The following is a 115,343-nucleotide window of genomic DNA, read 5'->3' on the forward strand; positions in this document are numbered from 1 at the left end:
CGTTTCGCCCGTCCCCCTGCACCCCCGGCATTGCGCTGAAAACCTGCCGCTGCGCGGTCCGCTCCACTCCGGCTTCATCTGGCGGACCGGGCGGGACTCGACGCTACTCGTCCCATCCCTGGGACTCGCCCTTCCAGGGCCAGCGCAAGCGCTGTTCAAAATTGCTCCCGGCAATTTTGTCCCTGTCTCGACCCGCCCTCTGGCCGCCGTCCTGGCGGCCAGTCCTGGATGCGCGCCTGCGTTCTCGCCAGGTTTCCTTGATGCGCCCAACCCCCATGCGGTGAGTCCGTTATTCGTCAGGGGCTTTTCAGAGGCTGAAAATCATAAAAAAAGTTATATCCTTTATATTTCAGCCCGTAGTATCAGATCAGTAAGTGAATCAACCGAATCAGATTTTCGTTTAAACCACCGATAATGCGATTGCCACAGGCAAATAAAAAAAGACAACACCGATGATTTGCTTAAGTGAACGGCATTACTGTCTGCGTCCTGGTTGTACGCGCCGGATATGTGTATCGTTCCGGTATGACGCATCCTGGCGAGGCGAGGCCGTTCAAACGGATAGCCGTTTTGTAAGGTAACTTGAATTATTTTGCGTATTAGCCATCATGATCAAAAAATTGCTCGGTTTGCAGCAACAGGCGAGATTATTGCGTAAACTTTAGCAACTCGCTGTTTCTTTAAGGTCATTTGTACGCTGTACTCACCGATCGCAGCGGCGCGGAAGAGTGTGGCGGCATATTTTTGTTTGGAATGGATACTTGGGTGGCTCTTATGAAGCATGATGCATTTTCCCTTCGCGGCATGGTGACAGGCTGCGCGCTTTTATTTTTCGCTGCGCCTGCGCTACAGGCTGCTGAACAACTCCCTGATGCCCCATCAATTGATGCCCGCGCCTGGATCCTGATGGACTATGACAGCGGAAAAGTGCTCAGCGAAGGCAATGCCGATGAAAAACTGGACCCGGCAAGTCTGACTAAAATCATGACCAGCTACGTTGTCGGCCAGGCGTTAAAGGCGGGTAAGATTAAGTCTACCGATATGGTGACGATTGGACGCGATGCGTGGGCAACAGGAAATCCGGCGCTGCGCGGTTCTTCGGTGATGTTCCTCAAACCGGGCATGCAGGTGTCGGTGGACGATCTTAATAAGGGCGTGATCGTTCAGTCCGGTAATGACGCCTGTATCGCGATTGCTGATTATGTCGCAGGCAGCCAGGATGCGTTTATCAGCCTGATGAACGGCTATGCGAAGAAGCTGGGCCTGACTAACACCACGTTTATGACCGTACACGGCCTTGATGCGCCGGGGCAGTTCAGTACCGCCCGCGATATGGCGTTACTCACCAAAGCGATGATTCATGATGTTCCGGAAGAGTATGCTATTAACAAAGTGAAAGAGTTTACCTTCAATAAAATCCGTCAGCCGAACCGCAATCGTCTGCTGTGGAGTACTAACCTCAATGTCGATGGCGTGAAAACCGGGACAACGGCTGGCGCAGGTTATAACCTGGTCTCTTCGGCGACGCAAAACGGCATGCGCCTGATTGCCGTGGTACTGGGAACCAAAACTGACCGCATCCGTTTTAATGAATCGGAAAAGCTGTTGACCTGGGGCTTCCGGTTTTATGAGACCGTGACGCCGATTAAACCTGATGCGACCTTTATTACCCAGCGCGTCTGGTTCGGCGACAGCAATGAAGCGAAACTGGGGGCGGGCGACGCCGGTTCTATTACGTTGCCGAAAGGCCAGTTGAAAAACCTCAAGGCCAGCTACACGCTGAATGACGCGCAGCTGACAGCGCCGCTGGCTAAAGGGCAGGTTGTTGGCACGATTGACTTCAAACTTAATGATAAGACCATTGAGCAGCGGCCGCTGATTGTGATGGAAGCGGTAAAAGAAGGCGGTTTTTTCAGCCGGATGCTTGATTTCGTGCTGATGAAACTGCACGGCTGGTTTGGTGGCTGGTTCTCGTAACAGGCAGGCCGCGCCCTGCGGGGCGCGGTTAGCGATTAGTAAAGCAGGGAAATCTGTTTTTCTTTCGCCAGCGCGAGCAAATCGTCATTCGGGCAAACATCGCTGGCAATCACGTCAAACTGTGATAAATCCCCCATCCGCGCGGGCCGGACTTTAGCGAATTTACTGTGATCGACGACCAGCACGTGATAGCGGGCGTTTTTCATCGCCCAGTGTTTCACCGGCAGCTCTTCGAGGTTAAAGCAGGTTGCTCCCTGCTCGCAGTCGATACCGGCGGCGGAATAGAACGCGATATCCGGGCAAAGATGGCTTAGCGTATCCTGCAGGCTCAGTGGTTTAAAAATTGCGTTGCTGGCGTGAAATTCGCCGCCGCATAAAATTGCCCGACACTGGGGTTTTTCCTGCAAGGAAAGAAAGGTGTTGAGCGAATAGCATACCCCGGTAAAGGGCAGGGCGTTGTCAATGGCGTCAATTATCCACGGTGTGGTTGTCCCACAGTCGAAAAAAGCCATCTGATGGGCCTTAAGCAGCTTTGCCGCATGGCGGGCGGCGCGGCGTTTTTCATCCACCAGTCGCGTTTTCTGATCGCTCAGCAGGTAGTGCGTCGCGCTGCGCGGTTCCAGCACGATATAACCGCCGAGCAAAACTACCGGGCCATTGTGGCCGTTGAGATCGCGACGAATGGTCATTTCCGACACACCAAGCAGGGTTGCCGCCTCTTTCAGATGGAGTTTATCACTGCGCTTGAGTGCCTGAATAAGCTGACTGATACGTTCGTCACGACGAGTTTCCATATTCCCTCTACGCTGAAAGCGCCCTGCACAGACAGGGCGTCAGCGGCGATTTTACCTGCCGGAAAAGGGTTAGTCACGCGCAGGCGCTGGGTCCGTCCGTAAGTACCGCCTGGTCCGAAAGGCGCTTATCCGCGTACCCAGCCTTTACGAATCGGTAGCGAAAATAACAGGTGGTACAGCCGTTGCAGATGTGGGTAACACGTATTTCCCCCGCTTTGCCACAATAACTGGGCGCTCAGACAGGCACTCATCGCGGTAAGTAACCCGCCCAGCATATCCATCGGCCAGTGAACACCGAGATAAACTCTGGACCAGGCAATCGCGCAGGCCATGCCGATAAGCAATGCGCCTGACCACAGCCGATGCCAGAACATAAACGCCAGCGCGAAGGTAAAGCCGAGTGTACCGTGATTGCTTGGGAAGGAATTATTCGGCGAATGATGCAGGAAGTTATAGCCGATACCGGCGGCAAACGGACGCTGATGGGGAAAAAGAAGGCCAAATAGCCAGGAAAGCGTGAGGCTAACGGCCAGCGCCATTATCACCTTACATACCAACTGGCGCTGATTTGGCTCCCAGAACCATAAGCCGAATACCCATAATGGCATAATAATAATCAGGTCTTTGGCGATAAACGTCGCGGTTTCAATTGCCCACCAGGGGGAAGCAGGGGTTGCATTAAGTAAGGCAAACAGCGCGTAGTTAATATTTTCCAGCATACATCCAGGCTCTTTAATTCGTTAGCAACAAACCGCTCACCTTAAAAAACGGTATCGATAAGGTAAAGCAGTATTGTCTTAATTGTCAGACTGTTATGCATAAACCGGCCAGTAAGCTTCATCAACAGACCGAGGAAGGGAGTATATAGCGTGTCATTTAATTGCAACATAAACGAAATATACACAGCGGTATTTTTCTTTGCAGAGGACATCGTTATCCCGGAGGAAAAAGTTTTCATTGCTACTCACAATTCGCTATCTCCCGGGCACGACTTTCATTAAACTTTGCGCGGTTTTATTTAAATAAGAGATTTCATGCACAATTATTCGCTTGCGGGCAAACGCCTCGGACGTCAGGCGCTGCTCTTTCCGCTGTGCCTGGTGTTATATGAATTCTCCACTTATATCGGCAACGACATGATCCAGCCGGGAATGCTCTCGGTCGTGGACGCGTTTGGCGTTGGCAATGAGTGGGTGCCGACCTCAATGACTGCCTATCTGGCGGGCGGTATGTTCTTACAGTGGCTGCTGGGCCCGCTTTCGGATCGCATTGGCCGTCGTCCTGTGATGCTGACCGGCGTCGTATGGTTTATTGCGACCTGTCTGGCGACGCTGCTGGCACAAACGATTGAACAGTTCACGCTATTGCGCTTTTTGCAGGGCATCAGCCTCTGTTTCATCGGCGCGGTCGGCTATGCGGCAATTCAGGAGTCTTTTGAAGAGGCGGTTTGCATCAAGATCACCGCCCTGATGGCGAACGTCGCGCTGATTGCGCCGCTACTCGGACCGCTGGTAGGCGCCGCCTGGGTTCACTTTCTGCCGTGGGAAATGATGTTTGTCCTGTTCGCCGTGCTGGCGACGATCGCGTTCGTCGGGCTACAGCGCGCGATGCCGGAAACCGCCACACGGCAGGGCGAAAAGCTATCGGTAAAAGCGCTGGGGCGTGATTATCGCGACGTGCTGAAAAACCGACGCTTTGTCGCTGGCGCGCTGGCGACCGGTTTTGTCAGCCTGCCGCTGCTGGCATGGATCGCCCAATCGCCGGTGATTATTATCAGCGGTGAGCAGGCGACCAGCTACGAGTATGGCCTGTTGCAGGTGCCGATTTTCGGCGCGTTGATTGCCGGTAATCTGGTTCTGGCGCGCCAGACATCGCGCAAGACGGTGCGCTCGCTGATTATCCTCGGCGGCTGGCCGATTATCACCGGGCTGCTGATTTCGGCGGCGGCGACGGTGGTTTCGGCGCATGCTTATCTGTGGATGACCGCAGGGCTGAGCGTTTATGCCTTCGGTATTGGTCTGGCGAACGCCGGGCTGGTGCGCCTGACGCTCTTCGCCAGCGACATGAGCAAGGGGACGGTGTCGGCGGCAATGGGTATGCTGCAGATGCTGATTTTTACCGTAGGGATCGAAGTCAGCAAACACGCCTGGGAATTCGGCGGCAGCGGGCTATTCAGCCTGTTAAATCTGCTGAGCGGAGCGTTGTGGCTGGTGATGACGGCTTATTTCCTGAAGGATAAGCGTGTGGGCAATTCTCGCGAGCCGCAGTAATCCTCTTGTTGACCTGTTGCGATGTTGGCATCGCAACAGGCATTGTCCCCTCAGCGGCGGATTAACCATTTTCGATAACAGGTTCAGGCTGTGGCTTAGCCACCGCCCGGGCGACGATGGCCGCGATCAGCACTAATGCCAGCACCACCATCATGGCGCTGCGCAGGCCGAAGTGTTCGCCGAGGAAACCCAGCAGCGGCGGCCCGACAAGAAAGGCGAGATAGCCGGTAATCGCCACCACGCTGACGCGCTTCGGCGCATTGGGGCCGGTATCGCTGGCGGCGGAAATGGTCAACGGGAAACCCAGTGACGCGCCGAGACCCCAAAGCAATACGGAGAGACCGGCGATCCACGGACTATCGACAAAAATAATCAGGCCAATGCCCAGCGCGCCCATGATGGCGCTGGCGCGGACAACCGCGACCCGGCTGTAGCGGTCGATAAACCAGCCGCCGGTAAAACGGCCGATGGTCATCCCGAGGGTGAAACCCGCGTAAATGAGGGAGCCGGACGTTGGGCTGAAGCCGTGGCCGTCAACCATCAGCAGCGGTAGCCAGTCGTTGGCGGAGCCTTCGGCAAACGCCATCGCCAGCACGATCACGCCAATCAACAGCAACTGGATATCGCGCCATATCGGCATGCCTTTGCCTTCATGATGTGCGGCTTCCGCGGCATTTTTGCCGGTACCATCAGGAATGGCGCGAATCGCGATAGCGACAGGGGCGATAGCCGCCAGCGCCGCCAGCAGAATATGCAGCGTGGCGGGCAGGCCGAAGCCCGTCACCGCCATACCTATTCCGGCGCCAATCAGCGTGCCAAAGCTATAGAACCCATGCATCATTGGCAGGACGGTTTTCTTCATTTCACGTTCAACGGCTGCGCCTTCGACGTTAATTGCCACCTCGACGGAACCAAAGCTGGCGCCAAAGATGGCTAAGCCAGCCGCAAACAGCACGGCTGAGTTGACCCATAGCGCGGCGCTGAGCACCAGCATTCCAGCCACTGCGCAGGACATCGTGGCGCGAATGACTTTACGGGTGCCAAATCGATTAACCAGCCACGCCGAGCAGAGAATGCCGCTCATGGAGCCTATTGACAGGCCAAAGAGAACAATGCCCATCTCTGCTGTGGAGAGCGCAAGCCGATCGCGAATTGCCGGCGTGCGGGTTGCCCATGAGGCCATCAACAATCCGGGAATAAAAAAGAAGGTGAATAGCGCCCACAGCCGTAGCTGGAGGGCTCTACGGGAGGTTTGCGCTGTCATCCGTAAATGCCTGTGAGTAAAGAGATGGCGACAACAGTAGCAAATTTGTGTACATTTGTACATAAATCTGATTTACCGCTGACCGTCTTTCCGTGACCGTAGCGTGTTGATTTACCCTGAGGAATTTTTTAAACGCGCCGCGTGACTGAGCGTTTATTTGCATGAAAGAGGAAAATTGATGGCCCGTCGACCGAACGATCCGCAGCGCCGGGAGCGCATATTACAGGCGACGCTGGACACTATCGCTATCCACGGCATCCATGCGGTAACCCACCGGAAAATCGCCACATGCGCCGGTGTGCCCTTGGGCTCGCTGACGTACTATTTCAGCGGTATTGAGGCACTGGTCGAAGAAGCGTTCCGTCTGTTTACTGACCAGATGATGGCGCAGTATCAGCAGTTTTTTGTCGCTGTCAGTACCCGCGAGCAGGCATGTGACGCTATTGCCGGGATGATTTTCAGCGCTCAGGTCACCACTGCGCGCAATATGAAATTGATGTACCAGCTTTATGCATTTTGCAGCAGCCAGCCAACGTTAAAAGCGGTGATGCAGAACTGGATGCTACGGAGTCAGAAAACCCTGGAGCAGTGGTTTGAACCGGCAACGGCCCGCGGGCTGGATGCCTTTATCGAGGGGATGACGCTGCACTTTGTGACCGACAGCGCGCCGCTTTCAAAAGAGGCGATTCGCCTGATGGTGGGCAGACTGGCGGGGGAGTGAGCGGGGCGCAGAAAACAAAAAACCCATCAACCTTGAACCAAATTGGCGGGGTTGATGGGCTCCACAAAATGGGGACATCAAAGAAAAGCAGTGGCACTACTTATGACTGATGCCGTGAAAAAAAGTTCTGCGTATGTGCGTTTTTTTTCTGAAAAATTTACCGCAACCCAGGCCAGATGATGACAATCAGCGTACCCGCCAGGGTTAGCAGCACGTTAGCGATGGCATAGGTTCCGGCGTATCCCAGCGCGGGAATGTTGCTGCGTGCGGTATCGCTGATGATTTCCATCGCCGGAGCGCAGGTACGGGCGCCCATCATTGCGCCGAAGAGCATCGCACGGTTCATTCGCAAAATATACGCGCCGAACAGGAAGCAGATCACGACCGGCACCAGACTGACGATAAGCCCGGCTGCCAGCATCTGGCCGCCGACGGCGCCAAGACCGTTGTTAATCCCCGCACCGGCGCTGAGGCCGACCCCGGCCATAAACACCATTAGCCCGAACTCTTTCACCATATTCAGCGCGCCCTGAGGGATATAGCCGAACGTCGGGTGGTTAGCACGCAGGAAGCCGAGCATAATCCCGGCAAACAGCAGACCGGCAGCATTCCCGATACCGAAGCTAAATGAGCTGAACTGGAAGGTGATCATGCCGATCATCAGGCCAACGATAAAGAAAGCGCAGAAGGCGAGCAGGTCGGTCACCTGGCTGTGAATGGAGATAAAGCCGATACGGTCCGCCACGGTTTTAACGCGACGGGCATCGCCGCTGACCTGTAAAACATCGCCCTTATTGAGCACCACGTTATCGTCAATCGGCATTTCGATCTGGCTGCGAATAACCCGGTTTAAGAAGCAACCGTGATCGGTAAGTTTCAGTTGTGCCAGCCGACGACCGACGGCGTTGTGGTTTTTTACCACGATCTCTTCGGTGACGATACGCATATCCAGCAGGTCGCGGTCGAAGACCTCTTTGCCGTTACGAAAGCTGGGATCGAGACGGGCATGGGCGTCCGGATAGCCCACCAGCGCAATATCATCGCCCATTTGCAGCACCGCATCGCCGTCCGGGTTGGCCAGAATGCCGTTACGGCGAATACGCTCGATATAGCAGCCGGTCTGGCGGTAAATACCCAGTTCGCGCAGATTTTTACCATCAGCCCATGCCACCAGTTCCGGGCCGACGCGATAGGCGCGGATCACCGGCAGATAGACCTTGCGCCGGGAGTCGGTATCAAGACCACGCTCACGGGCGATTTGCTGGGCGCTGGTTTGCAAATCCTGATGCTGCAATTTCGGCATATAGCGCGCGCCGACGATCAGGCTCACCAGGCCGATCAGATAGGTCAGGGCATAGCCGAGGCTGAGATGATCGAGCGAGACGGCAAGCTGGTCGCGGGCCATGCCGAAGTGGCGTAGCGTATCCCCGGCGCCAACCAGCACCGGCGTTGAGGTCATGGCGCCGGCCAGCATGCCGGCCGTCAGACCGATATCCCAGCCAAATAACTTGCCCAGCCCCATGGCGATCAGCATGGCGCTGCCCACCATGACCAGCGCGAGCATCAGGTAATTTTTGCCATCGCGAAAAAAAATAGAAAAAAAGTTGGGGCCTGCTTCGACGCCAACACAAAAAATAAACAGCATAAAGCCGAGATTCAGGGCATCAGTGTTAATTGTGAAATGCTGCTGGCCTAATAATAGGGAAACGACTAAAACGCCAATAGAATTACCAAGTTGTACCGGCCCGAGACGCAGTTTCCCGAGGCAGAGACCTAATGCAAGCACAACGAACAGTAACAGGATGTAATTCCCGTTTAACAAATCTGCGACGTTTATATTCACGAAAGCCAACTTCTCATTTACTAGTAAGCTATTGAAGAAAATGGTTATTTTATCTAAGGTTGATCCAGTGTTCTTGTTGTCCTGAACGCTATTCTGGCATCCCAATTATAACCAGTAAAATATAGCCGCTAGTTTAATCTTTCCTGGGGACTGCGGCTAGTCACAATCGTTTTTGCATCTACAGGATCTTATATTGGCAGGAATTGCCAGAATCTTTATCTGACTGGACGAAGTGGACGTTAGCTAGAGGTAAAATCAGGAGGATGTGGTGAAAGCTGAGCGTGCCTGGGCGGGTATTATCTGCGGGTTCTTTCTATTTATCGTGGTCTGTTTGTCATTGCTGTTTTATATGAAAGGCGCCTTTCCGACGACCGGGAATCCGGAGTTCGGGCTGCTGTTTTTTTTACTGCCCGGCGCGGTGGCAAGCGGCCTCTCTCCAGGGCAGCGGGTACTTTACCCGCTGCTCGGGGCGATACTGGCTGTTCCTGTCTGTCTGACGGTAATGCGGCTTTTCTTTGTAACTCAGCGCTCTGTCTGGCAGGAACTGGCGTGGCTGTTCAGCGCGGTATTCTGGTGTGCGCTGGGCGCCCTCTGTTTCTTGTTTATTTGCGCCTGGCTGAGTACCAGACGCAGGCACTCGTCAGAAGAGTGAGTCTCAGGCAAACAGGCCGAGATTCTCCTTCGCCCAGGCTTCAAAATCGGTGCAGCCGCCGATGTGTTTCTGGTCGACAAAAATCTGCGGTACCGTTTCAACCGGTTTTCCCACAGTTTTTTCCAGATCGGCTTTGCTGATGCCTTCGGCGTGAATATCAATGTAACGATAGTTAAAATCATCGCGCTCATTGCTCAGTTTTTCTGCCAGCTCTTTGGCGCGAACGCAATACGGGCAACCGGGACGGCCAAAAATGACGGTAAACATAGTCTCTCTCCTTTATTCTCTGCCTGATGGCGAATGGCGCGTATCATGCCGTGTTATGCCGGTGAGGGAAAGAAGGTTCTGCCTTTTGCTTTGATGGCTTATGCTTATGTTTGATAAATATTTTGCTGATGAAACCGCTATACTGGCCCGACAGGCGCGTCGTATTCGCGTGATAATGCGAACTATCTGGATCGGAGGAGCATGATGCGATCGCCCGCACTATTGCCAAAACGTGTTCTGGTCATTGAGATTATCGGCGTAGCGCTGTTGACCCTGGCCTGGCTTTCGCTTAATCAATACGTCAGCCTGCCAGCGCCGCTCGCCAGTCCAACGGCGGCGCTGTTGATGATTTTTGCCGGGGTTTTGCTGATGCTTCCGGCTGCCGTGGCGCTAACGTGGCGGCTGGCGAAAATTATCGCTCCGCAGTTGACGCAAACGAAAAATACACCTTCATCATTGCCTGACAGAGAAAAACGAGATGACGCCAACCATTGAGCTGCTATGTAGCCACCGTTCCATTCGCCATTTTACCGACGCGCCGATCAGCGACGAACAACGCGCGGCGATTATTGCCAGCGCGCAGAGCGCATCCAGTTCCAGTTTTTTACAATGTACCTCAATTATTCGCATCACCGATCCTGAGATGCGCCAACAACTGGTGCCGATGAGCGGTGGCCAGCAGCACGTGGCGCAGGCCGCGGAATTTTGGGTCTTTTGCGCTGATTTTAATCGCCATCTGCAAATCTGTCCGGATGCCCAACTGGGGCGGGCGGAACAACTGCTACTGGGGTGCGTCGATACGGCGATGCTGGCGCAGAATGCGCTGGTGGCCGCGGAATCCCTGGGGTTAGGCGGGGTCTATATCGGCGGATTGCGTAACAATATCGACGCGGTGAGCCAACTGCTGGCGCTTCCGCTGCATGTGCTGCCGTTGTTTGGTCTGTGCCTTGGCTGGCCCGCCGATAATCCGGATGTGAAACCGCGTATGCCGCCGACGATGCTGGTACATGAAAATCACTATCAGCCGCTGGACGAGAGCGCTCTCGCGGAATATGACGAGCAGATGGCGCAATATTATCTTTCACGCGGAAGCAATACGCGTCGCGATACCTGGAGCGAGCATATCCGCCGGACTATCGTGAAAGAGAGCCGTCCGTTTATTCTGCAATATCTGCATAAGCAGGGATGGGCGACGCGTTGATTACGTGTAAACTGCGTCCCGTCTGACACAAGGAAATAGCGCCAGGTCAGCGCTAATTGATAATGTTGTTTGCTACCAGGGCCCGCCAGCGCGGGTCTTTTTGCAGAGGTGCAGGGTGAAAATAGCCATATTATCCCGGGACGGGACGCTTTATTCATGTCGTCGCCTGCGCGAAGCCGCGCAAAAACGTGGTCACAAAGTGGAAATCCTCGATCCACTTTCCTGCTATATGAACGTCAGTCCGGTAGCGTCATCAATTCACTACAAAGGACGCCAGCTCCCGCATTTTGATGCGGTTATCCCGCGTATCGGTTCGGCGATCACTTATTACGGCACTGCCGCGCTGCGCCAGTTTGAGCTGCTGGGCAGTTATCCGTTAAATGAATCGGTCGCCATTACTCGTGCGCGGGATAAGCTGCGTTCGCTCCAGCTGCTGGCGCGTCAGGGGATTGACCTGCCGCTTACCGGAATTGCCCATTCGCCGGACGATACCAGCGATCTGATCGCGATGGTGGGCGGCGCGCCGCTGGTGGTTAAGCTCGTGGAAGGGACGCAGGGGATCGGCGTGGTGCTGGCCGAAACGCGTCAGGCGGCAGAGAGCGTCATTGATGCTTTTCGCGGCCTGAACGCACATATTCTGGTGCAGGAGTATATCGCTGAGGCGAAAGGCCGGGATGTGCGCTGTCTGGTGGTGGGGAATGATGTGGTGGCGGCGATTGAGCGGCGGGCGAAGGAGGGGGATTTTCGCTCCAATCTGCATCGCGGCGGTCAGGCCACGGTGGCGAGCATTAGCGAACAGGAGCGCGAGATGGCCATTAAAGCGACGCAAACATTGGGTCTGGATGTTGCGGGCGTCGATATTCTGCGCGCGACGCGCGGCCCGCTGGTGATGGAGGTTAATGCCTCTCCTGGTCTGGAGGGGGTGGAAACCACCACGGGAGTGGATATCGCGGGGAAAATGATCGCCTGGATCGAACGTCAGGCCAGGCCCGGATTTTGTCTTAAAATGGGGGGATAATCCCCTTTCTCGACGCTGTCGTGGTATATGGCGCATTTTTTGCGTAAGCTATGGCGTCGCATTTTCAACTGTAAGAGGTCACAGGTCATATGGATTCACTGGTCGTTCCGGGTCTTGATACGTTACGTCAATGGCTCGACGAATTGGGCATCAGCTTTTTTGAGTGTGATTCCTGCCAGGCATTGCACCTGCCGCATATGCAAAATTTCGAAGGCATTTTTGATGCCAAACTTGACCTGGTTGACAATGTGGTACTGTTTTCTGCGCTGGCTGAGGTTAAACCCTCCGCGCTACTGCCGCTCTCTGCCGATCTTTCAGCGATTAACGCCAGCTCGTTAACCGTGAAAGCTTTCCTCGATATTCAGGATGATAATCTGCCTAAACTGGTTGTGTGCCAGGCGTTGAGCGTCGGTGTTGGCGTCACGCTCAATCAGTTTGCCTGGTTTTTCCGCCAGAGTGAGGAGCAAATTTCGATGGTTATTCTCGAAGCCAGCGCGAATCAGATGCTGTATAAGAGTGAGGAAGACGAACCGGTGACTGAAAATATTCAGTACCATTTTCTTCACTAAGCCCCGGGAAATAGAGCGCAGCCGCTGCCATAGCCGCTGCGTATTAGCCATTTTTATTCTGCCAATTCCCTTTCTTTAAAGCATTTTTCACCGCCATCTTGCCAGTTTCGGTTTATCACGTAGACCGTTATGGCATAAAAAATTGATAAAAGGCGTTTTTTTACCTGGGCTATAGCCTCTTATTCTGGCTACAGTTATTCTGACGCTGCTTCCCGTTGCGGGCAACCATCCCGGGAGAGAACCTCTCTTCTTTTTCTTAGGCAATAAAAACATGCATGATTATTGCATGTGGACACGTGCGTATATTAAGTCCGTTGGCTAACGGGCATTGAGAAGGAATAATAAATATGACCGCCTTTGGTAAAAAATGGTTAACAGGCCTGGTGACGGGCGCGCTGATGGCCGTCTCGGCCGGTTCGCTCGCAGCGGAACAAAAAACACTGCATGTTTATAACTGGTCTGATTATATTGCGCCGGATACGGTGGCAAATTTTGAAAAAGAGACCGGTATTAAAGTGGTGTATGACGTTTTTGACTCCAATGAAGTGCTGGAGGGCAAATTAATGGCGGGCAGCACCGGTTTTGATCTGGTGGTGCCGTCGGCGAGTTTCCTTGAGCGTCAACTGGCGGCAGGCGTTTTTCAGCCTCTGGACAAAAGTAAACTCCCCAACTGGAAGAACCTCGATCCTGATGTGCTGAAGCTGGTGGCCAAGCATGATCCGGGTAATAAATACGCAATGCCGTACCTGTGGGCGACCACCGGGATTGGCTACAACATCGATAAAGTTAAAGCCGTACTGGGCAAAGATGCGCCTCTGGACAGCTGGGATCTGGTGCTGAAACCGGAAAATCTGGAAAAACTGAAAAGCTGCGGCGTTTCGTTCCTTGATGCACCGGAAGAGATTTTCGCCACCGTGCTGAACTACCTCGGTAAAGATCCTAACAGCAGTAAAGCCAGCGACTACACAGGCCCGGCGACTGACCTGTTGCTGAAGCTGCGTCCGAATATCCGCTATTTCCACTCCTCACAGTACATTAACGACCTGGCCAACGGCGACATCTGCGTTGCTATCGGCTGGGCGGGCGATGTGTGGCAGGCGGCGAACCGGGCGAAAGAAGCGAAGAACGGGGTCAACGTCACCTACTTTATTCCGAAAGAGGGGGCGCTGGCGTTCTTTGATGTTTTCGCGATGCCTGCGGATGCAAAAAATAAAGATGAGGCTTATCAGTTCCTCAATTATCTGATGCGCCCGGATGTTATCGCTCATATCAGCGATCACGTCTATTATGCCAACGGTAACAAGGCCTCGCTTCCGCTGGTCAGTAAAGAGATTCGCGACAATCCGGCAATTTATCCACCGGCGGACGTCTTCGCTAAGCTGTTTACGCTAAAAGTTCAGGATCCGAAAATCGACCGGGTGCGTACTCGCGCCTGGACGAAAGTAAAAAGCGGAAAATAAGACTGGAGGGCCCGGTTCGCCGGGCCTAAAAGGATCAACTCAGCGGGAACATTACCGTGCACCCGACGAGTGCGCGCCCCTAAATGGTGCAACTGCACTAACAAGCAACAAGGACTTTGTATGGCAACCGGGCCATGCCGTGGTTTTGATTTTTGCCGGAGAGCACTCACGTGAATGACGCAATCCCTCGCCCGCAGGCGAAGGCCCCTAAAGCGCTGACCCCGCTACTGGAAATCCGTAATTTAACCAAGTCTTTCGATGGGCAGCATGCCGTCGATGATGTCAGTCTTACCATTTATAAAGGCGAAATTTTTGCCCTGCTGGGCGCGTCCGGCTGCGGTAAATCAACCCTGCTGCGCATGCTGGCGGGATTTGAGCAGCCGACTGCCGGGCAGATTGTGCTGGATGGCGTGGATCTGGCACGGGTGCCGCCATATCAGCGTCCCATCAACATGATGTTTCAATCCTACGCGCTGTTTCCTCATATGACGGTAGAGCAAAATATCGCTTTTGGGCTTAAACAGGACAGGCTGCCGAAAGCCGAAATCACCAGCAGAGTGCAGGAGATGCTGGCGCTGGTGCATATGCAGGAGTTCGCGAAGCGTAAGCCGCATCAGCTCTCCGGCGGCCAGCGTCAACGGGTGGCGCTGGCCCGCAGTCTGGCGAAAAGGCCGAAGCTGCTGTTACTTGATGAGCCGATGGGGGCGCTGGATAAAAAGCTGCGCGATCGGATGCAACTGGAAGTGGTCGATATTCTTGAGCGTGTCGGCGTGACCTGCGTGATGGTTACCCACGATCAGGAGGAGGCGATGACGATGGCAGGGCGTATTGCCATTATGAATCGCGGCAAGTTTGTGCAAATCGGCGAGCCGGAGGAAATTTATGAGCACCCGACTACCCGCTACAGCGCGGAGTTTATCGGTTCGGTCAATGTCTTTGAAGGTCTGGTGAAAGAACGTCAGGACGATGGTCTGGTGCTGGATTCGCCGGGGCTGACGCATCCGTTGAAGGTGGATCCGGACGCTGCCGTGGTCGATAACGTACCGGTGTGGGTCGCCCTGCGTCCGGAGAAAATCATGCTCTGTGAAGCGCCGCCCGCCGATGGCTACAACTTTGCGCTGGGCGAGGTTATCCATATTGCCTATCTTGGCGACCTGTCTATCTATCATGTTCGCCTGAAAAGCGGGCAGATGATCAGCGCGCAGTTGCAGAATGAACATCGTTATCGTAAAGGGGCGCCGACCTGGGGGGATGAGGTCCGCTTGTGCTGGGATGCGGATAGCTGCGTCGTGCTGACGGTGTAAGGAGAGGGTGATGAGTACATTAGAACCCCCGTCAGGTGTGAAAAAACCGGGCGGTTTCGCGCTGTGGCTGGCGCGTCTGCAGATGGCCCATGGGCGCAAGCTGGTTATCGCGCTTCCCTACGTGTGGTTGATTCTGCTGTTCCTGCTGCCGTTCCTGATTGTTTTTAAAATCAGCCTCGCGGAGATGGCGCGGGCGATCCCACCGTATACCGATCTTCTGGAGTGGGCGGATGGTCAACTGACGCTGACGCTAAATCTCGGTAATTTCCTGCAGCTCACCGACGATCCGCTCTATTTTGAAGCGTATCTGCAGTCGCTGCAGGTGGCGGGGATCTCGACGTTCTGCTGTTTACTGCTGGGCTACCCGCTGGCATGGGCGGTGGCGCACAGTAAGCCGTCAACGCGCAATATCCTGCTGCTGCTGGTTATCCTGCCATCGTGGACGTCGTTTCTGATCCGCGTGTATGCCTGGATGGGGTTACTGAAAAGTAACGGTGTGCTGAATAATTTCCTCCTGTGGCTGGGGGTTATCGATCAGCCGCTGGAGATCCTGCATACCAATCTGGCGGTCTATATCGGGATTGTGTACGCCTATCTGCCGTTTATGGTGCTGCCAATTTATACCGCGCTCAGCCGCATCGATTACTCCCTGGTCGAGGCGTCTCTCGATCTGGGGGCCCGACCGCTGAAAACCTTCTTCCAGGTGATTGTGCCGCTGACCAAAGGCGGCATTATCGCCGGGTCGATGCTGGTATTTATTCCGGCGGTCGGGGAGTTTGTTATCCCGGAACTGTTGGGTGGGCCGGACAGCATTATGATTGGCCGCGTGCTGTGGCAGGAGTTCTTTAACAACCGCGACTGGCCGGTAGCGTCTGCGGTGGCGATAGTGATGCTATTGCTGCTGATCGTACCGATCATGTGGTTCCACAAACATCAGCAAAAGCAGATGGGAGAACATGGATGAATCATTTGCCGGTAGTGCGTTCGCCGTGGCGAATTTTAATTCTGGTGCTTGGTTTTACCTTTCTGTATGCGCCGATGCTGATGCTGGTCATTTACTCATTTAACAGTTCAAAGCTGGTGACGGTATGGGCCGGGTGGTCGACGCGCTGGTATTACGAACTGTTCCATGATGACGCGATGATCAGCGCGGTTGGTTTAAGCCTGACGATTGCCGCGTGCGCCGCCACCGCGGCGGTGATCCTCGGTACCATTGCCGCCGTGATGATGGTGCGTTTTGGCCGCTTCCGGGGTTCCAACGGCTTTGCTTTTATGATCACCGCGCCGCTGGTGATGCCCGATGTGATCACCGGCCTGTCGTTGCTGCTGCTGTTTGTTTCACTGGGGCACGCCATCGGCTGGCCCTCTGAACGCGGAATGCTCACCATCTGGCTGGCGCATGTCACCTTCTGCACCGCTTACGTCGCGGTGGTGATTTCATCGCGTCTGCGCGAACTGGATCGTTCTATTGAAGAGGCGGCGATGGATCTGGGCGCCGCGCCCCTGAAGGTTTTTTTCGTTATTACGCTGCCGATGATTATGCCAGCGGTGATTTCCGGCTGGCTGCTGGCGTTTACCTTGTCGCTGGACGACCTGGTGATTGCCAGCTTTGTTTCCGGGCCGGGGGCGACAACCTTGCCGATGCTGGTTTTTTCCAGCGTACGTATGGGGGTCAATCCGGAGATTAACGCCCTGGCGACCATCATCCTTGGTGTCGTCGGTGTTGTTGGTTTTATCGCCTGGTATGTGATGGCCCGCGCGGAAAAACAGCGGGTGCGCGATATCCAGCGTGCAAGACGCGGCTGAACCGCCTAAAATCTGCAGTAGAGTTAACATCGGCGCCGTCTTTGCGGCGCCGTTTTCATGGAAGACTTTACGTTGGGATTGTTTACTAAAACGCGAGCATCTCATGCTCGTCTTAACGTACCTGTGCTGGTGCAGGTGGTCGCTTTCGCCATTATTCTGATCCGTGGTGTGGATTTACTGATGATCTTCAATCAGCTAGGTGTTGAGGGCATCGTTGAATTTGTCCATCGCAGCGTACAGACATGGGCGTTGACGCTGGTTTTCTTCTCGAGCCTGGTGCTGGTGTTTGTTGAGCTCTGGTGCGCATTTTCGCTGGTGAAAGGGAGCAACCGGGCGCGTTGGATCTATCTGTTCACCCAGGTTATGGTGATCGGCTACCTGTGGGCGGCATCGCTGGGCTACGGTTACCCCGAGTTGTTTAGCATCGCCGGAGAATCGAAGCGCGAAATATTGCGTTCTCTGATACTGCAAAAATCACCGGAGCTGTTGATGCTGGCGCTTCTGTTTATTCCTGCGCCGTGCCGACGCTTTTTCCGCTTACAGTAACGGTGATACAATCCCCGCCCCTGTTTTTTTGAAGGTTTTGTTATGCACTGCGCACTTTATGACGCCGGCCGTTGTCGCTCCTGTCAATGGCTGGAACTGCCGGTATCCCAACAGCTTGCCGATAAAATGGCCGACCTGCATACGCTGTTGGCGGATACGCCGGTAGCGCACTGGTGCGCGCCAGTCTGCGGCCCGGAAAGCGGGTTTCGCAACAAAGCGAAAATGGTGGTTAGCGGTAGCGTTGAGCGTCCGCTGCTTGGGATGCTGCACCGTGATGGCGCAGCGGAAGATCTCACCGATTGTCCGTTATACCCCGCGAGCTTCGCCCCGGTGTTTACCGCCCTCAAGCCGTTTATCGCCCGCGCCGGGTTAACGCCCTATAACGTCGCCCGCAGGCGCGGCGAGCTAAAATATCTTCTGCTTAGCGAAAGCCAGCGGGATGGCGGCATGATGCTGCGTTTTGTCCTGCGTTCAGAGAGCAAACTCGCCCAGTTGCGCGCTGCCCTGCCGGAACTGCGGGCGCAACTGCCGCAGCTCAAAGTGATCACCGCCAATATTCAGCCGGTACATATGGCGATCATGGAGGGAGAGCAGGAGATCTTCCTGACCGACCAACAGGCGCTGGCGGAAAATTTTAATGGCGTGCCGCTGTGGATCCGTCCGCAAAGCTTCTTTCAGACTAACCCGGTGGTTGCCAGCCAGCTGTATGCCACCGCCCGTGACTGGGTGCGCCAACTGCCGGTTAAGCATATGTGGGATCTGTTTTGCGGCGTAGGAGGCTTTGGCCTGCACTGCGCCACGCCGCAAATGCGCCTGACCGGCATTGAAATCGCTCCCGAGGCCATTGCCTGTGCGAAGCAGTCGGCAGCGGAACTCGGGCTGCATAATCTGCATTTCCAGGCGCTTGATTCGACGCAGTTCGCCACCGGCAAAGGGGAGGTTCCCGAACTGGTGCTGGTGAATCCACCGCGACGCGGTATCGGCGAGGAGCTGTGCGCCTGGTTAAGCCGCATGGCGCCTGCTTATATTATCTACTCCAGTTGTAACGCCCGGACGATGGCGAAAGATATCGCTCAACTGGACGGGTATCAAATTGCGCGTATTCAGTTGTTCGATATGTTCCCTCACACCGCCCACTACGAAGTGTTGACTCTGCTGGTTCGCGAAATATAAATAAAATGTGAATTTTTCTGGCGGCGAAGATCGGGTAAACCTGGTTAAGCGAAATCTAACAATAGCGGAGCAGTGCCGGTGGCAAAGAGAATTCTGTTGGTTGAAGATGATGACGATATCGCCGCGTTGTTGCGCCTGAATCTGCAGGATGAGGGATATCAGATTATCCATGAGGCGGACGGGGCGCAGGCGCTACGGCAACTGGAAAAAGCGAACTGGGATGCGGTGATCCTCGACCTGATGCTGCCTAATGTTGACGGTCTGGAAATCTGTCGGCGTATTCGTCAGCAAACCCGTTATTTGCCGGTGATTATTATCAGCGCCCGCGCCAGCGAAACCCAGCGAGTGCAGGGCCTGGAGATGGGGGCCGATGATTACCTCGCCAAACCGTTTTCCATTCTTGAACTGACCGCCAGGGTCAAAGCGGTGTTTCGGCGCCAGCAGGCGATGAGCCAGAATTTACTGATGGATGCCGGGCGTATTACCAGCCATGGTTTAAGTATTGATCCTTTATCTCGCGAAGTGACGCTGCGCGGCGAGACGGTGGATCTGACACCGCGTGAGTTCGATCTTTTGTACTACTTTGCCCGTCACCCAGGGGAAGTTTTTTCCCGCCTGGCGCTGCTTGATCAGGTATGGGGCTATCAGCACGACGGCTATGAGCATACGGTCAATACCCATATTAACCGTCTGCGCGGAAAAATTGAGCGCGACCCGGCGGAGCCGGACATCATTCTGACCGTCTGGGGTAAAGGCTATAAATTTGCCGTGGAGCGGAAAGAGGCGCAGCCATGATCCGCCGCCTCAGCCTTAGCCAGCGTCTGGCGCTGGTTTTCACCTTACTACTCCTGTTATGTGCGATAGCCGTTTGTCTGATCCAACTCTACAGTAGCGCGCAATATGGCAATGCGATGGTCCAGCGTCTTTCCGCCGGGCTGGCAGCGCAAATCGCCGCCCGCGAACCGCTGCTGGATCCCCGGGGACAGGTTGACCGCCAGAAGCTGAAGCCGCTTTTTGACCGGCTGATGACCTTTAATCCCAGCGTGGAGTTGTACGTAATCTCCCCCGACGGGAAACTGCTGGCCGATGCCGCGCCGCCGGGCCATATAAAGCGCCAGCGCGTTAACCTGGCGCCGGTACACACTTTCCTCTCAGGCGGCGGATGGCCGATCTATGGCGACGATCCGCGCAGCGCAGATCGGCAAAAAGTGTTTAGCGTAGCGCCGCTGCGGCTGGACGGCCAGTTGCGCGGTTATCTGTATATTATTTTGCAGGGGGAAACCTTCAACGAACTGGCGGCCAGCGCCTGGCAGAAAACGCTGTCGAGCCTGCTACTGTGGACCCTGCTACTGGTGACGGGGCTTGGCCTGCTGGCGGGCTGGCTTGCCTGGTATTGGGTTACCCGCCCGGTACGCCAGCTCACCGCGCTGGTGGCGACGGAGCAGCAGGATAGTATTGATGCAATTAAGGCGCTGGCGGCGCAAACGCCGGAAGCGAAACCGGGTAATGAAGTGGCTGTACTGCATAAACGGTTTATCGTGCTGGCCCGTCAGATTGCCGGGCAATGGGATCGCCTGGCGGATAGCGATCGTCAGCGTCGTGAATTTATCGCTAATATCTCCCACGATTTACGCACGCCGCTTACTTCGTTGCTGGGATATCTGGAAACGTTAACGCTTAAAGCCGACAGGCTGACGGCGGAAGAGAACAAACAGTATCTGAATATCGCGCTGCGTCAGGGAAACAAAGTGCGCCATCTTTCGCAGCAGTTGTTTGAACTGGCCCGTCTGGAGCATGGCGCGATCAAGCCGCAGCCGGAGACATTTTCCTTGGCTGAACTGGTACAGGATGTGGCGCAAAAATTCGATCTGCCGATCGCCACGCGCAAAATCGGTTTACAGCTGGATCTGGCGGTGGGTTTACCGCAGATAACCGCAGATTTATCGATGATTGAACGGGTGCTGACCAATTTGCTCGATAACGCCATTCGTCATACCCCGGAAGGCGGGCTTATTCGCCTGACGGCGCGTCAGTCAGGGCGGTCGCTGATTGTTGAAGTCGCGGACAGCGGGCCGGGAATTGCTGATGAACAACGGGCAACCCTGTTTGAACGGCCTTCGGTACTTGCGTCCGGTGCGCAAAGCGCATCAAGAGGGGGACTGGGGCTGCTGATTGTGCGGCGGATGCTGCAACTGCACGGCGGCGATATTCGCCTGATCGCAGCGCCGGCAGGGGCCTGTTTCCAGTTTACCCTGCCGCTGTAAGGTTTCTGATGTACGGCGCGGCACCGCCCGGCAGCCCGGACAGACGCATCGCGCCGCCTGTGGCGTGATTACTCCGGGAACCACTGTTTGCTGATTTTCTCATAGGTGCCGTCGGCTTTAATTGCCTTCAGCGCGGCATTCAGTTTTTCCAGCAGCGCTTTATTATCCGGGCGCACCGCAATGCCGAGGCCGGTGCCGAAGTATTGCGGATCGGTCACTTTCGGCGTCGCCGCGCCCAACTGCGGGTTGGTTTTCAGCCACTCGTTAACCACGGCGGTGTCGCCAAATACCCCATCAATACGGCCATTTTTCAGGTCAAGAAACGCATTCTGGTAACTGTCGTAAGCCACGGTTTTCACTTCCGGATGTTTATCCTGCAGATATTTCTGGTGCGTGGTACCGTTTTCCATACCAATACGTTTACCTTTCAGATCGTCGAAAGAGTGGAAAGCATCTTTTTTCGAAATGACCAGCGCGGAGTTGGCGTAGTACGGGGCGGTAAATGCAACCTGCTTGCTACGCTCCGGCGTAATGTCCATGCCGGAAATAACGGCATCATATTTCTTGAATTTGAGCGCCGGGATCAGACTGTCGAACGCATGGTTAGTAAAAGTACATTCCGCCTGCATCTGTTTGCACAGGGCGTTCGCCAGATCGATATCGAAGCCGACGATCTGATTACTGGCATCCAGCGATTCAAACGGTGGGTAAGTCGCCGAAACGCCAAAGCTGATTTTTTCTGCGGCAGCGGCGCCAAAGGCGCAAGAGGTAAGCAGTGCGGCCAGAACTAACTTTTTCATCGTGGTGGAACTCCCGTCGGTCAATCTTATGATGTTGTGCCGTGTCTGCGGCTGGGTTTAACAATGCCACTAAATGAATTTATATTCAATAAATATGGATAATTATTTTTTCATAAATAAAAAAGACGGACAGGCTGTTGGCCGTATCCGTCTGGTGTTTGCTAATTATGCACTTTTAGTACAAGAAAAGACTAGTTCCGTCGCTCAAAAGCCAGCGCTTTATGTTCCACCAGGCGCATCAGCAGCGTCAGCAGACCATTAACGATGAGATAGACAATCCCGGCGGCGCCGAACACCATCACATCATAGGTACGTCCATAAAGCAGTTGGCTGTGTCCCATCACTTCCATCAGCGTAATGGTGTAGGCCAGAGAAGTACTCTTGAACACCAGCACCACTTCGTTGGAGTAGGAGGAGAGGGCGCGCTTAAAGGCATACGGCAGCAGAATCGCCAGCGTATCCTTTTTGCTCATCCCCAGCGCGCCGCAGGATTGCCACTGGCCTTCCGGAATGGCGCGAATGGCGCCATAAAACAGCTGCGTGGTGTAAGCGGCGCTGTTTAAGGAGAGGGCGATTAGCGCGCACAGCCAGGGCTCGGAAATCAGATGCCAGAGGAATGGATACGCCTGTAGCGACGGGAACTGGCCAGGGCCGTAGTAAATCAGGAAGATCTGCACCAGCAGCGGTGTACCGGTAAACAGCGTAATATAGCCGCGCACAAACCACACCAGCCCCGGCGTTTTAAGGGTCAGAATGATGGTCAGGATCAGCGATAAAATCAGCGCCACAACGATCGAGGCCGCGGTCAGCGTCAGGCTGGTGTGCAGCCCTTTCAGCAGTTCGGGTAAATAATCAAGCATCAGCCAGGTCTCCGTTCGAAGCGTGTCGCACGCTGGTCAATACGTTTGAGAATGTACTGACTCACCAGGGTGATGACCAGATAGATTGCCGCTGCGATGATGTACCAGTTAAACGGCTCCTGGGTACGGGTGGCGATACTTTTGGTTTGCAGCATCAGGTCGTTGACGCTGATCAGGCTTACCAGCGCGGTATCCTTCAGCAGCACCAGCCACTGGTTGCCGAGACCCGGCAGCGCGTGGCGCCACATTTGCGGCATCACCAGGCGGAAGAAAATAGCGGATTTCGATAACCCCAGCGCCTGGCCGGATTCCCATTGCCCCTGTGGGACTGCCTTTAGCGCCCCGCGCAGGGTTTGCGATGCGTAAGCGGCATACAGCAGAGAGAGGGCTACGGCTCCGCAGAGGAACGGGCTGACGTCGAAGTTTTCAATTTGCACCTGTACGGGGATCTGCGCAAAGCCGAGGTGAATAGTAAAGCCGTCAGACAGGGTTAACAGGAGCTGAGAGGAACCGAAATAGATAAACAGAACCACCAGAATTTCCGGTAGCCCACGTAAAAGGGTGACAATGCCGGTTGCGAGCCAGGCGACCGGGCGCAGCTTCACCGACTCGAGAACGGCAAACAGCATCGCCAGCACCAGGCCGAGGATCAGCGCGCAAACGGCAAGGCCGACGGTCATCCCGGCGGCGCTTGCTAAGGGAAAAAATTCGTTCATTCAGCGTTACTTCTGGAACCATTTATTGTAGATAGACTGATAAGTCCCATCGCTTTTTACTTTTTCCAGCGCAGCGTTAAATTTCTGCTGCAGTTCGGTATTGCCCTGGCGCACTGCGATACCGAGGCCAGTACCGAAGTAGTCTTTATCGGTGACTTTATCGCCCACCGCCGCCAGCTTCGGATTGCTCTTCAGCCATTCGGTGACCACGGCGGTATCGCCGAACACCGCGTCAATACGACCATTCTGCAGATCCAGCTTCGCATTCTGGTAGCTGTCATAAGGAACGGTGGTGATTTCCGGGTGCTTGTCGTTGATAAATTTCTGGTGGGTGGTGCCGTTCTGCACGCCGACTTTTTTGCCTTTCAGCGCATCAATGCTGGTGAATTTACCCTGCTGAGCGACGAACAGCGCGGAGTTATCATAGTACGGCGTCGTGAACAGCACCTGCTTTTCACGCTCCGGGGTGATATCCATCCCGGCCATGACCGCATCGAAACGGCGGAACTTCAGGCTTGGGATCAGGCTATCGAAAGCCTGGTTGGTAAAGGTGCAGGTGGCATCAATCTCTTTACACAGGGCGTTCGCCAGATCGACGTCAAAACCAACGATTTTGTTACTGGCGTCGATCGATTCAAACGGCGGGTAGGAGGCCTCGGTCGCGAAGCGAATAGTTTGGGCAGCGGTAGCGGAGAGGCTCATGCCCGCAAGAAGAGCGGCAATCAGTACTTTTTTCATCGTCATTTCCCCGAAAACATCAATGTGACAGATAGTTTTTAAACGCGTCGGTTTGCGGATGCGTGAAGCAACGGGCATCCCCTTGTTCAACGATATGACCATTTTCCATATACACCACGCGGCTCGCTGTTTTACGCGCCACTTCCACTTCGTGGGTGACAATGACCTGCGTAATGCCGGTTTCAGCCAGTTCGCGGATAATACTGACGATCTGAGCGGTGATTTCTGGATCAAGCGCCGCCGTGGGTTCATCAAACAGCAACACCTGTGGTTCCATCATCAGCGCGCGGGCAATGGCGACGCGCTGCTGCTGACCGCCGGAAAGATGCAGCGGGTAACGATCGCTGTAGGGTTTCAGGCGCAAACGTTCAAGTAGCTTTTCAGCGCGCGCCAGAGCCTGATCTTTACTTAACCCGAGCACACGGCAGGGGGCTTCAATCAGGTTTTGCTGCACGGTCAGGTGCGGCCACAGATTGTACTGCTGGAAAACCATCCCCACGTTCTGGCGCAGTTCGCGAATGGCTTTATCAGAAGGCGTTCTGGTAAAGTCGAAATGATTTCCGGCAATATGTAACGTGCCGGAACGCGGCATCTCCAGCAGGTTGAGTACGCGCAGCAACGAGCTTTTACCGGCACCGCTGGGGCCGAGCAGCACCAGCGTTTCCCCCTGCGGGCAATCCAGCGTGATGTCGAACAGCGCCTGGTGTGCGCCGTAGAAGCAATTAATGCCGTTTAGTTTAATACTCATCTGGGCAGTCTGATACTAATAGCAATTGAGGCCGCAAATAGTACCTTTGGCAGAATAGTTATGCAATATTTATGCGTTAAAAGTTAAATGTAAACCACGATTAGCGTTAAAGTTAGCACAAAATATGGGTTCGTAAAGGCGGGGGGCGTAAATGTCGGTATTAGCAGAGGAAATACCGACATTTTACCGGGTTATACGCCTTGATTAGCGATTTTCGAGACTCTGACGCAGAGTGCCTGCCGGCGCATGGGCGTTATTGCTGAGGTAACGTACGTCATCGACGGCCCAGCACTGGCCTTCCTGAATCATCAGTACCTCGTCTTTCCAGCTTTGCGTCCCCTGTTTTAGCGTAACGCGCAGCGGAATGTTGCGTGCATCGCGGTTTGGAATTGTCGAAGCGCTGGCGACTTCGGCGCTGTCGGCCGGCGTGGCGTTGCTGGAGAACAGATTAGACTGCAACAAGGCGTGGTTTGACGGGGAGTGACGCGCGTCGCTCAGCAGTTTCGCCAGACCATCGCTCAGGTACGGACGCAGCGCCGTCAAATCACTGTTGTGATGTTGTATCTGGTAATTGTAAAACTTCTGCGCCACGTCATCCGGGCCGCCCTCAATACAAGGGCCGCTGCGGGTGCCGTTGTCTTTGTAGGCCGGTGTCACGGTGGTACAGGCGCTGAGCGCCAGCGCGCAGGGGAGGACAAATGCAAGAACGTTGTAGCGCATGATGATTTCCTTATAAGCTCGCTGCGTTAGAATATCTTTTAAAGCATAGTGTATCAGATAGGGATTGTGCTTGATCCGCAAAGCTAACGCATTGAACGTTAAAGGAGGAGTTTCACCATGCAATTTTCAACCACACCGACTCTGGAAGGCCAGCCGATCATTAAATACTGCGGCGTCGTTACCGGGGAAGCGATTCTCGGGGCTAACGTTTTTCGCGATTTTTTCGCCAGTATTCGCGATATTGTCGGCGGTCGTTCCGGCGCCTATGAAAAAGAGCTGCGTAAAGCCCGTGAAATCGCCTTTGAAGAGCTCAGCGAACAGGCGAAAGCGCTGGGCGCCGACGCGGTTGTCGGGATTGATATTGATTATGAAACCGTCGGCAAGGACAGCAGCATGTTGATGGTGAGCGTCAGCGGCACAGCGGTGAAGACCCGGCGATGAAAATTTGCCGGGCGGGCGTCTTGTTGGCGCTACTGCTGGCGGGCTGCGCCACGGAAAACGGCATTATCGATCGCGATGGTTATCAGCTGGATACGCGCCATCCGGCGCAGGCGGCGTATCCGCGCATCAAAGTGCTGGTTATTCACTATACCGCCGATGATTTTGACGTTTCGCTGGCGACGCTGACCGACAATCAGGTGAGCGCCCACTACCTGATCCCGGAGAAACCGCCACGGTATCATGGCAAACCGCGGATCTGGCAACTGGTGCCGGAAGCGGATCTGGCCTGGCATGCGGGGATCAGTTACTGGCGCGGAAGTACGCACATTAACGATACGTCAATTGGTATTGAACTGGAGAACCGCGGCTGGCAAAAAACGGCGGGCGTGAAGCGCTTCACGCCGTTTAATCCGGCGCAGATTGATGCCCTGATCCCGCTGGCGAAAGATATTATCGCCCGCTACCACATTGCGCCGCAGAACGTCGTCGCGCACGCGGATATTGCCCCGCAGCGCAAAGACGATCCGGGGCCGCGCTTTCCGTGGCGCAGGCTGGCGGAGCAGGGGATTGGCGCGTGGCCGGATGCGGAGCGGGTCGCGTTTTATCAGCAAGGGCGTCCCTCATACCAGCCGGTAGATACCGCGGAGCTGCTGGACGTGCTGTCTCGCTATGGCTATCAGGTCACACCGGAGATGACCCCGGAACAGCAGAAGCGGGTGATTATGGCTTTCCAGATGCACTTCCGCCCCGCGCGCTGGGACGGCGTTGCCGATGCCCAAACGCTGGCGATTGCCGAGGCGCTGCTGGAGAAGTACGGGCGAGGTTAGCGGTGTAGCTTGCCGTGGTCTTTCAGCCATGCGGCAGTGCGAATAATGCCCTCATCCAGCGAAATCACCGGCTGGTAGCCCAGTTCCTGCTGAGCGCGGGTGGTATCGAGGGTAAAATCAAAATTCAGCTTAGAAACGCCGTAGTGGGTAAAGGCGGGCTCTTTGGCTGACTTGTTGCCAAAGTGCTCCATGCTGCGGGCGATGATATCCAGCATCGGGTAAGGCACAGAGCGAATACGGCACTTAATCCCCAGCTCATCGATAAGTTTCTGCACAATGCAGCGCAGGGTTTGCGCTTCGCCATTGCTGATATTGTAAGCGCGGGCAGAGGGCAGATTGTCGCACTGCGGCTGGCTGGCGAGCCACATCGCGTGCACCGCATTTTCATAGCAGGTCATATCCACCAGCGCGCTACCGCCGCGCGGCAGCAGGACGCTACCGTAGTGCTGCATCATCTGCGCCAGGCGCGGAATAAAGACTTTATCATGAGGGCCAAACAGGCTTTGCGGGCGTAAAATTGTAAAACGGGTGTTCGGATTGGCCTGCGCCAGCAGGTTGATCACTTCTTCGCTCGCCGCTTTACTGCGGGCAAACTCATTGGCGAAACGTTGCGGGCGAAAATCTTCCTGAATAGCGCGATGGTGGTGGTAATCAAAATAGAGCGACGGCGAAGAGATGTGCACGAAGTTGCGTACTCCCCAGGCGACGGCCCATTCACCGAGGCGGCGGGTGGCGCGGACGTTGGCTAAATCGAAAGCCTGCTGGGTGCCCCACGGGGAGGTGAAACTGGAACAATGCCAGAGCGTGTCGATACCGGCGAGCATCACTTTGGCCTGCGAGGAGACCAGTTCGGTCAAGTCGGCGGGGACGAACTCGGCCCCCATTTTGCTCAGAAGCTTGCCCATTGCTTCATTGCGCCCGGTCGCTCTGACGCTAATGCCCTTGTTACGCAGATATTCCACTGCATTGCGGCCTAATCCGCTGGTCGCACCGGTAACCAGTACCTTCATATCGATCCACTGTTTCACAAAAGAATTTCGTGCGCATTTTTCCGTGATTCTGACTGTGATGCAATGAGAATAAGGAAAGAATTCTGTTGGTATACTCTAATTGCTGGTGATTTGCTCAGCCCGCCGGATGATACGTCGCGCCATGCCGCGAAAAATAAACAGATGGGCCGGGATCATCAGCAACCAATAAAGCAGGCCCGGCATACCGTGCGGGTGCCACCAGGCGCGAACGTCCAGTTCGCGACGATCGCCTTTATCGCTCAGAGTAAAACTCAGGCGACCAAGGCCGGGTGCCTTCATGCCGAACAGTAAGGTGAGCTGTTTCTCCGGCTCGACGATAATAACCTTCCAGCTGTCCACAGTGTCGCCGGTTTGCAGGTAATCCCGCGGTGGGCGGCCCTTTGCCAGCCGGTGGCCAACCAGCAGATCCATCGCCCCGCGAGTCTTCCACAGGATATTAGCGAAGAAGTACCCCGCTTTACCGCCGATTTGATTGACGACTTTCCACAGCGCGGCGAGGCTGGCGTGAGTGCTCACGGTACAACCGGCCTGTTTCGCATAGTAGCCATACTCGGGCCGCCAGCGGGCAAAGGCCTGGGCGTCGTAGCCCCAGTCGCCGGAGTTCACCAGTTGCTCTTCTTCCTTTAGCGTGCGGCGCACCGCTTCATCGAACGCGATCAACGGTTGAGGGATCAGGGCCCGCAGGGCGCGATCGTCGGCGATAAGATCGTGCTTTAGTCCCTGGATCAGCGCTTTGGCGGTTGTTGGCGGTACCGAGGTAATGACGTTGAGAAACCAGACCGAAATCCAGCTTGTGGGAAAAGGGATGGGGATCAGCGGGCGGCGTTTGCCGCTGACCGCCATAAAGCGGATAAACTGCTGCTGATAGCTTAAAACCTCCGGCCCGGCGGCTTCGAAAACGCGGTGTTCGCTGGCGGAGTGATTAAGTAACTGCAGCAGATAGTAGAGTAAGTTTTCCAGCGCAATCGGCGTGGTGCGCGAGCGCACCCAGCGCGGCGGCGTCAGCACCGGCAGGTTGTAAACCATATCGCGCATCACTTCGAAAGCGGCGGAACCCGCGCCGACGATAATGCCGGCGCGAATTTCCGTTACCGGTACGCCGGATTCGCGCAGCAGGTCGCCGGTGATCTGGCGGGCCCGCAGATGGTCGGATTGTTCTCGCTCCGCGACCTGCAATGAGCTCAAAAAAATGACTTCGCGGACCGGAACTTTACGCAATGCATCGCGCATATTGAGGGCGACCTGTCGCTCATGACGGACAAAGTCGCCGCTTTCGCTCATTCCGTGTATCAGGTAGTAAACGGTATCAGCCTGAGCCAGCAGTTCGGGCAGCCCGTCCGGCTGGTTTAAATCAAGTTGATAGCACTCAACGCCGGGGAGACGCTGTTTTTTCAGCCTGTCGATATGGCGTGCCGCCGCCAGCACCGGAAAGCCTTGCTCGCTGAGTCGATTCACCAGATGCTGGCCAATATAACCGCTGGCGCCGAGTACCAGGATGCGTTGCAACACGCCGACTCCTTAACGCGTTAAAAACGCCTGCCAGTGATCAACCACTTCGGCAAGCTGCTGACGGGTAACGTCAATATGCGTCACCAGGCGCACAACGGGCGAGGCGTTGATCAGCACGTCACGTTCGCGTAAGTATTCGCCCAGCGCGGCGGCATCGTCTTCGCCGACGCGGACAAACAGCATATTGGTGTCATGGCGAGTCACGTCAGCGCCAATGGCGCGCAGTTGCTCTGCCATCCACGCCGCATTCTGGTGATCCTCTTTTAAGCGCGCGACGTTGTTTTGTAACGCATACAGGCCCGCCGCCGCCAGAATCCCGGCCTGGCGCATCCCGCCGCCGACCATCTTCCGCCAGCGGATAGCGCGGTGAATGTACGCCTGACTCCCCACCAGTAGCGACCCCACCGGCGTACCGAGGCCTTTTGAGAGGCAAATCGTAAATGAATCACAATATTGCGCGATGTCGCGCAGCTCGCAGCCATATTCCACGACGGCGTTAAAAATACGCGCGCCGTCAACGTGTAGCGCCAGACCGCGCTCGCGGGTAAATTCCCATGCCTGTTTTAAATATTCACGCGGCAGCACTTTGCCGTTATGGGTGTTTTCCAGACTGAGTAAGCGAGTGCGGGCAAAATGGATATCATCCGCCTTGATCTTCGCGGCAACCTTATCCAGCGGCAACGTGCCGTCAGCGGCGGCATCAATGGGCTGCGGCTGGATACTGCCAAGTACCGCCGCGCCGCCAGCTTCGTAGAGATAGTTATGGGCGCCCTGGCCGACAATATACTCTTCGCCGCGCTGACAGTGGCTGAGCAGGGCGACCAGATTGGCCTGGGTGCCCGTTGGCAGGAAGAGCGCGGCTTCTTTGCCCGCCCGTTCAGCGGCATAGCGCTGGAGTGCGTTAACGGTAGGGTCGTCGCCATAAACATCATCCCCGACCGGAGCGGCCATCATTGCTTCTAACATGGCGCGGCCCGGACGGGTGACGGTATCACTGCGTAAATCTATCACGGCATTTCCTTGAGTTGCTTCAGGGGGATACCGTCTGTTTTACCTTAGCCAGTTGGTTTTCGCCAGTTCGATTACTTCGTCACCGCGGCCGCTGATAATGGCGCGTAACATATACAGGCTGAAACCTTTCGCTTGTTCCAGTTTGATCTGCGGCGGGATCGCCAGTTCTTCTTTCGCGACCACCACATCGACCAGGACCGGACCTTCGCTGCTGAAGGCGGTTTGCAGCGCGTCATCAACATCCGCTGCGCGCTCTACCCGAATGCCTTTGATGCCGCAGGCTTCGGCGATGCGGGCAAAGTTGGTGTCATGCAGCTCGGTGCCGTCGGTGAGATAACCCCCGGCTTTCATCTCCATTGCCACGAAACCGAGAATACTGTTATTGAAGATAATAATCTTCACCGGTAGCTTCATCTGCGCCAGCGAAAGAAAATCCCCCATCAGCATGCTAAAGCCGCCGTCGCCGCAGAGGGCAACCACCTGTCTGTCCGGGGCGGTGGCTTTCGCGCCGATGGCCTGCGGCATGGCGTTAGCCATTGAACCGTGGTTGAACGACCCCAGCAGGCGACGTTTACCGTTCATTTGCAGATAACGTGCGGCCCAGACGGTCGGCGTACCGACGTCGCAGGTAAAAATGGCGTCATCGTCGGCAAAGCGGCTAATTTGCTGCGCCAGATACTGCGGATGGATGGTTTTATCGCTGGGTTTCGCTAAATCATCCAGTCCTTTACGCGCGTCGCGATAGTGCTCCAGCGCCTTATCAAGGAATTTACGATCGGTTTTTGCTTCCAGCATCGGCAATAACGCGGCGAGGGTGGATTTAATATCGCCGACCAGCGCCATATCGACTTTACTGTGCGCGCCAATGCTGGCTGGATTGATATCAATCTGAATGATTTTGGCGTCAGTCGGGTAGAAGGCGCGATAGGGGAACTGAGTGCCGAGCAGAATCAGGGTATCGGCATTCATCATGGTATGGAAGCCTGAAGAGAAGCCGATCAATCCCGTCATGCCCACATCGTAAGGGTTGTCGTACTCCACATGCTCTTTGCCGCGCAGCGCATGAACAATGGGCGCTTTAATTTTGGCGGCGAATGCCACCAGCTCGTTATGCGCGCCCGCACAGCCGCTGCCGCACATCAGGGCGATATTGCTGGCGTAGCGTAAGATCTGTGCCAGTTTTTTCAGCTCTTCCTCAGCCGGAGTTACAACCGGCTGCGGGGCATGATACCAGTGGCTACTGGCGCTTTCCGGCGCCGGTTTCAGCGCGACGTCGCCTGGTAGCACGACAACCGATACGCCACGGTTGATGACCGCTTTACGCATGGCGATCGCCAGTACCTGCGGGATCTGCTCCGGGGTGGATACCAGTTCGCAATAGTGGCTGCATTCGCGAAACAGCTCTTGTGGGTGGGTCTCCTGAAAATAGCCGCTGCCGATTTCGCTGGAAGGGATATGGGCAGCAATGGCCAGAACCGGGACGTGATTACGGTGACAGTCGAACAGACCGTTAATCAAATGCAGGTTACCCGGCCCGCATGAGCCCGCACATACCGCCAGTTCACCGGTGAGTTGTGCTTCAGCGCCAGCGGCGAAGGCGGCGACCTCTTCATGGCGTGTGGCCATCCAGTCAATCGTCCCCATCCGGTTCAGGCTGTCGCTCAGGCCGTTCAGGGAGTCGCCCGTCACGCCCCAGATACGTTTCACGCCAGCCTGTTCAAGTGTTTTTGCAATGTAAGCGGCAACGGTCTGTTTCATGGTTTTCCATCTCCTTTTTGTGATAACGCTTACAAGCTTAGATGAAACTGGCTGTTACGTTTGCGTATCTCTCATTTTCAACTGGTTTTATTCTTCGGAAATTCCGCATAATCTGTCTTCTCACAGAGCGGTAAACAGGAATCATTTCAGATGGTTAAATTATTGTTAAATAGCGTTAATAGAATATTGTCTCATGACGACTTCGGCAAACTCTTATTACGACTTGCCGTCGGCGGGCTGATGCTGTTTCACGGGTTGCATAAGCTATTTGATGGTGTTGGCGGTATCAGCAATATGCTGGTGGCAAAAGGATTGCCGGGATTTATCGCTTATGGCGTGCTGGTGGGAGAGGTGGTTGCGCCTTGTCTGTTGATTCTGGGGATCCTCACTCGTCCGGCAGCGCTGGTGATAGCTTTTACTATGGTTGTGGCCTGGCTGATGGTCGGCGCAGGTAAAACCTTTGCGCTGGATGCGGTAGGTGCCTGGGCGATTGAGAGCCTGGTCTATTTCTTTGTCGGTGCGCTGGCGATCGCTTTTATGGGGGCCGGGAAATATTCGTTAGCGGGTAATTCACCCTGGCGATAGGTCGGATGTCGTTTTTTTATCACCCAGTCTGCTCACCCTGGTTGGGTCCTGTACGCCAGGGTGTTTGCTTATCCGTTCTTTAACCCTTTTTAAAGTGTGATTTTAAGTTATTGATTTTTATGCCATAAATTATTTGGGTTGCAGGAAGGCGGCGACGCAGTGAATCCCCGGGAGCGTACTCCAGTACGTGACTGGGGTGAACAAGGAAAGCCAACGCACATGCAACTTGAAGTATGACGGGTATAAATACGCTTTGAATAGGACGGGCATATTGGGTTGTCATTCACCGCCGACGGGGTTGCGCAGAAGCAGAAATGCCACCCGGCAAACCGCCGGGTGGCATGGATAACATCGGTAATGCTGAATAATCAGGCCAGAACTAAATCGCCCTGCGGATGGCAGGAGCAGGCCAGCACATAACCGTCGGCGATTTCCGCATCGGTCAGCGTCATGGTGCTGCTGACCGTATATTCACCGGAAACCACTTTGGTTTTGCAGCAGCCGCACACGCCAGCACGACATGCCACAGTCACCGGAACTTTATTGCTTTCCAGCGCGTCCAGCAGCGTGGTGCCGACAGGCGCGTAAAACTCCTGCGCCGGTTGCAGTTTGGTGAACTTCAGGCCCCCGGTTGCCGCTTCGGCAACTGGCGTAAAGAACTTCTCTTTAAAGAAGCGCGTTACGCCGAGCGCTTTCACTTCCTGCTCAACCATGTCCATATACGGCGCCGGGCCGCAGGTCATGACGGTGCGCGATGCCAGGTCCGGCACGTTTTTCAGTAATTCAGTGGTCAGGCGACCCGCCACGAAACCGTGGGTCGCATTGTTCTCCGCCACCAGCGTGACCGGGTACTGACGCCATTCCTCAGCGAAAATCACATCCTGCGGCGAACGCACGTTGAAGATCACCTGCACATCTGCCTGCGGGCGGTATTTTGCCAGCCAGCGACGCATCGACATAATTGGCGTGACGCCGCAACCGGCCGCCAGCATCAGGAACTTGTCTTCGGCTTTGTCTTCACAGATAAAGTCGCCCATCGCATCGGACAGCCAGATAGAGTCGCCGCGTTTCACTTCGCGGGTTAACCACTGTGAACCTGCGCCTTCATCAATACGACGGATCGTCAGCGTAATGTACTCGCTGACGCCCGGCGTGGACGAAAGGGTGTAGGCCCGCAGCGTATCCGCAGCGTTGCGAACGCTGACCAGCGCATACTGACCGGCACGGTACGGATAGTGATCGTGGCACAGTAATGAGAGAGTCCACACATCCGGGGTTTCCTGATGGATGTGATGTACCTGCATTCGCCACGGACACTGAGTGGTTGGCATCGTCATTCTAAAACTCCTTACGCGCTCAACAGTTGCTGCATATCTTCTTCAACGGTGGTGACCTGACGCAGGCCAAATTTCTCGTTGAGGACAGCCAGCAGATCCGGGGTGAAGAAACCTGGCGCAGTCGGCCCGGTCACGATGTTTTTCACGCCCAGAGACAACAGCGTCAGCAGGATGACGATCGCTTTCTGTTCGAACCAGGAGAGCACCAGAGACAGCGGCAGGTCGTTCACGCCACAGCCCAGTTTTTCTGCCAGCGTGACGGCCAGAATGATGGCGGAGTAAGCGTCGTTACACTGACCGGCGTCAACCAGACGCGGCAGACCTTCGATGTCGCCGAATTCCAGTTTGTTGAAGCGGTATTTACCACAGGCCAGCGTCAGAATCAGGCAGTCATCCGGTACGCTGGTGGCGAAATCGGTGAAGTAGTTACGTTCGCCACGCGCGCCGTCACAGCCGCCTACCAGGAAGATGTGACGCAGTTTTTCGCGGCTGACCAGGTCGATCAGGCTGTCTGCTGCGCCCAGCAGCGTCTGGCGCCCGAAACCAACGGTGATCAGATGCGGGATTTCGCTGTACGGGAAGCCTGCCATCTGCTGCGCCTGAGCGATAACCGGAGAGAAATCTTCGCCTTCCAGGTGGTTTACGCCCGGCCAACCGACGATGCTGCGCGTCCAGATACGGTCGTCATACGCGCCAACGGTCGGGTCGATGATACAGTTAGAGGTCATCACGATAGGGCCAGGGAAGCGGGCGAATTCAACCTGCTGGTTCTGCCAGCCGCTGCCGTAGTTACCGACCAGGTGTCTGAATTTACGCAGTTCCGGGTAACCGTGCGCGGGCAGCATTTCACCGTGGGTATAGACGTTCACGCCAGTCCCTTCGGTCTGCTCCAGCAGGTTGTACAGATCTTTCAGGTCATGACCAGAGATCAGGATGCACTTACCTTCAACCGCTTTCACGTTAACCTGAGTAGGGGTCGGGTGGCCGTATTTGGTGGTTTCACCGGCATCCAGGATGCTCATCACTTTGAAGTTCATCTGGCCGATTTCCATAGAACATTCCAGCAGAGCGTTCATATCGGAAGGCCAGGTGCCCAGCCACGCCATGATTTTGTGGTACTGCGCGTAGATGTCGTTGTCATACTGGCCCAGAACGTGGGCGTGCTCCATGTACGCTGCCGCACCTTTCAGGCCATACAGGCAAAGCAGACGCAGGCCGAGGATGTTCTCGCCAATAGCGGCTTTGTCTTTGTTCGGGGTGAACTCGGCGGCCTGACGTTGCAAATCGCCCGGATCGTCGCTGACCAGTTGCAGGTCGGCCATCGGGTTGTTTACCGTGGCGCTTGCATCGATGTTCTGGCACTGCGCTTTCAGTGATTCGCGCAGGGCGATCGCTTCACGGGCATAGCCGACGATACGCGGAGAGTCGAAGTTAACGTTGGTCAGAGTGGAGAAAAATGCACGCGGGGCAAAGTTGTCAACGTCATGATCGATGATGCCATATTCACGGGCTTTAACAGCCCATGCAGACAGACCTTGCAGGGACGCAATCAGCAGATCCTGGAGATCGGACGTTTCCGCTGTTTTACCGCACATACCCTGCGCGTAGGAGCAGCCGTTCCCCGTCGGAGTACGGATGGTTTGTTCACATTGCACACAAAACATGGTCACACCTTTTTTAAAGTTATATTTAATATACATGTTTAAGGTTATGCCTGCGGGGGAGATGAGAAAAGGTATTTCTGATACAACTTACAGGGAGATTGATTTAGCGCAAAATTGGCGGTCGAAAACAACCGCCAGAAAGGGATTATGCGGAGAAAAAGGCCATCAAAATGGGTACCAGCAGACTCAAAATGAAGCCATGAACGATAGCTGCCGGGACAATTTCCACGCCGCCTGAACGTTGCAGGACCGGTAGCGTAAAGTCCATTGATGTCGCTCCGCACAGGCCGAGTGCAGTTGAACGGCTGCGTCGTACCAGGCCGGGAATAAGCATAATTGCCAGCAGTTCCCGGGAAAGATCGTTGAAAAACGCGGCGCTACCAATAACCGGCCCGTACGATTCGGTCAGTAAAATCCCGGACAACGAATACCAGCCAAATCCGGAAGCCATTGCCAGACCGGTTTTTAACGGCAGATCGAGAATAAAGGCATTGATGACGCCAGCCAATAACGAACTGATCATGACCACGACCGCCACAATTATTCCACGGCGATTAAGGATGATTTGCCGTAGGGTCATGCCATTATTACGCAGTTGCATACCGATGAGTAACAAAAGGAAAATTAGCGTATATTCGCTGGCCTCGGTGGCGTGTTGTAAAAAAGGGATGCCGCTCAGCCCAATCAAAAAACCAATAAGCACTACGCCGCATAGCTGGAGAGATTCCATGGCCATTGCGAGACGGGAAGGTAATTTTTCCTGGCGGTGATGATTTCGCCACGGTATTTTTTGCTCAAGCCACATCAGGGCCGCAATATTGCATAGCAGGATAATAACGATGCTGACCGCTGAATAATGGAGAATCGCCAGCAGATTGCTGGCAAGATTATCGAGAAAGGCCAGGCTAATTCCCATAAAAAAGAGAATGATATAGACAATCCAGCTTAACAGCCGGTTGATCAGTTTTAATGCGGCCTGATGCTGAAGCGGAATAAGATAGCCCACAATCAGCGGAACCAAAATGATGAAAAGTCCTGAAAACATGAACAGCCGGGTCCTTTGTATGCGAAACTGCGCAATGACACTACCCAATAAAGGCTGTCAGGTAAAGGTGTAAAAAAACCGGGCGGCGCTAACGCTTACCCGGCTTACATATTGCTCTATGACCGCAGGCCAGGGAGGCATAGCCGCCACCCGATACTCCGGATCTTAATCCATTAATCGCGCTTTTCGAGCAAGGTGCGGTACAGCACGCCACCCAGAATACCGCCGATAATCGGCATCACCCAGAACAGCCACAGCTGTTGTAATGCCCAGCCGCCCTGGAAGAGCGCAACCGCGGTGCTGCGCGCCGGGTTCACCGAGGTGTTGGTGACCGGGATACTGATCAGGTGAATCAGCGTCAGCGCAAGGCCAATGGCAATGGGAGCAAAGCCTGCCGGGGCATTCTTATCGGTTGCGCCATGAATAACCAGCAAAAAGCCGCAGGTCAGGACAATCTCAATCACAATCGCGGAAAGCATTGAGAAACCGCCTGGAGAGTGCTCGCCATAACCGTTAGAGGCGAAACCGCTGGCAGCCGCGTCAAAACCTGCTTTACCGCTGGCAATAACATACAAAATAGCGGCGGCAATAATACCGCCGATAACCTGAGCGATAATATAGCCAATGACCTCTTTTGCCGGGAAGCGGCCGCCAGCCCACAAACCTAAAGTGACCGCCGGATTAAAATGCCCGCCGGAAATATGGCCCACGGCATACGCCATGGTTAATACAGTTAAACCGAAGGCTAACGCGACGCCGGCAAAGCCAATGCCTAATTCCGGAAACGCTGCGGCCAGTACAGCGCTACCGCAACCACCAAACACCAGCCAGAATGTACCAAAACATTCTGCTGCTAATTTTCTGAACATAACGACCTCAATAAAAAACGTAAACCAACATAAGTTGCCGTCTCGGCTTTTATTTATCGGCACAAATGCGACGATAAAAATAAAGGAGCGTTATTCTATGGATGTTTTCATCCGGAGACCAGCTAAAAAAGTGATGTTATTTAATTTCGAATAAGTGTGGTTAAAAAATGAACATATAGATGATGAATTATTATCTGGATTAAATGATATATACTCTAAATAATTCGTCTTGCAGGGCAAAAACGATTAACCGTTTTGAATGTGGTTCGCGCTGGTCACGAAAGGGCGAAGACCAGGGGGGCACCGGGTTATTGCCAGTATATCTGCAACAAGCAGTCCGACGGGTATATACTGCTGATAATTGAAGGATAAAGTGGCTAGCGGGCGGAGGGGATATGCATCTTGAGCGCGTCGAAATTGTAGGCTTCCGCGGTATCAACCGTTTATCGTTGATGCTGGAGCAAAATAACGTGCTGATTGGCGAAAATGCATGGGGTAAATCCAGCCTGCTGGATGCCCTGACGTTACTCTTATCGCCAGAGTCTGAACTTTACCATTTTGTCCGTGAGGATTTTTGGTTTCCGCCCGGTGATATTCAGGGGCGAGAGCGTCATTTGCATATTATCCTGACCTTCCGTGAAAATGACCCCGGTCGTTATCGGGTGCGTCGTTATCGGCCCCTTAGTCATTGCTGGGTACCCTGTGATGATGGTTTTCAGCGGATTTTTTATCGCCTGGAGGGAGAGCTTGCCGATGATGATGGCGTCATGACGCTGCGTAGTTTTATCAATGGCGAAGGGGAGGCCCTGGAACTGGCGGATATTGACGAGCTGGCCCGGCACCTGGTGAGATTAATGCCCGTTCTGCGATTGCGCGATGCCCGATTTATGCGGCGGATCCACAACGGTACCGTGCCGCATTCTCCACAGATTGAGATTACTGCCCGCCAGCTTGATTTTCTCTCCCGTGAGCTGGTGCATCACCCGCAAAATTTGACCGATAGCCAGATACGGCAAGGGCTGTCGGCAATGGTGCAGTTACTGGAACACTATTTTGCCGAGCAGAGCAGCGCGCAATCGCGTAACCGCCTGATGCGCCGCTATTCACACGATGAACAACGTAGCTGGCGTTATCTGGATATTATCAACCGGATGATCGATAAGCCCGGCGGCCGCAGCCACCGGGTCATTTTGCTGGGTTTATTCGCTACGCTATTGCAGGCAAAAGGAACTGTCCGGCTCGATCGCGACGCGCGACCGCTGCTACTAATTGAAGATCCCGAAACCCGGTTGCATCCTATTATGTTGTCTGTGGCCTGGCGTTTGCTCAATTTGTTGCCGTTACAGAGAGTGACGACCACTAATTCCGGTGAATTATTGTCGCTGACGCCCGTTGAGTACGTTTGCCGACTGGTGCGTGAATCATCGCGGGTGTCAGCCTGGCGGCTCGGGCCCGGCGGGATGAATGCGGAAGACAGTCGGCGCATCGCTTTTCATATCCGTTTTAACCGCGCGTCATCGCTGTTTGCCCGCTGCTGGCTGTTGGTCGAAGGTGAAACGGAAACCTGGGTTATTAACGAGCTGGCCCGTCAGTGCGGTCATCACTTTGATGCGGAAGGGGTGAAAGTTATTGAGTTCGCCCAGTCGGGATTAAAACCGCTTATTAAATTCGCGCGGCGTATGGGCATTGAGTGGCATGTGCTGGTCGATGGCGATGAGGCCGGGAAAAAATATGCGGCGACGGTTCGCGGGCTGTTGAATGACGATAAAATGCTGGAACGCGATCACCTGACGGCACTACCGGCAATGGATATGGAACATTTTATGTATCGTCAGGGGTTCGATGATGTTTACCACCGGGTGGCGCAATTGCCAATGAATCTGCCAATGAACATGCGGCGGGTGATTACCAAGGCGATTCATCGCTCGTCAAAACCGGACCTGGCGATTGAGGTGGCGATGGAGGCAGGCCGTCGCGGCGTGGATGCGGTGCCGGCGCTGTTGAAAAAAATGTTTTCGCGTGTGCTGTGGCTGGCGCGCGGTCGGGCGGATTAGCTTACTCTGCGGCTACTCTCTGTTTTACCGGCGGCGTGTGATGTCTGGTCTGGCCTTGAAAACCGCTGAACGGGCCACATGTAGATTACAGTTGTTGCTGGGTCCGGTGGCGGTGATGTCGCCGGGCCTGCGAGTGACGATAAAAAATGCCAGTCAGAAGGACTGGCATTTTGCTGGCGGGATGTACACAATGAAGCAAAAGAGTTATGCGGCCGTTTCCGCTTCCACAGGGACAATCACGCTGGCGTGGTTACCTTTTGGCCCCTGGTGAACATCAAACCGAACGGCTTGTCCGGCTTTTAGCGTTCTGTAACCATCCATCTGGATGGTAGAATAATGGGCGAAAATGTCTTCGCCGCCGCCCTCAGGGCAAATAAAACCGAACCCTTTAGCATTGTTGAACCACTTAACAGTACCCATTTCCATACTTCGACATCCTTCGTAAATCTTATATAAGTAAGATGGAATGAACCGATAGTGGAGTGACGAGTTGTTCAATTGCTCGCCAACTCTCGCCACTACAATTTAGAGAAATCAGGAAATGCGTCAAGCGATTGACGTGGGGAGACGGTGAAAAATGCGTCAAAACTTGAAGCAGTTAACGCTATTGCCGGGGAATGTGACAGACGTCGCGGATGGAAGTAATAGATGATAATTATCTATGATCTATTGTAGATTTGTGATGTGCATAGCCTTTGGTCATTGACAGGCCACCGCCTGTTGGCTACAGCAACCGATGATGAACAGTGACGATGAGTAAGAAAGACTGGCTGGACTTCGAGCAGCTCGTAGAGGACGAAGTTAAAGATGCGCTTAAACCGCCATCTATGTATAAAGTGATATTAGTCAACGATGACTACACGCCAATGGAATTTGTTATTGACGTGTTACAAAAATTCTTTTCTTATGATGTTGAACGTGCAACGCAACTGATGCTAATGGTCCATTATCAAGGTAAAGCGATTTGTGGCGTGTTTACCGCAGAAGTCGCGGAAACCAAAGTCTCGATGGTGAATCAATACGCGAGGGAGAACGAGCATCCGTTGTTGTGTACGCTAGAAAAAGCCTGAATACAGGCAACAAAACTTGGGGGAGGTGCCTATGCTCAATCAAGAACTGGAACTCAGTTTAAACATGGCTTTCGCCAGAGCGCGCGAGCACCGTCATGAGTTCATGACCGTCGAGCACTTGTTGCTGGCGCTGCTTAGCAACCCTTCGGCCCGCGAAGCGCTTGAAGCGTGTTCAGTGGACCTGGTCGCGCTGCGTCAGGAACTTGAAGCCTTCATCGAACAGACCACGCCCGTTCTGCCTGCAACGGAAGAAGAGCGCGACACTCAGCCGACGCTGAGCTTCCAGCGCGTGCTGCAGCGTGCCGTTTTCCACGTTCAGTCCTCCGGACGTAGCGAAGTCACTGGCGCCAATGTCCTGGTCGCAATTTTTAGCGAACAGGAGTCCCAGGCGGCATATCTGCTGCGTAAACATGAAGTCAGCCGCCTTGATGTGGTGAATTTCATCTCTCACGGTACGCGTAAAGATGAGCCAGGCCAATCTGCTGATAACAGCGCCAGCCAGCCTGGCAGCAGTGAAGAGCAAGCAGGCGGGGAGGATCGTATGGAAAACTTCACCACCAACCTCAATCAGCTTGCTCGCGTTGGCGGTATCGATCCGCTGATCGGCCGCGAGAAAGAGCTGGAACGTGCTATTCAGGTTCTTTGTCGTCGCCGCAAAAATAACCCGCTGCTGGTGGGAGAGTCCGGCGTCGGTAAAACCGCCATTGCCGAAGGGCTTGCCTGGCGTATCGTGCAGGGCGATGTGCCGGAAGTCATGGCCGATTGTACGATTTATTCTCTGGATATCGGTTCGCTGCTGGCAGGCACCAAATATCGCGGTGATTTTGAAAAACGCTTCAAGGCGCTGCTCAAGCAACTGGAACAGGACACCAGTAGCATTCTGTTCATTGATGAAATCCACACCATCATTGGCGCGGGAGCCGCTTCCGGCGGGCAGGTCGATGCCGCTAATCTGATTAAACCGCTGCTCTCCAGCGGCAAGATCCGGGTGATCGGTTCGACGACCTACCAGGAGTTCAGCAATATCTTTGAAAAAGATCGTGCGCTGGCGCGTCGCTTCCAGAAAATCGATATCACCGAACCTTCCGTGGAAGAGACGGTGCAGATTATCAACGGCCTGAAGCCGAAGTACGAAGCGCACCACGACGTGCGTTATACCGCCAAAGCGGTGCGTGCCGCGGTGGAGCTGGCGGTGAAATATATTAACGATCGTCATCTGCCGGATAAAGCGATTGACGTGATTGACGAAGCCGGAGCGCGGGCGCGCTTAATTCCGGTGAGCAAACGTAAGAAAACGGTTAACGTGGCGGATATTGAGTCCGTGGTGGCACGGATCGCGCGTATTCCTGAAAAGAGCGTTTCCCGCAGCGATCGCGATACGCTGAAAAACCTCGGCGATCGTCTGAAGATGCTGGTCTTTGGTCAGGATAAGGCAATTGAGGCATTAACTGAAGCCATCAAGATGGCGCGTGCCGGGCTTGGTCATGAACACAAACCAGTCGGTTCTTTCCTGTTCGCCGGGCCGACCGGGGTCGGGAAAACCGAAGTCACCGTGCAACTGGCGAAGTCTCTGGGTATTGAACTGCTGCGTTTTGATATGTCCGAATATATGGAGCGTCATACCGTCAGCCGTTTAATTGGCGCGCCTCCGGGCTATGTTGGTTTCGATCAGGGCGGGCTGCTGACCGATGCGGTGATTAAGCATCCGCACGCGGTGCTGTTGCTGGATGAAATTGAAAAAGCGCACCCGGATGTCTTTAACCTGCTGCTGCAGGTGATGGATAACGGCACGTTGACCGATAACAACGGCCGCAAGGCGGATTTCCGCAACGTGGTGCTGGTGATGACCACCAACGCCGGAGTGCGCGAAACCGAGCGTAAATCCATTGGTCTTATCCATCAGGACAATAGCCCGGATGCGATGGATGAGATTAAAAAGATCTTTACGCCGGAGTTCCGTAACCGTCTCGATAACATTATCTGGTTCGATCACCTGTCGACGACGGTTATTCACCAGGTGGTGGATAAGTTTATCGTCGAACTGCAGGTTCAACTGGATCAGAAAGGCGTGTCGCTTGAAGTTAGCCAGGAAGCGCGTGACTGGCTGGCGGAGAAAGGCTATGACCGGGCCATGGGCGCACGTCCAATGGCCCGGGTGATCCAGGACAATCTGAAAAAACCGCTGGCCAACGAACTGCTGTTTGGTTCACTGGTTGATGGCGGTCAGGTGACCGTTAAACTGGATAAAGAGAAAAACGCGCTGACCTACGGCTTCCAGAGTGCGCAGAAGCACAAACCGGAAGCGGCGCATTAATCTTATAGTCGTGCATCTATAACCGGCCTTTGGGCCGGTTTTTTTACATCCATGTGCTGGACGTTTTTTAACCTTGGATATTAGGGGGATCGATAGAATTGGTCGGTTAATTTTAACGATAACTTTATGGTAGAGCGGAACGTGTTGGATGCATTGCCGTACAGGTAGCTTAGAAAAAAGTTACACCGGGTATTACCAGACCAATGAGGTTCACTGCCGTACAGGCAGCCAATATTGGGGCAAGTATCAGCCCGGGATGATCGGAAATAAACGAAAAAGCCGGGAGATATCCCGGCCTTCTGCATCTGGCACCTCAGGTGCAAAAACGATCAGCGACTACGGAAGACAATGCGGCCTTTGCTCAGGTCGTACGGGGTCAGCTCAACAGTCACTTTGTCGCCCGTCAGAATGCGGATGTAGTTTTTACGCATTTTACCGGAAATATGCGCAGTTACCACGTGACCGTTTTCCAGTTCTACGCGGAACATAGTGTTAGGCAACGTATCAAGTACGGTGCCCTGCATTTCAATATTGTCTTCTTTGGCCATCTAGTCCTCTGGGGTATCACTACCGTAGTTTTGAACCGGCAAGATAATGCCGAAGTTCAGCAAGTAAGTAAAGTTTTACATATACCCGCCATCCTTCAAGTTGCATGCGCGTTGACAGCATGTACCCGGAATATCCCTGAGTATCGCCCTCGTGGCGAACAACGTGCAGATTGTCGTTTATCCCGGCCGCCTGCTGTAGCCGTTGGAGGATTCAGTGTCCCGCAACTTGAATTATTTAGGGTAAAATCGCCGAAGTCGTTTCGGCGCATTGCCCGCAATTCACGCGGATAAACCGGGTGACAGGCGCAAACGTAAAGGGGAGTGACAGAACGATGGGCGTTATCTGACTCTTATTATTCCCAAACGGCGACGGGGCAACGGGCAGAAGCTACTCTACCGCGCAATTATACCATCCCAGCAAAAAATGTGCTGAAAACATTTATGCATCGCCTGCAAATAGCAACCTGGGCACCCAGAATCGCTCCGGCAGACGCCAGGTTCGCAGCACTGAGAGATAGTCGAGATAATCGCGGCGGGAGATTTCTACCGCGCCTAAAGAGGCGGTATGCTTATTGAGAACCTGACAATCGATTAATTTTCCTCCGTTCTGCATAAAGATCTGGCTAAAGACCAGTAATGCCGTTTTAGAGGCGTTTGCCGCACGGCTGAACATCGACTCTCCGCAAAATAGCGCGCCCTGTGCGACGCCGTACATGCCGCCGACTAATTCATCTCCCTGCCACACTTCAATAGAATGGGCATGGCCCAACTCATGCAACTGGTGATACGCCTGAACGATACCCGGCGTTATCCATGTTCCTTCATCACGGTGATCGGCGCATCCTTCAATGACCTGGCCAAAGGCGTAATTCAACGTGACACGATAAGGCGAACGCTGATGAAAGCGCTTCATACTGCGGCTGAGATGGAATTTCTCCGGCCATAGTACCGCCCGCGGGTCGGGGGACCACCATAAAATAGGGTCACCCGGCGAAAACCACGGGAAAATACCGCGCTGATAGGCCATCAGCAAACGCGCCGGGCTAAGATCGCCTCCCAGCGCTAATAAACCATTAGGCTCACGCAAAGCGCCCTCCGGGGAAGGGAAGGCGATGGAATGATGAGAGAGCTGAACCAGGCGCATTTTTACCTCAGTACATCACAGGCAAAGATTCAATAATGACTTACAGGCGCTGCTTAAACTGGTAGTAACGCCCCTGTTCAGCCAGCAGTTCTGCGTGACTACCTTGCTCAATAATCTTCCCGTTGTCCATGACAATTATCTGATTAAAACGCGCAAGCCCGCGCAGACGATGCGTCACCATTAATACGGTTTTTTGACGCATCACTTGCGCAAGTAAATCAAGGATTTGGCTTTCCGTTGTTGCATCCAGTCCTTCGGTGGGTTCATCAAGCAGCATAAGCGGCGCATCATGAAGCAGGGCGCGGGCGATAGCCAGCCTGCGCAGCTCGCCGCCGGAGAGCTGGCGGCCGCCTTCACCCAACCAGCTATTAAGGCCGCTGTCCTCAAGCAATTTTTCTAAACCCACGCGCTCAAGCGTTGCTGAAAGCTGAGCATCGTTGGCATGAGGGGAGGCCAGCAGCAGGTTATCGCGCAGCGTGGCGCTAAACAGGTGCACGCGCTGCGGCACGACGCTCATTGTCTGGCGTAGCGTCGCCTCAGTAAGGTGTGCCAGAGGCTGGTCGTTGAGTAATATTTCGCCGTGAGCCGGATCCCAGGCACGCGTCAGCAACTGCAACAGGGTCGATTTCCCGCAACCTGTTCGTCCCAGAATGGCGATATGCTCCCCGGCCTTGACCTGTAACGATACATTCTCCAGCGCGGGGGCGGGCTGCTGAGGATAGCGAAAGGTGACTTGATTGAAGATCAATGCCACCTGCTGCGGCGTGGCCGTCGTTCCCTGGGGAAAGGTCACTTCCGGCTGCTGCTCGGTGATTTGCGTGATCCGCTGCGCCGAGGCGATCACCTGACCCAGATGCTGGAATGCGCCGGTGACCGGTGCTAAAGCTTCGAACGCCGCCAGCGCACAGAAAACAAACAGCGCAATCAGCGCACCTGGATGAGTATTACCGCCTACGTCCGCAGAGGCGAGCCACAGCATGGTGATAACCGCAATACCGCCAATCAGTAACATCAGCGCCTGGGAGAGCGCGGTGAGCTCCGCCTGGCGACGCTGTGCATCCTGCCAACGAACTTCGGTTTTTGCCATCTGCTGCCGATAACGATCGCTGGCGTTGAACAGCATCAGTTCCGCCTGCCCCTGTAGCCAGGCGGTGAGCTGCTGGCGATATTGCCCGCGAAGTTGAGTCATGCTTTCACCTGCCGGCTTGCCCGCGCGATAAAACAGCGGCGGCAGTACCAGCAGGGTGAACAGCATAATGCCGCCGAGAGTCAGGGCCAGAGTCACATCCAGTACGCTCAGACCGACAGTGACAACGAGTATCACCACCAGAGCGCCTGCCAGCGGCGATATCACGCGGAGATAGAGATGATCCAGGGTATCGACATCAGCAACCACTCTGTTCAGCAACTCGCCCTGACGAAAGCGCGCCAGCCCGGCAGGGGAGAGCGGCAGCAGTTTACTGAAGGTAAACACGCGCAGATGTTGCAGGACGCGGAAGGTGGCGTCGTGGCTCACCAGACGTTCAAAGTAGCGGCCAGCGGTGCGAATAATTGCCGCGCCGCGTACGCCAGCGGCAGGCAGCATATAGTTAAAGCTGTAGAGACCCGCGACGCCAACAATGGCGGATGCAGACAGAAACCAACCGGACAGCGTTAACAAGCTAATACTGGCCAGTAGCGTGACAATAGCCAGCACGATGCCGAGCAACAGCAGCCATTTGTGCCGTTTGTATAGCGCCAGGTAAGGCAATAATGCGCGCATTTAAATCTCCTCCTGACGATGAGCGAGCAGTCTTGAGAAGGGGCCGCCAGCAGAAGCCAACTGCGAATAACTGCCTTGCTCGACAATTTGGCCATCCTGCATAACCCAGATGGCATCCCATTGCGCAAGATCTTCCAGTTGATGGGTGATCATTAATGTTGTCTGCTGCATTGATGCGTCTGTGAGCGCCTGCATAACCCGCTGCTCGCTGTGAGCATCCAGGCTGGCTGCGGGTTCATCGAGCAGTAACAGGCGACACGGCATCAGCAGCGCCCGCGCAACGGCGACGCGTTGCGCCTGGCCAACCGACAGCCGACCCGCCTGATCGCCGGGCGGTGTGTTGATCCCTTGCGGCAACTGGGAGATAAATTCGCTGACCCAGGCTTTATCCAGCGCAAGCTGTAACTGCGCCTCGGTAGCTTCAGGGCATGCCAGTAGCACGTTTTCGCGTAGCGTCGCTGCAGGCAACTGCGGGTTTTGTCCAACCCAGCTCAGGAGACTTCGCCAGTGGTTGGCATCGAGGCTGTTTAACTCTACGCCGTTAACGCTGAGCGAGCCATCATAGGGAAGAAAGCCGGTTAACGTATTAAGTAACGAGCTTTTGCCCGAGCCGCTTTGCCCAACCAGCACGACGCGTTCACCCGCGCGTAATGAAAAATTCAGCGGCCCGGCCAGCACTTTCCCTTCCGGGGATTTAATCAACAGGTCGCGAGCTTCCAGACTAACCATTTCATTATCGCTTAATATCTTTTCACCACGTTCGGCCTGAGCCAGCGGCGTTTCCATAAAGGTTTTCAGGCTGTCCGCGGCACCAATAGCCTGAGCTTTGGCATGATAAAAAGTCCCTAAGTCGCGTAGCGGCTGGAAAAACTCCGGGGCCAGAATCAAGGCCAGAAAACCGGACATCAAGGTCACCCCCGTGCCGTAATGACCAAAATTGAGTTCGCCCAGATAGGAGAAACCAAAATAAACGGCGACCAGCGCAATAGAGAGCGAGGTGAAAAACTCCAGCACGCCGGAAGAGAGAAACGCCAGGCGCAGCACTTCCATCGTCCGCTGGCGGAAATCTTCGGAGGCCTGGCGAATATTGTCCGTTTCCGCGTTGCCGCGGTGAAAAATTCGCAGCGTTTCCATGCCGCGCAGACGATCGAGAAAATGGCCGCTCAAACGCGCAAGAGCAAGAAAGTTTCGTCGGTTGGCATCTGCCGCCCCCATTCCGACCAACGCCATAAACAGCGGAATTAGCGGCGCGGTACCCAGCAGGATAAGCGCCGCCGCCCAGTTATCAGGGAAAATGGTGATGACAATCAGTAAAGGCACGCAGGCCGCCAGCGTCATCTGCGGCAGATAGCGCGCATAGTAGTCATGCATATCGTCGATCTGTTCAAGGATCAGCGTTGCCCAGCTTCCTGCAGGTTTACCCTGTATCCACGCCGGTCCCGCCTGCTGCAGGCGATTGAGGACCTGACGGCGAATCTCGGTGCGGATATATTGACCAGCCTGAAAACCAACCCGTTCACGCAGCCACACGAGCCAGGCACGAAGCACAAAGACCAGGACCAGTAACGTAAAAGGCAGCAGCAGCGCCGTTGCGGGGATATTTTCCATGATCATGCGATGGAGGATCCGCGCCAGCAGCCAGGCCTGAGCAACGATTAGCAAGCCGCTAACGACGCCCAACAGACGGGAAATCATCACCCAGCGACGGGAGATAATGCTTTGATCTTTTAACCAACGGGTTAACTCTTGTTGACGGCTTTTGTTCATTGCGCGCTTAGCAGGTGTTGTTATGGGTTTTTTGGGCACGACAATGTTACAACGAGGCAAAAATAAAGGCGACTTTTCGTCGCCTTATTTACCTTTGTTACTGACTTGTAAAGATTATTTGCAAGCGTCCGCTAAACCATCCAGATAACGCTCTGCATCCAGCGCAGCCATGCAGCCTGTACCAGCGGAAGTAATGGCCTGACGGTAGATATGATCCATTACGTCGCCCGCAGCAAAGACGCCAGGTATGCTGGTCTGGGTGGCATTGCCGTGGATACCGGACTGAACTTTAATATAGCCGTTCTCCAGCGCCAGTTGACCGGCGAAAATGGCCGTATTCGGGCTGTGGCCGATAGCAACGAACAGTCCCGCGACTTCCAGCGATTCAATGTTGTCAGCATTCTGCGTATCACGCAGGCGTAAACCGCTTACCCCCATCTGGTCGCCGGTGACTTCTTCCAGCGTACGGTTGGTATGCAGCACGATATTGCCGCTTTCCACTTTGTCCATCAGGCGCTTGATAAGGATTTTTTCCGCACGGAAGCTGTCGCGGCGGTGGATCAGGTGCACTTCGGAAGCAATATTAGACAGATACAGCGCTTCTTCCACCGCCGTGTTACCGCCGCCGATCACGGCGACTTTCTGGTTACGGTAGAAGAAACCGTCGCAGGTGGCGCAGGCGGAAACGCCGCGGCCTTTAAATTCGTCTTCCGATGGCAGACCCAGATAGCGAGCGGACGCGCCGGTGGCGATGATCAGAGCATCACAGGTGTATTCACCGCTGTCGCCCACCAGGCGGAAGGGACGGTTTTGCAGATCGACGCTGTTGATATGATCGAAAATAATTTCGGTATCAAACTTGGTGGCATGCTCGTGCATACGCTCCATCAGCAGCGGTCCGGTCAGATCGTTAGGATCGCCTGGCCAGTTTTCCACTTCAGTGGTGGTGGTCAGTTGACCGCCTTTTTCCATCCCGGTAATCAGTACCGGCTGCAGATTTGCGCGCGCGGCATAGACCGCAGCGGTATATCCCGCAGGTCCAGAACCAAGAATAAGCAGTTTACTGTGTTTGGCCGTGCCCATGAGATCCTCATAATTTATTGGCATACATGAGCTGGATTGTAGGGAATTTGTTGTCGTAAAAAAAGAGCGCGGCGGTTTTGTTAACGATATGTGCAATAGAGGCTGCCGATTAATTGGCGATTTAACGAACGGAGAATATAACTAATTCTACTGTTAGCGGGACAATTATAAGAGGAAAACATGAGAATCAATGGGTGAGGATAATGAATATCTGGCATCTTGTACTAAAAAACGATGTTTTGCTTTGACAATCCCCTGTGCTTTTGCGAAAACATTCATGGAAGAAGAAAAGCAGTGTTTGGTGTGCGGCGAATTTTCATGCACGCAAATGCCATTTTTATCCGGGTTAGCGAAATCTACGCATGGTGTGGACAGACGCCATGCGTGATGTCGGTAGCTGCCGTCAGGCAACGGGCTTCTCACGTACCCCTGGATTACCCAATGTCGTACGGGTAATAACAGGATGGACTCTGGCAGTGAAGGCTCAGAGTCGGAACAGGAGTAGGGAAGGAATACAGAGAGACAATAATAATGGTAGATAGCAAGAAGCGCCCTGGCAAAGATCTTGACCGCATTGATCGCAATATTTTGAATGAATTGCAAAAAGACGGGCGTATTTCCAACGTCGAGCTTTCTAAACGGGTGGGACTTTCTCCGACGCCTTGCCTTGAGCGTGTGCGTCGTCTGGAAAGACAGGGTTTTATTCAGGGTTATACAGCGCTGCTTAACCCACATTATCTGGATGCATCACTTCTGGTATTTGTTGAGATTACTCTGAATCGTGGCGCGCCGGATGTGTTTGAGCAATTTAACTCCGCTGTGCAAAAACTTGAGGAAATTCAAGAGTGTCATCTGGTGTCCGGGGATTTCGACTATCTGTTGAAAACTCGCGTACCGGATATGTCCGCGTATCGTAAGCTACTGGGCGAGACCTTGCTGCGCCTGCCGGGCGTAAATGACACCCGTACCTACGTGGTAATGGAAGAAGTCAAGCAAAGTAATCGTCTGGTAATCAAGACGCGCTAACACGGAACAGGTGCAAAATCGACGTAGTTTGATTACACTCCTGTTAATCCATACAGCAACAGTGCCGGGGAGACTCGGCGCTGTTGTCCGTTTTAGCTGAAGGCAGGAAACAGCCTGATACCTGGAGAGCCTTTCTTGAGCCAGGAATATACTGAAGACAAAGAAGTCAAATTTACAAAGCTTAGTAGCGGGCGCCGGCTCCTTGAGGCGTTGCTTATCCTTTGCTCCCTTTTTGCCATCTGGTTGATGGTAGCCTTACTCAGCTTTAATCCATCGGATCCTAGCTGGTCACAAACGGCGTGGCATGAGCCTATTCATAACATCGGCGGTGCGCCGGGCGCCTGGCTTGCCGATACGCTATTTTTTATTTTCGGCGTAATGGCCTACACCATTCCGGTGATTATTATCGGCGGCTGCTGGTTTGCCTGGCGTCATCAGGAAAATGACGAGTACATCGACTATTTTGCCGTTTCTTTGCGGTTGATTGGCGCGCTGGCGCTGATCCTCACTTCCTGCGGGCTGGCGGCTATCAATGCGGATGATATCTGGTATTTTGCCTCCGGCGGGGTGATTGGCAGCCTGCTGAGCACCACGCTGCAACCGCTGCTGCACAGTAGCGGCGGGACAATTGCGCTGCTTTGTCTCTGGGCGGCAGGGCTGACGCTGTTTACCGGCTGGTCCTGGGTTACCATCGCTGAAAAACTCGGCGGGATTATTCTTTCTGTTCTGACTTTTGCCAGCAACCGTACTCGTCGTGATGATACCTGGGTCGATGAAGACGAATACGAAGAGGATGAAGAAGAATATGTAGACGATGCGCCTGCGAAACCGCAAGGTTCACGTCGCGCGCGGATTTTACGCGGTGCTTTAGCGCGCCGTCAGCGGCTGGCAGAGAAGTTTTCCAACCCGATGGGGCGTAAGACTGATGCCGCGTTGTTCTCCGGTAAGCGGATGGATGATGCTGAAGAAGCATTTCAGTATAGCGCTGGCGGTACGCCTGTTGCCGCTGATGACGTGCTTTTTTCCGGTTCCAGCGCCGCGCGTCCGGCGGATGCCGATGATGTTTTATTCTCCGGAACCCGTGCCGCTCGGCCAGGCGATTTTGACCCGTACGATCCGCTGCTCAATGGCCATCGCATTGCCGATCCTGTAGATGCTGCCGCGCAGGATACCGCCGTACCTCAGGCCTGGTCTGAACCGCAGATCGGGCAAGCGTTTCGTTCAGAAGAACCACCTGAACCTGCCTACCCGCCGCAGCATGGGTATCAGCCGGAGCAGGCACTGCAGCAGCCGCCAGTATATCAGGCTGAACCTGCGTATCCGCCGCAGCATGCGTATCAGCCGGAGCAGGCACCACAGCAGCCGCCAGTATATCAGGCTGAACCTGCGTATCAGCCGGAGCAGGCAGCGCAGCAGCCGCCAGAGTATCAGGCTGAACCTGCCTACCCGCCGCAGCATGGGTATCAGCCGGAGCAGGCACTGCAGCAGCCGCCAGTATATCAGGCTGAACCTGCGTATCCGCCGCAGCATGGGTATCAGCCGGAGCAGCCACCGCAGCAGCCGTCAGTTTATCAAACTGAAGATGTGTATCAGCCGCAACAATATGTACAGCAGCCGGAACAGCCCGTTGCCACTTCTCCCGTTGAGCCTGAGGTTCCACAAGAGGAAGTGAAACCCCAGCGTCCGCCCATGTACTATTTCGAAGAAGTGGAAGAGAAACGCGCGCGTGAACGTGAGCAGCTTGCCGCCTGGTATCAACCTGTTCCAGAACCTGTCAGCCCGGTTGAGACAAAACCGATCTCTCCTCCTCCTTCATCGTCGGTTGGTGTCGCTGCTTCAGGCGCGCTGGCCGCTGGCGTTCACCAGGCGACGGAAGCCGTTTCCGCAAATGCTGCCGGGGCTTCCGCTGTATCGGCAACGGCCAGTTCCGCGCCGCTCGTCCGCCCGGCATCCGGCGGCCCTCGTGCGCAGGTAAAAGAGGGGATCGGTCCGAAGCTGCCGCGACCTAACCGCGTTCGCGTGCCGACGCGCCGTGAACTGGCGTCCTATGGTATTAAGCTTCCCTCACAGCGATTAGCTGAAGAACGTGCGCGTAAGGCAGAGCATCAGCATTATAATGATCCGTCTCTGACGGACGAGGAAGCTGCAGAGCTTGAGCAGCACGAACTGGCGCGTCAGTTCGCCGCTTCGCAAAATCAGCGCTATGGTGAACATTATGTGGCGGAAGAAGATAACGCGGATGAAGATTCTGCCGCTGAAGCTGAGCTTGCCCGCCAGTTTGCCGCTTCTCAACAGCAACGCTACGCGAGCGAGCAGCCGCCGGGATCGCATCCGTTCTCTGCCGCGGATTATGAATTTTCGCCAATGAAGGCGTTAGTTGATGATGCGCCGAGTGAGCCCGTCTTTATGCCGATGCCGGAAGTGCAGCAACCTGCTTCACATCACCCGCAGCCGCAGTCGGCGCATCAGCCGATGCCGTATCAGCATGCGGGCCATCAGCCGCAACATGCGCCGCACCACACCGCTCAACACGTACAGCAGCCGTCGGCTTCGTCTCCGCAACAGGCGCCTGTCAGCCAGCCGCAACCGCATACGCCACATGGGCAGGTGCTGTCGCAGCCAGCCGCGCAGCCGCAGGAAAGCCTGATTCATCCGCTATTGATGCGCAATGGCGATAGTCGGCCGTTACAGAAGCCGACGACGCTTCTGCCGTCGCTTGACTTGCTCACGCCGCCGCCAGCTGAAGTCGAACCGATAGATACTTTTGCCCTTGAGCAGATGGCGCGTCTGGTTGAAGCGCGTCTGGCCGATTTCCGTATTAAGGCTGATGTGGTGAACTACTCGCCAGGCCCGGTTATCACCCGCTTTGAGCTTAATCTGGCGCCGGGGGTGAAAGCGGCGCGGATTTCGAATTTGTCGCGAGATTTGGCCCGCTCTCTGTCCACCGCAGCGGTTCGCGTGGTGGAGGTTATTCCGGGCAAACCTTACGTCGGTCTGGAACTGCCTAACAAAAAGCGTCAGACCGTTTATCTGCGAGAAGTGCTGGATAACGTGAAATTTCGCGATAATCCGTCACCGCTTACCGTTGTTCTTGGCAAAGATATTGCGGGTGAACCGGTTACCGCCGATTTGGCGAAGATGCCGCATCTGTTGGTGGCGGGTACTACCGGTTCCGGTAAATCCGTTGGGGTCAACGCCATGATCCTCAGCATGCTCTACAAAGCGCAGCCGGAAGATGTGAAATTCATTATGATCGACCCGAAAATGCTCGAGCTGTCGGTCTATGAGGGGATTCCGCATCTGTTAACGGAAGTCGTTACCGATATGAAAGATGCCGCCAATGCGTTGCGCTGGAGCGTTAACGAGATGGAGCGCCGCTATAAACTGATGTCTGCGCTGGGCGTGCGTAATCTCGCGGGTTACAACGAGAAGATTGCGGAAGCTGCGCGCATGGGGCGGCCAATTCCGGATCCATACTGGAAGCCTGGCGACAGCATGGATGCGACGCATCCGGTACTGAAAAAAGAGCCTTACATCGTGGTTCTGGTCGACGAATTCGCCGATCTGATGATGACCGTCGGTAAGAAAGTGGAAGAGCTGATTGCGCGTCTGGCCCAGAAAGCGCGCGCTGCGGGGATCCACCTGGTGCTGGCAACTCAGCGACCATCAGTGGATGTTATTACCGGCCTTATCAAAGCGAATATCCCGACGCGTATCGCCTTTACCGTATCAAGCAAAATTGACTCGCGTACCATTCTTGATCAGGGCGGCGCCGAGTCGCTGCTGGGGATGGGGGATATGCTCTATTCCGCGCCTAACTCGACGATCCCGGTGCGCGTACATGGCGCCTTTGTGCGCGATGAAGAGGTTCATGCCGTGGTCCAGGACTGGAAAGCGCGCGGGCGGCCGCAATATGTTGCTGGCATCACCTCCGATAGCGAGGGCGAAGGCGGCAGCGGTGGCTACGATGGCGGCGAAGAGCTTGATCCCCTCTTTGATCAGGCGGTCAACTTTGTGACGGAAAAACGTAAAGCTTCCATTTCCGGAGTGCAACGTCAGTTCCGTATTGGCTATAACCGTGCCGCGCGTATCATTGAACAAATGGAAGCTCAGGGTATTGTCAGCGAACAAGGTCACAATGGTAACCGCGAAGTGCTGGCACCGCCTCCCTTCGAGTAACGGCAAGTTGGGTAAATAAGTGAAAATCAGCCTGTTCTGCTGTTCCACCGTGTTTAGCGGTCCTACATTTAGGGCAGAGCAGGCTCCCGCGTCGGGAGTGACGCACATTAAGGAATGACAATGAAAAAACTCGCAATCACCTGCGCTTTACTGTCCGGTTTTGTTGTAAGTCAGGTATGGGCGGATGCCGCCAGCGATTTAAAAAGCCGCCTTGATAAAGTGAGCAGCTTCCACTCCAGCTTTACGCAGAAAGTGACCGACGGTAGCGGTAATATTGTGCAGGACGGGCAGGGAGACCTGTGGGTTAAGCGTCCGAATCTGTTCAACTGGCATATGACCCAGCCGGATGAAAGCGTGCTGGTTTCCGACGGTAAAACGCTGTGGTTTTACAACCCGTTTGTTGAACAGGTCACGGCCACCTGGCTGAAAGATGCGACCAGCAACACGCCGTTTATGCTGATTGCTCGTAACCAGGCCAGCGACTGGCAGAATTACAACATTAAACAGAGTGGCGATAATTTCGTTCTGACGCCGAAAAGCGGCAGCGGTAACCTGAAGCAGTTCACCATCAATGTGGGTCGTGATGGCACGATTCATCAGTTCACCGCCGTGGAGCAGGATGATCAACGCAGCAGCTATCAACTGAAATCGCAACAAAATGGCGCCGTCGATGCATCTAAGTTCACCTTTACGCCGCCGAAAGGGGTGACAGTGGACGATCAACGTAAGTAGAGGCGAACGTGAGCAATCTGTCGCTCGATTTTTCCGACAACGCGTTTCAACCACTGGCCGCCCGCATGCGGCCAGAAAATTTAGTGCAGTACATTGGCCAGCAGCATCTGCTGGCGCCGGGCAAGCCTCTGCCGAGAGCGATTGAAGCCGGACATCTGCACTCTATGATCCTGTGGGGCCCGCCGGGGACCGGGAAAACCACGCTGGCCGAGGTGATTGCGCGCTATGCCAGCGCCGATGTCGAACGTATCTCTGCGGTCACTTCAGGCGTGAAAGAGATTCGTGAGGCGATTGAGCGCGCGCGGCAGAACCGTAACGCGGGTCGTCGTACAATTCTGTTTGTCGACGAAGTTCACCGTTTCAATAAAAGTCAGCAGGACGCTTTTCTGCCGCATATTGAAGATGGGACGATTACTTTTATCGGCGCGACGACGGAAAATCCCTCTTTTGAACTCAATTCCGCGCTGCTTTCACGTGCTCGCGTCTATCTGCTGAAGTCGCTGACCAGCGAGGATATTGAGCAGGTGCTTAACCAGGCGATGAGCGACAAAACTCGCGGCTACGGCGGGCAAAGCATTGTGCTGCCAGACGAGACGCGCAAAGCGATCGCCGATCTGGTAAACGGCGATGCGCGCCGGGCGCTTAATACGCTGGAAATGATGGCCGATATGGCCGAAAACGATGCCTCCGGTAACCGCGTGTTGAACGTTGAACTGTTGACTGAAATTGCCGGTGAGCGCAGCGCGCGTTTCGACAACAAAGGCGATCGTTTCTACGATTTAATCTCCGCGCTGCATAAATCGGTTCGCGGGAGCGCGCCGGACGCCGCGCTCTACTGGTATGCGCGGATAATTACCGCCGGGGGCGATCCGCTGTATGTAGCGCGACGCTGCCTGGCAATAGCCTCGGAAGATGTCGGTAATGCCGATCCCCGAGCCATGCAGGTCGCTATCGCCGCCTGGGATTGCTTTACCCGCGTGGGACCGGCGGAAGGCGAACGCGCGATTGCACAGGCCATTGTTTATCTCGCCTGCGCGCCAAAAAGCAACGCGGTCTATACCGCGTTTAAAGCCGCGATGGCCGATGCCCGCGAGCGCCCGGACTACGATGTTCCGGTACATTTGCGCAATGCGCCGACCAGGCTGATGAAAGAGATGGGCTACGGGCAGGCGTACCGTTATGCTCATGATGAGCCCAACGCTTACGCCGCCGGAGAGCAGTATTTCCCGCAGGAAATGGCGCAAACGCGCTATTATCAGCCGACAAACCGGGGGCTGGAGGGGAAAATAGGCGAAAAGCTCGCCTGGTTGGCCGAACAGGATCAAAATAGCCCGATAAAACGCTACCGCTAATTGAGGCGTTGCGGTAAGGTTGTCACACTATTTCCGTGGTCGCGCTCTGCGGCCATTTTTCTTTATTAATTCGATAAGCACAGGATAAGCATGCTCGATCCCAATCTGCTGCGTACCGAGCCAGACGCAGTCGCAGAAAAACTGGCACGCCGGGGCTTTAAGCTGGATGTAGATAAACTTCGCGCTCTGGAAGAGCGTCGTAAAGTTCTGCAGGTTCAAACTGAAAATCTGCAGGCGGAGCGCAACTCCCGATCGAAATCCATTGGCCAGGCGAAAGCGCGCGGGGAAGACATCGAGCCATTACGCCTGGAAGTGAATAAACTTGGCGAGCAACTGGATGCCGCGAAGCGCGAGCTGGATACGCTGCTGGCGGAAATTCGCGATATTGCGCTGACTATTCCCAATATTCCATATGACGACGTTCCTGTTGGTCGCGATGAAAACGATAACGTTGAAGTCAGCCGCTGGGGTACGCCGCGGGAGTTTGATTTTGACGTGCGCGATCACGTGACGCTGGGGGAAATGCACGGCGGGCTGGATTTCGCCGCCGCTGTGAAGCTGACGGGGTCTCGCTTTGTGGTCATGAAAGGCCAACTGGCACGCCTGCATCGCGCGCTGGCGCAGTTTATGCTGGATCTGCACACGGAACAGCATGGTTACAGCGAAAACTATGTCCCGTATCTGGTTAACCAGGACACGCTGTACGGTACTGGTCAACTGCCGAAATTCGCAGGCGACCTGTTCCATACCCGTCCGCTGGAAGAAGAAGCGGACAGCAGCAACTACGCGCTGATCCCGACGGCGGAAGTTCCGCTGACTAACCTGGTTCGCGATGAGATCATCGACGAAGACGATCTGCCAATCAAAATGACCGCCCATACGCCGTGCTTCCGTTCTGAAGCGGGATCTTATGGCCGTGATACGCGTGGCTTGATCCGTATGCATCAGTTCGACAAAGTTGAAATGGTGCAGATCGTGCGCCCGGAAGATTCCATGGCGGCGCTGGAAGAGATGACCGGTCATGCGGAGAAAGTTCTGCAACTGCTGGGCCTGCCGTATCGTAAAGTGGCGCTGTGTACTGGCGATATGGGCTTTAGCGCATGCAAGACCTACGATCTGGAAGTGTGGGTACCGGCGCAGAACACCTATCGCGAGATCTCTTCCTGCTCCAACGTCTGGGATTTCCAGGCGCGCCGGATGCAGGCGCGTTGCCGCAGCAAATCAGACAAGAAAACGCGTCTGGTGCACACGCTCAACGGGTCTGGCCTTGCGGTCGGGCGTACGCTGGTTGCGCTGATGGAGAACTACCAGCAGGCCGATGGCCGCATTGAGATCCCTGAAATCCTGCGTCCGTATATGCGTGGCCTTGAATTTATCGGCTAATTTTTCGACTCTCTTCTCAAAAGCGCCTCCGGGCGCTTTTTTTTATCCCCTTCTTGATATCAGGCAATAATCAACGTAGTGAATACGCAGATACTCCCTTTGGATTAACCAGCATAAATAACCAATAAAGTCTGATTTCGTTATATATAAAACTATATAACGATTTTAAGTTAATTGTGAGCAATAAAGTGAGTATCTATGAAAACCAAAACCCCCGATGCTTTACTGGCTACCGAGGTGAGTCGGCGTGGTTTGATGAAAACCACGGCGATTGGCGGACTGGCGATGGCCAGCAGCGCATTTACCTTACCCTTCACACGTATTGCCCATGCTGCAGAGAACCCAAATTCCGCTAGCGAAAAGATTATCTGGAGTGCCTGTACGGTTAACTGTGGTAGCCGTTGTCCGCTGCGTATGCATGTGGTTGATGGTGAGATTAAATATGTAGAAACCGATAATACCGGTGACGATAACTATGACGGTATGCATCAGGTTCGCGCCTGTCTGCGTGGGCGCTCAATGCGTCGGCGCGTCTATAATCCAGATCGCCTGAAATATCCGATGAAGCGCGTTGGCAAGCGCGGTGAGGGTAAGTTTGAGCGTATTAGCTGGGAAGAGGCATTTGATACTATCGCCAGTAATATGCAGCGTCTGATCAAAGACTACGGTAACGAATCCATCTACCTGAATTATGGTACCGGCACTCTCGGCGGTACGCTCACGCGCTCCTGGCCACCAGGAAAAACCCTGATTGCCCGCCTGATGAACTGCTGTGGTGGTTATCTCAATCATTACGGCGACTATTCCACCGCGCAAATCGCCGCAGGGCTGAACTATACCTATGGCGGTTGGGCTGATGGTAATAGCCCGTCGGACATCGAAAACAGCAAGCTGGTGGTGCTGTTTGGCAACAACCCCGGGGAAACCCGAATGAGCGGTGGCGGGGTGACCTACTACCTGGAACAGGCGCGGCAAAAATCCAATGCCAGAATGATTATTATCGATCCGCGCTATACGGACACCGGGGCCGGACGGGAAGACGAATGGATCCCGATTCGTCCGGGGACGGATGCGGCGCTGGTCTCCGCGCTGGCGTGGGTAATGATTAATGAGAACCTTGTTGACCAGCCTTTCCTGGATAAATATTGCGTAGGCTATGATGAGAAAACGCTGCCGCAAGGTGCGCCAGCCAACGGCCACTATAAAGCTTATATCCTTGGTCAGGGTAAAGATGGTATCGCAAAGACACCGGAATGGGCATCGGTGATTACCGGAATTCCGCAGGCGCGTATTGTGCAACTGGCGCGTGAGATCGCCAGCGCTAAGCCTGCCTTTATTTCCCAGGGCTGGGGGCCGCAGCGCCATTCCAACGGTGAACTGGTTTCCCGCGCCATTTCAATGCTGGCGATTTTAACCGGCAACGTTGGCGTCAACGGCGGGAACACCGGCGCGCGCGAAGGTTCTTACGATCTACCGTTTGAGCGTATGCCGACGCTGGATAATCCGGTTGCAACCAGTATCTCAATGTTTATGTGGACCGATGCGATTGAGCGCGGGACGGAAATGACCGCGCTGCGCGACGGCGTGCGGGGCAAAGATAAGCTCGACGTACCCATCAAAATGGTCTGGAACTATGCCGGTAACTGCCTGATTAACCAGCACTCAGAAATCAACCGTACCCATGACATCCTGCAGGACGATAAGAAGTGCGAGATGATCGTGGTCATTGATTGTCATATGACCGCGTCGGCGAAATATGCCGATATTCTGCTGCCGGATTGTACGGCCTCCGAGCAGATGGATTTTGCGCTGGATGCCTCCTGCGGCAATATGTCTTACGTGATTTTTGCCGACCAGGCCATTAAGCCCCGTTTTGAGTGCAAAACCATTTATGAGATGACAACGGCGCTAGCGAAACGTATGGGCGTTGAGCAACGGTTCACCGAAGGGCGTACCCAGGAAGAGTGGCTGCGCCACCTTTATGAGCAGTCACGTAAAGCGATTCCCGGACTATTGCCGTTTGATGAATTCCGCAAACAGGGCATGTTCAAACAGCGTGATCCGCAGGGGCATCATGTCGCCTACAAGGCTTTCCGCGAAGATCCAGCAGCCAATCCGTTAACCACGCCATCAGGGAAAATTGAAATTTACTCTGCGCAACTGGCGGAAATCGCGGCAACCTGGGAGCTAAAAGCCGGGGATGTGATCGATCCGCTGCCGATTTACAGTCCTGGATTTGAAAACTACAACGATCCGCTGGCTAAAAAATATCCGCTTCAGCTAACCGGGTTTCACTATAAGGCTCGCACGCACTCGACCTACGGCAACGTTGAGGTGCTGAAGGCTGCCTGCCGCCAGGAGATGTGGATTAACCCGCTTGATGCAAATACGCGTGGCATCGCGAATGGCGATCGGATTCGTATCTTTAACGATCGCGGTGAAGTGCATATCGAAGCCAAAGTGACACCGCGAATGATGCCTGGCGTTGTCGCTCTGGGGGAAGGGGCCTGGTATAACCCGAACGCAGGTCGCGTGGATCAGGCGGGCTGCATTAACGTGCTGACCACTCAACGCCCGTCACCGCTGGCGAAAGGCAATCCATCGCATACCAATCTCGTCCAGGTTGAAAAGCTGTAAGGAGTGACCGATGACAACACAATATGGATTTTTTATTGATTCCGCCCGTTGCACCGGTTGTAAAACCTGCGAACTGGCTTGTAAAGACTACAAAAACCTGACGCCGGAGGTGAGCTTCCGCCGTATCTATGAATACGCTGGCGGCGACTGGCAGGAGGATAATGGCGTCTGGCGGCAAAACGTGTTTGCCTACTACCTCTCTATCGCCTGTAACCATTGTGAAGATCCGGCCTGCGTTAAGGTCTGTCCAAGTGGCGCGATGCATAAGCGCGAAGATGGCTTTGTTGTCGTAAATGAAGATGTTTGTATCGGTTGTCGCTATTGCCATATGGCTTGCCCGTACGGCGCCCCGCAATACAATGCGACGAAAGGGCATATGACCAAGTGTGATGGCTGCTATGAACGCGTAGCCGACGGCAAAAAACCGATTTGTGTGGAATCTTGTCCGTTACGCGCGCTTGATTTCGGTCCTGTTGAAGCGTTGCGTAAAAAATACGGTCAGCTGGCAGCCGTTGCGCCGCTGCCATCCGCGCACTTCACGAAACCGAGTATTGTGATTAAACCCAACGCCAACAGTCGCCCGTGTGGAGATACCACCGGCTATCTGGCCAACCCGAAGGAGGTGTGAGATGGGCAGTGGATGGCATGAATGGCCTTTAATGATTTTCACGGTCTTTGGTCAATGCGTGGTGGGCGGATTTATTGTACTGGCCCTGGCGTTAATCAAAGGGGATTTATCGGGCGAACAGCAGCAGCGTGTTGTAGGGAGCATGTTCGGCCTGTGGGTGCTGATGGGCGTGGGCTTTATTGCCTCGACCTTGCATCTGGGGTCGCCGATGCGGGCGTTCAACTCGTTAAACCGCATTGGCGCCTCGTCGCTTAGCAATGAAATCGCTGTCGGGGCGCTGTTCTTTGCGATTGGCGGTATTGGCTGGCTGCTGGCGGTGGTCAATAAGCTGCCGTCAGGCGTGCGTAATCTCTGGCTGCTCCTGACGATGGTGCTGGGGGTTATCTTCGTCTGGATGATGGTGCGCGTTTATAACACCATCGATACGGTGCCTACCTGGTACACGGTATGGACGCCGTTTAGCTTTTTCCTGACGATGTTTATTGGTGGTCCGTTGTTGGGATACCTGCTGCTGCGTTTTGCGGGGGTTGACGGTTGGGCGATGCGTCTGTTGCCCGCCATTTCGCTGCTGGCGTTGGTGGCGAGCGTCATCGTGGTGCTGATGCAGGGCAGCGAGCTGGCGACAATCCATAGTTCCATTCAGCAGGCTTCAGCGCTGGTGCCGGATTACGGCTCGCTGATGGCCTGGCGCGTTGTTGCGCTGGTGCTGGCGCTGGTATGCTGGATCGCCCCGCAGCTTAAGGGCGATCGGCCGGCATTACCGCTGCTGGGCCTGGCATTTGTCCTGGTTCTGGTCGGTGAAATGATTGGCCGCGGCGTCTTCTATGGCCTGCATATGACAGTCGGAATGGCAATCGCCAGCTGATCGCTATTTATCGCGCCAGAAAAGTGTATTCTGGCGCGATAAAAAATGCGGTTGATTGATGAAATATTTCTACTGATATTGCCACCTTCTTTTTTCAATAAATTAATAAAAACAATGGAATAATATAAATAACCATTCAGTTGCTCATTCGCTGGATAAAAAACTTCAATCGTGTGCCCGTAAACCGCATCACACCTGATTTTTGCCGGATTGACAATGTTTGCAGCAGTGGCATGATGCGCACGCAATCTGAACTCCATCACGGTTTATATCCATGTCCATCTACACCCGGCCAGTGCAAATGTTGCTCTGTGGCCTCCTTTTGTTGACCCTGGCGATAGCGGTTTTAAATACGCTCGTCCCGCTTTGGCTTGCCCATGAAAATATGCCGACCTGGCAGGTCGGGATGGTAGGGTCTTCTTATTTTACTGGTAATCTGACGGGAACCTTGCTGGCCGGATGGGTAATTAAGCATCTGGGTTTTAACCGTAGTTATTATCTGGCATCGATTATTTTTGCTGTCGGCTGTGTCGGCCTTGGTATCACTATTGGTTTCTGGAGCTGGTTTAGCTGGCGTTTTGTCGCAGGGGTAGGCTGCGCGATGATTTGGGTGGTGGTTGAGAGCGCGCTGGTCTGTAGCGGCACTTCGCGGAGCCGTGGTCGTCTGCTGGCGGCATATATGATGATTTATTATGTCGGCACCGTGCTGGGCCAGCTAATGGTAAGCAAGTTGCCGACGAATTTGATGAGCGTTCTGCCGTGGGTGACGGCGCTGACCCTGGCGGGTATTCTACCGTTACTGTTTGCTCGTCTGGTTAACGAGAGCGATGAGACGCAGAAAGCTGTCCGTATCTGGCCGATGTTAAGGCTACGCCAGGCTCGCCACGGCGTGAATGGCTGTATTATTTCCGGCATTGTCCTCGGCTCTCTGTACGGGCTGATGCCGCTGTGGCTGAACCATCAGGGCGTTAGCGATTCCGGCATTGGTTTCTGGATGGCGGTGATGGTCAGTGCGGGTATTGTTGGGCAGTGGCCGATTGGTCGGCTGGCCGATCGCTACGGGCGTCTGCTGGTTCTTCGGGTCCAGGTGTTTGTGGTGATTTTGGGATGCCTTGCGATGTTGAGCCCGACTTCAATGGCACCGGCGCTGTTTGTGCTTGGCGCCTCCGGGTTCACGCTTTACCCGGTCGCGATGGCCTGGGCCTGTGAAAAAGTAGAGCGTCACCAGCTGGTGGCGATGAATCAGGCGCTGTTAATGAGCTATACCGTGGGCAGTCTGCTTGGGCCGACGTTGACCGCCATGCTGATGCAGAATTTCTCTGATAATTTGTTGTTTATCATGATCGCCAGCGTGTCATTCATTTATCTGCTGACGCTGCTGCGCAAAGCAGGGCACCATCCTGGGCCGGTGGCTCACGCCTGATTTTGTAATAGAATAGCGGGAGGACTTGTCCTTCCGCTATAGCTGAGAAGCTATAAGCTCGGCAAACTGGGTTTTATTTTTCACCGTCGTGAATCGTTGTAGCCTGTCTCCCTCATCCAGCCAGCAGACTAAGCGCTGGATTGTCTGAATATGTTGTTCACTGTTTGCTGCTGCCAGCACAACGATCAGCCGAATATCCGGATGCCCGGGAAACTCAACGTATTCACGACAGCAAAGTAGTGAAAGCACGCTGTTTTTGCTCAATACCCCATTCTCCGGCCGCGCGTGCGGTAGCGCAAACATCGGGCTCAGTATGTACCAGGGGCCGTCCTGTTCCGTGGCATGGATGATGGCCTGAACATATTCTGTTGTGATTTTCTTTTGCTGTTCCAGAGGGCGGCAGGCGAGCTGAATGGCACTGCGCCAGTTCAGACGGTGACGGGTGAACTGGCAGGCGGAAAATAATGTCTTTTCCATAAAAACTCCCTTTACTCGGGAGCCGGCCGTCAAAGCGACCGGCTCGCGCAGCGGTTAGTGAAGGGCGTTGTATAGCGCGTCGCCCGATATGCCATATTTCGTTTTTAGTTGTCTGCTGTTACCTGATTCAGTAAACGTATCCTGTGTCCCCAGGCGCGTCAGACGGGCAGGATGAGCCGTTTGCGCCAGGGTTTCGGCGATCAATCCGCCAAGGCCGCCGTTAATGGTATGATTTTCCAGCGTAGCGATAAGTGGGCACTCTTCGACCAGCCGATAAAACTCTTGCTGATTAAAGGGTTTGAGCTTAGCAACATGGATAAGTTTGCCTTTTTTACCGCTGGCGATCAGCTTTTCATAGCCATCGGTTGCCTGTTCCAGCACCGTTCCTTCAAACAGAATCGCAAAATCATTGCCGCTGTCTGCGATGGCGGCAATATCGCTGACCTGCGGAATGATACTTTTATCGCGAACCGGCATCGGCTCCCGGGCGACGCGGATGTATACCGGCCCCTTTATTTTCGTAGCCTGCTCGAAGGCACCGGCAATCTCTTCTGCATCTGCTGGCGTCAGGATCGTTAACCCAGGTAGTACGCGGGTCAGGGCTAAATCTTCCAGAGCATGATGGGAGGCGCCGTCCGGGCCATCATCCATACCCGGGTGACTGCCAACAAGCTTAATGTTGGCTTTGGCGTAGCAGGCCTGCCTTAACTGGGTCCAGGCGGTGCCGGTTACGAACATCGCAAAGTTAACATAGAAGGGGATAAAACCCTCCAGCGCCTGACCGACAGCGAAGCTCATGGCGGAACCTTCCGCAATGCCCATTTCGAAAAAGGCTTCCGGATAGATGGCCTGAAACTGGTCAGTGCGGGTTGAGCTGGCCAGGTCGCTGTCAATCACCACGACGGGATAGCCTTTTTCTTTCAGGGCAATCAGGGCATTACCGATCTCATCACGGGGTGCTTTCATCACTGTAACTCCTCCATGGCCTGTTGATATTGTTCTTTACTCGGGGTTTTTGAGTGCCAGTCGCCGTTGTTTTCCATATAGCTGATGCCAGCGCCTTTCGTGGTGTGCGCGACAATGGCAACAGGCTTACCTTTCAGGTGCCGGGACAACATCAGGGTATCGGCGACCTGATGCATATCGTTGCCGTTGTGAAGTTCAAGCACATGCCAGCCAAAGCTGCGAATTTTATCCGCCAGTGGTTCGAGATTAACCACGGCATTAACCGGATCATGGGAAGAGAAGCCGTTGTAATCGATAATGGCGACCAGATTATCCATTTTCATATGTCCGGCTTGCTGTAAGGTTTCCCAGATTTGCCCTTCATGCATTTCACCGTCGCCAATAATGGCAAATACCCGATGGGGATCGTCACGCCGCTTTTTGGCGGCCGCCATGCCGAATGCAATGGATAGTCCCTGGCCCAGCAAACCGGTGGTGGCATCGACTTCCGGCAGGGATTTAATGCTGGGGTGCCCTTGCAGGCGTGAGTTGATTTGGCGGAACGTATTAAATTCGCTGCGATCGATCCTGCCTTTTTGATACAGCATGGCGTACTGCGCGGCGACGGCGTGGCCTTTACTCATTACCACGCGTGAGCGAGGGGAGGTGCTCAGATCAACCTCCTGGTAGTAGAGCCAGGTAAGGATGTCGATTATTGACAACGCTCCGCCCGGATGGCCAATCCCGGATTCATAGATCATAGTGACTATCTCGCGCCGGGCGGCAAGCGCGTGGGACTTCAGTTCATCAATGTTCATGTTCTTTCCTTCTTATGGCAGCATTTTACCGATGTAGTACACGACCAGGCCCAGAGCGACGAAGTCGGTTTCCGGGAAGCTGGTGCCTGACAGACCGACGGACTCCATAATTGGGTAAATCAGCGCGGGGCCGATGCCGATCAGGATCCCGGTGATGAAGCTCCCGGCAATTGCGCCTTTCCAGCCGCCAGAGGCGTTACCAAAAATCGCAGCGGTCGCGCCGATAAAGAAGTAGGGGATCGCCACCGGGATAATGACGGTTTGTCCGAGAATCGCCAGAAAGCCCATAACGACCAGTCCGCCGACAAATGACGAGATAAATCCCAGTACCGTGGCAGTAGGGGCGTAGGGGAAGACTACCGGGCAGTCGAGGGCGGGTTTGGCGTTGGGAATAAATTTTTCCGAAATGCCGAGGAAGGCCGGAACAATTTCGGACAGCAGCAGTCTCACGCCGGTAATAATGATGTACAGCGACGCGGTGAAGGTCAGCGACTGGAAGAGGGGGTAAACCAGCCAGTGCATGCCTCCTGCCGCTGCGGTAACCGCCGCTTTTCCGGCTGCAAACGCGGCAATGTAGTAGAAAATACTGACCGAGATCGATACCGAGACGATGTAATCTTTAAAGATCCCCAGCCAGCCGGGAAGGTTCAGTTTTTCGGTGGATTGCTTAGGATCGCCAACTTTTGACCCAATCCAGCCTGATGCGGCATAGGCCAGCGTGACGTAGTGTCCCATCGCAATCTCGTCGTTGCCGGTAATTTTGCGCATCCATGGTTGCGCAATTGCCGGATAAAGGCAGGCAGCGAGACCCAGCAAAACCGAGCCGACAATGATGGTGGTCATATCGCTATAGCCCAGCGCCTTCAGCGTGACGGTAAGTAGGGCAGAGAGATAAAGGTTATGTTGCCCGGTAAGAAAAATGTATTTAAAGGGGGTGACGCGGGCAAAGAACAGATTCCAGCCAAAGCCGATCACCATAATCAGCGAGACACACATTGCGAATTTGGTTTGTGCCAGTCCGGTTAACGCCTCCGCCAGTGGCATCACGCCCTTCAGGCCAAATCCATCGCTGAATAACGTTTGGAAATTACCCAGAGAGGTCACCGCCAGACCTGCGCCTCCGGCAAAAACCAGGAAGCCGACAATGGTTTTGAAGGTGCCAGAAAGGACTTTTTCAATCGGCTTACGTTGAATTAACAGGCCGATTAATGCAATAAAGCCAACTAAAAGTGGGGTTACACCCAGAATGTCGAATACAATAAATCTGAGGAAATCCATATTGCCTCCGGGAGAGGTTAGTTGCTTTGAACGATGTCAGTGAGCGCAGATTCCATTTCTTCGCTGTTCATCAGATCGGTGATGCCGACCGCCCTGAATCCGGCGGCTTCGACTTCCTCGGTGAGATCGCGCATAGTGATGACGAAATCAATATCTTGCCAGGTGCGCAGACCTGAGAGGACATCGTGTTCCAGTTCGATATCCCAGCCGTGTTTGTCGATAATTTTTTGCGCTTTTATTTTGAGCATTAAGGAACTGCCCATACCGGTACGGCAGACGATGAGACCTTTCATTCGATGTTCTCCTGTTTGTAAAAATAATTATTTTTATTTGTTTATGTGGGATAATAATTATTATCCTTGCGGTGAAATGAAAGATGTGACTGTGTTTGCATTTTGAGCAAATAAGGCAAAATATGAGCCAGATAGACACTAATTTGTTGATAAACATAAGAAACGGAGCTTCTGAACTAAGCCCGATCCTGGAAAAAGTTGGCCGTTTCATTACGGAAAATCCTGACTTTGTGATGCGCCACACGATCTCAGAACTTGCCGATTCCATTGATACCAGTGAGGGGAGCATTACCCGTTTTTGTCGGGCCTTTGGTTTTAAAGGTTTCTCGGATTTCCGAACCGCGCTGGCGATGGAGCAGGGCGCCGCGCGTTCGGACGACAGCGGTAATGAAGAGATAGCTCCAGTGCTGGCAAGCATCCGCGACAGTAATGCCATTGTTGATAATCAGGAGTTGAAAGCGGCGGCGGACTGGCTTAATAGCCTGAACAGTATTGCGATTTATGCGGTAGGTACCGCGGTGCCGGTGGCGTTATTCCTGCAGATGAATTTAATCAACATGGGGAAGGCGGCCAGTTTTGTCGATCGCTCCTATCCGGCCGCCATGCCGTTGTTAACAGATAATCAAAAAACCGGCATTATCGTCGTACATAGCGAACAGGCATCGGCGGATATGATGCAGGCTCTGTCCATGGCAAAGCAGCAGGGGGTGAAAATATTGTCGCTGACGCGCGGGACGTTTGCGCCATTGGCGCGTTTGTCCGACTGGAACCTTCAGGCGGCGGTTGCGTTGCAAGGGGAAGGGGAATCCGGATTTGCTGAAATTGCGGGGGCGATGATGGTGGCTGATCGGATTCTTAACGCGCTGGAAGAACAGGATGAACGCTATGCTGAATATCGTAAAGCGCATCAGAAGCGCATTTTCTCGATTGAGAGCGTGGCGAATAAGTTGTCGGAATACTTTATGTCCTGATCTCCATCCCCTGGAAAATACGCATTCCTGGCCACACAGGGTATATCGGGAATGCCGTGCAGGGCATTGTCCCGCCCTATTGCGGGACACACAGCCTAGTACATGACTTTATGACCATAAAGTTCGAGAATCCCCTTTACGCGCTCCATGGTCTCTTTTTTCGGCGGATGGACGCCATCCAGCTTGTACTCTTCACCCATCGCCACCCATTTATGTTTGCCCAATTCGTGATAGGGCAGTAGTTCGATCTTTTCAACGTTACCCATATCGCGGGTAAATTCGCCGAGGCGATGAGCAGAGTCGTCATCGTCAGACCAGCCCGGCACCACAACGTAGCGAATCCAGGTTTTAATTCCCTTTGCGGAGATGTATCTGGCAAACTCCAGCGTGCGATGGTTGGATACGCCGACCAGATTCTGATGGATTTCGTCATTCATTTGTTTGAGATCGAGCATCACCAGGTCAGTGACTTCCAGCAGTTCATCGATCACCGGATCGTAACGGCGCACAAAGCCATTGGTGTCGAGACAGGTATGAATACCTTCTTTCTTACAGGCGCGGAACCAGTCGCGAACAAATTCAGCCTGCAGAATGGCCTCACCGCCGGATGCCGTCACGCCGCCGCCGGACGCGTTCATAAAATGGCGATAGGTGACGACCTCTTTCATTAGTTCTTCAACGGTTATCTCTCTGCCTGCGTGGGTATCCCAGGTGTCACGATTATGGCAATAGAGACAACGCATCAGACAGCCTTGAAAGAAAGTAATGAAGCGGATCCCCGGGCCATCGACGGTGCCACAGGATTCAAAGGAGTGAATACGGCCAATTGTTGACATTGCGGTGATATCTCCAGATTCGGCCCGTCCGGGGCCGTGTTAGTGCACAGTTATTAACTGTGTCGAGTCTGTTTTGGCAGTCATCCATTGAGTATAGATAGCTGCCGAAAGAGACTTAGGTGTTAAAAAGGCCCCACTTACGTGGAGCCTTTATTGTACGCTTTTTACCGTGCGATTTCAGTCAATACCCTTCGTCTTTCACGTTGAATCTTTGTTGGCTGCATTCAGTTACCCGAATCACTTACTGGCGTAAGCTCTTCGGGATTCGTTCACTTGCCGCCATGATGCAACCCGAAATCCATTGGGTAACACCAATTACATGGTCTGAGTGAAGGTACGGGTGATAACGTCCTGCTGCTGTTCTTTAGTCAGTGAGTTAAAACGCACTGCGTAACCGGATACGCGGATGGTCAACTGCGGATATTTTTCCGGGTTTTCCATTGCGTCGAGCAGCATTTCACGGTTCATAACGTTGACGTTCAGATGCTGACCGCCTTCGATGGACGCTTCATGGTGGAAGTAACCATCCATCAGGCCCGCCAGGTTGGTTTTACGCACTTCATCGTCTTTACCCAGTGCGTTCGGCACGATAGAGAAGGTGTAAGAGATACCATCTTTCGCGTAAGCAAACGGCAGTTTTGCAACGGAGGTCAGAGAGGCAACGGCACCTTTCTGGTCACGACCGTGCATTGGGTTAGCACCCGGTCCGAACGGCGCGCCAGCGCGACGACCATCCGGGGTGTTACCGGTTTTCTTACCATACACAACGTTAGAGGTGATGGTCAGAACAGACTGAGTCGGGATAGCGCCGCGGTAAGTGGTCAGTTTCTGAATTTTCTTCATGAAACGTTCCACCAGGTCAACCGCCATGTCATCAACGCGAGAGTCGTTGTTACCAAACTGCGGGTATTCGCCTTCGATTTCGAAGTCGACAGCCAGGCCGTCTTCGTCACGAATCGGTTTCACTTTCGCATATTTGATGGCGGACAGGGAGTCAGCAGCAACGGACAGACCTGCGATACCACACGCCATGGTGCGGATAACGTCACGGTCGTGCAGCGCCATCAGAGAGGCTTCGTAGCTGTATTTGTCGTGCATGTAGTGGATAACGTTCAGCGCGGTGACATACTGTTTCGCCAGCCAGTCCATGAAGTGATCCATACGCTCCATCACTTCGTCGAAGTTCAGAACGTCGCCTTTGATCGGGGCAGATTTCGGACCAACCTGCATTTTCAGTTTTTCATCAACGCCGCCGTTGATGGCGTACAGCATGGTTTTCGCCAGGTTAGCACGCGCACCGAAGAACTGCATTTGTTTACCAACGATCATCGGGCTTACGCAGCAAGCGATCGCGTAGTCGTCGTTGTTGAAGTCCGGACGCATCAGGTCATCGTTCTCATACTGCAGAGATGAGGTATCGATGGATACTTTAGCGGCGAATTTCTTGAAGTTCAGCGGCAGTTTTTCGGACCACAGAATGGTGATGTTCGGCTCCGGAGACGGCCCCATGGTGTACAGGGTGTTCAGGAAGCGGAAGCTGTTTTTGGTGACCAGAGTACGGCCGTCAACGCCCATACCGCCGATGGATTCAGTTGCCCAGATCGGGTCGCCGGAGAACAGTTCATCGTATTCCGGAGTACGCAGGAAACGCACCATACGCAGTTTCATGACCAGGTGGTCAATCATTTCCTGTGCTTCTTGCTCGGTAATTTTACCGGCTTTCAGGTCACGTTCGATGAAGATATCCAGGAAGCTGGAGGTACGGCCGAAGGACATGGCCGCGCCGTTCTGAGATTTAACGGCAGCCAGGTAGCCGAAGTAAGTCCACTGAATTGCTTCCTGAGCGTTGGTAGCCGGACCAGAGATATCGCAGCCATATTTAGCCGCCATCTCTTTAATCTGACCCAGAGCGCGGTGCTGTTCAGCGATTTCTTCACGCAGACGGATAGTCGCTTCCAGGTTTACGCCATTCTCCAGATCGGACTGCAGAGAGGTAAACTGCGCGAATTTGTCTTTCGCCAGGTAGTCGATACCGTACAGCGCAACGCGACGGTAGTCGCCGATGATACGGCCGCGGCCATAGGCATCCGGCAGACCGGTGAGAACACCGGATTTACGGCAACGCAGGATGTCCGGCGTATAAACATCGAACACGCCCTGGTTGTGTGTTTTACGGTATTCAGTGAAGATTTTTTTCAGCATCGGGTCCAGTTCGCGATTGTACGCTTTGCAGGAACCTTCAACCATTTTGATACCGCCAAACGGGATAATCGCACGTTTCAGCGGTGCTTCAGTCTGCAGACCAACGATTTTCTCAAGCGCCTTATTAATGTAGCCAGCGTCATGAGCAGTGATGGTGGAAGCAACGGAGGTGTCAAAGTCAACAGGCGCGTGAGTGCGGTTTTCCTGTTTAACGCCTTCCATTACGCTGTCCCATAGCTTGGTGGTCGCGTCAGTTGCGCCAGCCAGGAAGGACTCATCACCTTCGTACGGGGTATAGTTTTTCTGGATGAAGTCGCGGACGTTGACTTCGTTCTGCCAGTCACCTTTCGCAAAACCTTCCCAGGCTGTGGCTAACTTTTCATTAAGCTCGGACATGTAACACCTACCTTCTTAAGTGGATTTTTTATTTACTGCCTGAAACAACCTTTAGTGATGGTTATCGCCACGCAGGTAAATCACCCAGTATGTCAACCCAACCAGTAAACCACCGCCGATGATGTTCCCGATAGTTACCGGAATCAGGTTATCAGTGATGAAATTCATGACGGTCAGGTGAGAGAAATTTTCCGGGGTTGAACCAACAGCGGTCCAGAACTCCGGACTCGCAAAGTCGCGAGTGATGATGCCCATCGGGATCATAAACATGTTCGCGATACTATGCTCAAATCCGCTGGCAACAAACATTGCCACCGGTAAAACCATAATCATGGCTTTATCCATCAGGCTGCGGCCAGAGTAACTCATCCATACTGCAAGGCAGACCATCAGGTTTGCCAGGATACCCAGACATACGGCTTCAATAAAAGTATGGTGCATTTTGTGGTCGGCGGTTTGCAAGACGTTAAGTCCCCACTGACCGTTGGCAACCATATATTCGCCTGAAAGCCACATTAGCAACACAAAGAGTAAGCAGCCAATCAGGTTACCAACATAGACATTGAGCCAGTTTTTCGCCAGTTGACCCCACGTAATTCTCCCGTTGGCTTTCGCGACAACGATAAGTACGGTTGAGGTGAACAGGTCGGCACCGCAAATAACGCAAAGAATCAAACCCAGTGAGAAGCAGATACCCCCAATCAGTTTGGCAACACCAAAAGGCATCCCGGCAGTGCCGGTTGTTGCTGTAATATAGAAAACAAAAGCGATAGAGATGAAGACACCTGCGGTGATAGCCAGATAAAACGTCTTTATCGGATGTTTTGTCGCTTTATAGACACCTGCTTCTTCGGCGACTTTCGCCATTGCGGCAGGAAGTAAAAGATCAAAAGGGTTGTCAGCTTTCACACTAACTCTCTCTTTATGTAAGTTGGCGGTGAGATACTAACAAAGCATTATAGAAGGGAATTTGATATAGATCATATCCGGCCGGAACTATAGGCCTTTTTAGTGTGTGGGATAGGCTGTAAATGATATTAACTTATTGTTTTTTAATTAAAAAATAAATTTTAAAATTTACAAATAATGTTGATTTTTTTCATTTTGCTCCCGTTTTTCGGTTAATTAAAATGGGGTATTTTTATTAAAATTAACAATATTTGCGTGTTGTTTTATTATTTCTCACCACTAATTAACTTTATTGATACAAATAATGCAGAGCAGGTGGGAAAAGTTAAAAAAAAGGGGCGTCGCCGCCCCCACAAGGCATGTTTTCTGGGCTGCAAATGAATGCTTATTTACTCCAGAAGGTAGTTTTTGCGCGCTGTAGCTTTTCATAGGCCTTCAGCAATGACTGATGAGCCGGGAAAGCCCGCAAATCGCCGTCAATGGCCTGTAAGCCATAGAATGGCGCTTCACCGCTGAGCGCGGCGCTGGCGGCCTCAACCGTTTCGGCGCCGTACATGCGGACAAAAGCGTTCAGGTATTGCAGCGGCTGGCGCTCCTCTTCCAGGCTCAGCAGCAGTAAGGTTTGCAGGCAGCGGTAGTAGTTGGAGCGTTCGGCGCTAAAGATTGAAGCGTTGAATTCCATGGTCCACTCGGTCCAGATCAATGCCTGTTCAATATCGCCGCCCGCCAGCGCCAGCATCGCTTTCAGTTCACCGATGCGCAGCGTATACCAGCCGTTGTCTTTACCGGTCGCCAGGCCCAGCAGTTCACGTACGCGGGTGAAATCATCAAGGCCTTCGTCATCTATCTGTTCAATAAGCGCCAGATAATCTTCTTTTTCCCACTCGCTTCCCGGCAGGGAAAGAAGGGTTTCTCGCAGATGCGCGCCCATATTGTTATTTGCCAGCCAGAGATCTTCCGCCGGGTAGATATCGGACATACCCGGGACGATGATCCGGCAGGCGTAGACGCCCAGATGTTCGTAATCGGCGATATAAACGTCTTTATCTTCTTCCTTAAAGATAGCCATCAGGGTGGCGAACTCTTCATCCGTGGTGCCGGAGAAGCTCCAGTCCACAAACGGGTAGTCGGCATCCTGCTTAAACATATCCCACGAGATCAGGCCGCTGGAATCGATAAAGTGGGTTTCAAGGTTCGCATGTTCAGCCACTTCTTCATCATCGAAGGTGGGAGGCGTGAAGACATCGAGATCTTTCAGGCTGCGGCCCTGCAGCAATTCGGTGACGGTACGTTCAAGCGCCACGCCGAAATCAGGATGCGCGCCGAAGGAGGCGAAGCAGGTGCCGTTAGTTGGGTTAAACAGCACTACGCAGATCACCGGATATTTACCGCCCAGCGAACCGTCGTAGGCGAAAATCGGGAAGCCTTCCGCCTCCAGCTTATTGATCGATTCTACAACGCCCGGATAGCGCGCCATCACTTCTGCCGGAATCTCCGGCAGGCTGATGCTTTCGGCGATAATACGGTTTTTAATATGGCGCTCAAATACTTCTGACAGGCCCTGAACGCGGGCTTCGTTGCGGGTATTGCCCGCGGACATCCCGTTAGAGACGTACAGGTTGCCAACGATATTCATCGGAATGTAGACCGTCTCGCCATCGGACTGACGGGTGAACGGCAGACCGCAGACGCCGCGATCGTCATTACCTGACTGCAAATCGACCAGCATGCTGGCGGTTAACTGATCGTCAGGATCGTAGAACGCGCGCAGGCGGGCATCCAGCAGCCCTTCCGGCACGGCGTCATCATTGGTTAACGGGAACCATTTTTCATTCGGGTAGTGAACAAAAGGGCCGTTGGCGATAGTGTCGCCCAGCCAGAAATCGGCAAAGAAGTAGTTAGTGGAGAGACGCTCAAAGTATTCTCCGAGCGCTGAAGCCAGCGCGGCTTTTTTGGTCGCGCCTTTGCCGTTAGTGAAACACAGGGCGCACTCTTTATCGCGGATATGCACTGACCAGACGTGCGGCACCGGGTTGAGCCATGAGGCCTCTTCAATATCAAATCCGAGGTCGAGCAACTTCTGCTGGAAGCGAGCGATGGAATCTTCCAGGGCGGCATCTTTGCCGGGAATAAATGTTTGAGTCATGGCAGTCACTTTTATCGTACGGAAAGCGCGCAATGATACGGGTTTTAGATGGCAGGTGCCATCTCCATCGTCTGGCTATGCTTAAGATGACTTAACAACTGCTCAGGCGGTAACCATGAAGACATTTGACTGGCATCGTATGGCGCTTGATAAAGTGCCTGTAGACTTTCTGGCCGAGGTGGCGTTACGCAGCCTTTATACCTTCGTACTGGTATTTATTTTCCTGAAAATAACCGGGCGGCGCGGCGTTCGCCAGATGTCGCTGTTTGAAGTATTGATCATTCTGACTCTTGGATCAGCGGCGGGTGACGTCGCGTTCTACGACGATGTCCCCATGCTACCGGTGCTGGTGGTTTTTATTACTCTCGCAATATTGTACCGATTGATTATGTGGCTGATGGGCCATAGCGAAACGCTGGAAGATTTACTCGAAGGTAAGCCAATTGTGATCGTCGAAAACGGCGAGCTGGCATGGGAAAAACTGCGGGCAGAAAACATGACCGAGTTTGAGTTTTTTATGGAACTGCGGATTAGCGGGGTTGAACAACTGGGACAGGTCAGATTGGCCATTCTGGAAACCAACGGCCAAATTAGCCTTTATTATTATGCCGATGAGGATGTTAAGGCCGGGCTTTCCATTCTTCCTTCACGTTTTAACGAACGTTTTACCACCATTCCCCGAAATGACGAGTATGCCTGTGTTCGCTGTAGCGCGATTCTTAGTCTGCGGGCCGGTGATAAACAATTATGTCCACGCTGCGCAAATGCAGAATGGTCAAAGGTCAGTCGCGCAAAAAGAGTTACCTGACAGCAATTATGTCGGTTTTATGACGTCGGGCTGGCAGATTCTTTTGTCCGGAGGCGGCTGCATTTCTCTGCGTCTCAGTTTTAGCCATTGCGGTGTGTGTCACTGAATGATAAAACCGATAGCCACAGGAATAACTTATGCCCGCGACGGTTCGCGGGTAAATAACATAGCAAGTGGTGAGGGGAAATGGCTCAGGTCTATAACTTCAGTTCAGGCCCGGCAATGCTGCCGGCGGAAGTACTCAAACAGGCTCAGCAAGAACTGTGTGACTGGAACGGTTTGGGAACTTCGGTGATGGAAATTAGCCACCGTAGTAAAGAGTTCATTAAGGTGGCGGAAGAAGCGGAACAGGATTTTCGCTCCCTGCTTAATATCCCTTCCAACTACAAAGTATTATTCTGCCACGGGGGAGGGCGCGGGCAGTTTGCTGGCGTTCCGCTGAACCTGTTGGGCGATAAAACCGCTGCAGATTATGTTGATGCCGGTTACTGGGCGGCCAGCGCGGTAAAAGAAGCGCGTAAATACTGCAATCCGAACGTGATTGACGCTAAAACTACGGTTGACGGTCTGCGCGCGGTTAAGCCGATGAGTGAATGGCAACTGACGCCGGGAGCCGCGTATCTGCATTACTGCCCGAATGAAACCATCGACGGTATTGCTATTGATGAAACCCCGAATTTTGGCAACGATGTGATTGTCACGGCGGATTTCTCGTCGACTATTTTGTCGCGGCAAATTGACGTTAGCCGCTATGGCGTGATCTACGCGGGCGCGCAGAAAAACATTGGTCCCGCAGGTTTGACGCTGGTTATCGTGCGCGACGATCTGCTGGGTAAAGCTAACGTAGCCTGTCCGTCGATTCTCGACTATTCCATTCTGGCTGAGAATGATTCGATGTTTAACACGCCGCCGACATTTGCCTGGTATCTGTCTGGTCTGGTGTTTAAATGGCTGAAAGAGCAGGGCGGTGTTGCCGCAATGGATAAAATCAACCAGCAGAAAGCCGACTTACTGTATGGCGTGATTGATAACAGTGATTTCTATCGCAATGAGGTCGCCGCCGGAAACCGCTCGCGCATGAACATACCGTTCCAGCTGGCGGATAGCGCTCTCGATAAACTGTTCCTCGAAGAGTCTTTCGCTGCCGGTCTGCATGCGCTGAAAGGCCACCGCGTCGTGGGCGGCATGCGCGCCTCCATCTACAACGCAATGCCGCTAGCGGGCGTGAAGGCGCTGACTGACTTTATGCTGGACTTCGAACGCCGTCACGGTTGATCGCTGCCCCGTTTTTCATCCCCCGCAGCCGGTCTGCGGGGTTTTTATTCTGTTTGTTTGAGAGTTGAGTTTAATGGAATCCCTGACGTTACAACCCATTGCACGCGTAGATGGCACGATTAACCTGCCCGGGTCCAAAAGTGTTTCTAACCGTGCCCTGTTGCTGGCGGCATTAGCGGGAGGCACGACGGTGCTGACTAATTTGCTGGACAGCGACGACGTCCGCCACATGCTGAATGCCCTTAGCGCTCTGGGAGTTCATTACAATTTGTCATCCGATCGCATTCGCTGCGAAGTCACCGGTAACGGCGGCCCCTTGCAGGCGGGGAAAGCATTAGAACTGTTCCTCGGCAATGCCGGAACCGCGATGCGTCCGCTGGCGGCGGCACTATGTCTTGGGAACAATGATATTGTGTTAACCGGCGAGCCGCGGATGAAAGAGCGTCCAATTGGCCACCTGGTTGACGCACTGCGTCAGGGTGGGGCGCAAATCGATTATATGGAGCAGGAAAACTACCCGCCTTTGCGCCTGCGCGGCGGTTTCAACGGCGGCCAGGTTGAAGTCGACGGTAGCGTTTCCAGCCAGTTTCTCACCGCGCTGTTGATGACCGCGCCGCTGGCGCCGCAGGATACGACAATCGCAATTAAAGGCGACCTGGTGTCAAAACCGTATATCGACATCACGCTGAACCTGATGAAAACATTCGGCGTTGAGGTTGAGAACCAGAATTATCAGCGTTTTGTGGTGCAAGGCGCACAGCAGTATCGTTCACCGGGTCAATATCTGGTGGAAGGCGACGCGTCATCTGCTTCTTATTTCCTTGCCGCAGGCGCCATTAAAGGCGGAACGGTGAAAGTGACGGGGATTGGCCGTAACAGTATGCAGGGCGATATTCGCTTTGCCGATGTGCTGGAGAAAATGGGCGCAACCGTTATCTGGGGCGATGATTTTATTGCCTGCACGCGTGGCGAACTGAACGCTGTCGATATGGATATGAACCATATTCCGGATGCGGCGATGACGATTGCGACCGCCGCGCTGTTTGCCAAAGGCACTACCACGCTGCGCAATATCTACAACTGGCGCGTCAAAGAAACCGATCGTTTGTTTGCGATGGCGACGGAACTGCGTAAAGTGGGCGCGGAAGTGGAAGAAGGGGAGGATTACATCCGTATCACTCCGCCGACGAAATTGCAGTTTGCTGAAATCGGCACCTATAACGACCACCGTATGGCGATGTGCTTCTCGCTGGTGGCGCTTTCCGACACGCCGGTAACTATCCTCGACCCGAAGTGTACGGCGAAAACTTTCCCTGATTACTTCGAGCAACTGGCGCGAATCAGTACGCTGGCCTGATTGCGCTGAATTATTTTTTATGAACTTCAGCGACCAGATAAGTCTGGAGTAAAGCGGTACCGCTCACCAGCCCGTCAGCGCAATAGCGGGGCAATGGGGGACAAGCACGAAAGGTCCCCCATGCCATCTTTGCGGGCGCATAATTGCTGAGAAAAGTAAAACTTCGTCGCCTTTCCGGCTGATGTTCTGTCAGCCGCTATAATTGAGTCATTATTCCGCGCTGGATTTCCTGTTGTCCGTAATTTGCAAGCAATGCTCACTTTCCGTCGTATAGATGCGTATAATGCGCTGCGTTTATTTATAGAGTTACGCGCCTTGCTGAAGGAGAAAAAGATGACGGCAACTGTTCCGGTAATCACCATTGATGGGCCTGGCGGTGCGGGCAAAGGCACGTTGTGTAAGGCAATGGCGGAAACGCTGGGCTGGCATTTGCTGGATTCAGGGGCGATTTATCGCGTCCTTGCCCTCGCTGCGCTGCATCATCATGTTGATATCGAATCTGAAGACGCGCTGGTGCCGCTGGCTGCGCACCTGGATGTTCGCTTTATTTCCACTGACGGCAGCCTGGAAGTCATCCTTGAAGGTGAAGACGTTAGCGCTGAGATTCGCACGCAGGAAGTGGCGAATACCGCCTCAAAAGTGGCGGCTTTCCCTCGGGTGCGAGAGGCATTGTTGCGTCGGCAACGTGCTTTCCGTGACTTGCCCGGCCTGATTGCCGATGGACGCGATATGGGAACCGTCGTATTTCCGGATGCGCCGGTGAAAATTTTCCTTGATGCTTCCGCGCAAGAACGTGCGCGCCGCCGTATGCTTCAGTTGCAGGAAAAGGGCATTAGTGTTAACTTTGATCGCCTTTTATCCGAGATAAAAGAGCGTGATGACCGCGATCGTAATCGCGCAGTCGCCCCGCTTGTCCCGGCTGCTGATGCGTTAGTTCTTGATTCGACGGAACTAAACATCGAGCAAGTGATTGAAAAAGCGCTACAATATGCGCGCCAAAAACTGGCGCTCGCTTAAGTGCGACCGATTTAGCAGTACCCCCGCTGCAATGGATTGACGGCGGGTATGTGAAACAACCCCATCCGGCACGGAGCCAGGTGGACGTTAATATTAACCTGAAGATTAAACATGACTGAATCTTTTGCTCAACTGTTTGAAGAATCCTTAAAAGAAATCGAAACCCGTCCGGGTTCCATCGTTCGTGGTGTTGTTGTTGCTATCGACAAAGACGTAGTGCTGGTTGACGCCGGTCTGAAATCTGAGTCCGCCATTCCGGCAGAGCAGTTCAAAAACGCCCAGGGCGAGCTGGAAATCCAGGTGGGTGACGAAGTTGACGTTGCTCTCGATGCAGTAGAAGACGGCTTCGGTGAAACCCTGCTGTCCCGTGAAAAAGCTAAACGTCACGAAGCCTGGATCACGCTGGAAAAAGCTTACGAAGATGCTGAAACTGTGGTCGGTGTTATCAACGGCAAAGTTAAAGGTGGCTTCACTGTTGAGCTGAATGGTATTCGTGCGTTCCTGCCAGGTTCTCTGGTAGACGTTCGTCCGGTGCGCGATACGTTGCACCTGGAAGGCAAAGAGCTTGAATTCAAAGTCATCAAGCTGGACCAGAAACGTAACAACGTTGTTGTTTCCCGTCGTGCCGTTATCGAATCGGAAAACAGCGCAGAGCGCGATCAGCTGCTGGAAAACCTGCAGGAAGGCATGGAAGTTAAAGGTATCGTTAAGAACCTCACTGACTACGGTGCATTCGTTGATCTGGGCGGCGTTGATGGCCTGTTGCACATCACTGATATGGCGTGGAAACGCGTTAAGCATCCGAGCGAAATCGTAAACGTTGGCGACGAAATCACTGTTAAAGTGCTGAAGTTCGATCGCGAACGTACTCGTGTATCTCTGGGCCTGAAACAGCTGGGCGAAGATCCGTGGGTCGCTATCGCTAAACGTTATCCGGAAGGGACCAAACTGACCGGTCGCGTGACCAACCTGACCGACTACGGCTGCTTCGTTGAAATCGAAGAAGGCGTTGAAGGCCTGGTTCACGTTTCCGAAATGGACTGGACCAACAAAAACATCCACCCGTCCAAAGTTGTTAACGTTGGCGATGTAGTGGAAGTTATGGTTCTGGATATCGACGAAGAACGTCGTCGTATCTCCCTCGGCCTGAAACAGTGCAAAAACAACCCGTGGCAGCAGTTCGCGGAAACCCACAACAAGGGCGACCGTGTTGAAGGTAAAATCAAGTCTATCACTGACTTCGGTATCTTCATCGGCCTGGACGGCGGCATCGATGGCCTGGTTCACCTGTCTGACATCTCCTGGAACGTTGCAGGCGAAGAAGCCGTTCGTGAATACAAAAAAGGCGACGAAATCGCAGCAGTTGTTCTGCAGGTTGACGCAGAGCGTGAGCGTATCTCTCTGGGCGTTAAACAGCTCGCAGAAGATCCGTTCAACAACTGGGTTGCGCTGAACAAGAAAGGTGCAATCGTTAACGGTAAAGTGACTGCAGTTGACGCTAAAGGCGCAACCGTAGAACTGGCTGATGGCGTTGAAGGCTACCTGCGCGCTTCTGAAGCTTCCCGTGACCGTGTTGAAGATGCCACTCTGGTTCTGAGCGTAGGCGACAACGTTGAAGCTAAATTCACTGGCGTTGATCGTAAAAACCGTGCAATCAGCCTGTCTGTTCGTGCTAAAGATGAAGCTGATGAGAAAGATGCAATCGCAACTGTTAACAAACAGGAAGATGCAAACTTCTCCAACAACGCAATGGCTGAAGCTTTCAAAGCAGCTAAAGGCGAGTAATCTGAGTCTTTCGGGTTACAACAACCTGAATTATGACGAGTTTACTTGACAGATTACGGGATTCGTCCTGTAATCAATGACAAAGGGCGGCTACGGCCGCCCTTGTTTAAGCTGTTAGCTAATTTTGCCTGAAAGGAAACCGGAGGAATAATGACCAAGTCAGAATTGATAGAAAGACTTGCCAGCCAGCAATCCCATATTCCTGCGAAAGCAGTGGAAGATGCTGTTAAAGAAATGCTGGAGCATATGGCCTCAACGCTGGCTCAGGGTGAGCGCATTGAAATCCGCGGTTTCGGCAGCTTCTCTTTGCACTATCGAGCACCCCGCACCGGGCGTAACCCAAAAACTGGCGACAAAGTTGAACTGGAAGGTAAATACGTTCCACATTTTAAGCCAGGCAAAGAATTACGCGACCGCGCCAATATTTATGAAGGGTAAGTTTCGCTGAGCAGCGACAACATACTTAGACGTTAAAAAAGCACCTGCGGGTGCTTTTTTTGTGCCTTTATGATTCACCTCGCAAAATGTCGTTCGCTTTTCGGTAACGGCGTCAATTCTCCGGATAACGCGATACAGATTATCTTCCTCCTGAGAGACGCGCGCCTCTATTTACAGTAACACTTCCGCTAACGGGGAGGTGTTAATGCGTTTACCACAACTTGCTGGCTGTGTGATTATCGGCATCCTGCCGCTACTCTGGATGCCTGCCTTACCGGAAAAATCTCTCATCTGGGGGATCTTTGTTCTTGCTTTACTTATTGCACAATATCGCTGTAAAGCGACGAAATATGCGGTGCTAATAACGCTATTTTGGCTCTGGGGAATTCTTAGCGCCCGACAGATCCTGTGGTCCACGGAGGCGTTAACCGGCGGAAACAGGCAGGTTGAAATTGAGCTGACTGCAACAGACGGGCAGACAACTCATCAGGGCAAGATTATACGGCTGGATGGACGGCGATTGTTTCCCGCGCCAGGAGTAAGCCTTTATGGCAACGCTTTACCGGAACCGCCCTGCGCAGGTCAGGTATGGGCAATGCGGCTACGCATGCGTCCGGTTCATGGGCAGCTTAACGACGGCGGGTTCGATAGCCAACGCTATGCACTGGCACAGCATCGGCCGTTAACCGGACGATTTCTCTCCGCTGAAGTACGCGACAAGCGCTGTAGTTTGCGGGCACGCTATCTTGCATCGTTAAAACGGCGGCTAACTGCGCTACCGTGGCAATCGGTAATGTTGGGCCTGGGTATGGGGGAACGTCTGGCCGTGCCCCGCGAGATTAACGCCCTGATGCAGGAAACCGGTACATCGCACCTGATGGCGATTTCCGGCTTACATATCGCATTAGGGGCTTCTCTGGGCTGGCTGCTGCTCAGAGGTGCACAATTCTTTTTTCCGTGCCGCTGGCTTGGCTGGCGAGCACCGTTACTGACCGGTCTGGCATGCGCTTTATTTTACGCCTGGTTAACCGGCATGCAGCCTCCCGCCCTGCGCACCAGCATCGCATTAGCCGTTGGCTGCGCGCTACGCCTGTCAGGAAAACGCTGGTCGCCATGGCAAATATGGGGCTGCTGTCTTGGCGCAATTCTGTTTGCCGATCCGCTGGCGGTTTTATCCGAGAGCCTTTGGCTATCGGCATTTGCTGTTGCCGCGCTTATCTTCTGGTATCAACTGGCGCCGATGCCGCATTGCGCAAGGCACTGGCTATTGCGCCAAAGTCTCGGATTAGGCCATTTGCAGGTCGGATTAATGTTTCTGCTTGCCCCTGTACAGATTATGCTCTTTCACGGCATCAGTTTGACTTCCGTGATTGCCAACCTTATTGCTGTACCCCTTGTGACCTTTGTCGTCGTGCCGCTGATTCTGGCGGCAATGCTATTACATCTTTGCGGGCCGTTGATCATTGAGATGGCGATATGGCATTTAGCCGACCATATTCTTGCCGCGCTATTCTGGTCATTACGCCAATTACCACCCGGTTGGCTGAGTCTGGATGCGCGTTGGCTGGGGATAAGCATACTGCCGTGGCTGGCGTTGATCGCATGGCGTTTTCAGGTCTGGCGTACATTGCCGGTACTCTGTTTGAGTTGTCTGGTCCTGTTAAGCCGGCCTTTCTGGCGCAGTATTCCGGCGGATGAATGGCGCGTTACAATGCTGGATGTGGGACAGGGGCTGGCTATGGTTATTGAACGGCAGGATGCGGCGCTGCTCTATGATACCGGGCTTGCCTGGCCGGGCGGCGACAGCGGCCAACAGATTATTCTTCCCTGGCTGCGCTGGCATCATTTGCAACTGGAGGGGATCGTTCTCAGCCACGAGCACCTCGATCACCGCGGTGGACTCAATTCTGTACTAAAAGCATGGCCCAATATCTGGGTGCGCAGCCCGTTAGGTTGGGAAGGCCATTTAGCGTGTCAGCGCGGTGAGAGCTGGCAGTGGCGAGGATTAACTATCCGCGTTATCTGGCCGCTGCCTGGTACGACAACCCAGGGAAATGATCGCTCCTGCGTGGTACGAATTGATGACGGTAAGCACAGTATTCTGCTGACCGGAGATATTGAAGCGCCTGCGGAGCAGGCAATGATGAGCCGCTACTGGCAACATCTTGCGTCTACACTCATTCAGGTTCCGCATCATGGCAGTAATACGTCGTCGGGAGCGGCCTTGTTGCGTCGCGTTGGCGGGAAGGCGGCGCTTGCTTCCGTTTCGCGCTATAACGCATGGCGTATGCCATCAGCGAAAGTGATTCAGCGTTACCAGAATCAAGGTTATCAATGGTTTGACACTGCGCATCAAGGGCAAATCACGGTCGTTTTTTCTTTAACCGACTGGCATATCTATAGCTTACGGGATCAAGTTTTACCGCGTTGGTATCATCAGTGGTTTGGCGGGAAGACGTAGAACGGGTAGAATATGCGGCTATTTCAACACAAGCTGGTTTATTGAATGCAGAACGATCAAGATCTTTCCACGTGGCAGACCTTCCGCCGACTCTGGCCGATTATAGCGCCGTTTAAGCTCGGGCTAATCGTTGCGGCGGTAGCGTTAGTGCTTAACGCGGCTAGTGATACCTTCATGCTATCGCTTCTTAAACCGTTATTGGATGATGGTTTTGGTAAAACAGAGCGCTCAGTGCTGATATGGATGCCGCTGGTGGTCATCGGGTTAATGGTTCTGCGCGGCATTACCAGCTACGTTTCGAGTTACTGTATCTCGTGGGTTTCCGGTAAAGTCGTGATGACGATGCGCCGCCGCTTATTTAGTCATATGATGGGAATGCCGGTCGCCTTCTTTGACAAACAGTCCACAGGTACGCTGTTATCACGTATTACCTATGACTCTGAGCAGGTTGCATCCTCCTCATCCAGCGCGCTGATCACCGTCGTGCGTGAAGGCGCATCGATTATTGGCCTGTTCGCGATGATGTTCTATTACAGTTGGCAACTGTCGGTGATTCTGATCGTCCTGGCGCCGATTGTCTCGATCGCTATTCGTGTGGTATCGAAGCGTTTTCGTAATATTAGCAAGAATATGCAGAATACTATGGGGCAGGTGACCACCAGCGCGGAGCAAATGCTGAAAGGGCATAAAGAAGTGCTGATGTTTGGCGGGCAGGCGGTCGAAACTAAACGTTTTGATAAGGTCAGCAACAAAATGCGCCTGCAGGGAATGAAAATGGTGTCAGCATCTTCAATCTCCGATCCGATTATTCAACTGATCGCCTCTTTGGCCCTGGCTTTTGTTCTCTATGCGGCGAGCTTCCCGAGCGTAATGGAGACGTTGACCGCCGGGACGATCACCGTTGTCTTCTCCTCGATGATTGCGCTGATGCGTCCGTTGAAATCGTTGACCAACGTTAACGCTCAGTTCCAGCGCGGGATGGCTGCTTGTCAGACGCTGTTCGCTATACTTGACTCTGAACAAGAGAAAGACGAAGGCACGCTGGTGATTGATCGTGCGAAGGGCAACCTCGAATTTAAAAACGTCACCTTCAAATACCCGGGGCGCGAAGTCGCTGCGCTGCGCAACATCGATCTGACTATCCCGGAAGGGAAAACCGTGGCGCTGGTTGGCCGTTCGGGCTCAGGTAAGTCGACTATCGCCAGCCTTATTACGCGTTTCTATGATGTTAATGACGGCCAGATTACGCTGGATGGCCACGATCTGCGGGAATACACGCTGAGCTCCCTGCGCGATCAGGTTGCGCTGGTGTCGCAAAACGTCCATCTTTTCAACGATACCGTGGCTAACAACATTGCTTATGCGCGCACTGAAGAGTACAGCCGTGAGCAGATTGAAGAAGCGGCGCGTATGGCTTATGCCATGGATTTTATCAATAAAATGGACCATGGACTTGATACCATCATCGGCGAAAACGGCGTGATGCTCTCCGGCGGTCAGCGCCAGCGTATTGCTATTGCGCGTGCGCTGCTGCGCAACAGCCCGATTCTGATTCTCGATGAAGCCACCTCGGCGCTGGATACCGAATCCGAGCGCGCCATTCAGGCTGCGCTGGACGAGCTGCAGAAAAACCGCACTTCGCTGGTGATTGCTCACCGCTTGTCGACGATTGAGCAGGCTGATGAAATCGTGGTTGTGGAGGACGGTCAGATCGTCGAACGCGGCAGCCATACCGATCTGCTTGAGCACAAGGGTGTTTATGCCCAACTGCATAAGATGCAATTTGGCGCATGATTGCTCGCATCTGGTCCGGTGAGTCGCCCTTATGGCGGTTGTTACTGCCGCTCTCCTGGCTATATGGCCTGGTGAGCGGGTTAATACGGCTTAGCTATAAACGAGGATGGCGAAAAGCCTGGCGAGCGCCGATACCGGTCGTGGTGGTGGGAAACCTCACCGCTGGCGGTAATGGCAAAACGCCGGTTGTTATCTGGTTAGTGGAACAACTCCGGCAGCGCGGTATTCGTGTCGGCGTGGTTTCACGCGGTTATGGCGGTAAAGCGGCGAGCTATCCACTATTGCTGAATGCGGATACCGATACTGCTGAAGCGGGTGATGAGCCGGTGCTGATTTATCAGCGTACCGGCGCGCCGGTGGCCGTCTCACCGTCTCGCAGCGATGCGGTCCAGGCCTTGCTTGCAGGCAACGATCTGCAGATCATCATTACTGATGATGGTCTGCAGCACTACAGGCTGGCGCGCGACAAAGAAATCGTAGTGATTGATGGCGTGCGCCGTTTTGGCAACGGCTGGTGGCTGCCTGCCGGGCCGATGCGTGAACGTGCCTCGCGTTTGCACAGCGTCGATGCGGTTATCGTTAATGGCGGTCTCCCGCGTTCTGGCGAAATTCCAATGCAGCTTCGTCCCGGACAGGCTGTGAATTTGCTGACTGCTGAACAACGGGATGTCGCCAGGTTGGAAAATGTGGTGGCAATGGCGGGGATCGGCCATCCCCCGCGTTTTTTCGCCACGCTCGAAAGCTGTGGCGTACAGCCGGTGAAAGCAGTGGCTTTAGCCGACCATCAGGCATTGCAGCCGCGCGACGTCGCCGCGCTGGCAACGTCGCAGCAAACGCTGCTGATGACCGAAAAAGATGCGGTAAAATGCCGGAAATTTGCTCAGGCAAACTGGTGGTATTTGCCTGTTGACGCCATAATGGCTGACGAACGCGCGCAGCGGTTGCTCACGGACTTAGTTACGCTGGCGCAACGCTAATTTTGTTATACCGCTGCACTGGCCCCTTAACGGAGAACCTGCATGTCGGTATTGTCCCTCTCGCTACAAGAAGCCCGCCATCTCCACCTTGCCGCTCAGGGGCTACTGAAAAAGCCCCGTCGCCGTGCGCGGCCCGAAGATATTCTGCGGATTATTCAGCAAATGTCTTTGCTGCAAATCGATACCATCAACGTTGTCGCCCGTAGTCCATACCTTGTACTTTTTAGCCGTCTGGGTCATTACCCGCAAGTCTGGCTGGATGAGTCATTACGCGCAGGTGAGTTAATGGAATACTGGGCCCATGAAGCCTGCTTTTTACCGCGAAGCGACTTTTCCCTTGTTCGCCACCGGATGCTGATGCCGGATAACATGGGATGGAAGTATCCCAAAGAGTGGATGATCGAGCATGCTGCAGGTATTCAGGAACTCCTGAACCATATTGCTGAAAATGGCCCGGTCCGCTCGGCAGATTTCGGGCACCCGCGTAAAGGCGCCAGCGGGTGGTGGGCGTGGAAACCGCACAAACGCCATCTTGAAGGCTTGTTTACCGCCGGTAAAGTGATGGTTATCGAACGTCGCAATTTTCAACGGGTTTACGATTTAACGCAGCGGGTAATGCCCCACTGGGATGATAAACGGGACGGACTTTCGCAGACGCAGGCTGAAGCGATAATGCTGCGCAACAGCGCCCGTAGTCTGGGGATTTTTCGTCCTCAATGGCTGGCGGATTATTATCGTTTGCGCCAGCCTTCCCTGACGACGCAACTGGCGAGCTGGCGGGAAGAGGGATTGGTGGTACCGGTGGATGTGGAAGCGTTGGGTGAAATGTGGCTTCATCGCGATGTGCTGTCACAGCTGGAGTCAGCGGCAGGCGGCAGGCTAACAGCCACTCATAGCGCCGTGCTGTCGCCGTTCGATCCGGTGGTATGGGATCGTAAACGGGCAGAACAGCTGTTCAATTTTAACTATCGCCTGGAGTGCTACACGCCGGCGTCAAAGCGTCAGTATGGCTATTTTGTTTTACCGTTGCTGCACCAGGGAAAACTGGTGGGTAAGATGGATAGCAAAGTGCATCGCAAAACGGGTGTGCTGGAGATTATCGCTTTGTGGCTGGAGAATGGCGTGAAGGTCACGTCGGGGCTGGAGAGGGGGCTAAAGCGGGCGATTGATGATTTTGCCCGCTGGCAGGACATGACACAGGTGGTCTGCAGACAGCGACCGGCGGATCTCTTTACCGGGCTACGACAGGGGTGGGAAATTGACGCCGCCTGAGCCAGGCTGTGATATGCTGCTGCGGAATCTATTCGGTCCATCTGGAGGAATCATGGATCATCGTTTACTTGAAATTATCGCCTGTCCGGTTTGTAACGGTAAGCTGTATTACAGCCAGGATAAGCAAGAGCTGATCTGCAAACTGGATAATCTGGCCTTCCCGCTGCGCGACGGCATTCCCGTGTTGCTGGAAACCGAAGCCCGTTCGCTTGCTGCAGAAGAGAGCCAGTCATGAGTTTTGTGGTTATCATTCCGGCGCGTTTTGCTTCTACCCGTCTGCCTGGCAAACCGCTGCAGGATATTAACGGCAAACCGATGATTGTCCATGTCCTGGAGCGGGCGCGTGAATCTGGCGCTGAGCGTATCATTGTGGCGACCGATCACCAGGATGTGGCCCGCGCGGTTAAAGCAGCCGGTGGTGAAGTCTGTATGACGCGTGAAGATCATCATTCCGGTACTGAACGCCTTGCTGAGGTTGTTGAGAAATTCGCCTTTAGCGACGATACCATTATCGTAAATATTCAGGGCGATGAGCCCATGATCCCGCCAGCGATAGTGCGTCAGGTTGCAGACAATCTGGCGAACAGCGACAGCGGTATGGCGACGTTAGCGGTGCCAATTCACGATGCTGAAGAAGCATTTAATCCGAATGCGGTAAAGGTGGTGATGGATGCCGCGGGTTACGCGCTCTATTTCTCCCGCGCGACGATTCCCTGGGATCGCGATCGTTTTGCCGGGTCCCGCGCAACCATCGGGGATTCGCTGTTGCGGCATATCGGTATCTACGGCTATCGCGCCGGTTTTATCCGCCGTTATGTCAGTTGGGCACCGAGCCCGCTAGAACAGATTGAAATGCTGGAGCAACTGCGCGTACTGTGGTACGGCGAAAAAATCCATGTCGCGGTGGCGGAAGTCGTTCCCGGCACCGGTGTCGATACGCCGGAAGATCTGCAGCGCGTACGCGCAGAGCTGCGTTAATTCTATTCTCCCCTCTATCAGGAGGGGATATCACTCAGCCCAATTTTCCCTATTTCCGTTGCAATTTTGATCTTACCCGATGACAACCTTGCGGTCGGCGCTCATTATGAAGCCGATAGTTTTCATAGGGGCAATCAAGAATGGAACAACTGCGTACCGAATTGAGCCACCTGTTGGGGGAAAAATTAAGTCGCGTGGAGTGCATTAGCGAGAAAAACTCCACGGCGCTATGGTCGCTGTATGATGCTCAGGGAAATCCTCTGCCGTTATTGGCGAAGAGTTTTACGACGCCTGGCGTCGCCCGTCAGCTGGCATGGAAAATATCGACCCTTGCGCGCAGTGGGACCGTACGTATGCCGGTGGTCTATGGAGTGATGACGCACGAAGAGCATCCGGGGCCTGATGTTTTGCTGATTGAACGACTACGCGGCGTTTCAGTTGAAGCGCCTGCCCGCACACCAGAACGCTGGGAACAACTGCAGGAACAGATTGTGGAGGCGCTGTTGGCATGGCATCGACAGGATAGCGGCGGCTGCGTAGGAAGGGTTGACAGCACTCAGGAAAATCTCTGGCCGCACTGGTATCGCCAGCGGGTAGAGATGCTCTGGAGCACGCTGAACCTGTACCAGGATACCGGCCTGACAATGCAGGATAAACGTATACTGTTCCGTACTCGTGAATGCCTGCCGCAGCTGTTTAAAGAGTTCAATGATAACTGTGTGCTGGTGCACGGCAGCTTCACGTTGCGCAGTATGCTGAAAGATCCGCGCAGCGATCAACTGCTGGCGATGGTTGGGCCGGGCATGATGCTTTGGGCGCCGCGGGAATATGAACTATTCCGTCTGGCCGATAGTGGCCAGGAGGAACAACTGCTGTGGCACTACCTGCGTCGGGCGCCGGTGGCGGAAGCGTTTCTCTGGCGGCGCTGGCTGTATCTGTTGTGGGATGAAGTGGAAAATCTGGTGAATACCGGGCGCTTTGACCGCACCCGGTTTGATCTGGCGGCAAAATCAATTTTGCCCTGGCTCGCCTGATGCGCCTTTTAACCATTGCCAGATGCGCCCTAACGTTTCATATCCCACCCGATCGCTATGCATCAGCCAAACGGGCGAAGGGATCGCCCGCTCCCATGGGTTAAGCGGGGACGTAATCGCCAGCTGGTTGGCAGGGGCGGGTAAAGGATTCAGCCCGACGTGATGAAAGAAAATCATTGCACGCGGCAGGTGCGAGGCGGAGGTTACCAGCAGAAAAGGTGCGCTGCCTATCGCCGCTTTTACCGCCGCGGCTTCCTCTTCGGTATCTTTGGGTTTATCCAGCGTGATGATTTCGCTGCGCGGTATTCCCAGACTCTCCGCCACTCTGGCCCCGGCTTCAGCGGTGCTGACCGGGTTCGTTTTTGCTGCTGCACCGGTAAAAATGAGTTTCGCACCCGGATTCTCGTACCACAGACGGATCCCTTCCGTCAGTCGCGCCAGACTGTTGTTGATAAGATTTGAACTGGGGGCCCAGTCTGGATTCCAGGTGTAGCCGCCGCCGAGCACCACGACGTACTGCACGCGCTCGGTTCCGCGCCAGGTCGGGTATTTATCTTCGATTGGTTTTAACAAACTGTCGGCGACCGGTTGCAGGCTCAGCAGCAGCAACAATAGCCAGCCGAGGCTGACGCAGAGCTTGCCGGTGCGCTGGAAACGACTAAACCACAGGAGCGCGATGCCGAATGCGATGAGCAGCAGCAGCAAGGGAAGCGGCAGCATCATACCGCCTAAAACCTTTTTCAGCGTAAAAAGCATGCCAGATGGTTCCTTTTTTAACCATATAACCAAAGATATGCCCCGATCTTACAACAGATCGCTTCATTCTCCGCGTGGGTATGACAAAATAGCGACTTTGTGTTGGCTTGCGGAGTCACCTGTGCAGGATCGTAATTTCGATGATATTGCTGAAAAATTTTCGCGCAATATATACGGCACCACCAAAGGCCAGCTGCGGCAGGCAATCCTCTGGCAGGATTTGCAACCATTGCTGAATCAGATGGGGCCGGGGCCTTTGCAGATTCTTGATGCGGGCGGCGGCCAGGGGCAGACGGCGATCAAAGTGGCGGAAATGGGCCATCATGTCACGTTATGCGATCTCTCTGGTGAAATGGTCACTCGCGCCCGGCAGGCGGCCGCTGATAAAGGTGTGATCGCTAACATGCATTTTGTACAATGCGCGGCTCAGGATATTGCGCGGCATTTGGAAAATCCGGTCGATCTGATACTGTTTCATGCGGTACTTGAGTGGGTGGCTGAGCCGCAGGCGGTGTTGCGTGCGCTGTGGTCGCGACTCCGCCCAGGCGGCGCGTTGTCGCTAATGTTCTACAATGCTAATGGCCTGTTGATGCACAATATGGTGGCCGGAAATTTCGACTATGTGCAAATTGGCATGCCGAAAAAGAAAAAACGCACGCTGTCGCCGGACTATCCGCGCGATCCGCAGCAGGTCTACCGCTGGCTGGAGGAGATTGGCTGGCATATTACCGGTAAGACCGGCGTGCGGGTGTTTCATGATTATCTGCGTGAAAAACACCAACAGCACGACAAGTATGCGGCGCTACTGGAGCTGGAAACGCGCTACTGTCGTCAGGAGCCGTATGTTAGCTTAGGCCGCTATATTCATGTCACCGCGCTTAAGCCGCAGATGCAAGGATAAACTATGAGTGAATTTTCCCAGACAGTCCCCGAACTGGTTGCCTGGGCCAGGAAAAATGATTTTTCTATTGCGCTGCCGGTCGACAGACTCTCTTTCCTGCTGGCAATTGCCACCCTGAACGGTGAGCGGATGGAAGGGGAAATGACCGAGGGAGAACTGGTGGATGCGTTCCGCCACGTCAGTGATGCGTTTGAGCAGACCAGCGAAACCATCAGCCAGCGCGCCAATAATGCGATTAACGATATGGTGCGCCAGCGTCTGCTGAACCGCTTTACCAGCGAAATCACCGAAGGGAATGCCATTTATCGCCTGACGCCGTTAGGGATCGGGATCACCGATTACTATATTCGCCAGCGCGAATTCTCCACGCTGCGCCTGTCGATGCAGCTATCAATCGTTGCCGGTGAGCTTAAACGCGCCGCCGACTCGGCGGAAGAGGGCGGCGATGAATTCCACTGGCATCGCAACGTTTTCGCTCCGCTGAAATACTCGGTGGCGGAAATCTTTGACAGTATCGACCTGACTCAACGGATCATGGATGAGCAGCAGCAACTGGTGAAAGATGATATTGCCCAGTTGTTGAACAAAGACTGGCGGGCGGCGATTTCCAGCTGTGAGCTGCTGTTGTCTGAAACGTCTGGTACCCTGCGTGAACTGCAGGATACGCTGGATGCCGCGGGCGATAAATTACAGGCGAACCTGCTGCGCATTCAGGACTCAACCATGGCGCGTGACGATCTGAATTTTATCGATCGTCTGGTGTTCGATCTGCAAAGTAAGCTGGACCGTATCGTTAGCTGGGGCCAGCAGGCGATTGACCTGTGGATCGGCTACGATCGCCATGTGCATAAATTTATCCGTACCGCCATTGATATGGATAAAAATCGCGTCTTCGCCCAGCGCCTGCGTCAGTCGGTGCAAACCTACTTTGACGCGCCATGGGCGCTAATCCATGCCAATGCCGATCGTCTGCTTGATATGCGCGATGAAGAGATGGCGCTGCACGATGAAGAGGTGACCGGGGAACTTCCTGCGGATCTGGAGTACGAAGAGTTTAACGAAATTCGCGAACAGCTTGCGGCGCTTATTGAAGGGCAACTGGCGGTTTACAAAGAGAAAGGAGTGCCGCTGGATCTCGGCCTGGTGGTTCGCGAATATCTGGCGCAGTATCCGCGTGCGCGCCACTTTGATGTTGCGCGAATTGTTGTCGACCAGGCGGTACGTCTGGGCGTAGCGCAAGCAGATTTCACCGGACTGCCGGCAAAATGGCAGCCGATTAATGATTACGGAGCCAAGGTACAGGCGCATGTCATCGACAAATATTGAACAAGTGATGCCGGTTAAACTGGCGCAAGCGTTGGCTAATCCGTTATTTCCGGCGCTGGATAGCGCCCTGCGCTCGGGCCGTCATATCGGCCTTGACGAGCTGGATAATCACGCATTTTTAATGGATTTTCAGGATTACCTGGAAGAGTTTTATGCTCGCTACAACGTTGAGCTGATTCGCGCGCCGGAGGGCTTTTTCTATCTGCGCCCGCGTTCGACCACGCTGATCCCACGCTCAGTGCTTTCAGAGCTGGATATGATGGTCGGCAAAATTCTTTGCTACCTCTACCTCAGCCCGGAGCGTCTGGCTAACGAAGGTATCTTCACTCAGCAGGAGCTTTACGACGAGCTGCTGACCCTGGCGGATGAAGCCAAATTGCTGAAGCTGGTTAACAACCGCTCCACCGGTTCCGATCTCGATCGGCAGAAGCTACAGGAGAAGATGCGCGCCTCGCTCAATCGCTTACGTCGTCTCGGCATGGTGTGGTTTATGGGCCACGACAGCAGCAAATTCCGCATAACTGAATCGGTCTTCCGCTTCGGCGCTGACGTTCGCGTCGGCGACGATCCGCGCGAAGCGCAGCTGCGGATGATCCGCGATGGTGAAGCCATGGCGCTGGAAAATCGCCTGCAGCTCAATGACGAGAATGAAGAGAATCAGCCGGATAGCGGGGAGGAAGAGTAATGATTGAACGCGGAAAATTTCGCTCGCTGACGCTGGTTAACTGGAACGGTTTTTTTGCCCGTACCTTTGATCTTGATGAATTAGTGACCACGCTTTCCGGCGGTAACGGTGCCGGTAAATCCACCACGATGGCGGCTTTCGTCACCGCGCTGATCCCGGATCTGACGCTGCTGCACTTCCGCAATACCACGGAAGCCGGTGCGACCAGCGGTTCGCGCGATAAAGGCCTGCACGGTAAGCTGCGTGCCGGGGTCTGTTATTCGGTGCTGGACGTTATTAATTCTCGCCACCAGCGCGTGGTGGTTGGGGTGCGTCTGCAGCAGGTCGCCGGTCGCGATCGCAAGGTCGATATCAAGCCTTTTGCTATTCAGGGTCTGCCCACCGCCATTCAGCCAACTCAGTTGCTGACCGAAACCCTTAACGAACGTCAGGCGCGGGTGGTGACGCTCAACGAGCTGAAAGAGAAGCTCGAAGCGATGGAAGGGGTGCAGTTCAAACAGTTTAACTCCATTACCGAGTATCACTCGCTGATGTTCGATCTTGGCGTGGTGGCCCGCCGTCTGCGCTCAGCCTCGGACCGTAGCAAATACTATCGCCTGATTGAAGCTTCTCTGTACGGCGGGATTTCGAGCACCATTACCCGCTCGTTGCGCGACTACCTGCTGCCGGAAAACAGCGGCGTGCGCAAAGCGTTCCAGGATATGGAAGCGGCGCTGCGTGAAAACCGCATGACGCTGGAAGCCATCCGCGTCACGCAGTCTGACCGCGATCTGTTCAAACATCTGATCAGCGAAGCCACCAACTATGTCGCGGCTGATTATATGCGTCACGCCAATGAGCGACGCATTCATCTCGACAAAGCGCTGGAATATCGTCGCGAGCTGTTTACCTCCCGGTCACAGCTTGCCGCTGAACAGTACAAGCACGTTGATATGGCGCGCGAGTTACAGGAGCATAACGGTGCGGAAGGCGATCTGGAAGCCGATTATCAGGCTGCCAGTGACCATCTGAACCTGGTGCAGACCGCGCTGCGTCAGCAGGAAAAAATCGAGCGCTATGAGGCGGATCTTGACGAACTGCAAATTCGTCTCGAAGAGCAAAATGAAGTCGTTGCCGAAGCGGCGGATCGTCAGGAAGAGAACGAAGCCCGCGCCGAGGCCGCCGAGCTGGAAGTGGATGAGCTGAAAAACCAGCTTGCCGACTATCAGCAGGCGCTGGATGTGCAGCAGACCCGTGCGATTCAGTACAATCAGGCGCTACAGGCGCTGGAACGGGCAAAAGCCCTGTGTCACCTGCCGGATTTAACTCCGGAGAGCGCCGACCAGTGGCTGGAAACCTTCCAGGCGAAAGAGCAGGAAGCGACGGAGAAAATGCTGTCGCTGGAACAGAAAATAAGCGTGGCGCAGACCGCGCACAGTCAGTTTGAACAGGCGTACCAACTGGTGGCGGAGATCAACGGTCCGTTGGCGCGTAATGAAGCCTGGGACGTGGCGCGCGAACTGCTGCGCGAGGGCGTCAATCAACGGCATCAGGCAGAACAAGCTTCCGGGCTGCGCAGCCGTCTGACGGAACTGGAACAGCGCCTGCGTGAACAGCAGGATGCCGAGCGCCAGCTGAATGAGTTTTGTAAGCGCCAGGGCAAACGCTACGATATTGACGAACTGGAAGCCCTGCACCAGGAGCTGGAAGCCCGCATAGCCTCGCTCTCCGACAGCGTTTCCACCGCCAGCGAACGGCGGATGGCCCTGCGTCAGGAACTGGAACAACTGCAATCGCGCACGCAAACCCTGATGCGTCGCGCGCCCATTTGGCTGGCGGCGCAGAACAGCCTCAATCAGCTGTGCGAGCAGAGCGGCGAGCAGTTTGAATCAAGCCAGGACGTCACCGAATATCTTCAGCAACTGCTGGAGCGCGAACGGGAGGCCATCGTCGAGCGTGACGACGTGGGCGCCCGCAAGCGTGCTATCGATGAAGAAATTGAGCGCCTCAGCCAGCCGGGCGGTTCGGAAGATCCGCGTCTGAATGCCCTTGCGGAACGTTTCGGCGGCGTGCTGCTGTCAGAAATCTATGACGACGTTAGCCTCGATGATGCTCCGTACTTCTCCGCGTTATATGGCCCGTCGCGCCACGCGATAGTCGTGCCGGATCTGTCACTCATCGCTGAACAACTGGAAGGGCTGGAAGATTGTCCTGAAGATCTCTATTTGATCGAAGGGGATCCGCAGTCATTTGATGACAGCGTATTCAGTGTCGATGAGCTGGAAAAAGCGGTTGTCGTTAAAATTGCCGATCGTCAGTGGCGCTATTCACGTTTTCCGACGCTGCCGCTGTTTGGCCGCGCCGCTCGCGAAAGCCGCGTTGAAATGCTGCACGCCGAGCGCGAAAGCCTCTCTGAGCGTTTTGCGACGCTGTCGTTTGATGTGCAAAAAACGCAGCGCCTGCATCAGGCTTTCAGCCGTTTTATCGGCAATCATCTGGCGGTAGCCTTTGAGGACGACCCGGAAGAAGAAATTCGCAAACTCAATACCCGTCGCGGCGAGCTGGAGCGGGCGCTGAGCGCGCACGAGAGCGATAATCAGCAGAACCGCGTGCAGTACGAGCAGGCAAAAGAGGGCGTTTCCGCTTTGAACCGCCTGCTGCCGCGTCTGAATCTGCTGGCTGATGACTCGCTGGCCGATCGCGTTGATGAAATTCAGGCGCGCCTTGATGAAGCGCAGGAAGCCGCGCGTTTCGTGCAGCAGCATGGCAATCAACTGGCGAAGCTGGAGCCGATGGTTTCTGTTCTCCAGAGCGATCCGGAACAGTTTGAACAACTGAAAGAAGATTATGCGTATTCGCAGCAGACCCAGCGCGATGCGCGCCAACAGGCGTTTGCGCTGAGTGAAGTGGTGCAGCGCCGGGCTCATTTTAGCTATTCTGACTCTGCAGAGATGCTAAGCGGTAATAGCGATCTCAACGAGAAACTGCGCCAGCGTCTGGAGCAGGCGGAAGCGGAACGCGCCCGCGCCCGTGAAGCGCTGCGTACTCACGCTACGCAGCTCAACCAGTACAATCAGGTGCTGGCGTCGCTGAAAAGCTCGTATGACACCAAAAAAGAACTGCTCAATGATCTGCATAAGGAGCTTCAGGATATCGGCGTACGCGCTGACGCCGGTGCCGAAGAGCGCGCCCGTCTGCGCCGCGATGAGCTCCACGCGCAGCTCAGCAACAACCGTGCGCGGCGTAATCAGTTAGAAAAAGCGCTAACCTTCTGCGAAGCGGAAATGGACAACCTGACCCGCAAGCTGCGTAAGCTGGATCGCGATTATTGTGAGATGCGCGAACAGGTGGTTAGCGCCAAAGCGGGCTGGTGTGCGGTGATGCGGCTGGTGAAAGACAACGGTGTGGAGCGTCGTCTGCACCGTCGCGAGCTGGCTTACCTCTCCGCTGATGAACTGCGTTCAATGTCGGATAAGGCGCTCGGCGCGCTGCGTCTGGCGGTGGCCGATAACGAACATTTGCGCGATGTGCTGCGTATTTCTGAAGATCCGAAGCGCCCGGAACGCAAAATTCAGTTCTTTGTCGCTGTTTATCAGCATCTGCGCGAACGTATTCGTCAGGATATCATCCGTACCGACGATCCGGTGGAAGCGATTGAGCAGATGGAGATCGAACTCAGCCGCCTGACGGAAGAGCTGACCAACCGCGAGCAGAAGCTGGCCATCAGCTCCCGTAGCGTGGCCAACATCATTCGTAAGACCATCCAGCGCGAGCAGAACCGTATTCGTATGCTCAACCAGGGGCTACAGAGCGTTTCCTTCGGTCAGGTCAACAGCGTGCGTCTGAACGTCAACGTGCGGGAAACTCACGCGATGCTGCTGGGCGTGCTGTCAGAACAACATGAACAGCATCAGGATCTGTTCAACAGCAACCGTCTGACCTTCTCGGAAGCGCTGGCGAAACTTTATCAGCGCCTGAATCCGCAGATTGATATGGGGCAGCGTACGCCGCAAACCATTGGCGAAGAGCTGCTGGATTACCGCAACTATCTGGAAATGGAAGTGGAAGTTAACCGTGGCTCAGACGGCTGGCTGCGCGCGGAATCCGGAGCGCTTTCTACCGGCGAGGCTATCGGTACCGGGATGTCGATTCTGGTGATGGTGGTGCAGAGCTGGGAAGATGAATCCCTGCGCCTGCGCGGTAAGGATATCTCTCCTTGCCGTCTGCTGTTTCTTGATGAGGCGGCGCGTCTGGATGCCCGCTCTATCGCCACGCTATTTGAGTTGTGCGATCGTCTGGAGATGCAGTTAATTATCGCGGCGCCGGAAAACATCAGCCCGGAAAAAGGCACCACCTATAAACTGGTGCGTAAGGTGGTGAATAATCACGAGCATGTGCATGTGGTGGGGCTGCGCGGCTTTGCACCACAGCTGCCCGAAACGCTGCCGGGAACGGCAAACGCTTCATAAGGTTATTCAATGACCAGACACAAGGGCGGCGCGATGTCGCCCTTTTTGTTAGCGGTAACGCGATTTTAGGATTGTATAATCTTTTAACTTCTTTACATTTGGGAAGGCAAACGCGTTTTCATCTTCATATACTGAATTTAAGCTCCATTTTTGTGGGCAGCAATGTGTTAACAGGGGGCAAGGGATGTTGCTAAAGAAACGGTATGGTCGTCAATTATCAGTGCTCAGCCTGAGCCTGGTTTTTGCATTTGCTCCACTGTTTAAGGTCCAGGCCGAAGAGCCTGAAGTTGTACCAGCAGATAGCTCCGCGGCGATTGGCGAGATATCGTCCGCGCTGAGTCAGAGCGCCAGTCAGTCGGCGGCGGTCGAGAAGATGGCTGGCGAGCAGACGCTTCCTGCTGATGCGGCGGCAAAAAGCCGCGCCGAGATTCAGGTGCTGCTGCCATCCGGGTATCAACCCGTATTTATCAATCCGCTGGTCTCGCTGTATGCAGCGAGAGGCATGAAGCCGATGTGGGATAATCGTGAGGCGGTACAGGCGTTTCAACAGCAGCTGGCTGAAGTCGCTATCGCCGGATTTCAGCCGCAGTTTACCACCTGGGTCGAGTTATTGACCGATCCTTCGGTGAACGGCATGGCGCGTGATATTGTGCTATCAGACGCCATGATGGGCTATCTGTATTTTATTAGCGGCATTCCAACTCAGGGCAACCGTTGGCTGTATGGTACAAAACCCTACGTGATGTCGACGCCGCCGCTGTCGGTCATTAACCAGTGGCAACTGGCGCTGGATAACGGTTCGTTGCCGCAGTTTATTGCCGGTCTGGCGCCGCAGCATCCGCAATACGCCGCTATGCACCAGGCGCTACTGGCGCTGGTTGCTGATTCCCGCCCATGGCCGCAGCTGATCAGCAAGAGAGCGTTACGTCCCGGTGAATGGAGCAATGATGTCGGTGCGCTGCGTGAAATTTTACAGCGCACCGGTATGCTGGATGATGCCGCCAAAATTGTTTTGCCCGGCGAGGCGGTCAGTTCATCTGCCGGGAAAAAGAGGCAGAATAACGATCGTGGCGTGTACGATCGTCAGTTAGTTGCAGGCGTTAAGCGTTTTCAGGCGTGGCAGGGATTGGGTGTCGATGGCGTGATTGGCCAGTCTACTCGCGACTGGCTTAACGTTTCGCCCGCGCAGCGCGCCGGGGTGCTGGCGCTGAACATTCAGCGTTTGCGCCTGCTGCCGGGTAATCTTTCAACCGTCATTATGGTGAACATTCCTGCTTTCTCGCTGGTTTATTACCAGAATGGCAGTCAGGTGCTGGCATCGCGGGTTATTGTTGGCCGTCCGGATCGCAAAACGCCGATGATGAGTAGTGCGCTGAATAATGTGGTGGTTAACCCACCGTGGAATGTACCTCCAACGCTGGCGCGCAAAGATATCCTGCCAAAGGTACGCAATAACCCTGGCTATCTTGAACAGCACGGTTATACGGTGTTGCGTGGCTGGAATAGTAAAGAGGCGATCGACCCCTGGCAGGTTGACTGGGAGACGATAACGGCGTCGAATTTGCCGTTCCGCTTCCAGCAGGCGCCTGGCGCGCACAACTCTCTGGGGCGATATAAATTCAATATGCCAAGTTCGGACGCGATTTATCTACATGATACGCCGAACCATAACCTGTTCCAGAAAGATGTACGGGCGTTAAGCTCAGGATGTGTGCGTGTAAATAAAGCCTCGGAGCTGGCGAATATGCTTTTGCAGGATGCGGGCTGGAACGATGCACGAATTTCAGATGCGCTCAAACAGGGGAATACGCGCTACGTTAATATTCGTCAGAACATTCCGGTTAATCTCTATTATTTGACCGCATTTGTCGGCGCGGACGGGCGTACACAATATCGAACAGATATTTACAATTACGATCTCACCGCGCGATCCAGCGCACAAATCCTGGCAAAAGCCGAACAATTAATCAGATAAATGAAGTAGTTCAACGAATTCGGTTGTCTTATTCCTGTGTGAAAACGGGCCTTATTGTCTGTAAGGCCCGTGTTTACTGGGGAGAGGCTGCCTTGACGTTGGCAATAATGCCCGGTAAGGTGCTTTTCGTGCGCCAGAAGTGCATATATAGCCAAAATAATTCGCGTTGCAGGTGTTCCGGTAAGATATTCGGGTGAATGCGTGTAGTTAACGTATCAGCAACGTGATCTATGACGGCTATATATATCATTCCGCAAACTGCTGCGGCGGTATGCAGAACATGTTCTGTGGTTGAGATTTATTAGCCACCAACGGAACCATTGTCTGCCTGCGGCTAACGGGGGAGTTAGCGGAAAAATATATTACGATTCATTTACCTGTAGACCTGATTATCATGGACAAATTTGACGCTAATCGCCGCAAACTGCTGGCGTTAGGTGGTGCTGCCCTCGGTGCTGCTGCCATTCTGCCTGCGCCGGCATTTGCCACCCTCTCGACCTCCCGACCGCGTATTTTGACGCTGAATAACCTGCATACTGGTGAATCACTCAAGGCAGAGTTTTTCGATGGCAGAGGCTATATTCAGGATGAATTAGCAAGACTTAACCACTTTTTCCGCGATTATCGCGCGAATAAGATTAAATCTATCGATCCTGGTTTGTTCGATCAGCTCTATCGCTTGCAGGGATTACTTGGCACCAATAAACCTGTCCAGCTTATTTCTGGTTATCGTTCTGTTGATACCAATAATGAGCTTCGCGCACGGAGTCGCGGTGTGGCAAAACATAGCTACCACACTAAGGGCCAGGCCATGGATTTCCATATTGAAGGTATTTCGTTAAGCAATGTTCGCAAAGCGGCGTTATCTATGCGCGCTGGTGGTGTAGGATACTATCCACGTAGCAACTTTGTGCATATTGATACCGGTCCAGTACGGCACTGGTAACGAAAGGAGCATCATGAACTATCGTATTATTCCGGTTACCGCGTTCGCGCAGAATTGTTCCTTAATCTGGTGTGAACAAACCCGGCTGGCGGCGCTGGTCGATCCCGGTGGTGACGCTGAACGGATCAAACAAGCGGTTACCGCAGCGGGCGTTTGCCTGACGCAGATCCTGCTTACGCACGGTCATCTTGATCATGTTGGCGCTGCGGCTGAGCTGGCGCAACACTATGCTGTGCCGATTATCGGTCCGGAAAAAGAAGATGAGTTCTGGCTGGAAGGATTGCCCGCGCAAAGCCGGATGTTTGGTCTGGAAGATTGTCCACCGTTGCAGCCGGATCGCTGGCTGAATGAAGGCGATGTGGTTAGCGTGGGCAATGTGTCTCTACAGGTGCTGCACTGTCCCGGCCATACGCCTGGACATGTCGTCTTCTTTGATGAGACTTCCCGTCTGCTGATTTCTGGCGATGTGATTTTTAAAGGCGGAGTAGGGCGCAGCGACTTCCCGCGCGGCAATCATGGCCAACTGATAGAGGCTATAAAGCGTAAATTATTGCCGCTGGGCGATGATGTGTCGTTTATCCCCGGTCATGGCCCCGAGTCAACTCTCGGTTATGAGCGTCTGCACAACCCTTTCCTGCAGGATGAAATGCCGGTCTGGTAATAATTGATATGGGCCACAGAATGCCAAAGGGCCGCAGATGCGGCCCTTTGTTTTTTCCCGCTACAGGAGGGTTACAGCACCGCGACAATTGCTTCGCACAGCGGAGCCATGTTGTCTGGGGTCATACCGGCGACATTAATTCGTCCGGACGCGACGGCATAAACCGCGAACTCTTCACGCAGACGCAGTACCTGCTCTTTGCTCAGACCGCTGAACGAGAACATTCCGTTTTGCTGTGAGATGAAAGAGAAATCACGGCTGGCGCCTTTTTCCTGCAGAGTATTAACGAACAGCAGACGCATGCGTTGAATACGCTGGCGCATATCGGTCAGTTCCTGCTCCCAGATCGCGCGTAGTGCATCATTGCTGAGAACCGTCGCCACCACCGATGCGCCGTGGGCCGGTGGGTTAGAATAGTTAGCGCGGATCACGGACTTCATCTGGCTGAAGGCGCGGTCAACGGTTTGCTGATCGCCAGCCACTAACGTACAGGCGCCGACGCGCTCGTTGTACAGGCCGAAGTTTTTCGAATAGGAGCTGGCGACCAGCAGTTCTTTATGCAGTGCCGCGAACGCACGCAGACCTTCAGCATCTTCTTCCAGACCGCGGGCAAATCCCTGATAGGCAAAGTCGAACAGCGGTAGCCAGCCTTTCCCGGCGGAAAGCTGAGCCAACTGCTGCCACTGTTCCAGCGTCGGATCGATACCAGTTGGGTTATGGCAGCAGCCGTGGAACAGAACGACATCGCCCGCCTGCGCTTCATTCAGGCTCGCCAGCAGCCCGTCGAAGTCGAGTTGATGGTGGGTTGCATCGTAATAGCTGTATTCGCGAACTTCCAGCCCGGCTGATTCGAACACGCTTTTATGGTTCGGCCAGCTCGGGTTACTGACCCAAATGCGTTTGGCGTCGGTTTTTTTCGCCAGGAAGTCTGCCGCAACGCGCAAACCACCGGTACCGCCCGGAGTTTGGGCAGTACGAGCGCGTTTATCATTAATAATCGCGCTTCCTTTGCCAAACAGCAGTTCCTGCGTGCAGCGACCAAATTCAGGAATACCATCAATACCCAAATAATTTTTGGTAGTTTCATTTTCCAGCAGATATTGTTCTGCTTTTTTCACGCATGTCAGGATCGGTGTCTTACCTGTTTCATCTTTATAAACACCAATTCCAAGGTTAATTTTTGCCGGGCGGTCATCGGCACGAAATAGATCGGCCAGGCCCAGAATAGGGTCAGCAGGGGCGGCAGTAATGTTCTCAAACATGATGAGGTTCCATTGTGATAACTGAAGGGAAATCCGCTATCAGGGTAACGGGAGAACTACAAATTGCCAACCGTTTGCGACAAAAAGCGAGAAGGTTTTCGAAAGTTACGATTTTTATCTCAGGAATGCAGAAAAGCAGGACCGAAGTCCTGCTTTTTAGGCATATCACGAAGGGGTGTACTGCAGATTAGAACTGGTAAACGATACCCACAGCAGCCTGGTCGTCGGTTGCAACGCCGGCAGCACGGGTGTAATCGTTGTCGTCCAGCAGGTTAAATTTGTACGCTGCATAGACGTTCATGTTCTTGTTGAAGTAGTACCAGCTACCCACTTCGATGTATTTAACCAGGTCAGCATCGCCGCCGGAGAAACCAGTGCGAGAGCGCAGGTCTTTACCTTTAGTCTGTACGTAACCGATGGACGGACGCAGACCGAAGTCGAACTGATACTGAACTACAGCTTCTACGTTCTGGGTTTTGTTCGCGAAGTAGGTGTCCTGGTTTTCCGGCGTCATGTTGTAAGTCTGGGAGTACATGACCGCAGCGTACAGGTTGTTGGCGTCATATTTAGCAGAGGTTGCCCATGCTTCCGCTTTTTTACCCTGGCCGTCAGCTTTCTGATCGCCGCTACGATTGGAGTTTGCATAGCCAGCGGACAGCGCAACGCCGTTTTCGAATGCGTAGGTTGCCGCGGTGCTGAAGCCGTCGCCGTTCTGTTTCTGTACATCACGAGTGCTGGCATCATTTTTCCCCTGATACTGCAGGGCGAAGCTCAGACCATCAACCAGACCGAAGAAATCAGAGTTACGGTAGGTTGCCACGCCGTTGGTACGGCCAGTCATGAAGTTGTCGGTGTAGTTCCAGCCATCGCCACCCCATTCAACCAGCATATCGGTTGCGGATTCAACATCGTAGATCGCGCCATAGTTACGGCCGTAGTCGAATGAACCGTATTCACCCGCTTTTAAGCCTGCGAAAGCCAGACGAGTTTTGGTGGTCTGAGAACCTTCAACGTTGGACGCATCCATGTTGTATTCCCACTGACCGTAACCGACCAACTGATCGTTGATCTGGGTTTCGCCTTTCAGACCGATACGTGCGTAGGTGGTGTCTTCGCTGCTGGTGTCGCCGTTGGTAGTCCAAACGTGCTCGCCAACCATTTTTCCGTAAAAGTCCAGTTTGTTACCGTTTTTGTTATAGATTTCTGCAGCGTTAGCTGCACCGGCAACCAACAAGGCAGGGATTACCGCTGCCAGAATTTTGCGCTTCATCATTATTTATTACCCTCATTTATATTTTTTTATCAACACTTGCCACTGCCGCCAATAAATTCTGTCAATAAAAATTTACAGAACTATTGATGATAGTTTGGTGTCTGGAGGCATCTTTCCATCCAGAACAACGTTTCGCTACCCTGAAAATGCTACCAATGTCTAAAATAAGTAACAAGAGGAAATATCATGTAACTAAATGTGTATTTTAGGGAACTTTGTGAACTCAATCAACTTTCCGTTCCTGTTTGAAGTGAAAATTACTGCGCTTTATATATCTATATGAATTAATTATGATTAATTTGCCTAAAAGAGCATTTGCGCATTTTGCGTCAATATTTTGCTCTTTTTTTATTCAATGTCTGTTTTAGCAATGCGTGCGCTGAGTGGTTAATAAATGAACAAGTTATTCAGTGAGTTTGCTAATTAATGAGCATAAAGTGCGGTTTTTATCTTCGGTCAGGAACGAAATAGTGCGTAACATTAATGTTAATCCTGATAGTTGATGTTTAGAATTCTTGAGAATTGTTAACGAGAATTGACATAAAAAAGGCCAGCTCACGCTGGCCTGGTGCTTATTGCGGGAAAAGGATCAGAATGTCGCGTTACGTGGGGTTCGCGGGAATGGAATCACATCACGTACGTTTTGCACGCCGGTTACATAAGCGATCAAACGCTCGAAGCCGAGGCCGAATCCTGCGTGCGGTACGGTGCCGTAGCGGCGCAGGTCGCGGTACCACCAGTAGTCTTCTTTATTCAGCCCCATTTCCGCCATACGGGCATCCAGCACGTCCAGACGCTCTTCGCGCTGGGAGCCGCCGATGATTTCGCCAATACCCGGCGCCAGCACGTCCATTGCGGCGACGGTTTTGCCGTCTTCATTAAGGCGCATATAGAACGCCTTAATCTCTTTAGGGTAGTTTTTCACCACTACCGGCGCTTTAAAATGTTCTTCCGCAAGATAACGTTCATGCTCAGAAGAGAGATCGACGCCCCAGTACACCGGGTTTTCAAACGGCTTACCGCAGTTCTCCAGAATACTCACCGCATCAGTGTAATCCACCTGCGCGAAATCAGCGGAAACGAAACGCTGCAGACGGTCGATAGCGTCTTTATCGACACGCTCGGCAAAGAACTGCATGTCATCCGCACGCTCTTCCAGTACCGCCTTAAAGACATACTTCAGCATCGCTTCCGCCAGGCGGGCGTTGTCTTCCAGATCGGCGAAGGCCACTTCCGGCTCCAGCATCCAGAATTCTGCAAGATGGCGGCTGGTATTGGAGTTTTCGGCACGGAAAGTCGGGCCGAAAGTGTAGATTTTCGACAGCGCACAGGCGTAGGTTTCGCCGTTTAACTGGCCTGAAACGGTGAGGAATGACTCTTTACCAAAGAAATCTTTATCGAAATCGACTTTGCCCTGGTCATTGCGCGGCAGGTTTTCCAGATCCAGCGTCGAAACGCGGAACATTTCCCCTGCGCCTTCGGTGTCGGAGGCCGTAATCAACGGGGTGGAGACCCAGAAAAAACCTTGCTCATCAAAGAAACGATGCAGCGCCTGCGCCAGCGTATGGCGAACGCGCGCCACTGCGCCAATCAGGTTGGTGCGCGGGCGCAGGTGGGCGACCTCACGCAGGTACTCAATGCTGTGGCGTTTCGCCGCCATCGGATAGGTATCCGGGTCTTCCACCCAGCCAGCGACGTCAACATGGCTGGCCTGAATTTCAAAGCGCTGGCCCTGACCCTGAGATGCCACCACTTTACCCGTCACAATCACCGAGCAACCGGTGGTCAGGCGCAGCACTTCTTCTTTGTAATTGGGAAGAGAATTACTAATAACGGCCTGTACAGGATCAAAGCAGGAACCGTCATAGACGGCGAGGAATGAAAAGCCAGCTTTAGAATCTCGGCGGGTACGCACCCATCCGCGCACGGTGACTTCGCTGTCAACGGCAACGCGGCCCTGGAGTACGTCGGCTACAGGCACAACGCTCATAATAGTCTCTCTTTTTAGTCCAATAGAAAAATCTGTAACCCCTTTTAGCGGGGGATATCTATGTTACCTGCCATCTTCCATCAGACAAGCAGAATTCGTATGAAGAGGGGGTGTTTCAGCAATAAAAGTGGCGAGAGTGCCCGTTTTCCCCTGAGGGTATCGAAGAAAGCGATGTCGGGCCTGTCCCATTAGAATGGTTTCACGAGCCATTTTACCCCGGACTGTACCCGAAAAAACGCGTTGCGTGTTGAACGCACTTCCATGTGGCCTGAAGCACATAATCCTTACGTACTGCGTGTCCGCTTTGCTTTCCGCGCACAGGCGGTGCGCAAACTGGCGATGCCAGCTACGGCTGTTGGGACAGAGGCTTAATCATCACCGTCATCTCTTTCCTGACGCTGCCCTAGCTGGCTTTTTTAACTGGCGGCAGATCAAAGGCTTTTCGCAGGGCGCGAACGAACGCTTTATCGTGGCAGATGGTTTTCCCCGGACTGTCAGACAGCTTCGCCACAGGTTTTCCATTGCACTCCACCAGCTTGATGACGATATTGAGCGGCTTAACCTGCGGGATATCGCAGGTTAAACGGGTCCCGATACCGAAGCTCAGATTCACCCGCGAAGAAAAGTGGCGATACAGATCGACCGCCTTCGTCAGATCGAGATTATCGGAAAACACCAGAACCTTGCTTAACGGGTCGATACCCAGTTTTTTGTAGTGGGCGATAGCCTTCTCGCCCCATTCCACCGGGTCGCCGGAATCGTGGCGCAGCCCCTGATAACGGGTGGCAAATTCCGGGCCAAAATCACGCAGGAAGGCATCCATTGTAATGCAGTCGGTCAGCGCGATGCCTAACTGATCAGGATACTCTTCCAGCCAGGCGGCGAGAGCCGCGCGCTGACTGCCTGCCAGGCTCGGACTGATCTGCTGATGCGCCTGGAACCATTCGTGCGCCTGGGTTCCCATTGGCGTCAGATTCAGGCGACGCGCAAGGTCGTAGTTGCTGGTGCCGGTGAACCACGGCTCCTGCTGGAGGCGTTTTACAATGGTCTGCTGCACGTCACGCGAGAAGCGGCGACGGGTGCCGAAATCCATCAAACGGAAGCGAGACATATCTATATCAGCCGTAAGACGGTTGAAATCGGCCAGCTTATGCTCAAGGGTCTCCAGCGCTAGATCAACGTGGATTTCTGGCGAACGATAGTGATGCACCAGCTCGCTAATCATGGCCAGCAGCGGGACTTCCCACATGATGACTTCGCGCCAGGGGCCGGAAAGGCGAATGTTAAGCTTGCCGTTGTCATTACTGACGGATACCTGGCGCGGGTCGTAGCGGAAGTCGCGCAGCCAGTCGAGATAGTCACGCGAAAAGAAGGGCAGGCACGATAGCCAGTGATATTCATCGTCCTGTAGCTTCAGGTCGTGCATCGTCTCAACCTGGTTGCGAATCGCATCGGCATAGATGCCGAGTAAATCATCCCCACGGCAACGGAACTCCGCCGCAACCTGTACATTATGGTAGCGGTGGAAGACAGCCTGTTGCATATGCAGCTTGTAGGCATCCGTATCAAGCAGCGAGTGCAATACAGGAGAAGTGAATTGGGTCATGGTGCGCAGTAGCATCCTCTCACTGGAGCGTTTCCATCAAAACCAAAGCGGTAAAAAAGGAGGCGGAGTATACCTGTATTACCCGACTCTGTCCCGCGGCGACGGTCGATAGCGACGCTGACGGTCATTTGCGAGGTCTAGTTTAATATATTGAACACGGATAACACCACAAGCTTTGCGTCGGGTCGAGTGCATTTCGTGCCACTAATGTTATCAGAATGTGGCGATTTTCATGTTTAGCATTGAAAAGATGAAGATTCTGCATAGCGAGAATTGCGCAACAGGAATAGACTGGGTCGACACTTTACAGGAGATGCGAAAGGTTTTTTATGACACAACAGCCCCAAGCCAAATACCGCCACGACTATCGTGCGCCGGAGTATCTGATTAGCGATATCGATTTGACCTTTGACCTGGATGCCGCAAAAACCATTGTTACGGCTGAGAGCAAGGTCTCACGCCATGCGGCTACGTCTGATGTGCCATTGCGTCTTGATGGCGAAGACCTGACGTTAATTTCTCTGCGGATTGATGGTCAAGCGTGGAGTGACTATAAAGAAGAAAATAACCATCTGGTCATTAGCGGATTGCCGGAACATTTCACTCTGACTATTGTTAATGAGATTAGCCCGGCGGCCAATACCGCGTTGGAAGGGCTGTATCAGTCAGGCGAAGCGCTGTGTACGCAGTGTGAAGCGGAAGGTTTCCGCCATATTACCTGGTATCTGGACCGCCCGGATGTTCTGGCGCGCTTCACCACTAAAATCATTGCCGATAAAGCCAAATATCCGTTCCTGCTCTCTAATGGCAACCGTGTGGCGCAGGGGGAACTGGAGGGGGGCCGCCACTGGATCCAGTGGCAGGATCCGTTCCCTAAACCGTGCTATCTGTTTGCGCTGGTGGCCGGTGATTTCGACGTCCTGCGCGACACATTCATCACTCGCTCAGGGCGTGAAGTGGCGCTGGAGCTGTACGTTGACCGCGGCAACCTTGACCGTGCGCCGTGGGCAATGACCTCGCTGCAAAATTCGATGAAGTGGGACGAAACGCGCTTTGGTCTCGAATATGATCTCGACATCTATATGATCGTCGCCGTTGACTTCTTCAACATGGGGGCGATGGAGAATAAAGGCCTTAACGTCTTTAACTCTAAATATGTACTGGCGCGTACCGATACCGCAACCGATAAAGACTACCTTGATATCGAGCGCGTTATTGGACATGAATATTTTCATAACTGGACAGGTAACCGCGTCACCTGCCGCGACTGGTTCCAGCTCAGCCTGAAAGAAGGTCTGACCGTTTTCCGCGATCAGGAATTTAGTTCCGATCTCGGCTCACGGGCGGTCAACCGCATCAACAATGTGCGTACTATGCGCGGCCTGCAGTTCGCCGAAGACGCCAGCCCGATGGCGCATCCGATTCGCCCGGAGAAGGTCATCGAAATGAACAACTTCTACACCCTGACGGTGTATGAGAAGGGGGCGGAAGTGATCCGTATGTTGCATACCCTGCTGGGAGAAGAGAATTTCCAGAAAGGGATGCAGCTCTATTTTGAACGCCACGACGGTAGCGCCGCCACCTGCGACGATTTTGTCCAGGCGATGGAGGATGCCTCTAACGTCGACCTGTCCCACTTCCGTCGCTGGTACAGCCAGTCCGGTACGCCGATTGTCACCGTGCATGACGACTATAACCCGGAAACGGAACAGTACACGCTGACCATCAGCCAGCGTACTTTGCCGACTGCGGAACAGCCGGAGAAGTTGCCGCTGCACATCCCGTTCGATATTGAGCTGTACGATAACGAAGGCAACGTGATTCCGTTGCAGAAGGGCGGTCATCCGGTGCATCAGGTGCTGAATGTGACCCAGGCGGAGCAGACCTTTGTTTTTGACAATGTCTACTTCCAGCCGGTACCGGCGTTGCTTTGCGAATTCTCCGCGCCGGTGAAACTGGAATATAAGTGGAGCGATCAGCAACTCACCTTCCTGATGCGTCACGCCCGTAACGATTTTTCTCGCTGGGATGCGGCGCAGAGCCTGCTGGCGACCTACATCAAGCTCAACGTCAACCGTCACCAGCAGGGACAACCGCTGTCGCTGCCGATCCATGTTGCCGATGCGTTCCGCGCAATACTGCTGGATGAGACGATTGATCCGGCACTGGCAGCCGAGATCCTGACTCTGCCTTCAGCCAATGAAATCGCGGAACTGTTCGAGATTATCGATCCGATCGCTATCGCCGCAGTACGTGACGCGCTCACTCGTACACTGGCGAACGAACTGGCCGACGAGTTCCTGGTGGTGTACAACGCCAACAAACTTGCCAGCTATCGCGTGGAACATGCCGACATCGGTAAGCGTTCTCTACGTAACACCTGCCTGCGCTATCTGGCATTTGGTGATGCGGAACTGGCGGATAAACTGGTGCGCGCACAATATCATCATGCTGATAATATGACAGATGCGCTGGTGGCGTTGGGGGCTGCCGTGGCGGCACAACTGCCGTGTCGTGATGCACTGATGCAGGAATATGACGATAAATGGCATCAGGACGGTCTGGTCATGGATAAATGGTTTATCCTGCAGTCCACCAGCCCGGCAGAGAATGTGCTGGAGGTGGTACGCGGTTTGCTGAATCATCGATCGTTCAGCATGAGTAACCCGAACCGTGTCCGTTCCCTGATTGGCGCTTTTGCCAGCAGTAACCCGTCGGCATTCCATGCTGAAGACGGTAGCGGTTATCAGTTCCTGGTGGAGATGCTGACCGAACTGAACAGCCGTAACCCGCAGGTCGCTTCGCGTCTGATTGAGCCGCTGATTCGTCTGAAACGCTATGATGAGAAGCGGCAGGCGCTGATGCGTGCGGCGCTGGAGCAACTGAAGGGGCTGGAGAATCTCTCCGGCGATCTGTTCGAGAAAATCAGTAAAGCGCTGGCGTAAGGCTGGGGTAATTCCCGGATAAGGCGTCACTGGCCTTATCCGGGCGGTTAAACGGTAATTCCGTCAGTGTCGCGCCAGCAGCGCCTGAGTGCGTTTTGCTGGTGTCACACGAGTGGTAAAAGTAAACGTTTGCGTCAGACCGGTGATTTTTTGTCACAGGTCAATTCCCTTTCCGCGATGGATAGCACATAATACGCCCCCGGTTTGCACACCGGGAATCCAGGAGAGTTCATGTACTACCCCTTCGTTCGTAAAGCCCTTTTTCAGCTCGATCCTGAGCGCGCTCATGAAGTGACCTTTCAACAATTACGCCGTATTACGGGAACCCCACTGGAAATGTTGGTGCGGCAAAAAGTGCCTGCAAAGCCGGTGACCTGTATGGGACTCAAATTTAAGAACCCGCTGGGTCTGGCTGCCGGGCTGGATAAAAATGGCGAGTGTATTGATGCGCTCGGAGCAATGGGTTTTGGTTCAATCGAAATTGGTACCGTGACGCCGCGCCCGCAGCCGGGTAACGATAAGCCAAGGATCTTCCGTCTGGTCGATGCCGAAGGTTTGATCAACCGCATGGGCTTTAATAACCACGGGGTTGATAACCTGGTTGAGAACGTAAAAAAGGCGCATTTTGATGGCGTTCTGGGAATTAATATCGGTAAAAATAAAGATACCCCGGTTGAGCAAGGCAAAGATGATTATCTGATATGTATGGAAAAAATCTATGCTTACGCCGGATATATTGCCATTAATATCTCCTCGCCGAATACGCCAGGCCTGCGCACTTTACAATACGGCGATGCGCTGGATGATTTGCTTTCGGCGATTAAAAATAAGCAATGTGAGCTGCAGGAGAAGCATCAGAAATATGTCCCGGTGGCGGTAAAGATCGCGCCGGATCTTTCCACCGAAGAATTGATCCAGGTTGCCGACAGTTTAGTCCGGCATAATATTGATGGTGTGATTGCCACCAATACCACATTGGATCGATCGCTGGTTCAGGGTATGAAACATTGCGATGAAACCGGTGGACTTAGTGGACGTCCTTTGCAATTGAAGAGTACCGAAATTATTCGCCTGCTGTCTGCGGAATTAAATGGCCGCCTGCCAATTATTGGCGTTGGTGGTATTGATTCAGTGATTGCGGCACGGGAAAAGATAGCTGCTGGCGCGACGCTGCTGCAGATTTATTCCGGATTCATTTTTAAAGGCCCGCCGCTGATTAAAGAAATTGTTACTCATATCTAATCTTTTCTTCTACTGATACTTCACCAGGGCTTTATTTATAGCCCTGGTTGTTTTATATTCTTTCATTGTTGCTTATTTAAACATTTTAGTCTTTTCTTAATTTTGGGAATATTCTGTAGCAATTTACATGTTATTCGCGATGGAAGTGAAAGAGGACGGGGGGGATAAATGCGGATTAAACCTGACGATAACTGGCGTTGGTATTACGACGAAGAACATGACCGCATGATGCTTGACCTGGCTAATGGTATGTTATTCAGGTCGCGCTTCCCGCGCCGAATGTTGACGCCTGACGCTTTTGTCCCTTGCGGATTTTGCGTGGATGATGCCGCACTCTATTTTTCATTTGAAGAGAAATGTCGCGACTTTGAATTATCCAAAGAACAGCGCGCTGAATTAGTCCTTAATGCGCTGGTCGCCGTTCGCTTTCTTAAACCGCAAATGCCGAAAAGCTGGCATTTCACAACTCACGCAGAGAGCTGGCAGCCCGCTACCGGTGATGCGGCCAGCGCCTGGCTGAGCGATACCGGTCAGCAGGTCAATCTGCTGGTCGTTGAGCCCGGCGAGAACGCGGCGCTGTGCCTGTTAGCACAGCCGGGTCTGACGCTTGCCGGGCGAGTCATGCAGCTCGGCGATGTAATTAAAATTATGAACGACCGTCTGCTACCGGCGCCCGGAGGCGTGAGCTACAGCCTGGGACAAGCGGTTTAAGGCGCCAGCCGCAGGGCAGTTTTCGGCACGCAACTGCAGCACAGAATCGTACCATCAGCGGCCACTGCGTTTTTCTTCAGCGCGCTGACTTCGCCTTCTTCCAGCCGAATACGACAGCTACCGCAAATTCCCGCGCGGCAGGAGTAAGGAATGCGAATACCCTGTTGTTCCAGTTGCTCAAGCAAGATTTGCTGATTATTACCGGTGAAACTCAGCCCCTGCCATGCAATCGCCACCGTTGCGCTCTGTTGGGCTTTGGGCGTCAATAGGTTATCGCTATCGCCCGCACCGTAAGCTTTAGCCGGGCCGTGAACCAGCACCTCTAACTCATCACCAACCCGCACCACACCACTATTACGCGCGATCAGGTTCTGACCAAAATCGACATCACCGCTATCCAGCGCCGTGCGAAACCCTTGTAGCGTAGTTAACGGTTCGCCTGAAGGATGCTTTTGCCCACGCTCCGGGCTGACGGTCGTAAACACGCAGCGGCTGCACGGTTTGGCGACATCAAAAACAACCTCGCCGATACGGACCACTTTCCAGCTATCTTCTTCCCAGGCTGTTGCACCGGTGACCAGCAGATTCGGGCGAAATTGTTCTATGCTTACGCTGGCCGGACAACGGTTTTGCAGGTCGCGCAGCGAGGCTTCATTGGCCAGAAGGTAGGGAAAACCGTCTGCGAAGGAGAGGGGGACGGCGTCATGGTGCTTCACCCGACGGCTTAGCTGCGGCCCCAGCCAGCGAAGCTGGACGCTGCGGTTAAAGAAACCGCTTAGCCATTGATTAATCGGGGATGGCGCAATCAGGGCGGTAAAGTGGTTGCCCCAGACTTCAGTTGCTTCCTGTTGCGGAGCAAAGTCACTGAAGCGAACCAGTGCGCTGCTGCCGTCTGGCGCGGTCAGGTGAAGACCATCATGGCGCAGCGCGGGGGTAAACCTGACCATTTGCGGGAACTGACGGGCAGTAATGAAGGTGCCATCGGTTTCCGTCACCATAAATATGCGATCAAAAGCCAGCCCACTGATATCAGCATAAGCGTGGCTGAGGCCAAGTCCTCGCATTGATTTAACAGGATGAATAAAAAGTCGCGAAAGCGTTACCATACTCTGCCCCAGGCTGTAAAAATAAGCCTTTAACTTTATGACATAGGGCACATATTGGCTATAATGCGCACCAATTTTCTTTTAGTAAAAGTGACGATATGAATTCTCTGTTTGCCAGTACGGCTCGTGGGCTGGAAGAGCTGTTAAAATCTGAACTGGAAGGCCTTGGTGCGGTGGCGTGTCAGGTGGTCCAGGGCGGGGTCCATTTTCAGGGGGATACACGCTTGCTGTATCAAAGCCTGATGTGGAGTCGGCTGGCTTCACGGATTATGTTGCCGCTGAGCCAGTGTAATGTATACAGCGATCTGGATCTTTACCTTGGTGTCCAGGCGATACCCTGGACGGAGATGTTCAACCCCGGGGCAACGTTTGCCGTGCATTTTAGTGGGCTGAACGACGAAATCCGCAACAGCCAGTATGGCGCGCTAAAGGTAAAAGATGCGATCGTCGATAGTTTCACGCGTAAAAATCTTCCGCGGCCCAATGTCGATCGCGATAATCCCGACCTCCGCATTAACGTCTGGCTGAATAAAGAAACGGCCCATATTTCACTGGATCTTAGCGGTGAGGGCCTGCACCTGCGTGGTTACCGGGATGGTACCGGAATGGCGCCGATCAAAGAAAACCTTGCCGCGGCGATTGTAATGCGTTCCGGCTGGGCTGCGGGTACGCCGCTGCTCGATCCGATGTGCGGCTCCGGTACTTTACTGATCGAAGCTGCGATGCTGGCGACCGATCGGGCGCCAGGTTTGCATCGTCGTCATTGGGGCTTCGGCGGCTGGGCGCAGCACGATGAGGTTATCTGGAAAGAGGTGAAAGCCGACGCGCAAACTCGCGCCCGTCAGGGTCTTGCGGGGTATGCGTCGCGCTTTTACGGGTCTGATGTCGACGCGCGGGTTATCGAACGTGCGCAGCGTAACGCCCGCCGTGCTGGTATTGGTGAACTGATTACCTTTGACGTTAAAGATGTCGCTCAACTGAGCAATCCTTTGCCGAAAGGTCCATACGGTACTGTGATCAGCAACCCGCCGTATGGCGAGCGTCTGGAGAGTGAACCGGCGCTGATTGCTCTGCATGGCCTGCTGGGCCGGACGATGAAAAATCAGTTTGGCGGCTGGAATCTGTCGCTGTTCAGCGCCTCGCCGGATCTGCTGAGTTGTCTGCAATTACGGGCGGATAAACAGTTTAAAGCGAAGAACGGCCCGCTGGACTGCGTGCAGAAAAACTATCACCTTGCAGAAAATGAAGGTGGAAAAACGACGATGATGGCGGAAGATTTCGCTAACCG

Annotated in this window: 97 protein-coding genes (1 of these 97 running past the window's edge); 56 read left to right on the plus strand and 41 right to left on the minus strand. The window is 53.9% G+C overall.

From position 1 onward, the window contains the following. Nucleotides 1-774: 774 nt before the first annotated feature. Complete coding sequence (gene dacC / locus FE839_RS08515) at nt 775-1,977, plus strand: serine-type D-Ala-D-Ala carboxypeptidase (RefSeq protein ID WP_138360404.1); 1,203 nt, start codon at nt 775-777, stop codon at nt 1,975-1,977. Between the two features lie 35 nt (nt 1,978-2,012). On the opposite strand, the gene deoR is transcribed toward dacC, so the two are convergent. Then, a complete protein-coding gene (gene deoR, locus FE839_RS08520) occupies nt 2,013-2,771 on the minus strand; it encodes a DNA-binding transcriptional repressor DeoR (protein WP_138360405.1) in 759 nt (252 codons plus the stop codon). Between the two features lie 125 nt (nt 2,772-2,896). Continuing rightward, nucleotides 2,897-3,490, minus strand: a complete 594-nt coding sequence (gene ybjG / locus FE839_RS08525) for an undecaprenyl-diphosphate phosphatase (RefSeq protein ID WP_138360406.1) — start codon at nt 3,488-3,490, stop codon at nt 2,897-2,899. Between the two features lie 315 nt (nt 3,491-3,805). Between ybjG and FE839_RS08530 the strand changes: the two genes are divergently transcribed. Continuing rightward, nucleotides 3,806-5,041, plus strand: coding sequence for an MFS transporter (locus FE839_RS08530; RefSeq protein WP_138360407.1), 1,236 nt, complete (start codon nt 3,806-3,808; stop codon nt 5,039-5,041). Between the two features lie 61 nt (nt 5,042-5,102). On the opposite strand, the gene FE839_RS08535 is transcribed toward FE839_RS08530, so the two are convergent. After that, nucleotides 5,103-6,305: an MFS transporter gene (locus tag FE839_RS08535; RefSeq protein WP_138360408.1), complete on the minus strand. Its 1,203-nt coding sequence runs from the start codon at nt 6,303-6,305 to the stop codon at nt 5,103-5,105. Nucleotides 6,306-6,483: 178 nt separating this feature from the next. Here FE839_RS08535 and FE839_RS08540 point away from each other — a divergent pair, with 178 nt between their 5' ends. Beyond that, nucleotides 6,484-7,026, plus strand: a complete 543-nt coding sequence (locus tag FE839_RS08540; protein ID WP_138360409.1) for a TetR/AcrR family transcriptional regulator — start codon at nt 6,484-6,486, stop codon at nt 7,024-7,026. A 157-nt stretch (nt 7,027-7,183) separates the two neighbouring features. Here FE839_RS08540 and FE839_RS08545 read toward each other — a convergent pair whose 3' ends face one another. Then, the gene (locus tag FE839_RS08545; protein WP_138360410.1) at nt 7,184-8,869 is read right to left on the minus strand and encodes an aspartate:alanine antiporter; all 1,686 of its coding nucleotides are present in this window, start codon (nt 8,867-8,869) and stop codon (nt 7,184-7,186) included. Between the two features lie 268 nt (nt 8,870-9,137). Here FE839_RS08545 and FE839_RS08550 point away from each other — a divergent pair, with 268 nt between their 5' ends. Continuing rightward, nucleotides 9,138-9,521, plus strand: a complete 384-nt coding sequence (locus tag FE839_RS08550; RefSeq protein WP_138360411.1) for an inner membrane protein YbjM — start codon at nt 9,138-9,140, stop codon at nt 9,519-9,521. Nucleotides 9,522-9,524: 3 nt separating this feature from the next. On the opposite strand, the gene FE839_RS08555 is transcribed toward FE839_RS08550, so the two are convergent. Then, entirely contained in the window at nt 9,525-9,788 is a 264-nt protein-coding gene (locus FE839_RS08555) for a GrxA family glutaredoxin (RefSeq protein ID WP_004100567.1), read from the minus strand. Between the two features lie 204 nt (nt 9,789-9,992). Between FE839_RS08555 and FE839_RS08560 the strand changes: the two genes are divergently transcribed. From FE839_RS08560 to FE839_RS08615, 12 genes are all read left to right on the plus strand, one after another. Further along, complete coding sequence (locus tag FE839_RS08560; protein ID WP_138360530.1) at nt 9,993-10,283, plus strand: YbjC family protein; 291 nt, start codon at nt 9,993-9,995, stop codon at nt 10,281-10,283. Beyond that, nucleotides 10,267-10,989, plus strand: coding sequence for a nitroreductase NfsA (gene nfsA / locus FE839_RS08565; protein WP_138360412.1), 723 nt, complete (start codon nt 10,267-10,269; stop codon nt 10,987-10,989). Before FE839_RS08560 ends, nfsA begins: the two co-directional genes overlap by 17 nt. Nucleotides 10,990-11,104: 115 nt before the next feature. Next, complete coding sequence (gene rimK / locus FE839_RS08570; RefSeq protein ID WP_138360413.1) at nt 11,105-12,007, plus strand: 30S ribosomal protein S6--L-glutamate ligase; 903 nt, start codon at nt 11,105-11,107, stop codon at nt 12,005-12,007. An 89-nt stretch (nt 12,008-12,096) separates the two neighbouring features. Then, nucleotides 12,097-12,576 carry a type III secretion system chaperone family protein gene (locus FE839_RS08575; RefSeq protein WP_138360414.1) on the plus strand — a complete coding sequence of 160 codons (480 nt, stop codon included), beginning with the start codon at nt 12,097-12,099 and terminating at the stop codon, nt 12,574-12,576. Between the two features lie 347 nt (nt 12,577-12,923). After that, entirely contained in the window at nt 12,924-14,036 is a 1,113-nt protein-coding gene (potF, locus tag FE839_RS08580) for a spermidine/putrescine ABC transporter substrate-binding protein PotF (protein WP_138360415.1), read from the plus strand. 170 nt (nt 14,037-14,206) lie between these two features. Further along, on the plus strand, nt 14,207-15,340 hold the full coding sequence (gene potG / locus FE839_RS08585) for a putrescine ABC transporter ATP-binding subunit PotG (RefSeq protein WP_138360416.1): 1,134 nt from the start codon (nt 14,207-14,209) through the stop codon (nt 15,338-15,340). A 10-nt stretch (nt 15,341-15,350) separates the two neighbouring features. Continuing rightward, entirely contained in the window at nt 15,351-16,304 is a 954-nt protein-coding gene (gene potH, locus FE839_RS08590; protein ID WP_138360417.1) for a putrescine ABC transporter permease PotH, read from the plus strand. Continuing rightward, nucleotides 16,301-17,146: a putrescine ABC transporter permease PotI gene (gene potI, locus FE839_RS08595; protein WP_138360418.1), complete on the plus strand. Its 846-nt coding sequence runs from the start codon at nt 16,301-16,303 to the stop codon at nt 17,144-17,146. The genes potH and potI overlap by 4 nt, the downstream gene beginning before the upstream one ends. 57 nt (nt 17,147-17,203) lie before the next feature. Continuing rightward, a complete protein-coding gene (locus FE839_RS08600) occupies nt 17,204-17,692 on the plus strand; it encodes a YbjO family protein (RefSeq protein WP_138360419.1) in 489 nt (162 codons plus the stop codon). 42 nt (nt 17,693-17,734) lie between these two features. Continuing rightward, nucleotides 17,735-18,865: a 23S rRNA (uracil(747)-C(5))-methyltransferase RlmC gene (gene rlmC, locus FE839_RS08605; RefSeq protein ID WP_138360420.1), complete on the plus strand. Its 1,131-nt coding sequence runs from the start codon at nt 17,735-17,737 to the stop codon at nt 18,863-18,865. A 78-nt stretch (nt 18,866-18,943) separates the two neighbouring features. Then, nucleotides 18,944-19,660, plus strand: coding sequence for a response regulator transcription factor (locus FE839_RS08610; protein ID WP_138360421.1), 717 nt, complete (start codon nt 18,944-18,946; stop codon nt 19,658-19,660). Further along, nucleotides 19,657-21,129, plus strand: a complete 1,473-nt coding sequence (locus FE839_RS08615; protein WP_138360422.1) for a sensor histidine kinase — start codon at nt 19,657-19,659, stop codon at nt 21,127-21,129. Before FE839_RS08610 ends, FE839_RS08615 begins: the two co-directional genes overlap by 4 nt. Nucleotides 21,130-21,197: 68 nt before the next feature. Here FE839_RS08615 and artJ read toward each other — a convergent pair whose 3' ends face one another. From artJ to FE839_RS08645, 6 genes are all read right to left on the minus strand, one after another. Continuing rightward, the gene (gene artJ / locus FE839_RS08620; protein ID WP_138360423.1) at nt 21,198-21,929 is read right to left on the minus strand and encodes an arginine ABC transporter substrate-binding protein ArtJ; all 732 of its coding nucleotides are present in this window, start codon (nt 21,927-21,929) and stop codon (nt 21,198-21,200) included. Between the two features lie 191 nt (nt 21,930-22,120). Beyond that, nucleotides 22,121-22,789: an arginine ABC transporter permease ArtM gene (gene artM, locus FE839_RS08625; protein WP_138360424.1), complete on the minus strand. Its 669-nt coding sequence runs from the start codon at nt 22,787-22,789 to the stop codon at nt 22,121-22,123. Next, the gene (artQ, locus tag FE839_RS08630; protein ID WP_138360425.1) at nt 22,789-23,505 is read right to left on the minus strand and encodes an arginine ABC transporter permease ArtQ; all 717 of its coding nucleotides are present in this window, start codon (nt 23,503-23,505) and stop codon (nt 22,789-22,791) included. The genes artM and artQ overlap by 1 nt, the downstream gene beginning before the upstream one ends. Before the next feature lie 6 nt (nt 23,506-23,511). Beyond that, complete coding sequence (artI, locus tag FE839_RS08635; protein ID WP_138360426.1) at nt 23,512-24,243, minus strand: arginine ABC transporter substrate-binding protein ArtI; 732 nt, start codon at nt 24,241-24,243, stop codon at nt 23,512-23,514. A gap of 19 nt (nt 24,244-24,262) precedes the next feature. Then, the gene (artP, locus tag FE839_RS08640; RefSeq protein ID WP_138360427.1) at nt 24,263-24,991 is read right to left on the minus strand and encodes an arginine ABC transporter ATP-binding protein ArtP; all 729 of its coding nucleotides are present in this window, start codon (nt 24,989-24,991) and stop codon (nt 24,263-24,265) included. 204 nt (nt 24,992-25,195) lie between these two features. Then, nucleotides 25,196-25,711 carry a lipoprotein gene (locus tag FE839_RS08645; protein ID WP_138360428.1) on the minus strand — a complete coding sequence of 172 codons (516 nt, stop codon included), beginning with the start codon at nt 25,709-25,711 and terminating at the stop codon, nt 25,196-25,198. Between the two features lie 117 nt (nt 25,712-25,828). Here FE839_RS08645 and FE839_RS08650 point away from each other — a divergent pair, with 117 nt between their 5' ends. Further along, on the plus strand, nt 25,829-26,152 hold the full coding sequence (locus tag FE839_RS08650) for a heavy metal-binding domain-containing protein (protein ID WP_138360429.1): 324 nt from the start codon (nt 25,829-25,831) through the stop codon (nt 26,150-26,152). Then, complete coding sequence (locus FE839_RS08655; protein ID WP_138360430.1) at nt 26,149-26,979, plus strand: N-acetylmuramoyl-L-alanine amidase; 831 nt, start codon at nt 26,149-26,151, stop codon at nt 26,977-26,979. Before FE839_RS08650 ends, FE839_RS08655 begins: the two co-directional genes overlap by 4 nt. Here the strand turns inward: FE839_RS08655 and FE839_RS08660 are convergent. The 4 genes from FE839_RS08660 to poxB all read right to left on the minus strand — a co-directional run bounded on the left by FE839_RS08660 (nt 26,976) and on the right by poxB (nt 32,288). Further along, nucleotides 26,976-27,989, minus strand: a complete 1,014-nt coding sequence (locus FE839_RS08660) for an NAD-dependent epimerase/dehydratase family protein (protein WP_138360531.1) — start codon at nt 27,987-27,989, stop codon at nt 26,976-26,978. The two genes, FE839_RS08655 and FE839_RS08660, sit on opposite strands and share 4 nt — an antisense overlap. A 96-nt stretch (nt 27,990-28,085) precedes the next feature. Beyond that, entirely contained in the window at nt 28,086-29,519 is a 1,434-nt protein-coding gene (locus FE839_RS08665; RefSeq protein ID WP_138360431.1) for a DUF2867 domain-containing protein, read from the minus strand. Between the two features lie 9 nt (nt 29,520-29,528). Beyond that, a complete protein-coding gene (ltaE, locus tag FE839_RS08670; protein ID WP_138360432.1) occupies nt 29,529-30,530 on the minus strand; it encodes a low-specificity L-threonine aldolase in 1,002 nt (333 codons plus the stop codon). Between the two features lie 39 nt (nt 30,531-30,569). Continuing rightward, nucleotides 30,570-32,288, minus strand: a complete 1,719-nt coding sequence (poxB, locus tag FE839_RS08675; protein WP_138360433.1) for a ubiquinone-dependent pyruvate dehydrogenase — start codon at nt 32,286-32,288, stop codon at nt 30,570-30,572. Between the two features lie 150 nt (nt 32,289-32,438). Here poxB and FE839_RS08680 point away from each other — a divergent pair, with 150 nt between their 5' ends. Further along, nucleotides 32,439-32,873: a DoxX family protein gene (locus FE839_RS08680; protein WP_138360434.1), complete on the plus strand. Its 435-nt coding sequence runs from the start codon at nt 32,439-32,441 to the stop codon at nt 32,871-32,873. Nucleotides 32,874-33,241: 368 nt separating this feature from the next. On the opposite strand, the gene hcr is transcribed toward FE839_RS08680, so the two are convergent. From hcr to aqpZ, 4 genes are all read right to left on the minus strand, one after another. Further along, on the minus strand, nt 33,242-34,210 hold the full coding sequence (gene hcr / locus FE839_RS08685) for an NADH oxidoreductase (protein WP_138360435.1): 969 nt from the start codon (nt 34,208-34,210) through the stop codon (nt 33,242-33,244). A gap of 11 nt (nt 34,211-34,221) precedes the next feature. Beyond that, a complete protein-coding gene (gene hcp, locus FE839_RS08690) occupies nt 34,222-35,874 on the minus strand; it encodes a hydroxylamine reductase (protein ID WP_138360436.1) in 1,653 nt (550 codons plus the stop codon). 145 nt (nt 35,875-36,019) lie between these two features. Then, nucleotides 36,020-36,919: a LysO family transporter gene (locus tag FE839_RS08695; protein WP_138360437.1), complete on the minus strand. Its 900-nt coding sequence runs from the start codon at nt 36,917-36,919 to the stop codon at nt 36,020-36,022. Between the two features lie 173 nt (nt 36,920-37,092). Next, nucleotides 37,093-37,788 carry an aquaporin Z gene (aqpZ, locus tag FE839_RS08700; protein WP_138360438.1) on the minus strand — a complete coding sequence of 232 codons (696 nt, stop codon included), beginning with the start codon at nt 37,786-37,788 and terminating at the stop codon, nt 37,093-37,095. A 395-nt stretch (nt 37,789-38,183) separates the two neighbouring features. Between aqpZ and FE839_RS08705 the strand changes: the two genes are divergently transcribed. Then, a complete protein-coding gene (locus tag FE839_RS08705; RefSeq protein ID WP_138360439.1) occupies nt 38,184-39,842 on the plus strand; it encodes an ATP-dependent endonuclease in 1,659 nt (552 codons plus the stop codon). Between the two features lie 204 nt (nt 39,843-40,046). On the opposite strand, the gene cspD is transcribed toward FE839_RS08705, so the two are convergent. Further along, nucleotides 40,047-40,268 (minus strand): cold shock-like protein CspD, encoded by a 222-nt coding sequence (cspD, locus tag FE839_RS08710; RefSeq protein WP_002896516.1) that lies wholly within the window; start codon nt 40,266-40,268, stop codon nt 40,047-40,049. Nucleotides 40,269-40,594: 326 nt separating this feature from the next. On the opposite strand from cspD, the gene clpS reads away from it, so the two are divergent. Further along, nucleotides 40,595-40,912 carry an ATP-dependent Clp protease adapter ClpS gene (gene clpS / locus FE839_RS08715; RefSeq protein WP_138360440.1) on the plus strand — a complete coding sequence of 106 codons (318 nt, stop codon included), beginning with the start codon at nt 40,595-40,597 and terminating at the stop codon, nt 40,910-40,912. A 31-nt stretch (nt 40,913-40,943) separates the two neighbouring features. Then, nucleotides 40,944-43,226, plus strand: a complete 2,283-nt coding sequence (gene clpA, locus FE839_RS08720) for an ATP-dependent Clp protease ATP-binding subunit ClpA (protein WP_138360441.1) — start codon at nt 40,944-40,946, stop codon at nt 43,224-43,226. Nucleotides 43,227-43,555: 329 nt separating this feature from the next. Here clpA and infA read toward each other — a convergent pair whose 3' ends face one another. From infA to trxB, 5 genes are all read right to left on the minus strand, one after another. Beyond that, complete coding sequence (gene infA / locus FE839_RS08725; protein ID WP_002211347.1) at nt 43,556-43,774, minus strand: translation initiation factor IF-1; 219 nt, start codon at nt 43,772-43,774, stop codon at nt 43,556-43,558. A gap of 439 nt (nt 43,775-44,213) precedes the next feature. After that, nucleotides 44,214-44,918, minus strand: coding sequence for a leucyl/phenylalanyl-tRNA--protein transferase (aat, locus tag FE839_RS08730; protein ID WP_138360442.1), 705 nt, complete (start codon nt 44,916-44,918; stop codon nt 44,214-44,216). Between the two features lie 40 nt (nt 44,919-44,958). Continuing rightward, nucleotides 44,959-46,680, minus strand: a complete 1,722-nt coding sequence (cydC, locus tag FE839_RS08735) for a heme ABC transporter ATP-binding protein/permease CydC (protein WP_138360443.1) — start codon at nt 46,678-46,680, stop codon at nt 44,959-44,961. After that, complete coding sequence (gene cydD, locus FE839_RS08740; RefSeq protein WP_138360444.1) at nt 46,681-48,447, minus strand: heme ABC transporter permease/ATP-binding protein CydD; 1,767 nt, start codon at nt 48,445-48,447, stop codon at nt 46,681-46,683. It abuts the gene before it with no gap. Between the two features lie 114 nt (nt 48,448-48,561). Then, the gene (trxB, locus tag FE839_RS08745; RefSeq protein WP_138360445.1) at nt 48,562-49,530 is read right to left on the minus strand and encodes a thioredoxin-disulfide reductase; all 969 of its coding nucleotides are present in this window, start codon (nt 49,528-49,530) and stop codon (nt 48,562-48,564) included. A gap of 531 nt (nt 49,531-50,061) precedes the next feature. On the opposite strand from trxB, the gene lrp reads away from it, so the two are divergent. From lrp to FE839_RS08785, 8 genes are all read left to right on the plus strand, one after another. Beyond that, the gene (gene lrp, locus FE839_RS08750; protein WP_002439523.1) at nt 50,062-50,556 is read left to right on the plus strand and encodes a leucine-responsive transcriptional regulator Lrp; all 495 of its coding nucleotides are present in this window, start codon (nt 50,062-50,064) and stop codon (nt 50,554-50,556) included. A gap of 135 nt (nt 50,557-50,691) precedes the next feature. Then, nucleotides 50,692-54,735, plus strand: coding sequence for a DNA translocase FtsK (gene ftsK, locus FE839_RS08755; RefSeq protein ID WP_138360446.1), 4,044 nt, complete (start codon nt 50,692-50,694; stop codon nt 54,733-54,735). A gap of 120 nt (nt 54,736-54,855) precedes the next feature. Beyond that, nucleotides 54,856-55,467, plus strand: a complete 612-nt coding sequence (lolA, locus tag FE839_RS08760) for an outer membrane lipoprotein periplasmic chaperone LolA (protein ID WP_138360447.1) — start codon at nt 54,856-54,858, stop codon at nt 55,465-55,467. Nucleotides 55,468-55,475: 8 nt separating this feature from the next. Next, nucleotides 55,476-56,819: a replication-associated recombination protein RarA gene (rarA, locus tag FE839_RS08765; protein WP_138360448.1), complete on the plus strand. Its 1,344-nt coding sequence runs from the start codon at nt 55,476-55,478 to the stop codon at nt 56,817-56,819. Nucleotides 56,820-56,909: 90 nt separating this feature from the next. Further along, on the plus strand, nt 56,910-58,202 hold the full coding sequence (gene serS, locus FE839_RS08770; RefSeq protein WP_138360449.1) for a serine--tRNA ligase: 1,293 nt from the start codon (nt 56,910-56,912) through the stop codon (nt 58,200-58,202). Between the two features lie 198 nt (nt 58,203-58,400). After that, nucleotides 58,401-60,839 (plus strand): dimethylsulfoxide reductase subunit A, encoded by a 2,439-nt coding sequence (gene dmsA / locus FE839_RS08775; protein ID WP_138360450.1) that lies wholly within the window; start codon nt 58,401-58,403, stop codon nt 60,837-60,839. 10 nt (nt 60,840-60,849) lie between these two features. Continuing rightward, nucleotides 60,850-61,467, plus strand: coding sequence for a DMSO/selenate family reductase complex B subunit (locus FE839_RS08780; RefSeq protein ID WP_138360451.1), 618 nt, complete (start codon nt 60,850-60,852; stop codon nt 61,465-61,467). A gap of 1 nt (nt 61,468) precedes the next feature. Further along, entirely contained in the window at nt 61,469-62,332 is an 864-nt protein-coding gene (locus FE839_RS08785; protein WP_138360452.1) for a dimethyl sulfoxide reductase anchor subunit family protein, read from the plus strand. Here the strand turns inward: FE839_RS08785 and FE839_RS08790 are convergent. After that, nucleotides 62,290-62,595, minus strand: coding sequence for a hypothetical protein (locus FE839_RS08790; protein WP_138360453.1), 306 nt, complete (start codon nt 62,593-62,595; stop codon nt 62,290-62,292). The two genes, FE839_RS08785 and FE839_RS08790, sit on opposite strands and share 43 nt — an antisense overlap. A gap of 11 nt (nt 62,596-62,606) precedes the next feature. Here FE839_RS08790 and FE839_RS08795 point away from each other — a divergent pair, with 11 nt between their 5' ends. Beyond that, nucleotides 62,607-63,755: an MFS transporter gene (locus tag FE839_RS08795; RefSeq protein ID WP_138360454.1), complete on the plus strand. Its 1,149-nt coding sequence runs from the start codon at nt 62,607-62,609 to the stop codon at nt 63,753-63,755. Between the two features lie 36 nt (nt 63,756-63,791). Here the strand turns inward: FE839_RS08795 and FE839_RS08800 are convergent, their stop codons facing one another. Genes FE839_RS08800 through FE839_RS08820 form a run of 5 tightly spaced genes read right to left on the minus strand, consistent with a single transcriptional unit; the run spans nt 63,792 to nt 67,566 of the window. After that, the gene (locus tag FE839_RS08800; RefSeq protein WP_138360455.1) at nt 63,792-64,232 is read right to left on the minus strand and encodes a PTS sugar transporter subunit IIA; all 441 of its coding nucleotides are present in this window, start codon (nt 64,230-64,232) and stop codon (nt 63,792-63,794) included. Between the two features lie 54 nt (nt 64,233-64,286). Then, nucleotides 64,287-65,198 carry a transketolase family protein gene (locus FE839_RS08805; protein ID WP_138360456.1) on the minus strand — a complete coding sequence of 304 codons (912 nt, stop codon included), beginning with the start codon at nt 65,196-65,198 and terminating at the stop codon, nt 64,287-64,289. Beyond that, nucleotides 65,198-65,995 (minus strand): transketolase, encoded by a 798-nt coding sequence (locus FE839_RS08810; RefSeq protein WP_138360457.1) that lies wholly within the window; start codon nt 65,993-65,995, stop codon nt 65,198-65,200. Before FE839_RS08810 ends, FE839_RS08805 begins: the two co-directional genes overlap by 1 nt. 12 nt (nt 65,996-66,007) lie before the next feature. Beyond that, nucleotides 66,008-67,273 (minus strand): PTS ascorbate transporter subunit IIC, encoded by a 1,266-nt coding sequence (locus tag FE839_RS08815; RefSeq protein ID WP_138360458.1) that lies wholly within the window; start codon nt 67,271-67,273, stop codon nt 66,008-66,010. A gap of 17 nt (nt 67,274-67,290) precedes the next feature. Next, nucleotides 67,291-67,566: a PTS sugar transporter subunit IIB gene (locus FE839_RS08820; protein WP_138360459.1), complete on the minus strand. Its 276-nt coding sequence runs from the start codon at nt 67,564-67,566 to the stop codon at nt 67,291-67,293. A 122-nt stretch (nt 67,567-67,688) separates the two neighbouring features. Here FE839_RS08820 and FE839_RS08825 point away from each other — a divergent pair, with 122 nt between their 5' ends. Continuing rightward, complete coding sequence (locus FE839_RS08825) at nt 67,689-68,537, plus strand: MurR/RpiR family transcriptional regulator (RefSeq protein ID WP_138360460.1); 849 nt, start codon at nt 67,689-67,691, stop codon at nt 68,535-68,537. A gap of 95 nt (nt 68,538-68,632) precedes the next feature. On the opposite strand, the gene pflA is transcribed toward FE839_RS08825, so the two are convergent. The 4 genes from pflA to ycaO form a co-directional block, all read right to left on the minus strand. Next, nucleotides 68,633-69,373, minus strand: coding sequence for a pyruvate formate lyase 1-activating protein (gene pflA, locus FE839_RS08830; protein ID WP_138360461.1), 741 nt, complete (start codon nt 69,371-69,373; stop codon nt 68,633-68,635). A gap of 315 nt (nt 69,374-69,688) precedes the next feature. After that, nucleotides 69,689-71,971 (minus strand): formate C-acetyltransferase, encoded by a 2,283-nt coding sequence (gene pflB, locus FE839_RS08835; RefSeq protein ID WP_138360462.1) that lies wholly within the window; start codon nt 71,969-71,971, stop codon nt 69,689-69,691. A gap of 51 nt (nt 71,972-72,022) precedes the next feature. Further along, nucleotides 72,023-72,880 carry a formate transporter FocA gene (focA, locus tag FE839_RS08840; protein WP_138360463.1) on the minus strand — a complete coding sequence of 286 codons (858 nt, stop codon included), beginning with the start codon at nt 72,878-72,880 and terminating at the stop codon, nt 72,023-72,025. Nucleotides 72,881-73,265: 385 nt separating this feature from the next. Then, a complete protein-coding gene (gene ycaO, locus FE839_RS08845; protein WP_138360464.1) occupies nt 73,266-75,026 on the minus strand; it encodes a 30S ribosomal protein S12 methylthiotransferase accessory factor YcaO in 1,761 nt (586 codons plus the stop codon). 115 nt (nt 75,027-75,141) lie between these two features. On the opposite strand from ycaO, the gene FE839_RS08850 reads away from it, so the two are divergent. The 13 genes from FE839_RS08850 to FE839_RS08910 all read left to right on the plus strand — a co-directional run bounded on the left by FE839_RS08850 (nt 75,142) and on the right by FE839_RS08910 (nt 90,222). Then, on the plus strand, nt 75,142-75,834 hold the full coding sequence (locus FE839_RS08850) for a DUF421 domain-containing protein (protein WP_138360465.1): 693 nt from the start codon (nt 75,142-75,144) through the stop codon (nt 75,832-75,834). 186 nt (nt 75,835-76,020) lie between these two features. Then, nucleotides 76,021-77,109 carry a 3-phosphoserine/phosphohydroxythreonine transaminase gene (serC, locus tag FE839_RS08855; RefSeq protein ID WP_138360466.1) on the plus strand — a complete coding sequence of 363 codons (1,089 nt, stop codon included), beginning with the start codon at nt 76,021-76,023 and terminating at the stop codon, nt 77,107-77,109. A 73-nt stretch (nt 77,110-77,182) separates the two neighbouring features. Beyond that, nucleotides 77,183-78,466, plus strand: coding sequence for a 3-phosphoshikimate 1-carboxyvinyltransferase (gene aroA / locus FE839_RS08860; RefSeq protein WP_138360467.1), 1,284 nt, complete (start codon nt 77,183-77,185; stop codon nt 78,464-78,466). 333 nt (nt 78,467-78,799) lie between these two features. Next, nucleotides 78,800-79,483 (plus strand): (d)CMP kinase, encoded by a 684-nt coding sequence (cmk, locus tag FE839_RS08865; protein WP_138360468.1) that lies wholly within the window; start codon nt 78,800-78,802, stop codon nt 79,481-79,483. Nucleotides 79,484-79,594: 111 nt separating this feature from the next. Continuing rightward, nucleotides 79,595-81,268 carry a 30S ribosomal protein S1 gene (gene rpsA / locus FE839_RS08870; RefSeq protein ID WP_138360469.1) on the plus strand — a complete coding sequence of 558 codons (1,674 nt, stop codon included), beginning with the start codon at nt 79,595-79,597 and terminating at the stop codon, nt 81,266-81,268. Between the two features lie 150 nt (nt 81,269-81,418). Continuing rightward, nucleotides 81,419-81,706, plus strand: coding sequence for an integration host factor subunit beta (ihfB, locus tag FE839_RS08875; protein WP_002898165.1), 288 nt, complete (start codon nt 81,419-81,421; stop codon nt 81,704-81,706). A gap of 205 nt (nt 81,707-81,911) precedes the next feature. Continuing rightward, nucleotides 81,912-84,167 (plus strand): ComEC family protein, encoded by a 2,256-nt coding sequence (locus FE839_RS08880; RefSeq protein WP_138360470.1) that lies wholly within the window; start codon nt 81,912-81,914, stop codon nt 84,165-84,167. 45 nt (nt 84,168-84,212) lie between these two features. Further along, nucleotides 84,213-85,961, plus strand: a complete 1,749-nt coding sequence (msbA, locus tag FE839_RS08885; RefSeq protein WP_138360471.1) for a lipid A ABC transporter ATP-binding protein/permease MsbA — start codon at nt 84,213-84,215, stop codon at nt 85,959-85,961. Then, nucleotides 85,958-86,938: a tetraacyldisaccharide 4'-kinase gene (gene lpxK / locus FE839_RS08890; protein ID WP_138360472.1), complete on the plus strand. Its 981-nt coding sequence runs from the start codon at nt 85,958-85,960 to the stop codon at nt 86,936-86,938. The genes msbA and lpxK overlap by 4 nt, the downstream gene beginning before the upstream one ends. Nucleotides 86,939-86,980: 42 nt before the next feature. Next, nucleotides 86,981-88,210 carry a winged helix-turn-helix domain-containing protein gene (locus FE839_RS08895; protein ID WP_138360473.1) on the plus strand — a complete coding sequence of 410 codons (1,230 nt, stop codon included), beginning with the start codon at nt 86,981-86,983 and terminating at the stop codon, nt 88,208-88,210. Between the two features lie 52 nt (nt 88,211-88,262). Further along, on the plus strand, nt 88,263-88,445 hold the full coding sequence (ycaR, locus tag FE839_RS08900) for a protein YcaR (protein ID WP_138360474.1): 183 nt from the start codon (nt 88,263-88,265) through the stop codon (nt 88,443-88,445). Next, entirely contained in the window at nt 88,442-89,188 is a 747-nt protein-coding gene (gene kdsB, locus FE839_RS08905; protein ID WP_138360475.1) for a 3-deoxy-manno-octulosonate cytidylyltransferase, read from the plus strand. Before ycaR ends, kdsB begins: the two co-directional genes overlap by 4 nt. A 140-nt stretch (nt 89,189-89,328) precedes the next feature. Beyond that, complete coding sequence (locus FE839_RS08910; protein ID WP_138360476.1) at nt 89,329-90,222, plus strand: YcbJ family phosphotransferase; 894 nt, start codon at nt 89,329-89,331, stop codon at nt 90,220-90,222. Here FE839_RS08910 and elyC read toward each other — a convergent pair. After that, nucleotides 90,199-90,978, minus strand: coding sequence for an envelope biogenesis factor ElyC (gene elyC, locus FE839_RS08915; protein WP_138360477.1), 780 nt, complete (start codon nt 90,976-90,978; stop codon nt 90,199-90,201). The two genes, FE839_RS08910 and elyC, sit on opposite strands and share 24 nt — an antisense overlap. 121 nt (nt 90,979-91,099) lie before the next feature. Here elyC and cmoM point away from each other — a divergent pair, with 121 nt between their 5' ends. The 7 genes from cmoM to FE839_RS08950 all read left to right on the plus strand — a co-directional run bounded on the left by cmoM (nt 91,100) and on the right by FE839_RS08950 (nt 101,920). Next, on the plus strand, nt 91,100-91,879 hold the full coding sequence (gene cmoM / locus FE839_RS08920) for a tRNA uridine 5-oxyacetic acid(34) methyltransferase CmoM (protein ID WP_138360478.1): 780 nt from the start codon (nt 91,100-91,102) through the stop codon (nt 91,877-91,879). 3 nt (nt 91,880-91,882) lie between these two features. Next, the gene (mukF, locus tag FE839_RS08925; RefSeq protein WP_138360479.1) at nt 91,883-93,205 is read left to right on the plus strand and encodes a chromosome partition protein MukF; all 1,323 of its coding nucleotides are present in this window, start codon (nt 91,883-91,885) and stop codon (nt 93,203-93,205) included. After that, on the plus strand, nt 93,186-93,890 hold the full coding sequence (mukE, locus tag FE839_RS08930) for a chromosome partition protein MukE (protein ID WP_138360480.1): 705 nt from the start codon (nt 93,186-93,188) through the stop codon (nt 93,888-93,890). Before mukF ends, mukE begins: the two co-directional genes overlap by 20 nt. Beyond that, entirely contained in the window at nt 93,890-98,338 is a 4,449-nt protein-coding gene (gene mukB, locus FE839_RS08935) for a chromosome partition protein MukB (RefSeq protein ID WP_138360481.1), read from the plus strand. The genes mukE and mukB overlap by 1 nt, the downstream gene beginning before the upstream one ends. A 184-nt stretch (nt 98,339-98,522) precedes the next feature. Next, nucleotides 98,523-100,313, plus strand: a complete 1,791-nt coding sequence (gene ldtD, locus FE839_RS08940) for a L,D-transpeptidase (RefSeq protein ID WP_138360482.1) — start codon at nt 98,523-98,525, stop codon at nt 100,311-100,313. A gap of 394 nt (nt 100,314-100,707) precedes the next feature. Then, nucleotides 100,708-101,259 carry a peptidoglycan L,D-endopeptidase MepK gene (mepK, locus tag FE839_RS08945; RefSeq protein WP_138360483.1) on the plus strand — a complete coding sequence of 184 codons (552 nt, stop codon included), beginning with the start codon at nt 100,708-100,710 and terminating at the stop codon, nt 101,257-101,259. 13 nt (nt 101,260-101,272) lie between these two features. Beyond that, nucleotides 101,273-101,920: an MBL fold metallo-hydrolase gene (locus FE839_RS08950; protein WP_138360484.1), complete on the plus strand. Its 648-nt coding sequence runs from the start codon at nt 101,273-101,275 to the stop codon at nt 101,918-101,920. 71 nt (nt 101,921-101,991) lie between these two features. Here FE839_RS08950 and FE839_RS08955 read toward each other — a convergent pair whose 3' ends face one another. The 4 genes from FE839_RS08955 to pncB form a co-directional block, all read right to left on the minus strand. After that, nucleotides 101,992-103,182: an amino acid aminotransferase gene (locus FE839_RS08955; protein WP_138360485.1), complete on the minus strand. Its 1,191-nt coding sequence runs from the start codon at nt 103,180-103,182 to the stop codon at nt 101,992-101,994. Between the two features lie 187 nt (nt 103,183-103,369). After that, nucleotides 103,370-104,455: a porin gene (locus tag FE839_RS08960; RefSeq protein ID WP_138360486.1), complete on the minus strand. Its 1,086-nt coding sequence runs from the start codon at nt 104,453-104,455 to the stop codon at nt 103,370-103,372. 589 nt (nt 104,456-105,044) lie between these two features. Beyond that, nucleotides 105,045-106,445, minus strand: a complete 1,401-nt coding sequence (asnS, locus tag FE839_RS08965) for an asparagine--tRNA ligase (protein WP_138360487.1) — start codon at nt 106,443-106,445, stop codon at nt 105,045-105,047. A 403-nt stretch (nt 106,446-106,848) separates the two neighbouring features. Further along, nucleotides 106,849-108,051, minus strand: a complete 1,203-nt coding sequence (pncB, locus tag FE839_RS08970; RefSeq protein ID WP_138360488.1) for a nicotinate phosphoribosyltransferase — start codon at nt 108,049-108,051, stop codon at nt 106,849-106,851. 329 nt (nt 108,052-108,380) lie between these two features. Here pncB and pepN point away from each other — a divergent pair, with 329 nt between their 5' ends. The 3 genes from pepN to zapC all read left to right on the plus strand — a co-directional run bounded on the left by pepN (nt 108,381) and on the right by zapC (nt 112,949). After that, nucleotides 108,381-110,996: an aminopeptidase N gene (pepN, locus tag FE839_RS08975; RefSeq protein WP_138360489.1), complete on the plus strand. Its 2,616-nt coding sequence runs from the start codon at nt 108,381-108,383 to the stop codon at nt 110,994-110,996. 231 nt (nt 110,997-111,227) lie between these two features. Beyond that, on the plus strand, nt 111,228-112,238 hold the full coding sequence (gene pyrD, locus FE839_RS08980) for a quinone-dependent dihydroorotate dehydrogenase (RefSeq protein ID WP_138360490.1): 1,011 nt from the start codon (nt 111,228-111,230) through the stop codon (nt 112,236-112,238). 168 nt (nt 112,239-112,406) lie between these two features. Continuing rightward, nucleotides 112,407-112,949, plus strand: coding sequence for a cell division protein ZapC (zapC, locus tag FE839_RS08985; RefSeq protein WP_138360491.1), 543 nt, complete (start codon nt 112,407-112,409; stop codon nt 112,947-112,949). On the opposite strand, the gene FE839_RS08990 is transcribed toward zapC, so the two are convergent. After that, nucleotides 112,946-114,055 (minus strand): YcbX family protein, encoded by a 1,110-nt coding sequence (locus tag FE839_RS08990; RefSeq protein WP_138360492.1) that lies wholly within the window; start codon nt 114,053-114,055, stop codon nt 112,946-112,948. The genes zapC and FE839_RS08990 overlap by 4 nt on opposite strands. A gap of 98 nt (nt 114,056-114,153) precedes the next feature. Between FE839_RS08990 and rlmKL the strand changes: the two genes are divergently transcribed. Beyond that, on the plus strand, nt 114,154-115,343 hold the 5' portion of the coding sequence (gene rlmKL, locus FE839_RS08995) for a bifunctional 23S rRNA (guanine(2069)-N(7))-methyltransferase RlmK/23S rRNA (guanine(2445)-N(2))-methyltransferase RlmL (RefSeq protein WP_138360493.1). Its footprint extends 916 nt past the window's final position; the window shows 1,190 of its 2,106 coding nt (coding positions 1-1,190); the start codon lies at nt 114,154-114,156; the stop codon falls past the right edge of the window.

Origin of the sequence: Klebsiella indica, assembly GCF_005860775.1 — a bacterium.
GTDB classification, from domain to species: Bacteria; Pseudomonadota; Gammaproteobacteria; order Enterobacterales; family Enterobacteriaceae; genus Klebsiella; species Klebsiella indica.

What these genes read in the sequence shown, in the direction of transcription:
- FE839_RS08645 (WP_138360428.1), bottom strand. Translation starts at nt 25,711, where the DNA reads ATGCGCTACAACGTTCTTGCATTTGTCCTCCCCTGCGCGCTGGCGCTC.
- potF (WP_138360415.1), top strand. Translation starts at nt 12,924, where the DNA reads ATGACCGCCTTTGGTAAAAAATGGTTAACAGGCCTGGTGACGGGCGCG.
- FE839_RS08650 (WP_138360429.1), top strand. Translation starts at nt 25,829, where the DNA reads ATGCAATTTTCAACCACACCGACTCTGGAAGGCCAGCCGATCATTAAA.
- FE839_RS08805 (WP_138360456.1), bottom strand. Translation starts at nt 65,198, where the DNA reads ATGAAAGCACCCCGTGATGAGATCGGTAATGCCCTGATTGCCCTGAAA.
- FE839_RS08555 (WP_004100567.1), bottom strand. Translation starts at nt 9,788, where the DNA reads ATGTTTACCGTCATTTTTGGCCGTCCCGGTTGCCCGTATTGCGTTCGC.
- FE839_RS08850 (WP_138360465.1), top strand. Translation starts at nt 75,142, where the DNA reads ATGAAGACATTTGACTGGCATCGTATGGCGCTTGATAAAGTGCCTGTA.
- FE839_RS08655 (WP_138360430.1), top strand. Translation starts at nt 26,149, where the DNA reads ATGAAAATTTGCCGGGCGGGCGTCTTGTTGGCGCTACTGCTGGCGGGC.
- ycaO (WP_138360464.1), bottom strand. Translation starts at nt 75,026, where the DNA reads ATGACTCAAACATTTATTCCCGGCAAAGATGCCGCCCTGGAAGATTCC.
- cspD (WP_002896516.1), bottom strand. Translation starts at nt 40,268, where the DNA reads ATGGAAATGGGTACTGTTAAGTGGTTCAACAATGCTAAAGGGTTCGGT.
- artP (WP_138360427.1), bottom strand. Translation starts at nt 24,991, where the DNA reads ATGAGTATTAAACTAAACGGCATTAATTGCTTCTACGGCGCACACCAG.
- serS (WP_138360449.1), top strand. Translation starts at nt 56,910, where the DNA reads ATGCTCGATCCCAATCTGCTGCGTACCGAGCCAGACGCAGTCGCAGAA.
- trxB (WP_138360445.1), bottom strand. Translation starts at nt 49,530, where the DNA reads ATGGGCACGGCCAAACACAGTAAACTGCTTATTCTTGGTTCTGGACCT.
- artQ (WP_138360425.1), bottom strand. Translation starts at nt 23,505, where the DNA reads ATGAACGAATTTTTTCCCTTAGCAAGCGCCGCCGGGATGACCGTCGGC.
- FE839_RS08785 (WP_138360452.1), top strand. Translation starts at nt 61,469, where the DNA reads ATGGGCAGTGGATGGCATGAATGGCCTTTAATGATTTTCACGGTCTTT.
- dmsA (WP_138360450.1), top strand. Translation starts at nt 58,401, where the DNA reads ATGAAAACCAAAACCCCCGATGCTTTACTGGCTACCGAGGTGAGTCGG.
- artI (WP_138360426.1), bottom strand. Translation starts at nt 24,243, where the DNA reads ATGAAAAAAGTACTGATTGCCGCTCTTCTTGCGGGCATGAGCCTCTCC.
- serC (WP_138360466.1), top strand. Translation starts at nt 76,021, where the DNA reads ATGGCTCAGGTCTATAACTTCAGTTCAGGCCCGGCAATGCTGCCGGCG.
- rlmC (WP_138360420.1), top strand. Translation starts at nt 17,735, where the DNA reads ATGCACTGCGCACTTTATGACGCCGGCCGTTGTCGCTCCTGTCAATGG.
- infA (WP_002211347.1), bottom strand. Translation starts at nt 43,774, where the DNA reads ATGGCCAAAGAAGACAATATTGAAATGCAGGGCACCGTACTTGATACG.
- elyC (WP_138360477.1), bottom strand. Translation starts at nt 90,978, where the DNA reads ATGCTTTTTACGCTGAAAAAGGTTTTAGGCGGTATGATGCTGCCGCTT.
- lolA (WP_138360447.1), top strand. Translation starts at nt 54,856, where the DNA reads ATGAAAAAACTCGCAATCACCTGCGCTTTACTGTCCGGTTTTGTTGTA.
- ybjG (WP_138360406.1), bottom strand. Translation starts at nt 3,490, where the DNA reads ATGCTGGAAAATATTAACTACGCGCTGTTTGCCTTACTTAATGCAACC.
- nfsA (WP_138360412.1), top strand. Translation starts at nt 10,267, where the DNA reads ATGACGCCAACCATTGAGCTGCTATGTAGCCACCGTTCCATTCGCCAT.
- potI (WP_138360418.1), top strand. Translation starts at nt 16,301, where the DNA reads ATGAATCATTTGCCGGTAGTGCGTTCGCCGTGGCGAATTTTAATTCTG.
- FE839_RS08910 (WP_138360476.1), top strand. Translation starts at nt 89,329, where the DNA reads ATGGAACAACTGCGTACCGAATTGAGCCACCTGTTGGGGGAAAAATTA.
- artM (WP_138360424.1), bottom strand. Translation starts at nt 22,789, where the DNA reads ATGCTTGATTATTTACCCGAACTGCTGAAAGGGCTGCACACCAGCCTG.
- pncB (WP_138360488.1), bottom strand. Translation starts at nt 108,051, where the DNA reads ATGACCCAATTCACTTCTCCTGTATTGCACTCGCTGCTTGATACGGAT.
- FE839_RS08560 (WP_138360530.1), top strand. Translation starts at nt 9,993, where the DNA reads ATGCGATCGCCCGCACTATTGCCAAAACGTGTTCTGGTCATTGAGATT.
- FE839_RS08820 (WP_138360459.1), bottom strand. Translation starts at nt 67,566, where the DNA reads ATGAAAGGTCTCATCGTCTGCCGTACCGGTATGGGCAGTTCCTTAATG.
- FE839_RS08990 (WP_138360492.1), bottom strand. Translation starts at nt 114,055, where the DNA reads ATGGTAACGCTTTCGCGACTTTTTATTCATCCTGTTAAATCAATGCGA.
- ycaR (WP_138360474.1), top strand. Translation starts at nt 88,263, where the DNA reads ATGGATCATCGTTTACTTGAAATTATCGCCTGTCCGGTTTGTAACGGT.
- FE839_RS08535 (WP_138360408.1), bottom strand. Translation starts at nt 6,305, where the DNA reads ATGACAGCGCAAACCTCCCGTAGAGCCCTCCAGCTACGGCTGTGGGCG.
- clpA (WP_138360441.1), top strand. Translation starts at nt 40,944, where the DNA reads ATGCTCAATCAAGAACTGGAACTCAGTTTAAACATGGCTTTCGCCAGA.
- mukB (WP_138360481.1), top strand. Translation starts at nt 93,890, where the DNA reads ATGATTGAACGCGGAAAATTTCGCTCGCTGACGCTGGTTAACTGGAAC.
- FE839_RS08530 (WP_138360407.1), top strand. Translation starts at nt 3,806, where the DNA reads ATGCACAATTATTCGCTTGCGGGCAAACGCCTCGGACGTCAGGCGCTG.
- lpxK (WP_138360472.1), top strand. Translation starts at nt 85,958, where the DNA reads ATGATTGCTCGCATCTGGTCCGGTGAGTCGCCCTTATGGCGGTTGTTA.
- cmk (WP_138360468.1), top strand. Translation starts at nt 78,800, where the DNA reads ATGACGGCAACTGTTCCGGTAATCACCATTGATGGGCCTGGCGGTGCG.
- FE839_RS08660 (WP_138360531.1), bottom strand. Translation starts at nt 27,989, where the DNA reads ATGAAGGTACTGGTTACCGGTGCGACCAGCGGATTAGGCCGCAATGCA.
- deoR (WP_138360405.1), bottom strand. Translation starts at nt 2,771, where the DNA reads ATGGAAACTCGTCGTGACGAACGTATCAGTCAGCTTATTCAGGCACTC.
- zapC (WP_138360491.1), top strand. Translation starts at nt 112,407, where the DNA reads ATGCGGATTAAACCTGACGATAACTGGCGTTGGTATTACGACGAAGAA.
- FE839_RS08780 (WP_138360451.1), top strand. Translation starts at nt 60,850, where the DNA reads ATGACAACACAATATGGATTTTTTATTGATTCCGCCCGTTGCACCGGT.
- kdsB (WP_138360475.1), top strand. Translation starts at nt 88,442, where the DNA reads ATGAGTTTTGTGGTTATCATTCCGGCGCGTTTTGCTTCTACCCGTCTG.
- aat (WP_138360442.1), bottom strand. Translation starts at nt 44,918, where the DNA reads ATGCGCCTGGTTCAGCTCTCTCATCATTCCATCGCCTTCCCTTCCCCG.
- mepK (WP_138360483.1), top strand. Translation starts at nt 100,708, where the DNA reads ATGGACAAATTTGACGCTAATCGCCGCAAACTGCTGGCGTTAGGTGGT.
- FE839_RS08705 (WP_138360439.1), top strand. Translation starts at nt 38,184, where the DNA reads ATGCATCTTGAGCGCGTCGAAATTGTAGGCTTCCGCGGTATCAACCGT.
- lrp (WP_002439523.1), top strand. Translation starts at nt 50,062, where the DNA reads ATGGTAGATAGCAAGAAGCGCCCTGGCAAAGATCTTGACCGCATTGAT.
- FE839_RS08815 (WP_138360458.1), bottom strand. Translation starts at nt 67,273, where the DNA reads ATGGATTTCCTCAGATTTATTGTATTCGACATTCTGGGTGTAACCCCA.
- FE839_RS08950 (WP_138360484.1), top strand. Translation starts at nt 101,273, where the DNA reads ATGAACTATCGTATTATTCCGGTTACCGCGTTCGCGCAGAATTGTTCC.
- FE839_RS08880 (WP_138360470.1), top strand. Translation starts at nt 81,912, where the DNA reads ATGCGTTTACCACAACTTGCTGGCTGTGTGATTATCGGCATCCTGCCG.
- FE839_RS08615 (WP_138360422.1), top strand. Translation starts at nt 19,657, where the DNA reads ATGATCCGCCGCCTCAGCCTTAGCCAGCGTCTGGCGCTGGTTTTCACC.
- dacC (WP_138360404.1), top strand. Translation starts at nt 775, where the DNA reads ATGAAGCATGATGCATTTTCCCTTCGCGGCATGGTGACAGGCTGCGCG.
- pflA (WP_138360461.1), bottom strand. Translation starts at nt 69,373, where the DNA reads ATGTCAACAATTGGCCGTATTCACTCCTTTGAATCCTGTGGCACCGTC.
- mukE (WP_138360480.1), top strand. Translation starts at nt 93,186, where the DNA reads ATGTCATCGACAAATATTGAACAAGTGATGCCGGTTAAACTGGCGCAA.
- potH (WP_138360417.1), top strand. Translation starts at nt 15,351, where the DNA reads ATGAGTACATTAGAACCCCCGTCAGGTGTGAAAAAACCGGGCGGTTTC.
- ihfB (WP_002898165.1), top strand. Translation starts at nt 81,419, where the DNA reads ATGACCAAGTCAGAATTGATAGAAAGACTTGCCAGCCAGCAATCCCAT.
- rpsA (WP_138360469.1), top strand. Translation starts at nt 79,595, where the DNA reads ATGACTGAATCTTTTGCTCAACTGTTTGAAGAATCCTTAAAAGAAATC.
- FE839_RS08955 (WP_138360485.1), bottom strand. Translation starts at nt 103,182, where the DNA reads ATGTTTGAGAACATTACTGCCGCCCCTGCTGACCCTATTCTGGGCCTG.
- FE839_RS08600 (WP_138360419.1), top strand. Translation starts at nt 17,204, where the DNA reads ATGGAAGACTTTACGTTGGGATTGTTTACTAAAACGCGAGCATCTCAT.
- cydC (WP_138360443.1), bottom strand. Translation starts at nt 46,680, where the DNA reads ATGCGCGCATTATTGCCTTACCTGGCGCTATACAAACGGCACAAATGG.
- hcr (WP_138360435.1), bottom strand. Translation starts at nt 34,210, where the DNA reads ATGACGATGCCAACCACTCAGTGTCCGTGGCGAATGCAGGTACATCAC.
- hcp (WP_138360436.1), bottom strand. Translation starts at nt 35,874, where the DNA reads ATGTTTTGTGTGCAATGTGAACAAACCATCCGTACTCCGACGGGGAAC.
- pepN (WP_138360489.1), top strand. Translation starts at nt 108,381, where the DNA reads ATGACACAACAGCCCCAAGCCAAATACCGCCACGACTATCGTGCGCCG.
- FE839_RS08695 (WP_138360437.1), bottom strand. Translation starts at nt 36,919, where the DNA reads ATGTTTTCAGGACTTTTCATCATTTTGGTTCCGCTGATTGTGGGCTAT.
- poxB (WP_138360433.1), bottom strand. Translation starts at nt 32,288, where the DNA reads ATGAAACAGACCGTTGCCGCTTACATTGCAAAAACACTTGAACAGGCT.
- clpS (WP_138360440.1), top strand. Translation starts at nt 40,595, where the DNA reads ATGAGTAAGAAAGACTGGCTGGACTTCGAGCAGCTCGTAGAGGACGAA.
- aqpZ (WP_138360438.1), bottom strand. Translation starts at nt 37,788, where the DNA reads ATGTTCAGAAAATTAGCAGCAGAATGTTTTGGTACATTCTGGCTGGTG.
- asnS (WP_138360487.1), bottom strand. Translation starts at nt 106,445, where the DNA reads ATGAGCGTTGTGCCTGTAGCCGACGTACTCCAGGGCCGCGTTGCCGTT.
- FE839_RS08540 (WP_138360409.1), top strand. Translation starts at nt 6,484, where the DNA reads ATGGCCCGTCGACCGAACGATCCGCAGCGCCGGGAGCGCATATTACAG.
- aroA (WP_138360467.1), top strand. Translation starts at nt 77,183, where the DNA reads ATGGAATCCCTGACGTTACAACCCATTGCACGCGTAGATGGCACGATT.
- ldtD (WP_138360482.1), top strand. Translation starts at nt 98,523, where the DNA reads ATGTTGCTAAAGAAACGGTATGGTCGTCAATTATCAGTGCTCAGCCTG.
- mukF (WP_138360479.1), top strand. Translation starts at nt 91,883, where the DNA reads ATGAGTGAATTTTCCCAGACAGTCCCCGAACTGGTTGCCTGGGCCAGG.
- FE839_RS08800 (WP_138360455.1), bottom strand. Translation starts at nt 64,232, where the DNA reads ATGGAAAAGACATTATTTTCCGCCTGCCAGTTCACCCGTCACCGTCTG.
- FE839_RS08810 (WP_138360457.1), bottom strand. Translation starts at nt 65,995, where the DNA reads ATGAACATTGATGAACTGAAGTCCCACGCGCTTGCCGCCCGGCGCGAG.
- cydD (WP_138360444.1), bottom strand. Translation starts at nt 48,447, where the DNA reads ATGAACAAAAGCCGTCAACAAGAGTTAACCCGTTGGTTAAAAGATCAA.
- artJ (WP_138360423.1), bottom strand. Translation starts at nt 21,929, where the DNA reads ATGAAAAAGTTAGTTCTGGCCGCACTGCTTACCTCTTGCGCCTTTGGC.
- FE839_RS08960 (WP_138360486.1), bottom strand. Translation starts at nt 104,455, where the DNA reads ATGATGAAGCGCAAAATTCTGGCAGCGGTAATCCCTGCCTTGTTGGTT.
- FE839_RS08680 (WP_138360434.1), top strand. Translation starts at nt 32,439, where the DNA reads ATGGTTAAATTATTGTTAAATAGCGTTAATAGAATATTGTCTCATGAC.
- FE839_RS08895 (WP_138360473.1), top strand. Translation starts at nt 86,981, where the DNA reads ATGTCGGTATTGTCCCTCTCGCTACAAGAAGCCCGCCATCTCCACCTT.
- FE839_RS08825 (WP_138360460.1), top strand. Translation starts at nt 67,689, where the DNA reads ATGAGCCAGATAGACACTAATTTGTTGATAAACATAAGAAACGGAGCT.
- FE839_RS08795 (WP_138360454.1), top strand. Translation starts at nt 62,607, where the DNA reads ATGTCCATCTACACCCGGCCAGTGCAAATGTTGCTCTGTGGCCTCCTT.
- pyrD (WP_138360490.1), top strand. Translation starts at nt 111,228, where the DNA reads ATGTACTACCCCTTCGTTCGTAAAGCCCTTTTTCAGCTCGATCCTGAG.
- msbA (WP_138360471.1), top strand. Translation starts at nt 84,213, where the DNA reads ATGCAGAACGATCAAGATCTTTCCACGTGGCAGACCTTCCGCCGACTC.
- pflB (WP_138360462.1), bottom strand. Translation starts at nt 71,971, where the DNA reads ATGTCCGAGCTTAATGAAAAGTTAGCCACAGCCTGGGAAGGTTTTGCG.
- FE839_RS08575 (WP_138360414.1), top strand. Translation starts at nt 12,097, where the DNA reads ATGGATTCACTGGTCGTTCCGGGTCTTGATACGTTACGTCAATGGCTC.